This window comes from Pedobacter immunditicola, assembly GCF_037482985.1.
GTDB lineage: Bacteria > Bacteroidota > Bacteroidia > Sphingobacteriales > Sphingobacteriaceae > Pedobacter > Pedobacter immunditicola.
On record NZ_JBBHKC010000003.1, the window covers coordinates 57672 to 173014 of the forward strand.

The 115343-nt window shown below is 40.7% G+C and carries 108 protein-coding genes and 1 riboswitch (2 of these 109 cut by a window edge); of the genes, 71 read left to right on the top strand and 37 right to left on the bottom strand.

Annotated features, from left to right (window positions below):
• From WG905_RS05225 to WG905_RS05235, 3 genes are all read left to right on the top strand, one after another.
• On the top strand, positions 1–213 hold the 3' end of the coding sequence (locus WG905_RS05225) for a menaquinone biosynthetic enzyme MqnA/MqnD family protein (protein WP_339590653.1). The gene continues 513 nt to the left of window position 1, outside the view; 213 of the gene's 726 nt are visible here — the last part of the coding sequence; its start codon lies off the left edge, out of view; the stop codon is at positions 211–213.
• Positions 214–583: 370 nt separating this feature from the next.
• Complete coding sequence (locus tag WG905_RS05230; protein ID WP_339590654.1) at positions 584–907, top strand: hypothetical protein; 324 nt, start codon at positions 584–586, stop codon at positions 905–907.
• Between the two features lie 115 nt (positions 908–1022).
• Positions 1023–1151: a hypothetical protein gene (locus WG905_RS05235; protein ID WP_339590655.1), complete on the top strand. Its 129-nt coding sequence runs from the start codon at positions 1023–1025 to the stop codon at positions 1149–1151.
• 161 nt (positions 1152–1312) lie between these two features.
• Here WG905_RS05235 and WG905_RS05240 read toward each other — a convergent pair whose 3' ends face one another.
• Together WG905_RS05240 and WG905_RS05245 are read right to left on the bottom strand one after the other, a co-directional pair.
• Complete coding sequence (locus WG905_RS05240) at positions 1313–1855, bottom strand: hypothetical protein (protein WP_339590656.1); 543 nt, start codon at positions 1853–1855, stop codon at positions 1313–1315.
• Positions 1856–1860: 5 nt separating this feature from the next.
• A complete protein-coding gene (locus WG905_RS05245; RefSeq protein WP_339590657.1) occupies positions 1861–2421 on the bottom strand; it encodes an RNA polymerase sigma factor in 561 nt (186 codons plus the stop codon).
• 365 nt (positions 2422–2786) lie between these two features.
• Between WG905_RS05245 and WG905_RS05250 the strand changes: the two genes are divergently transcribed.
• From WG905_RS05250 to WG905_RS05260, 3 genes are all read left to right on the top strand, one after another.
• Entirely contained in the window at positions 2787–4130 is a 1344-nt protein-coding gene (locus WG905_RS05250) for an acetylxylan esterase (protein ID WP_339590658.1), read from the top strand.
• Positions 4131–4365: 235 nt separating this feature from the next.
• On the top strand, positions 4366–6975 hold the full coding sequence (gene mutS / locus WG905_RS05255) for a DNA mismatch repair protein MutS (RefSeq protein WP_339590659.1): 2610 nt from the start codon (positions 4366–4368) through the stop codon (positions 6973–6975).
• A gap of 3 nt (positions 6976–6978) precedes the next feature.
• Positions 6979–7470: a C40 family peptidase gene (locus WG905_RS05260; RefSeq protein WP_339590660.1), complete on the top strand. Its 492-nt coding sequence runs from the start codon at positions 6979–6981 to the stop codon at positions 7468–7470.
• A gap of 67 nt (positions 7471–7537) precedes the next feature.
• Here WG905_RS05260 and WG905_RS05265 read toward each other — a convergent pair whose 3' ends face one another.
• Together WG905_RS05265 and WG905_RS05270 are read right to left on the bottom strand one after the other, a co-directional pair.
• Positions 7538–9436 (bottom strand): DUF3858 domain-containing protein, encoded by a 1899-nt coding sequence (locus WG905_RS05265; protein ID WP_339590661.1) that lies wholly within the window; start codon positions 9434–9436, stop codon positions 7538–7540.
• Positions 9437–9498: 62 nt separating this feature from the next.
• A complete protein-coding gene (locus WG905_RS05270) occupies positions 9499–11478 on the bottom strand; it encodes a DUF3858 domain-containing protein (RefSeq protein WP_339590662.1) in 1980 nt (659 codons plus the stop codon).
• 140 nt (positions 11479–11618) lie between these two features.
• Between WG905_RS05270 and WG905_RS05275 the strand changes: the two genes are divergently transcribed.
• Positions 11619–12743: an exonuclease domain-containing protein gene (locus WG905_RS05275; RefSeq protein WP_339590663.1), complete on the top strand. Its 1125-nt coding sequence runs from the start codon at positions 11619–11621 to the stop codon at positions 12741–12743.
• An 8-nt stretch (positions 12744–12751) separates the two neighbouring features.
• Positions 12752–14644, top strand: a complete 1893-nt coding sequence (locus tag WG905_RS05280; RefSeq protein WP_339590664.1) for a M1 family metallopeptidase — start codon at positions 12752–12754, stop codon at positions 14642–14644.
• On the opposite strand, the gene queG is transcribed toward WG905_RS05280, so the two are convergent.
• A complete protein-coding gene (gene queG, locus WG905_RS05285; RefSeq protein WP_339590665.1) occupies positions 14641–15645 on the bottom strand; it encodes a tRNA epoxyqueuosine(34) reductase QueG in 1005 nt (334 codons plus the stop codon). The two genes, WG905_RS05280 and queG, sit on opposite strands and share 4 nt — an antisense overlap.
• A 235-nt stretch (positions 15646–15880) precedes the next feature.
• Here queG and WG905_RS05290 point away from each other — a divergent pair, with 235 nt between their 5' ends.
• Positions 15881–16075 carry a hypothetical protein gene (locus WG905_RS05290; RefSeq protein WP_339590666.1) on the top strand — a complete coding sequence of 65 codons (195 nt, stop codon included), beginning with the start codon at positions 15881–15883 and terminating at the stop codon, positions 16073–16075.
• A gap of 51 nt (positions 16076–16126) precedes the next feature.
• On the opposite strand, the gene WG905_RS05295 is transcribed toward WG905_RS05290, so the two are convergent.
• The 4 genes from WG905_RS05295 to pdxH are packed head-to-tail and all read right to left on the bottom strand — an operon-like array spanning position 16127 to position 20268.
• Positions 16127–17641, bottom strand: a complete 1515-nt coding sequence (locus WG905_RS05295; RefSeq protein ID WP_339590667.1) for a carbon-nitrogen hydrolase family protein — start codon at positions 17639–17641, stop codon at positions 16127–16129.
• A gap of 30 nt (positions 17642–17671) precedes the next feature.
• The gene (gene ruvB, locus WG905_RS05300) at positions 17672–18694 is read right to left on the bottom strand and encodes a Holliday junction branch migration DNA helicase RuvB (protein ID WP_339590668.1); all 1023 of its coding nucleotides are present in this window, start codon (positions 18692–18694) and stop codon (positions 17672–17674) included.
• 24 nt (positions 18695–18718) lie between these two features.
• On the bottom strand, positions 18719–19612 hold the full coding sequence (locus tag WG905_RS05305) for a 3-hydroxybutyryl-CoA dehydrogenase (protein ID WP_339590669.1): 894 nt from the start codon (positions 19610–19612) through the stop codon (positions 18719–18721).
• 5 nt (positions 19613–19617) lie between these two features.
• Complete coding sequence (pdxH, locus tag WG905_RS05310; protein ID WP_339590670.1) at positions 19618–20268, bottom strand: pyridoxamine 5'-phosphate oxidase; 651 nt, start codon at positions 20266–20268, stop codon at positions 19618–19620.
• A gap of 50 nt (positions 20269–20318) precedes the next feature.
• Between pdxH and WG905_RS05315 the strand changes: the two genes are divergently transcribed.
• From WG905_RS05315 to WG905_RS05325, 3 genes are all read left to right on the top strand, one after another.
• Positions 20319–20882, top strand: a complete 564-nt coding sequence (locus tag WG905_RS05315; RefSeq protein WP_339590671.1) for a YqgE/AlgH family protein — start codon at positions 20319–20321, stop codon at positions 20880–20882.
• A gap of 240 nt (positions 20883–21122) precedes the next feature.
• Complete coding sequence (locus tag WG905_RS05320; RefSeq protein WP_339590672.1) at positions 21123–22487, top strand: type I restriction endonuclease; 1365 nt, start codon at positions 21123–21125, stop codon at positions 22485–22487.
• A gap of 45 nt (positions 22488–22532) precedes the next feature.
• A complete protein-coding gene (locus WG905_RS05325) occupies positions 22533–22976 on the top strand; it encodes a lysozyme (RefSeq protein WP_339590673.1) in 444 nt (147 codons plus the stop codon).
• 19 nt (positions 22977–22995) lie between these two features.
• On the opposite strand, the gene purE is transcribed toward WG905_RS05325, so the two are convergent.
• Together purE and WG905_RS05335 are read right to left on the bottom strand one after the other, a co-directional pair.
• Entirely contained in the window at positions 22996–23487 is a 492-nt protein-coding gene (purE, locus tag WG905_RS05330; protein ID WP_339590674.1) for a 5-(carboxyamino)imidazole ribonucleotide mutase, read from the bottom strand.
• Between the two features lie 95 nt (positions 23488–23582).
• Positions 23583–24722 carry a 5-(carboxyamino)imidazole ribonucleotide synthase gene (locus WG905_RS05335; protein WP_339590675.1) on the bottom strand — a complete coding sequence of 380 codons (1140 nt, stop codon included), beginning with the start codon at positions 24720–24722 and terminating at the stop codon, positions 23583–23585.
• Positions 24723–24779: 57 nt separating this feature from the next.
• On the opposite strand from WG905_RS05335, the gene WG905_RS05340 reads away from it, so the two are divergent.
• The 4 genes from WG905_RS05340 (at position 24780) to WG905_RS05355 (ending at position 27346) form a co-directional block, all read left to right on the top strand.
• Complete coding sequence (locus WG905_RS05340; RefSeq protein WP_339590676.1) at positions 24780–25970, top strand: BaiN/RdsA family NAD(P)/FAD-dependent oxidoreductase; 1191 nt, start codon at positions 24780–24782, stop codon at positions 25968–25970.
• A 61-nt stretch (positions 25971–26031) separates the two neighbouring features.
• The gene (locus WG905_RS05345) at positions 26032–26235 is read left to right on the top strand and encodes a hypothetical protein (protein WP_339590677.1); all 204 of its coding nucleotides are present in this window, start codon (positions 26032–26034) and stop codon (positions 26233–26235) included.
• On the top strand, positions 26232–26684 hold the full coding sequence (locus WG905_RS05350) for a hypothetical protein (protein ID WP_339590678.1): 453 nt from the start codon (positions 26232–26234) through the stop codon (positions 26682–26684). The genes WG905_RS05345 and WG905_RS05350 overlap by 4 nt, the downstream gene beginning before the upstream one ends.
• 116 nt (positions 26685–26800) lie before the next feature.
• A complete protein-coding gene (locus tag WG905_RS05355; RefSeq protein WP_339590679.1) occupies positions 26801–27346 on the top strand; it encodes a DoxX family membrane protein in 546 nt (181 codons plus the stop codon).
• A 30-nt stretch (positions 27347–27376) separates the two neighbouring features.
• On the opposite strand, the gene WG905_RS05360 is transcribed toward WG905_RS05355, so the two are convergent.
• Entirely contained in the window at positions 27377–28258 is an 882-nt protein-coding gene (locus WG905_RS05360; RefSeq protein ID WP_339590680.1) for an ATP-grasp domain-containing protein, read from the bottom strand.
• Positions 28259–28489: 231 nt separating this feature from the next.
• Between WG905_RS05360 and WG905_RS05365 the strand changes: the two genes are divergently transcribed.
• On the top strand, positions 28490–29419 hold the full coding sequence (locus WG905_RS05365; protein WP_339590681.1) for an NADP-dependent oxidoreductase: 930 nt from the start codon (positions 28490–28492) through the stop codon (positions 29417–29419).
• 29 nt (positions 29420–29448) lie between these two features.
• Here the strand turns inward: WG905_RS05365 and WG905_RS05370 are convergent, their stop codons facing one another.
• Positions 29449–30762 carry a hypothetical protein gene (locus tag WG905_RS05370; RefSeq protein WP_339590682.1) on the bottom strand — a complete coding sequence of 438 codons (1314 nt, stop codon included), beginning with the start codon at positions 30760–30762 and terminating at the stop codon, positions 29449–29451.
• Between the two features lie 177 nt (positions 30763–30939).
• Between WG905_RS05370 and WG905_RS05375 the strand changes: the two genes are divergently transcribed.
• Genes WG905_RS05375 through WG905_RS05385 form a run of 3 tightly spaced genes read left to right on the top strand, consistent with a single transcriptional unit; the run spans position 30940 to position 38114 of the window.
• A complete protein-coding gene (locus WG905_RS05375; RefSeq protein WP_339590683.1) occupies positions 30940–33969 on the top strand; it encodes a SusC/RagA family TonB-linked outer membrane protein in 3030 nt (1009 codons plus the stop codon).
• A 38-nt stretch (positions 33970–34007) separates the two neighbouring features.
• Positions 34008–35687, top strand: a complete 1680-nt coding sequence (locus WG905_RS05380) for a RagB/SusD family nutrient uptake outer membrane protein (RefSeq protein WP_339590684.1) — start codon at positions 34008–34010, stop codon at positions 35685–35687.
• Between the two features lie 18 nt (positions 35688–35705).
• Positions 35706–38114, top strand: a complete 2409-nt coding sequence (locus WG905_RS05385) for a hypothetical protein (RefSeq protein ID WP_339590685.1) — start codon at positions 35706–35708, stop codon at positions 38112–38114.
• 294 nt (positions 38115–38408) lie between these two features.
• Here WG905_RS05385 and WG905_RS05390 read toward each other — a convergent pair whose 3' ends face one another.
• Positions 38409–41681: an amidohydrolase family protein gene (locus WG905_RS05390; protein WP_339590686.1), complete on the bottom strand. Its 3273-nt coding sequence runs from the start codon at positions 41679–41681 to the stop codon at positions 38409–38411.
• Between the two features lie 81 nt (positions 41682–41762).
• Here WG905_RS05390 and WG905_RS05395 point away from each other — a divergent pair, with 81 nt between their 5' ends.
• The 9 genes from WG905_RS05395 (at position 41763) to rplT (ending at position 50703) form a co-directional block, all read left to right on the top strand.
• Positions 41763–43655, top strand: coding sequence for a RecQ family ATP-dependent DNA helicase (locus WG905_RS05395; protein ID WP_339590687.1), 1893 nt, complete (start codon positions 41763–41765; stop codon positions 43653–43655).
• A gap of 126 nt (positions 43656–43781) precedes the next feature.
• Positions 43782–44492: a head GIN domain-containing protein gene (locus WG905_RS05400; protein WP_339590688.1), complete on the top strand. Its 711-nt coding sequence runs from the start codon at positions 43782–43784 to the stop codon at positions 44490–44492.
• A gap of 19 nt (positions 44493–44511) precedes the next feature.
• Positions 44512–45846, top strand: coding sequence for an MFS transporter (locus WG905_RS05405; protein ID WP_339590689.1), 1335 nt, complete (start codon positions 44512–44514; stop codon positions 45844–45846).
• A 20-nt stretch (positions 45847–45866) separates the two neighbouring features.
• Positions 45867–46604 (top strand): (Fe-S)-binding protein, encoded by a 738-nt coding sequence (locus WG905_RS05410; RefSeq protein ID WP_339590690.1) that lies wholly within the window; start codon positions 45867–45869, stop codon positions 46602–46604.
• Positions 46605–46612: 8 nt separating this feature from the next.
• Positions 46613–47461, top strand: a complete 849-nt coding sequence (locus WG905_RS05415; RefSeq protein WP_339590691.1) for a hypothetical protein — start codon at positions 46613–46615, stop codon at positions 47459–47461.
• An 86-nt stretch (positions 47462–47547) separates the two neighbouring features.
• Positions 47548–49473: a threonine--tRNA ligase gene (gene thrS, locus WG905_RS05420; protein ID WP_339590692.1), complete on the top strand. Its 1926-nt coding sequence runs from the start codon at positions 47548–47550 to the stop codon at positions 49471–49473.
• A gap of 13 nt (positions 49474–49486) precedes the next feature.
• Positions 49487–50056, top strand: coding sequence for a translation initiation factor IF-3 (infC, locus tag WG905_RS05425; RefSeq protein WP_339590693.1), 570 nt, complete (start codon positions 49487–49489; stop codon positions 50054–50056).
• A 26-nt stretch (positions 50057–50082) separates the two neighbouring features.
• The gene (gene rpmI, locus WG905_RS05430) at positions 50083–50283 is read left to right on the top strand and encodes a 50S ribosomal protein L35 (RefSeq protein WP_037439533.1); all 201 of its coding nucleotides are present in this window, start codon (positions 50083–50085) and stop codon (positions 50281–50283) included.
• Positions 50284–50358: 75 nt separating this feature from the next.
• Positions 50359–50703 carry a 50S ribosomal protein L20 gene (gene rplT / locus WG905_RS05435; protein ID WP_108555434.1) on the top strand — a complete coding sequence of 115 codons (345 nt, stop codon included), beginning with the start codon at positions 50359–50361 and terminating at the stop codon, positions 50701–50703.
• A 117-nt stretch (positions 50704–50820) separates the two neighbouring features.
• Here rplT and WG905_RS05440 read toward each other — a convergent pair whose 3' ends face one another.
• Complete coding sequence (locus tag WG905_RS05440) at positions 50821–51597, bottom strand: XRE family transcriptional regulator (RefSeq protein ID WP_339590694.1); 777 nt, start codon at positions 51595–51597, stop codon at positions 50821–50823.
• 134 nt (positions 51598–51731) lie between these two features.
• Here WG905_RS05440 and WG905_RS05445 point away from each other — a divergent pair, with 134 nt between their 5' ends.
• Positions 51732–52082 (top strand): GIY-YIG nuclease family protein, encoded by a 351-nt coding sequence (locus WG905_RS05445; protein WP_339590695.1) that lies wholly within the window; start codon positions 51732–51734, stop codon positions 52080–52082.
• A gap of 25 nt (positions 52083–52107) precedes the next feature.
• Here the strand turns inward: WG905_RS05445 and WG905_RS05450 are convergent, their stop codons facing one another.
• Both WG905_RS05450 and WG905_RS05455 read right to left on the bottom strand, forming a co-directional pair.
• On the bottom strand, positions 52108–55185 hold the full coding sequence (locus WG905_RS05450) for a peptidase MA family metallohydrolase (RefSeq protein ID WP_339590696.1): 3078 nt from the start codon (positions 55183–55185) through the stop codon (positions 52108–52110).
• 103 nt (positions 55186–55288) lie between these two features.
• Complete coding sequence (locus WG905_RS05455; RefSeq protein WP_339590697.1) at positions 55289–57736, bottom strand: penicillin-binding protein 1A; 2448 nt, start codon at positions 57734–57736, stop codon at positions 55289–55291.
• 219 nt (positions 57737–57955) lie between these two features.
• On the opposite strand from WG905_RS05455, the gene WG905_RS05460 reads away from it, so the two are divergent.
• Positions 57956–58834 carry a polyphosphate kinase 2 family protein gene (locus WG905_RS05460; RefSeq protein WP_339590698.1) on the top strand — a complete coding sequence of 293 codons (879 nt, stop codon included), beginning with the start codon at positions 57956–57958 and terminating at the stop codon, positions 58832–58834.
• Here the strand turns inward: WG905_RS05460 and WG905_RS05465 are convergent.
• Positions 58831–59991, bottom strand: a complete 1161-nt coding sequence (locus WG905_RS05465; protein WP_339590699.1) for a serine hydrolase — start codon at positions 59989–59991, stop codon at positions 58831–58833. The genes WG905_RS05460 and WG905_RS05465 overlap by 4 nt on opposite strands.
• Before the next feature lie 109 nt (positions 59992–60100).
• Positions 60101–60295: riboswitch (cobalamin riboswitch) on the top strand.
• 103 nt (positions 60296–60398) lie between these two features.
• Between WG905_RS05465 and WG905_RS05470 the strand changes: the two genes are divergently transcribed.
• Positions 60399–62270, top strand: coding sequence for a TonB-dependent receptor plug domain-containing protein (locus WG905_RS05470; protein WP_339590700.1), 1872 nt, complete (start codon positions 60399–60401; stop codon positions 62268–62270).
• Between the two features lie 36 nt (positions 62271–62306).
• Positions 62307–62894 carry a DUF6580 family putative transport protein gene (locus WG905_RS05475; protein ID WP_339590701.1) on the top strand — a complete coding sequence of 196 codons (588 nt, stop codon included), beginning with the start codon at positions 62307–62309 and terminating at the stop codon, positions 62892–62894.
• A gap of 10 nt (positions 62895–62904) precedes the next feature.
• Here the strand turns inward: WG905_RS05475 and WG905_RS05480 are convergent, their stop codons facing one another.
• Entirely contained in the window at positions 62905–63198 is a 294-nt protein-coding gene (locus WG905_RS05480; protein WP_339590702.1) for a hypothetical protein, read from the bottom strand.
• Between the two features lie 134 nt (positions 63199–63332).
• Between WG905_RS05480 and WG905_RS05485 the strand changes: the two genes are divergently transcribed.
• The 8 genes from WG905_RS05485 to WG905_RS05520 are packed head-to-tail and all read left to right on the top strand — an operon-like array spanning position 63333 to position 72297.
• Positions 63333–65567 carry a heavy metal translocating P-type ATPase gene (locus tag WG905_RS05485; protein WP_339590703.1) on the top strand — a complete coding sequence of 745 codons (2235 nt, stop codon included), beginning with the start codon at positions 63333–63335 and terminating at the stop codon, positions 65565–65567.
• Positions 65568–65577: 10 nt separating this feature from the next.
• Complete coding sequence (locus WG905_RS05490) at positions 65578–65784, top strand: heavy-metal-associated domain-containing protein (protein ID WP_339590704.1); 207 nt, start codon at positions 65578–65580, stop codon at positions 65782–65784.
• Position 65785: 1 nt separating this feature from the next.
• Positions 65786–66352: a helix-turn-helix domain-containing protein gene (locus tag WG905_RS05495; protein ID WP_339590705.1), complete on the top strand. Its 567-nt coding sequence runs from the start codon at positions 65786–65788 to the stop codon at positions 66350–66352.
• 44 nt (positions 66353–66396) lie between these two features.
• Positions 66397–67788 (top strand): mercuric reductase, encoded by a 1392-nt coding sequence (locus tag WG905_RS05500; RefSeq protein ID WP_339590706.1) that lies wholly within the window; start codon positions 66397–66399, stop codon positions 67786–67788.
• A complete protein-coding gene (locus tag WG905_RS05505; protein WP_339590707.1) occupies positions 67781–68620 on the top strand; it encodes an ABC transporter ATP-binding protein in 840 nt (279 codons plus the stop codon). Before WG905_RS05500 ends, WG905_RS05505 begins: the two co-directional genes overlap by 8 nt.
• An 8-nt stretch (positions 68621–68628) precedes the next feature.
• Positions 68629–70197: an ABC transporter permease/substrate-binding protein gene (locus tag WG905_RS05510; RefSeq protein ID WP_339590708.1), complete on the top strand. Its 1569-nt coding sequence runs from the start codon at positions 68629–68631 to the stop codon at positions 70195–70197.
• Between the two features lies 1 nt (position 70198).
• Positions 70199–71356 (top strand): ergothioneine biosynthesis protein EgtB, encoded by a 1158-nt coding sequence (egtB, locus tag WG905_RS05515; protein ID WP_339590709.1) that lies wholly within the window; start codon positions 70199–70201, stop codon positions 71354–71356.
• Positions 71357–71361: 5 nt separating this feature from the next.
• Positions 71362–72297, top strand: coding sequence for an L-histidine N(alpha)-methyltransferase (locus WG905_RS05520; RefSeq protein WP_339590710.1), 936 nt, complete (start codon positions 71362–71364; stop codon positions 72295–72297).
• A 46-nt stretch (positions 72298–72343) separates the two neighbouring features.
• Here WG905_RS05520 and WG905_RS05525 read toward each other — a convergent pair whose 3' ends face one another.
• The 5 genes from WG905_RS05525 to WG905_RS05545 all read right to left on the bottom strand — a co-directional run bounded on the left by WG905_RS05525 (position 72344) and on the right by WG905_RS05545 (position 77841).
• Complete coding sequence (locus WG905_RS05525; RefSeq protein WP_339590711.1) at positions 72344–73414, bottom strand: SDR family oxidoreductase; 1071 nt, start codon at positions 73412–73414, stop codon at positions 72344–72346.
• 245 nt (positions 73415–73659) lie between these two features.
• A complete protein-coding gene (locus WG905_RS05530) occupies positions 73660–74967 on the bottom strand; it encodes an OmpA family protein (protein ID WP_339590712.1) in 1308 nt (435 codons plus the stop codon).
• 214 nt (positions 74968–75181) lie between these two features.
• A complete protein-coding gene (locus tag WG905_RS05535; protein WP_339590713.1) occupies positions 75182–76573 on the bottom strand; it encodes an MBL fold metallo-hydrolase in 1392 nt (463 codons plus the stop codon).
• 61 nt (positions 76574–76634) lie between these two features.
• Complete coding sequence (locus WG905_RS05540; protein ID WP_339590714.1) at positions 76635–77468, bottom strand: NAD-dependent epimerase/dehydratase family protein; 834 nt, start codon at positions 77466–77468, stop codon at positions 76635–76637.
• A 166-nt stretch (positions 77469–77634) separates the two neighbouring features.
• Positions 77635–77841, bottom strand: coding sequence for a cold-shock protein (locus WG905_RS05545; protein ID WP_196858447.1), 207 nt, complete (start codon positions 77839–77841; stop codon positions 77635–77637).
• 160 nt (positions 77842–78001) lie between these two features.
• Between WG905_RS05545 and WG905_RS05550 the strand changes: the two genes are divergently transcribed.
• From WG905_RS05550 to WG905_RS05570, 5 genes are all read left to right on the top strand, one after another.
• The gene (locus WG905_RS05550) at positions 78002–78235 is read left to right on the top strand and encodes a hypothetical protein (protein ID WP_339590715.1); all 234 of its coding nucleotides are present in this window, start codon (positions 78002–78004) and stop codon (positions 78233–78235) included.
• Positions 78236–78302: 67 nt separating this feature from the next.
• Positions 78303–78791, top strand: a complete 489-nt coding sequence (locus tag WG905_RS05555; RefSeq protein WP_339590716.1) for a YMGG-like glycine zipper-containing protein — start codon at positions 78303–78305, stop codon at positions 78789–78791.
• Positions 78792–78893: 102 nt separating this feature from the next.
• Positions 78894–79283, top strand: a complete 390-nt coding sequence (locus WG905_RS05560; protein WP_339590717.1) for a response regulator — start codon at positions 78894–78896, stop codon at positions 79281–79283.
• Positions 79249–80349 (top strand): sugar transferase, encoded by a 1101-nt coding sequence (locus WG905_RS05565; protein ID WP_339590718.1) that lies wholly within the window; start codon positions 79249–79251, stop codon positions 80347–80349. Before WG905_RS05560 ends, WG905_RS05565 begins: the two co-directional genes overlap by 35 nt.
• Before the next feature lie 142 nt (positions 80350–80491).
• Entirely contained in the window at positions 80492–83263 is a 2772-nt protein-coding gene (locus tag WG905_RS05570) for a family 78 glycoside hydrolase catalytic domain (RefSeq protein WP_339590719.1), read from the top strand.
• A 22-nt stretch (positions 83264–83285) separates the two neighbouring features.
• Here the strand turns inward: WG905_RS05570 and WG905_RS05575 are convergent, their stop codons facing one another.
• Complete coding sequence (locus WG905_RS05575; RefSeq protein ID WP_339590720.1) at positions 83286–83903, bottom strand: acyltransferase; 618 nt, start codon at positions 83901–83903, stop codon at positions 83286–83288.
• An 86-nt stretch (positions 83904–83989) separates the two neighbouring features.
• On the opposite strand from WG905_RS05575, the gene WG905_RS05580 reads away from it, so the two are divergent.
• Genes WG905_RS05580 through WG905_RS05625 form a run of 10 tightly spaced genes read left to right on the top strand, consistent with a single transcriptional unit; the run spans position 83990 to position 94676 of the window.
• The gene (locus WG905_RS05580) at positions 83990–84688 is read left to right on the top strand and encodes a TolC family protein (protein WP_339590721.1); all 699 of its coding nucleotides are present in this window, start codon (positions 83990–83992) and stop codon (positions 84686–84688) included.
• Positions 84688–86829: an exopolysaccharide transport family protein gene (locus WG905_RS05585; RefSeq protein ID WP_339590722.1), complete on the top strand. Its 2142-nt coding sequence runs from the start codon at positions 84688–84690 to the stop codon at positions 86827–86829. Before WG905_RS05580 ends, WG905_RS05585 begins: the two co-directional genes overlap by 1 nt.
• Positions 86829–88010, top strand: coding sequence for a glycosyltransferase (locus tag WG905_RS05590; RefSeq protein WP_339590723.1), 1182 nt, complete (start codon positions 86829–86831; stop codon positions 88008–88010). The genes WG905_RS05585 and WG905_RS05590 overlap by 1 nt, the downstream gene beginning before the upstream one ends.
• Positions 87988–88128 (top strand): hypothetical protein, encoded by a 141-nt coding sequence (locus WG905_RS05595; RefSeq protein ID WP_339590724.1) that lies wholly within the window; start codon positions 87988–87990, stop codon positions 88126–88128. Before WG905_RS05590 ends, WG905_RS05595 begins: the two co-directional genes overlap by 23 nt.
• Before the next feature lie 9 nt (positions 88129–88137).
• Positions 88138–89577 (top strand): O-antigen ligase family protein, encoded by a 1440-nt coding sequence (locus tag WG905_RS05600; RefSeq protein WP_339590725.1) that lies wholly within the window; start codon positions 88138–88140, stop codon positions 89575–89577.
• A 5-nt stretch (positions 89578–89582) separates the two neighbouring features.
• Positions 89583–90788, top strand: coding sequence for a glycosyltransferase (locus WG905_RS05605; RefSeq protein WP_339590726.1), 1206 nt, complete (start codon positions 89583–89585; stop codon positions 90786–90788).
• 11 nt (positions 90789–90799) lie between these two features.
• Positions 90800–92122, top strand: a complete 1323-nt coding sequence (locus tag WG905_RS05610; RefSeq protein ID WP_339590727.1) for a lipopolysaccharide biosynthesis protein — start codon at positions 90800–90802, stop codon at positions 92120–92122.
• Between the two features lie 6 nt (positions 92123–92128).
• Positions 92129–92995: a beta-1,6-N-acetylglucosaminyltransferase gene (locus tag WG905_RS05615; protein ID WP_339590728.1), complete on the top strand. Its 867-nt coding sequence runs from the start codon at positions 92129–92131 to the stop codon at positions 92993–92995.
• Entirely contained in the window at positions 92982–93839 is an 858-nt protein-coding gene (locus WG905_RS05620; RefSeq protein WP_339590729.1) for a glycosyltransferase family 2 protein, read from the top strand. The genes WG905_RS05615 and WG905_RS05620 overlap by 14 nt, the downstream gene beginning before the upstream one ends.
• Before the next feature lie 30 nt (positions 93840–93869).
• Positions 93870–94676: a glycosyltransferase family 2 protein gene (locus tag WG905_RS05625; protein ID WP_339590730.1), complete on the top strand. Its 807-nt coding sequence runs from the start codon at positions 93870–93872 to the stop codon at positions 94674–94676.
• Positions 94677–94910: 234 nt separating this feature from the next.
• Here WG905_RS05625 and WG905_RS05630 read toward each other — a convergent pair whose 3' ends face one another.
• Entirely contained in the window at positions 94911–96122 is a 1212-nt protein-coding gene (locus WG905_RS05630) for a glycosyltransferase (RefSeq protein ID WP_339590731.1), read from the bottom strand.
• Positions 96123–96733: 611 nt separating this feature from the next.
• On the opposite strand from WG905_RS05630, the gene WG905_RS05635 reads away from it, so the two are divergent.
• Complete coding sequence (locus WG905_RS05635) at positions 96734–96949, top strand: hypothetical protein (protein ID WP_339590732.1); 216 nt, start codon at positions 96734–96736, stop codon at positions 96947–96949.
• A gap of 55 nt (positions 96950–97004) precedes the next feature.
• Here the strand turns inward: WG905_RS05635 and WG905_RS05640 are convergent, their stop codons facing one another.
• Positions 97005–97244: a hypothetical protein gene (locus WG905_RS05640; RefSeq protein WP_339590733.1), complete on the bottom strand. Its 240-nt coding sequence runs from the start codon at positions 97242–97244 to the stop codon at positions 97005–97007.
• Between the two features lie 84 nt (positions 97245–97328).
• Complete coding sequence (locus tag WG905_RS05645; RefSeq protein WP_339590734.1) at positions 97329–97757, bottom strand: DUF3995 domain-containing protein; 429 nt, start codon at positions 97755–97757, stop codon at positions 97329–97331.
• A gap of 547 nt (positions 97758–98304) precedes the next feature.
• On the opposite strand from WG905_RS05645, the gene WG905_RS05650 reads away from it, so the two are divergent.
• The 4 genes from WG905_RS05650 (at position 98305) to WG905_RS05665 (ending at position 99450) form a co-directional block, all read left to right on the top strand.
• Positions 98305–98535: a DUF6266 family protein gene (locus WG905_RS05650; protein ID WP_339590735.1), complete on the top strand. Its 231-nt coding sequence runs from the start codon at positions 98305–98307 to the stop codon at positions 98533–98535.
• The gene (locus WG905_RS05655) at positions 98532–98672 is read left to right on the top strand and encodes a DUF6266 family protein (protein ID WP_339590736.1); all 141 of its coding nucleotides are present in this window, start codon (positions 98532–98534) and stop codon (positions 98670–98672) included. Before WG905_RS05650 ends, WG905_RS05655 begins: the two co-directional genes overlap by 4 nt.
• A gap of 11 nt (positions 98673–98683) precedes the next feature.
• Positions 98684–98941: a DUF6266 family protein gene (locus WG905_RS05660; RefSeq protein WP_339590737.1), complete on the top strand. Its 258-nt coding sequence runs from the start codon at positions 98684–98686 to the stop codon at positions 98939–98941.
• Positions 98942–99096: 155 nt separating this feature from the next.
• Positions 99097–99450 (top strand): DUF6266 family protein, encoded by a 354-nt coding sequence (locus WG905_RS05665; RefSeq protein WP_339590738.1) that lies wholly within the window; start codon positions 99097–99099, stop codon positions 99448–99450.
• Positions 99451–99564: 114 nt separating this feature from the next.
• Here the strand turns inward: WG905_RS05665 and WG905_RS05670 are convergent, their stop codons facing one another.
• Genes WG905_RS05670 through WG905_RS05685 form a run of 4 tightly spaced genes read right to left on the bottom strand, consistent with a single transcriptional unit; the run spans position 99565 to position 102088 of the window.
• Positions 99565–100089 (bottom strand): ATP-binding protein, encoded by a 525-nt coding sequence (locus tag WG905_RS05670; RefSeq protein ID WP_339590739.1) that lies wholly within the window; start codon positions 100087–100089, stop codon positions 99565–99567.
• Positions 100089–100424 carry an STAS domain-containing protein gene (locus WG905_RS05675; RefSeq protein WP_339590740.1) on the bottom strand — a complete coding sequence of 112 codons (336 nt, stop codon included), beginning with the start codon at positions 100422–100424 and terminating at the stop codon, positions 100089–100091. The genes WG905_RS05670 and WG905_RS05675 overlap by 1 nt, the downstream gene beginning before the upstream one ends.
• Complete coding sequence (locus WG905_RS05680; RefSeq protein ID WP_339590741.1) at positions 100411–101553, bottom strand: SpoIIE family protein phosphatase; 1143 nt, start codon at positions 101551–101553, stop codon at positions 100411–100413. Before WG905_RS05680 ends, WG905_RS05675 begins: the two co-directional genes overlap by 14 nt.
• Positions 101546–102088, bottom strand: coding sequence for a hypothetical protein (locus WG905_RS05685; RefSeq protein ID WP_339590742.1), 543 nt, complete (start codon positions 102086–102088; stop codon positions 101546–101548). The genes WG905_RS05680 and WG905_RS05685 overlap by 8 nt, the downstream gene beginning before the upstream one ends.
• Positions 102089–102125: 37 nt before the next feature.
• Here WG905_RS05685 and WG905_RS05690 point away from each other — a divergent pair, with 37 nt between their 5' ends.
• Together WG905_RS05690 and WG905_RS05695 are read left to right on the top strand one after the other, a co-directional pair.
• Positions 102126–103034 (top strand): glycosyltransferase family 2 protein, encoded by a 909-nt coding sequence (locus WG905_RS05690; RefSeq protein WP_339590743.1) that lies wholly within the window; start codon positions 102126–102128, stop codon positions 103032–103034.
• Positions 103035–103110: 76 nt separating this feature from the next.
• Positions 103111–104277: a glycosyltransferase family 2 protein gene (locus WG905_RS05695; protein ID WP_339590744.1), complete on the top strand. Its 1167-nt coding sequence runs from the start codon at positions 103111–103113 to the stop codon at positions 104275–104277.
• A gap of 77 nt (positions 104278–104354) precedes the next feature.
• On the opposite strand, the gene WG905_RS05700 is transcribed toward WG905_RS05695, so the two are convergent.
• The 5 genes from WG905_RS05700 to WG905_RS05720 all read right to left on the bottom strand — a co-directional run bounded on the left by WG905_RS05700 (position 104355) and on the right by WG905_RS05720 (position 108833).
• Entirely contained in the window at positions 104355–104561 is a 207-nt protein-coding gene (locus WG905_RS05700; RefSeq protein WP_339590745.1) for a hypothetical protein, read from the bottom strand.
• Positions 104562–104740: 179 nt separating this feature from the next.
• Positions 104741–105340 carry a hypothetical protein gene (locus WG905_RS05705; protein ID WP_339590746.1) on the bottom strand — a complete coding sequence of 200 codons (600 nt, stop codon included), beginning with the start codon at positions 105338–105340 and terminating at the stop codon, positions 104741–104743.
• A complete protein-coding gene (locus tag WG905_RS05710; RefSeq protein WP_339590747.1) occupies positions 105327–105974 on the bottom strand; it encodes a hypothetical protein in 648 nt (215 codons plus the stop codon). The genes WG905_RS05705 and WG905_RS05710 overlap by 14 nt, the downstream gene beginning before the upstream one ends.
• A gap of 318 nt (positions 105975–106292) precedes the next feature.
• Complete coding sequence (locus tag WG905_RS05715; RefSeq protein WP_339590748.1) at positions 106293–106544, bottom strand: hypothetical protein; 252 nt, start codon at positions 106542–106544, stop codon at positions 106293–106295.
• Positions 106545–106664: 120 nt separating this feature from the next.
• On the bottom strand, positions 106665–108833 hold the full coding sequence (locus tag WG905_RS05720; protein WP_339590749.1) for a S46 family peptidase: 2169 nt from the start codon (positions 108831–108833) through the stop codon (positions 106665–106667).
• A gap of 159 nt (positions 108834–108992) precedes the next feature.
• Here WG905_RS05720 and WG905_RS05725 point away from each other — a divergent pair, with 159 nt between their 5' ends.
• From WG905_RS05725 to WG905_RS05760, 8 genes are all read left to right on the top strand, one after another.
• Positions 108993–109469: a GAF domain-containing protein gene (locus tag WG905_RS05725; protein ID WP_339590750.1), complete on the top strand. Its 477-nt coding sequence runs from the start codon at positions 108993–108995 to the stop codon at positions 109467–109469.
• Complete coding sequence (locus WG905_RS05730) at positions 109462–110067, top strand: DNA-3-methyladenine glycosylase (RefSeq protein WP_339590751.1); 606 nt, start codon at positions 109462–109464, stop codon at positions 110065–110067. Before WG905_RS05725 ends, WG905_RS05730 begins: the two co-directional genes overlap by 8 nt.
• A gap of 53 nt (positions 110068–110120) precedes the next feature.
• Positions 110121–110609: a pyridoxamine 5'-phosphate oxidase family protein gene (locus WG905_RS05735; protein WP_339590752.1), complete on the top strand. Its 489-nt coding sequence runs from the start codon at positions 110121–110123 to the stop codon at positions 110607–110609.
• A gap of 39 nt (positions 110610–110648) precedes the next feature.
• Entirely contained in the window at positions 110649–111551 is a 903-nt protein-coding gene (locus tag WG905_RS05740; RefSeq protein WP_339590753.1) for a histone deacetylase family protein, read from the top strand.
• A 108-nt stretch (positions 111552–111659) separates the two neighbouring features.
• A complete protein-coding gene (locus WG905_RS05745; protein WP_339590754.1) occupies positions 111660–113501 on the top strand; it encodes a DNA topoisomerase in 1842 nt (613 codons plus the stop codon).
• A gap of 129 nt (positions 113502–113630) precedes the next feature.
• Positions 113631–113981, top strand: a complete 351-nt coding sequence (locus WG905_RS05750; RefSeq protein WP_339590755.1) for a response regulator — start codon at positions 113631–113633, stop codon at positions 113979–113981.
• Positions 113982–113989: 8 nt separating this feature from the next.
• Positions 113990–115078 (top strand): MBL fold metallo-hydrolase, encoded by a 1089-nt coding sequence (locus tag WG905_RS05755; protein ID WP_339590756.1) that lies wholly within the window; start codon positions 113990–113992, stop codon positions 115076–115078.
• Positions 115079–115135: 57 nt separating this feature from the next.
• A protein-coding gene (locus WG905_RS05760; protein ID WP_339590757.1) for a hypothetical protein crosses the window boundary here: on the top strand, positions 115136–115343 show its 5' portion. 128 nt of this gene lie beyond the right edge of the window; only the first 208 of its 336 coding nucleotides appear in the window; it begins with the start codon at positions 115136–115138; its stop codon lies off the right edge, out of view.

Sequence of the window (115343 nt, forward strand, 5' to 3'; positions counted from 1 at the left end):
ATAGCCAATAAAAATATCCCTGAAGATTTTATACAGGAGTTTAATGAGGCATTGAAATCTGGCCTGGAGCACAGACAGGAATTGCTGAAAGATTTACCGGAAATTGACCATTTCGATATGGAGGATTACATGATGAATAAGCTTAACTTCGAGCTGACTGATGAGAAGAGAGAAGCGATGACCTTGTTTTTGTCTTATATCGAACGCCTGTAGTTCTCTTATGCTGTAAAGACGTCATCCCTGGCAGTTACTTGAGTCGGGGTTAGGAGCGGTTTTCCGGTACGAGGTCGGTAGCAGGTCGGTCGGAGGTCGCTGTGAGTAAGGCCTTACTTTCTAGTGTTCGTTGGGTTTAGGGTAACTGGTTTACTTCGTTATCATAAGTTTACATGAGGGTCAAATTCCAGAGATGATCGTCATATTTTTAGTGTTTATCGTCATGTAAGCCTCATTAAACAGTTGGCGGCAAATTTTTTAAATTGGAGATACATATCTTAGCATTTTCCAGTAACAAATCAATCGTAATTAATGAAACCATCATCAGCTGATGATAGTTTCACTACCTTAAAATAACAATACCATATCAATGAAAAAAGCAATTCCTTTTTTAATTTTCGTACTTTTTATAACAGCAGGGTGTAACAGTCAAAATGCTGAAGATGCAGTGAATGGCTATGTTTCAGAAACATTGAAGGACTTCAAAGATGGACTCCCTAATGAATTAAAACAGTTAGATTCTTTAATCAACGACAGCACAGCAATCAAGCGGAAAATTGCAGAAACAACTAATCTGGATTCTTTGAAAAAATACAAGGAGCTTTTAAAGGAGGCTAAAAACGGAGTGCAGAAAGATATCTCATCAATTGATTCCGTTGGTTCGGAAATCAAGCGAAAATTGGAATTTAATTAATAAGGGCTTCATCACTGTTAACTAACAATTGTATGTCTTCATAACTTTTGTAAGTAAATGACTGGATGCGAATAAGTATTTAATAATCTTTTAAATACTCCATAAAGCTATGGTTATGGCAGGAGACATTCGATATGTTAGAAACAAATATATTGAGCTGGCCGATGAGATGAAACTAGATTATTCCAAGGATGTCTTTGGCGAAATAGTGAGTTCGGAAGATGGATGCGGAGTAAAAATATAATTGAAAAGATAGGTATGACTTTATTTGTACATGCCGGCATTAGCGACGAGATACTTGAAAAACAATTGACTATCAGCGAGATTAATTGAAAATAAGAAGTTTTATGAAGTAAGCGATAATGGATTAAAACGACTTATTATTAACTAGTTTCCCACGCTACTTCAATTGAATGATTTTATTGAATTATCCAGACTTTTCAGGCGTTTAGCCCATATTTTAAATGATAACAAAAGTTGAACTATAAATATGGAGATAATAACAGCCAAAAAGACATACTTACTCTTGTTAAAGCTTAATCCATAGGTAAAAAACAACAAAAGTCCCAATAAGTAAATTTGTCTCGACGCAACGGAAACTGTGGCGTAAACTTTAACCTTAGCTAGGTAGTTTTTTAGCGATTCATGGATATTGGCCCCCTTCACAAGATACTTTGCCATACGATAACCCATTAGGTTATGAATAAGCGGCAGAAGGATAGAAAAAATGAGCAGGATATTGACCCATAATGGTTTCAAATGTCCATCAAACATGGTATAATAGCACAATAAGAAAATACCCCATCCAATGATTTCTATGGTGAACTGTTTCCTGATACCCTTCAAAACCGGATGCTTGTTTTCTATTAACATTTTTTGAATTTCCAGCGTTGAAATTGTTGGTGTTTTTACCGTATTCCATGTAGATTTTAATTCGTTGAGTTCCATATTTCTTAGATTAAAATTTTCTGAATTTTTATTTTTATCCTGTTAAGCTTAACACCAACATAATTTTCACTAATGCCGATAACATCTGCTATCTGTTGATAACTCAAATCTTCCAGGTACAACGTGATAATGGCTTTATCGCCATCATCAAGTTGTTTTAAAGCGCCAAATAAACGTTCTTGCCGTATGGCTAGTTCTTCGCATGGCTGTTCTTCCGGAAGATCAGGTAAAACAGGGTAGTATTCAATTGTTCGTTTCTTTTTACGAAAAGTTGCTATTGCGGTATTCAGTGCAATGCGATAAATCCAGGTACTTACTTTTGCATCGTTCTTAAAAGCTTGATGGGATTTCCAAAGTTGAAAAGTAATCTCTTGAAAAAGATCTTCCCGGTCTTCCCGAATGTCCCGATATAAGCGACATATTTTATGGATGATTCCCTGATGTTCTTTAATAAGTGATAAAAATTGTGTTTCATCCATATTTATTTTATTAAAAGTAAGGGTTTGAAGTAAATTGCCATCTGTGATAGTAAGTAATTTTATCACGCCAATGATTTTCTGAAACACTGCTTTTCCATTTTAGCCAATTCATATTTTCTAATTTCACTTATAAGTTGCTGAAGTGTTTGAAAACTTACAGAATGCGCAAATAACTTCAAATATTGATATATAATATCATTTGACCTCGTTTATGGATAAGGTGACACAGCTGAATCCTGAATTTTGTCTTTTTTCTACCTACACTATTCTCAATAATAAAGTTGGAAATAAAAAAATGAATAACGATATTCGGTTACGTACACGGAAAGCTTTTTGACAACGATTTTACGGCGCCGACGAGTGAGCTTGCTTATCAATGGCTGAAGACCTGATTTAAAAAGTGAAGGATTTCAGAACAGGATTTTATAAATTACTCAGTTAAAAATATGAAAATGTTAAAATTAAATCGATTTAAAAAATACACTTTAGGACTTTTTTTATTAATATTTCCCTTTCTATCCTATGCTCAAAATCTGGTTGATTCTGTTGATAAAAAGCCAGCTGAAATCGAGATTATTGTAACGGCAGATCATGTAGACTGGACTTATAAAACAGGTGAGAATGTTAATTTTAAGGTTTCAGTTAGGGGAAAACAATTGGAAGATTTGAAGATATCCTATGAAATCGGCCCTGAAAAAATGGCTGCTGGAAAAAAGGGGACACTTATTTTAGCGAACGGAATTGGAACAATTACTGCAGGAACGATGAAAAGTCCTGGGTTTCTTCGGTGTATTGTAAGTGCCAAAGTAAATAACAAGGTTTATACGGGCTTTGCAACTGCTGGTTTTGAACCGGAAAAAATACGTGCTACAGCTGAAGTCCCGAATGGGTTTTTAAGTTTTTGGAATAAAGCTAAGGCCGATGCTGCTCGAATCCCATTAAATACTCAAATGAACCTTATAACTGAACGGTCGGGCGGAGATGTTAATGTATATCGTGTTAGCTTTCAAAATAATCAGTTAAATTCAAGAATTTATGGGATTTTATGTATTCCTAAAAAAGAGGGGAAGTACCCGGCGTTTATTCGTTTTCCCGGAGCTGGTGTAAGATCATACAATGGTGGTGGTTCGTTGTCGTTGGCTACTGAAGGAATGATCACCCTGGATATCGGCATTCATGGAATCCCCATTAATTTGGATGCCGAAGTATATAATGGTTTACTTCAGGGCGCTTTATCTGGCTATCCGCTTTTCAATCTTGATAACCCGGACCAGTATTATTTTAAACGTGTTATTCAGGGATGTTTAAAATCTGTTGATTTAATTTATAGTTTGCCTCAGTTTGATGGATCCACTCTTGCAGTAATGGGTTCAAGTCAAGGCGGAGCCCTTTCCATTATTACCACTGCATTAGATTCGCGGATTAAATATCTTGTGGCATTATGCCCCGCATTGAGCGATCTAACCGGGTATTTGCATGGCAGGGCAGGAGGCTGGCCTCACATGTTTAGCCCCACTAACATCGAAATTCATGGTACTCCAGGAAAAATTAAAACGTCATCTTTCTACGATGTGGCGAATTTTGCCCGATTAATAAAAGTACCTGGGTTCTATTCATGGGGATTTAACGATGAAACAACGCCTCCCACTTCAACTTATGCTGTATATAATAATATCTCAGCGCCTAAAGAATTATTTATTGTTCCCGAAGGAAGACATAAGATTTATCAGCAACAGCGTGAAAAATATACGAGCTGGATACTTGAAAAAGCAAGAGTTACTGCGGCATTAAAATAACTAAGTTAGTCATATTTATATTGACCAAAACGCTAACTCTTGCCTGTAAATTGGAAATCAATTTTCAATTCCCCAAATATTGATTAATGATTGCAGCGAAATGATGTTTAAACTACACCATTTCTTAAATTTGGCTTTTTTCAAAAGAAAACCATAAAGCATTAAAATTTTCAACAAAGTACGAAGCCTTCCAACGAAGATAGTATCTTTACGATTTTGTAATTAGAATCATATTTTGGCCAAAGATAAAAGTAAAGAAACACCATTAATGCAACAGTACAATGCTATTAAAGTAAAGTATCCAGGTGCATTATTATTGTTTAGAGTAGGAGATTTTTATGAAACATTTGGTGAGGATGCTGTAAAAACTTCACAAATTTTAGGGATCGTTTTAACCCGGCGGGGAAATGGCCCGGGCGGTCATATCGAACTGGCAGGTTTTCCTCATCATTCTCTCGAAACTTACCTTTCAAAATTGGTTCGCGCCGGTCAGCGTGTTGCCATCTGTGATCAGCTCGAAGATCCAAAAACGACTAAAACCATTGTCAAACGCGGCGTTACCGAGTTGGTTACACCAGGTGTGGCATATAACGATAATATCCTCAGCCAGAAATCCAATAATTACCTGGCTGCAGTAACCTTTGATAAAAATAACTATGGTGTTTCGCTGCTGGACATCTCCACGGGTGAATTTTTAGTGGCCCAGGGCAATGCAGAATATATTGATAAGGTGCTTCAGGGCTTTAAGCCAACGGAAGTAGTCTTTCAAAAAAGTAAAAGAAAAGAGTTTCTCGAACTTTTCGGCGACAAGTTTTATACTTTTCATCTTGATGACTGGGCCTTTACCACAGATTATGCCAACGAGATTTTAAACAAACATTTTGAGGTAAGTTCCTTAAAAGGTTTTGGTGTAGATAAATTACAGCTGGGCATCATCGCTGCGGGTGTGGTATTGCATTACTTAAATGAAACCGAACACCGTAATTTAAAGCATATATCCTCCTTATCAAGATTGGAGGAAGAAAGATTCATGTGGCTGGATCGTTTCACCATCCGAAACCTGGAACTGGTGAGTTCGCCGCACGACAATGCCGTTACCTTATTTGATATCCTGGATCAAACCAGTACACCCATGGGGGCTCGCATGCTGCATAAGTGGATCATCATGCCGCTTAAAGAATTAAAGCCTATCCAGGAGCGACTGGGGATGGTGGAATTTTTAGTGGGGAACCAGGAGCTCGTACAGGAGCTTTTAAATCATATCAAACAAATCGGTGACCTGGAAAGGTTAATTTCCAAGGTGGGTTTACAAAAGGTTGGTCCCCGGGAACTGTGCCAGTTAAAAAAGGCACTATACCATATCGAAGAGATCAAGAAAGTGACCCGTCAAAGTAACAACCCTTTCTTGAATATCATTGCCGATCAGTTAAACCCTTGTTTATCTATTCGCGAGCGGTTGGAGCGTGAGCTTTTCCCTGATCCTCCAGCTGTGCTGATTAAAGGAAATGTGATTGCTGATGGTATAGATGAAGAACTTGACCGTTTACGTAAAATTTCTTTTCATGGCAAAGATTACCTGGTGGAAATTCAAAAAAGAGAAGCTGCTGCAACAGGAATTCCTTCCCTGAAAATAGCTTTTAACAATGTTTTCGGTTATTACCTTGAAGTTACGCATACCCATAAAGATAAAGTTCCTGCAGACTGGTTAAGGAAACAAACGCTTGTCAACGCAGAACGATATATTACACCGGAGCTCAAGGAATATGAAGAGCAGATCCTCGGTGCAGAAGAGAAAATTTTGCAGATAGAGATCCGCCTCTACAACGAACTGATGTACCAGGTGGCCACCTATATTAAACCGATACAACTCAATGCCTTCCTGATTGCACAACTGGATGTTTTGCTGTGCTTTGCACAACTGGCTGTTAACAACCATTATGTGAAGCCTGAGTTAAGCATCAGTAAAGTGCTGGATATTAAAGGCGGGCGGCACCCGGTCATCGAAAAGAGATTAGCCGTTGGCGAAGAATACATCACCAACGATGTGTTCCTGGACAATGACAGTCAGCAGATCATCATCATCACCGGACCGAATATGTCGGGTAAATCGGCTATTTTAAGGCAAACCGGACTCATTGTGCTGATGGCGCAAATGGGCTGCTTTGTGCCTGCTAAATCTGCTGCCATTGGTTTGGTCGACAAGATCTTTACACGGGTAGGGGCATCTGATAATTTATCATCCGGCGAAAGTACATTCATGGTGGAGATGAATGAAACAGCCAGTATCCTAAACAATATTTCTGAACACAGCCTAATTTTACTGGATGAAATAGGAAGGGGTACCAGTACTTATGATGGCATTTCCATCGCCTGGTCTATTGCCGAGTTTTTGCATACCCATCCAACTGCAAGGCCAAAAACTTTATTTGCAACGCACTATCATGAATTGAATGAGCTTGCAAATACGATGAACCGAATTAAAAATTTTAACGTCTCCATTAAAGAAGTTGGAAATAGAATCATTTTTCTGCGTAAATTAGTGCCTGGTGGCAGTGAGCATAGTTTTGGTATTCATGTAGCAAAAATGGCCGGCATGCCACCTAAACTGATTTCAAGAGCAAATGAAATCCTTAAGAAACTGGAACTCGACCGCACAGAGGGACAGAGTATAAAAGACAGCATTAAGAAAGTACAAAACCAGGCTTATCAATTGCATATGTTTGCCATAGATGATCCTGTACTCGTAAAAATCCGGGATATGCTGAATAACCTGGATGTAAATGTTTTAACTCCGGTGGAAGCTTTGCTTAAACTGGATGAAATTCAAAGGGTAATTAAACAATAAAGAATGGTTAAGAAATTATTATTGATCTTACTGGCTTCATGCATTTTAACAGCATGTAGTTCAAGAAAATATGCAGCAAAATCCACCAATAATGCTGCTGCTGCGGCTGATGCCATGGCTAATTTAGAGAATAAGTCACTTCATAATTTCATTACCGATTGGGCAGGAGTAAAGTATAGATTAGGTGGCCTGGATAAAAGGGGCATCGATTGCTCTGGCTTTGCCTTGCTTTTAAAGAAGGAGATCTATGGCATATCCTTGCCGAGAAGGTCGAGGGACCAGGCGGAAGTCATTCAAAAGAAAAACCTCAACCAGCTTAAAGAAGGTGATTTGATTTTTTTCTCTTTCGGTGGCAACGACGTAGACCATGTAGGCATTTACCTCAATAATAATTATTTTGTGCATGCTTCTACCAACAGGGGCGTCGTTGTAGATGATATCAATATTACGGCTTACCAACAGGCTTTAGTTAAAGCGGGGCCTGTTAAAAAGTAATAACAGGAATTCTATTTAACCGAAGCTCCTGATTACCTGCTGATGATTCTTGAATTGCAATTATAGTTTAGTTGATTTTAAAAACAACCTTCGCATTATCGTTCCCATTCACCTGGTTAATAAATTCAGCGAATGCAGCATATTTTGCCGGCTCAAAAAGGCCATTATTGATCACCAGGGTCCTGTGATAAGTTAACAGCTGGTCTTTGATTACTGTCCTGGCCTCGTAATGCCCGAATTCATTTTTAATCAGTACATCCGCCGGTTTAGCTTCCACGGTGTATTTCTCCGGCAGCTGAAAACTGACCTCATCCTCATTTTTATAACCCCTGTTCAGGTAAAGTGATTTTGTCCTGTTGGTTACCTCAGTAATCGTGTTTCTTTTATTAAAAGGATTCAAGATCAGATAAGCACGGTTTTGCGTTTTGGGGGCATAATTTTTAATGCTCAGTTTGCACGATTCTACTGTTGAAGGATCCGCTTCCTTTAGCTGCGTGAATTGAACGTTGCTGAAATTAATGTTATCGATGTCGTATTTTTTCTTCAACGATTTCATCTGGTCATCCACTGACTGCGTCCTGATGTATTCATTGTTATCATACTGTGAACCTTTAAACAGGGTACTCATGTTTCCGGTAATACTCCCGTCCTGATCCAACTGAAGTTCGGCTCTTCGTTTAATCAGGTTTCCGTTGGTTTTTAATTCAGGTGTGCGGAGTAATTTCCCGCCTTCCTCTGTGCAGGCAAGCACAATTCTGTCATCCGTAAAATCTCCAAGAAAGCCGAAAGGGGCCGTCTGACTGGTACATTCCAGCCAGGTGGTGTCATTTTCAAAGGGAAGGCACAAGATTACATGGTTAGCCTGGTTCATACTGGCAAAACCCGGATCGAGGCTTTTCTTTTGATCGCCCGCGTTGACCACACAATAGTAAGAAGGAATATCAACGGCTCTTAACAAGCTTTGCATGTAATTCACCAGACCTTTACAATCGCCATAACCCAGTTGATCCACTTCAGCAGCTGCCGTTGGCTGAAAACCACCAATACCGACCTGGATACTCACATAGCGGGTTTTCTTTTGTACATACTCGTAGATCTTCTTTGCTTTTAGTTTGGGATCTGTGATCCCTTTCACCAATTCTTTGACGAGCTGGATGGTAGCCGGCGTAAGAGTCTGGTGGTTTTGAATCAGGTCATCATAGATCCATTTGCCAAGTTCGTTCCAGTTGCTGTACTTGCCGGAAGCTTTGTAATAGGAGAAATTTTCGGGTGCGATTTTAACGTGCGCAAGATAAAGGTTGGCCGGTGGCGAATAAGGCTCTGCACGAAAAGCAGGTAAGTTTTTCACTTCCCAGCTATAGGTTGTCGACTTTTCATGCTGCGTTTCCTTTACATCATCTTTCAAGTGATAGGCTTTAATATTCACTTTATCCCCCGTTTTGCATATAAAGCTATATTTGTTGGATTCCACGGCAACGTTCGCGTCTGAACTGGCATACCAGTCAGGGATCAGCAGGTTTTGTTTGTTCCTCACTTCATATTCATAGACCACGGTATAAGGATAATTGATCATTTGAGGTTTAAAATACTTGATGCGGTCATCCTCAAATAAGGAAAAATTGCTGATTGCACTTTCATCCCTGAAACTGCTCTGGTTAAACTTGTTGATGAGCTTGCCGAATTCATCATAAATTTCACCCTTTATGCTTTTAATGACGGAATTTTTATTGTAGAACACATAGAGCCCGGCATCATTGTCGCCATTTTTGTTCAACACGGTAACGGCTTTTTTAACGGAGATCACCACCTGTTCTGCAGAGCGCATATCTACTGTTGTTTCCATATTTCGCAGCACCGCATGAGCCCGGGGTTTTAAGGCAGCAGGAATATCTGCCGCTTGATAGTTCTGCTGGGCGCTTGCCTGCTGTACCAGCATTGCCATAAACAGCACAAAAATTGTCTTCATTTGATAGGTTTGTTTCGAAGAAATGTAAGTTATCATGTTGAATGACGAGGAGTACGCCTCATTTAATTCGCTTTTTTAAGGATCAGATCTGTAGTTTGCTGCTGAATTATTCTGCTGTAAAATTCTTTAAGCGTCAGGTATTCGTCCGCTTGATATACAGGTTTGTTCAATTGAAGTAACTGCAACAGTTTGATTTCTCCAGGCTGGAAAGCAATCCTATTGAGATATTTGGCATCTGCATTCGGCAGTGTGAGTGATATATCCTTAGGCTTTTCAACCATTACGAAATTGGAAGGTACCTTTAAATTCATGGTCACCATTTTCTCGGTAACTGCCCCTAAATCAACAGGGTACAGCCTTTCATTTAAATTAAAAGGGTTTTTTATATTCCGGTCAATGATATAGGGATTGAAGTAGAGCTGATCAACATTCAGGTCGCCGCTTAATTGCATTTCAATTTCATATTCTTCAATTAGTTCCTTATTCAGGCTGTCAATATTTGTGAATTTATGCTTGAGAATGCGGATGTTGGTCATTTTTTCATCAAAGCTTTCCACAAAAGCATCAAGAGATCCAGCTTCAGCAATGCTTTCTCTTTTATTTAAGGCAGAATAGCCAAGAGAAGAAATTCTCATGTTGCCAGTTATTTTTCCATCAAGGGCTAAATTGCCATCGAAGTTATAATAATTGAGATCCTTCTGACTGGCTTTCAGGTCATACCAATAGGATGCACTTTTCAATCCGAGTACGCGGCCACGCTCATTGATACAGTGATGTGGTAATAAGCCAAAAGGCAGGAAAGGCTGAGAAGCATCCAGCAGGTAACTTTTATCACCAATATTTAATTTGGCCACTACATAATTAAAATCACTGATCACCGGGTGTATGTTGTTGATGGTGCCGTTACTGCGGGTGGAAAGAATGAGGGCCTCCACATTTAAATCGGCTGCACTGAGTGCTGCAATGAGGGCAAGATTGATATCTCCAATATTGCCCGAGTGAAGTTCTAGTGCCTTTTTTATGTCGTTTTCACTATATTTTCCTAAATAATTATTCCACTTGATATTTTTCTTGATGTAGTCATAAATGGCATTGGCCTTACTCAAATCGTCACTGGCATTTTTTAAGATTTCAGGCAAAAGCGGTTTAAACAAATCCTTCTTTTTGAGCTGTCCACCAAAGGATTTATCGCTGATGAGTTCATAGTCGACATCTTTCCATGTCTTGGTGATTTTTGAATTGCCACCCCTGAGGTGTTGTACATCAGAGAGTTCAAAATAAATGGCAGATTTAAAATTAGATGCGGCAGTCATATAACTTTCCTCTATAAAAGAGGGGATATCTTTCATGATATAGGTCATTTTAGAACAATCCAGATTTGTTCCGTTGATCCTTAAGCAGTCCTTACTGATTACTGCTTTTTGATCTGTCAACTTAAGAAAGCCACGAATAGAGGCGTTAAAATTGTAAATCGGTGGTATAAACCCTATAAATTCACTGTGAAGTTTAGGCAGGCCGGACTGGAATTCCCAAGTTACAAAATTGAATATATAGGGTCTTTTAATCCGGTATTTATACTCAATAACGCTACCTTCCTGAATATCAGGCATCGTAAATTTATTTATCCTCAGGTATTTAGACTTGTTATCAGTAAAGATTCCCTTTTGATTGAGTTCGGTTTTACGCAGACCGGTTTCGGTGAAATTCATGGTCACCGCCGTAAGGCCACTAATTTCATCCATGCTACTGTTGTAGGTCCACAACGGGATCTGGATATTTGCTTCGTCGAAGCCTTGTTTGTTGAAGATCTTGATCTTTACATGGTATTCATAATTGATGTAACTCCTTCCTGTGTTATCGTCAAGCTGAAAGGAGGCAGTGCCGAATTCCCTGAGTACGACTGCGTTTGCGGTACTGTCAAAGGGGACATGTTTTATGTTGAGGTCTTCTGACAAGAACTTGCCAAATTCAAAATCCTGTGCAAATAGTTGTTGACCGCCGCAAAAAAGGAGGCCCAGGCAAAGAAAGAAAAAGTGTTTCATGAGAGCTTAATATGCCACAATATAGAATTCTTATTTATCTCAACCAAATAATGTGAGAATAAATGGATCATTTTTACGACTTTTGATTGCTACTAAAAACAGGTCATAAAAGATCAGGATTTACAATAGTTATAATAAAAATGAAATTAAATTTAAAACGCCCACTTGCCTTTTTTGATTTGGAAACCACCGGGGTAAACGTTGGCTCCGATCGCATTGTTGAGATTGCTATCTTAAAAGCAATGCCAGATGGTTCTGAAGTGATCAAAACCCTGAAAATTAATCCTGAAATGCCCATCCCACTGCAATCGTCACTGATACATGGAATTTATGATGAGCATGTAGTCAATGAACCTACCTTTAAAGTGGTGGCACAGGAACTGGCAGATTTTATTGGTGATGCAGATTTGGCTGGTTATAACTCCAACCGTTTCGATATCCCGGTATTGCTGGAAGAGTTTTTAAGGGCAGGCGTTGACCTTGATATGTCTGACAGGAAATTTGTTGATGTACAAAATATATTCCACCAGATGGAGCAGCGTACTTTGCGTGCTGCTTATAAGTTCTATTGTGATAAAGACATCGTCAATGCTCACTCTGCGGAAGCGGATATTACGGCTACTTACCATGTTTTACTTGCTCAGCTGGAACGTTATAAAGATGTGGATTTTGAGGATAAACAAGGTAAAATCAGCCAGCCTGTACTCAATGATGTGGATGCGTTGCATACTTTCACCAACATGAACAAGCCGGTAGATTTTGCCGGCAGGATGGTTTACAATGACCATAACGAGGAGGTGTTTAACTTTGGTAAACATAAAGGCAAAACTGTAGAGCAGGTTTTTGATGTGGAACCTAGCTATTATGCCTGGATGAAACAAGGAGATTTTCCGCTATACACCAAGAAAAAGCTGGAAGAAATCTGGGTTAGATGGAACAAAAAGAAAGAGCATCATAAAGCTTTAAAACTACAGCAACAACAGCAGCAACAGGCGCCTAAAGCGGAAAATGCAAGTGCAATTGCTGAAGCTGTCGGTTCAGCTGTTCATCCGGAAGTTCCTGCCAAGGCTCCTGAGCATCCTGCCGTTAATCATGCTGCTCATCCAGCTGTTAACTCAACCAGGCCAGCAGCTAAGCCGGCTGCAAAACCACAATTTCGTCCTAAGCCTCAATTTCAGCAAAAACCACAGCAGAAAAAAGATAAACCTGCCGCACCTTTAACTAACGATATGTTAGAACAGTTGAAGTTGAAATTTGGTAAATAAATTCAGGAATGAAGCGACTTAAAGTCATTTTTCTGCTCATTCTAGTATCTGCAGGGGTCTTTGCACAACAAAGCCTGCAGATACCACCTGAAATTCAAAATGCCTATAATGCCGGTACGCGTTCCCCCGATGGGAAACCTGGACCACTTTATTGGCAGAATACAGCAGATTATGACATCAAAGTTCTGTTTGACCCTGCAACCAGGTTGTTAAAGGGAAAGGTCGAGATTAACTATGTCAACAATAGTCCTGATTCCCTAAAACAACTGTGGTTCAAGCTTTACCCTAATATTTATAAGAAGGGTGTGCCCATTAAAGCTAAAATAAATGCCAGGGACCTTGGGGAAGGCGTAAAGCTTACTGCTTTAACGATGGGCGGTAAAACCGTTGCTACAACTAATATGACAATGGAGGGTACAAATATGTATACCAATATTGCTGCATTACCGCCCGGGGATTCGCTAAAGATAAATATCACTTACAGTTATATCTTAAATAAGGGTTCTCATGTACGTACAGGTCAGGTAGATGAGGGGTCTTACTTTATTGCCTATTTCTTTCCGCGCATCGCAGTTTACGATGATATAGATGGTTGGAACAAATACCCTTACACTGGCGATGAAGAGTTTTATAACGACTTCTGTAATTTTAAAGCAGAACTTACTGTTCCGAAGGATTACGTAGTTTGGGCAACCGGAGACCTCACTAACGCCAACCAGGTTTTTCAGGAAACTGTCGCTGGCCGTCTTAAAAAGGCTGAAAGTGAAGATCATGTTATTGATGTCATTACACCACTGGACCTCGCTAACAAAAAGGTAACGAAAGGACGTTCCGCTCACACCTGGAAATATGAGGCTAAAAATGTGACTGATTTCGTTTTTGCATTGAGCGATCACTATGTATGGAAATCTAGCAGCCTGGTTGTTGATTCACTGAGTGGGAGGAGGACACGTGTAGACGCCGTCTATAACCCTTCGCATAAGGACGATTATGAAGAAGTGATCCAATTTGCACGTCAGACTGTTGCAGCCATGAGCTTCAAGTTTCCAAAATGGCCCTTTCCATATAGTCATGAAACCATTTTTGATGGGCTCGACCAGATGGAATACCCAATGATGGTGAACGACAACCCGGTTCAAAAACGCGAAGATGCGATCACCCTCACTGTACATGAGATTTTCCATACCATGTTTCCTTTTTACCTGGGCACCAACGAAACCAAATACGGCTGGATGGATGAAGGGTGGGCAACCATGGGAGAGTGGCTTATATCGCCGCTAATAGACACCTCCATGGTGAATTTATATGGTGTAGCACAAACCGGAATGACCTCGGGCACTAAAAACGACAGTCCCATTATTACTTTAACCCCGGAACTCAAAGGTTCAGGTTCTTTTACCAGTTCCTATCCTAAACCAGGCATGGGTTATTTATTTGTTAAAGATTACCTCGGAGACGCGCTTTTCACCAAGGCTTTGCACCATTACATCAGCCAGTGGCAGGGGAAACACCCCATGCCCTATGATTTCTTCAACAGCATGAATGAAGGGTCAGGCAAAAATCTGAACTGGTTCTGGCAGAGGTGGTTCTTTGAGGAAGGTGTTACTGATATGGCCATCGCAGGGGTAAACCGGAATGAGGAAGGTTATGCGATTCAAATCCAAAATAAGAGCGATAAACCTATGCCTGTCCACCTTACGCTGGAGTATGCAGACGGCAGCACGACAAAGATTCAGGAAACGATTGGCATCTGGGAAAAGGGAGATTCGCTGGTCACCATCCAGTCTATTGGTGTGAAGAATTTAAAGCGTGTGGTATTAGGAGGCAGTCATGTTCCGGACAAAAACAGCAGGGACAACACGTTTAATGTTAAAAATGAAAAGGTGGTGTTGGGTAATTAATTCTTAGGTCCCGGAACGGGGTCCGAAATGACGGCGACATGACCGATCTGGTGTTTCTCTTGCACTACAGTTTTTTTTAAAAAATCAATATTCCGCGTCAGGCCTTTGAATTTAGTGCGTTTCACTGCAGAATTCTTGAAAATCGTTTTAAATACATCTTCTGTAATATCCAGCCAGTCTTCCTTCTTCATTTCCAGCAGTTTTTCATTGGGCTGAAATAAAGGTTCTGCATTGGGGACTGAAAACCGGTTCCAGGGACAAACATCCTGGCATATATCACAACCAAACATCCAGTTCTCCATTTTACCCTGGAAAGAAGCAGGGATTTCATCTTTTAATTCTATGGTCAGGTAAGATATACATTTGCTGGCATTCACTATATATGGCCCTACGATAGCCTCTGTAGGACAGGCGTCTATGCATTTGGTGCAAGTGCCGCAATGATCTGCGGTGAAGGGCTGATCATAGGCTAATTCCAGGTCTACGATCAGTTCGGCCAGGAAAAAGAATGAACCAGATTGTTTGCTGAGGATGTTGCTGTTTTTACCTACCCAGCCGATGCCTGCTTTTTTTGCCCAGGCTTTATCCAGTACAGGCGCTGAGTCCACAAATGCCCTGCCGCTAACTTCACCGATATGCTGCTGAATAAATAACAGCAGCTGAAACAGCTTGTCCTTTATGACCAGGTGGTAGTCTGTTCCATAAGCATATTTAGAAATCTTAGGCGCCTCAGGATCGGTTGGTAAGTCGGCGGGGAAGTAATTTAAGCTTAAGGAAATCACCGATTTAGCACCGTCTACTAAAAGCCTTGGATCAAGTCTTTTGTCGAAATGATTTTCCATATAACTCATTTGGCCATGGTGATGCTGATTAAGCCAGTTGGTCAATCTCGGTGCTTCCTCTTCCAGGAAACCCGCCTTGGCAATGCCACATTGCATGAAGCCTAAACGAAGCGCTTCTTCCTTTATCAATTGGCTGTATTTGGTGGCGTTGTTAAACATGCAGCACAAAGATACAGGTTTAAGCTTAAAACCTTTTAAAGCCCTTATTGTTTATATAATTACAGGAGAATGTCACCAATCAGTTAAGCTAAAATAAAAAGTGACCTTCAGCTAAAATGATTTTGACGGATTAAAAAATCCGACACAGCTATTATAAGCTCAACAAGGAATAATTAAACAAGCAACAATAGCTAGCGTACACGTACAATACTAACATCATACAGAAATGGAAAATATGGAGCCACACCAAGAAGAACACGGCAAGTCACCAAAACCGATAGAACATGATTACCCGCACCATCAAAATGACCCGGGGCCATCACCTGAAGCTATAAACGAAAGAGATGAAGAAGGAGCAGGGAAAGCTATGAAATGGATTATACCCATTGTCATCCTCATCCTGCTCCTCGTTTACTGGATTATGTTTTAAGATTCTCCGGAAATGAACCCGGAAAATGCTTTCTGACATGATTCATAGATATTATTTCAATAACTTCACTTCATATAAGTCTTTACGGCGGTCGTTCATCACTCTTACAGTACCAAAGTGGTGCAGTTCATCTAATAAGTGCAGATCTACATCCACCACTAATACCATTTCCGTGTTAGGGGTGGTTTCTGCTTTCACTGCATTGGTAGGGAAGGCGAAGTCTGAAGGGGTAAATACAGCTGATTGTGCAAATTGTATATCCATGTTGTTTACTTTCGGTAAGTTGCCCACACAACCTGCAATGGCCACATAGCATTCATTCTCAATAGCCCTGGCTTGAGCACATCTCCTTACCCGTGTATAACCATTTTGGGTGTCGGTCAGGAAGGGAACAAATAGAATTTGCATTCCTTGTTCAGCATAGATGCGGCTTAATTCAGGGAATTCCACATCATAACAAATCAGGATGCCGATTTTACCGCAATCCGTATCGAAAACCTGTATTTTATCGCCACCCACCATACCGTAATACTTACGTTCATTCGGTGTGATATGGATTTTGCGGTATTCCTCTGTTTGTCCGCTTCTATGGCACAGATAAGTGGCATTATAAAGCTTATTGTTTTCTTTGTCAATGATCGGCATACTGCCGGAAATCACATTCACATTATAAGAAACGGCATATTCCTGGATCTTAGCCACGATTTCTTCTGTTTCGGCGGCCAGAAGGCGCATGGCCTCCATTTCGGGTAAGTGATTGTAAGGATGTAAAAGAGGCGTGTTGAAAAACTCAGGAAACATCACAAAATCAGACTTATAGCCACTCACCGCATCCACAAAGAACTCCACCTGTTCGAAGAATGCATCTCTGTCGGGGAATAATCGCATTTGCCATTGCACGAGTCCGATCCTGATGGTTTTAGCCGATCGTGCAGAGGCATCAATACCCTGGTAATAAATGTTGTTCCACTCCAGCAAGGTGGCGAAATCCTTAGATTCATGATCTCCGGGAAGGTAATTTTTAAGAACCTTGATCACGTGGAAATCATTGGAAAGCTGGAAGGTAAGCGTAGGGTCAAAAATCTCTTTAGCTTTAACCTTGTCGATGTAAGCTCTCGGCGTTAATGTTTCAGCATGTTCATGATAGCCCGGTATTCTGCCGCCAGCAATAATACTCTTCAAGTTTAGGCTCTCACACAGTTCTTTACGCGCTTCGTATAACCTTCTGCCTAACCTCAACCCACGGAAATCAGGACTCACAAATATTTCGATGCCATAGAGCACATCACCAGTGGGGTCATGGGTTGAGAAAGTATAGCTTCCTGTGATCCTTTGGTAAGTATGCTTATCACCATATTGGTCATAATCCACAATAATAGACAGGGAACAGGCAACCACCTTCTCATCAACAGCAATACAAAGCTGGCCTTCAGGAAAGAGGCGTAAAAGTTTGGCGATGGTTTCTTTACTCCAGATCTGCCCGCCGAGCGTATCATATGCCTGAGCCATTGATTCTTTCAGGTCATCATAGTCATCTATGGTAAGTTTTCTTAATTCAATATTCATATTCTTCAGTATCTTAAACGGTGATAGAAATTAAAACAAACGGCCCGTTTGTGCCTGGTAAGTTCTTTTTAAATGGATATATGCAGCTTCAGTAACTTCTCGGCCCCTGGAGGTGCGCATTAAATAACCTTCCTGAATCAGGAAAGGCTCGTAAACTTCTTCAATCGTACCTTCATCTTCACCTACGGCGGTGGCTATTGTTTTTACGCCAACAGGCCCCCCTTTAAATTTATCGATGATGGTCAGCAATATTTTGTTGTCCATCTCATCCAGGCCATGCTCATCAACATTAAGCGCTGTTAAAGCAAAACGTGCAATTTCCGTATCTATTTCACCGTTCCCTTTAATCTGGGCAAAATCCCTGGTACGGCGCAGTAAAGCATTGGCGATACGCGGTGTGCCACGGCTCCGGCGGGCAATTTCATAAGCACCCTCATCAGTTATCGGCGTTTTTAAGATTTCAGATGAGCGCTGCACAATGGTGGTTAGCAATTTGGCGTCGTAGTAAGCAAGGCGTGCATTGATACCGAACCTGGCTCTTAAAGGAGCGGTTAGTAAGCCTGAACGGGTGGTGGCACCCACAAGGGTAAAAGGATTCAAGTTAATTTGTACAGAACGCGCATTAGGGCCGCTTTCCAGCATGATATCAATTTTGAAATCTTCCATTGCCGAGTAAAGATACTCTTCTACTAAAGGGCTTAAACGGTGGATCTCGTCAATGAAAAGGATATCACCTGTATCCAAGTTGGTGAGCAAGCCGGCCAGATCACCGGGTTTATCCAAAACAGGACCCGAGGTAACCTTAATTCCTGTACTCATTTCATTGGCAATAATATAGGATAAGGTCGTTTTCCCCAAGCCCGGAGGGCCATGTAAAAGGACATGATCAAGGGATTCCCCGCGTAATTTTGCTGCTTTCACAAAAATCTTGAGGTTTTCCATGATCTTTTCCTGACCTGTAAAATCTTCAAAAGTTTGAGGCCGTAACACTTTTTCTATCTCCCGTTCAACGGGCGTCAGATTCTCAGAAGAGGCATCAAGATTTTCATTCATGTTGTAAAGTTAAGATAATGAATACTAAAACTTGCTGAACTTGGCAGCTACTGTTGCTTCTTTTACACCATTACTATAATTATAAAAACCTTCACCAGATTTGATACCCTTTTTTTCGGCCCTTACCATGTTGACTAACAAAGGGCAGGGCGCATATTTAGGATTTCCATATCCATCTTGTAAAACATTCAATATCGCCAGACAAACATCGAGGCCAATAAAATCTGCCAGTTGCAAAGGACCCATCGGGTGAGCCATCCCTAATTTCATGACGGTATCAATTTCATCAACCCCCGCCACGCCTTCAAACAAGGTATAGATGGCCTCGTTGATCATGGGCATTAAAATACGGTTAGCCACAAATCCAGGGTAATCATTTACTTCCACCGGAACCTTATCAAGTTGAGCAGAGAGGGTCATGATTTTGGAAGTGGTGTCATCGCTGGTGGCATAACCCCTGATCACTTCGACCAGTTTCATGACCGGCACAGGGTTCATGAAATGCATGCCAATTACCTTGTCGCCACGTTTAGTAACGGAAGCAATTTGCGTAATGGAGATGGAGGAGGTATTACTTGCCAGAATGGCTTCAGGTTTTGCAAAAGCATCAAGTTCTCTGAAGATCTGCAGCTTCAAGTCTAAATTTTCAGTAGCCGCTTCCACAATCAGTTCTGCCTCAGCGACACCCCTTTCAAGGTCTGTAGATTTACATATATTGTGAAGTGTTCTAGTTTTATCTTCTTCTGTGATGGTCCCCTTACTCACCTGGCGGTCAAGGTTTTTAGCAATGGTGGCAAAACCTCTATCCAGGGCCTCTATATTGATGTCGATTAAAACTACTTTATATCCAAATTGTGCAAAAGTATGTGCTATACCATTACCCATGGTTCCGGAACCAATTACTGCGATGTTATTCATTTATCTTATGGTGCTAATCTGTTCACTACCCAAATACCATCAATTAACTGGTAATTGATCCTATCATGTAACCTGCTTGTTCTTCCCTGCCAGAATTCGATTGTCGTAGGCTTAACAATATAACCGCCCCAATGCGCTGGTCGTGGGATTTCTTTGTCCTTAAATTCCTCAGTTAGCTGGTTCACTTTAACTTCCAGCAGGTCACGGCTGTTAATGATGCTACTTTGCGGCGAAACGATGGCACCAATCTGGCTGCCCATGGGCCGGGAGTGGAAATACTGGTCGGAGGTTTGCGGGTCAATTTTAGTGACGCTGCCTTCAATTCGCACCTGTCTTTCCAGTTCGGCCCAAAAAAACACCAGGGCAGCATAAGGGTTTTCAGCAAGTTCTTTACCTTTATGGCTGTTATAGTTGGTGTAAAAGGTAAAGCCTTGTTCATCAAAGCCTTTTAAAAGCACAATGCGTGCAGAGGGCCTACCAGATTTATCTGCTGTGGCCAAGGTCATTACATTGGGCTCAAAAATTTTAGCCGTCATGGCGTCGGTAAACCAGGTAGCAAATTGCGATATTGGGTTTTTATCTACCTCCTGCTCTGTAAGGGCAGCTGCGCGGTAATCCTGCCTTAAATTCTGTAAAGTTTCAATGGTCAAGTCCATACTGCAAAAATAGGTTTTAGTTTAATCAAAATTATCAGTAATTTTCCGAAATGTTAAGTCAATTAGAACCATCTGCCGGTAAATTGCTCATCTCAGAGCCATTTTTAAATGACCCGAACTTCAGGCGTTCCGTAGTCTACATTGCGGAATACTCCGAGGTTGGTACTTTAGGTTTTGTGCTTAATCACAAAAGCGATTTATTGCTGAGTGATCTTTTGCCAGAGCTGGGAGAGGCTAACTTCCCTGTTTATTTTGGTGGCCCGGTGGGAACCGATACCCTACACCTTATTCATCGCTGTTATGATAAGATGAACGATGGGGAAGAAGTAGCACCAGGAATCTATTATGGAGGGAATCTAGAAACCCTGCGTATACTGATTGAAAATCATGATATCACCGAACAGGAGATTAAATTCTTTGTAGGCTATTCTGGCTGGGAAGCCGACCAGTTAAAATCGGAAATCCGGGAAAACACCTGGATCGTTTCTGATCAATTCCATGCTGATGTATTATTTTCCAGCAGTGATGAAGAAGTGTGGCGCGAGGTCATCATCAACCTGGGGCCAAAATATGCACACGTAAGTAACTTCCCGCAAAATCCAAATCTGAACTAAATAAAAAGTAACGGAATTCACAAATATTGTGAATAAGCGATGAGAAACAATTGTTACCAATATGTATAATTGGTCTGTGTATTTTTTCCATAAAATTCGTTTTTAGTCCTAATGGTTAAAAAACCCAAAAAACAATACACAATTTATTGCTGTAGGTTAACGAAATTAATTTCCTCAAGTTGATAAAATTTCTCTATCAGTGTAGAAATAATTCCTGATATTAGATAAAAAATAATAATCATGATTAAAGCTGACCAAATAAATCGCGATACTCAGCATCGGATAGTAGAACTTTTTATAGGGAAATTAGGTTACACCTACCTTGGCAATTGGGAAGAGCTGGAAAATTGCAGCAATATAGAAGAGCGTCACCTCAGTCACTATTTAACCCAGCAAGGTTATAACACCATACAAATCAGTAAAGCGATGTATGAACTGAAGCAAGTCATCAATAGCTTCAGCGATGATTTATACCAGAAAAATAAAAAGGTATATGCACTATTACGCAATGGCCTATGCTTAAAAGAAGATGCCATTACTCCCAATACCACCATTAAGCTCATTGACTGGAACAACTGGTCGAACAATGATTTTGGTATTGCCCAGGAAGTGAGCATCAGGGGCAATAAACATAAAAGACCCGATCTTGTATTGTATGTAAACGGCATTGCGTTAGCCGTTCTGGAATTAAAGAAAGGCGCAGAAGACATAAGCGAAGGGATCCGTCAATGTGTTACGATGCAACAGGGGCATTTCGTGGAGTCTTTTTTCTCTACCATTCAATTGATCATAGCCGGAAACGATCAGCAGGGACTGCGTTATGGAACCGTTAAAACCGAAGAAAAGTCCTACCTGAAATGGGTTGAGGAGTCTGAAGGTTGTGAAGCATCAGCTCAGCTTGAAATTGATCAGCATTTAATAAGGTTGTGCAATAAAGAACGCCTGCTTGAAATGGTTTACGGTGGGCTTGTTTTTGATGGTGGCAAAAAGAAAGTCGCAGCACCACAGCATTATTTTGCGCTGAAAGCAGCGAAAGAGCGGATACAGCACAAAGAAGGTGGCATCATATGGCATAACCAGGGTAACAAAAGTGGCATGATGGTATTGCTGGCTAAATGGATTCTGGAAAACAATGACAATGCCCGGGTGATCATCCTGACTGATAATCCCGAATTAGACAAACAGCTGGAGACCTTGTTTACGGAGAACGGAGAAAGCATCAAGCGTACTGCAAACAGCAAAAAGTTGTTACAGCAGCTTCATCAACCTTCGCCAAAGATACTGTGCTCCTTAGTTCAAAAGTTAGGTAAGAAATCCGACGACAATGAACAGGATTTTATTGATGAACTGGAGGCGCATCCGATTCCCTCAGGGTTGGAACTCTTTATTTTTGTGGATGATTGCCACCGTTCCCAAAGTGGTAAATTGAACCTGACACTAAAAATGATGTTACACCGGGCTGTATTTATTGGCTTTACGAGCATCCCCTTACTTAAAAAAGATAAGAAAATTACCTTAGAGATCTTTGGCAATTATATCCATACAGATAAAGTGCATCAGCAGGGAGAAGATGAATTCATAAAAAAATTAGTCTTTTCGGCATAACTTAAAGAAGTCTTGTTTGTTATCCTTTGAAAAAGCGATCTTCAAATGAAATTAGACCTCACCGGTGAGAACTTCATCATCAAAGAAGAAGGGATGGTTTTACACCCTTACTTAGACAGTGCAGGTATACCTACAATCGGTGTAGGGTGTACTTATTACGAAGATGGCAGCCAAGTTAAAATGACTGATGAGCCTATTACGGAAGAAAGAGCCTTGCAGCTCTTCCGTACTTTAGTGAAGACCTTCGAGCAAACGGTAACCCGGGTTATCCGTGTACCTCTTACTCAGAATCAGTTTAACGCACTGGTGTCCCTCTGCTTCAATATTGGTGTAAGCGCCTTTTCCCGCTCCACGCTGGTGAAAAAGATTAATGCCCGCGCCCCATTGACAGAAATAGAAGTCTGGTTTTTAGTGTGGAACAAAGTGGGGGGAGAAGCGGTGTTACTTGGGCGTCGGAAACGGGAATTTGAGTTATATACTACGCTCTAGCCGTCAGTGGGGAAGGTCATTATTTGCCTTCCATTTCAGCCGCCGTTTCTTCCACTTTTTTCTTCAGCTCATCTTTATAAGCCTGCATTTTTACAGCGAGGTCTTCATTTGCCGTAGCCAGGATCTGTGCTGCCAGTAAACCTGCGTTTTTAGCTGCATTTAGCGCCACTGTAGCCACGGGAATCCCATTAGGCATTTGTAAAATAGACAATACCGAATCCCAACCATCAATAGAGTTAGAAGATTTTACAGGCACGCCGATTACCGGTAATACCGTGATGGACGCCACCATGCCTGGTAAATGCGCAGCACCACCAGCACCAGCGATAATCACTTTCAAACCTCTCGAAGCTGCTTCTTTAGCATAGTTAAACATTCTTTCGGGCGTGCGGTGTGCGGAAACCACTGTCATTTCATACTCTACACCAAAATCCTTCAAGATATCGGCGGCATCCTGCATGATGTGTAAATCAGATTTGCTGCCCATAATTATGCCTACTTGTATGCTCATTTTATTTATGCTTTTATTTGTTCGTCATCCCGGACTCCGTTCCTGGATCTATTTAAATACTGAATTCAGATCCCGGAACGGAGTCCGGGATGACATTATGAAATTACTTTCAATGCTTGTTTAATGTAATTGGCCTTTTCAATAGCACTTTCCCGGTTTTGGTCTACCACAGTGACGTGGCCCATTTTACGGAAAGGCTTGGTGTACTTTTTACCATAAAGGTGTACATACACACCATCAAGAGCCATTATTTTTTCCAGTCCTTTATATTTCGCTACACCATCATGGCCTTTTTCGCCCAATAAGTTAATCATTACCGAATTGGTGATGCAGCGAGTATCGCCTAAAGGAAGATTGAAGATCGAACGCAGGTGTTGTTCAAACTGAGAAACATAGTTGCCCTCAATAGTCTGGTGACCGCTGTTATGAGGCCTAGGTGCCAATTCATTAACCAGGATTTCGCCATCACGGGTAACGAACATTTCCACAGCCAAAAGACCGGTAATATTTAACGCAGCGGCAATGTTTTTAGCAATGATTTCAGCTCTCTCCTGGATAGCAGCAGGATAAGTTGAAGGACTGATGAGGAACTCCACTAGATTAGCCTCTGCATTGAATTCCATTTCCACCATGGGAAAAGTTCTCACATCACCCTGAGAGTTACGGGAAACAATCACCGCTATTTCCTTTTCAAAATCAACTAATTTTTCGATCAGGCAAGGGCCTTCAAAAGCATCATCAAGGTCGTGCGCACTTTCAATTTTCATTACCCCTTTACCGTCATAACCATCTTTACGTTGTTTCAACATATAAGGATAAGCGAAACCACTGTTTATCATTTCCTCTTTGCCTGTAACCAGTATAAAAGGGGAAGTAGGGATATCATTTTCTTTAAAGAATTGTTTTTGGACACCCTTATCCTGAATTAACCGGATTACACGTGCCTGAGGGAAAACATGTTTTCCCTCTTTTTCTAATTGATCAAGTGCCTCTATATTCACCTTTTCAATTTCAATCGTGATTACATCAGCTTTTTTGCCGAAGTTGTATACGGTATCGTAATCTGTGATAGAACCGCACTCAAAATAGTTAGAAATGTACTTACAAGGAGCGTTAGTATCAGGATCTAAAACCAGGGTGGTCACATTATAATTAATGGCCTCTTGTATCAGCATTCGGCCTAATTGGCCTCCTCCCAATATACCCAATTTTAAATCACTTATTTGTTTTGCCATGTCAATATGAAAAAGTTATGCTTAATTTGCACAAAAATAACAATATAAAACGGATTGATGGATGCTGATGCTATAATTATTGGGGCGGGTGCCTGTGGGTTGATGTGTGCAGTGCAGGCGGGGTTTCTGGGAAAGAAGGTAATTATACTTGAAAAAGCAGCACAACCAGGAGCTAAGATCCTGATTTCGGGCGGTGGCCGCTGTAACTATACCAACCTGTTTGCCAGCGATGAACAATTTATTTCTCACAATAAACATTTCTTAAAATCAGCTTTTACACAGTGGACAGTAGAAGACACCATCAGTTTCTTCGAGACCTATGGCATCAGTGGAAAAGAAAAAACCTTGGGTCAGCTCTTTCCTGACGGAAAAAATGCAAAAGATGTTGTGCAGGTGTTTACAGACCTGTGCAGGGACATGGAACAACAGATCAGGTGTGACGTGAATGTTACTGAAGTCAGCAAGACAGATCAGGGTTATGTTGTCAGCTATGAAAAAGGTGGTAAGACCATCAGCCTTCAGGCAGAAAAGCTGGTTGTTGCCACCGGAGGATTGCCCATCCCTAAAATGGGTGCTACGGATTTTGCCCTTCGGTTTGCCAGAAAACATGGCTTAAACATTATTGAAACAGCGCCGGCATTGGTGCCATTAACCATTACCGGTAAAGACGAAGCCTGGTATGCACAATTATCAGGCAATACTGTTTTTTGTGAAGTAAGTAATGAACAGATCTCCTTCGAAGAAAATCTGCTTTTCACCCATTGGGGATTAAGCGGTCCGTCGGTTTTACAGGTTTCCTCTTACTGGCGCCCGGGCGAGCAGATTAACCTCGATTTACTCCCAGGACAAAACATCAGCACTTTAATAGAACAGGAGCGAAGCGATAATGGTAAAACATTGTTATCCACCTTATTCAACCGTTTATATACCCGAAAATTCACGGAAGCAATGGGCAAATTCCTGCCTGTAGAGAAACCCGTGGCAGCTTTGACCAAAGTAGAAATGGAACTCATCCATGATACCATCCATTTATTTAAGGTGAAGCCAGCCGGAGATAAAGGTTATGACAAGGCTGAGGTGATGCGTGGGGGCATTGATACGCAGGAAATATCCTCTAAAACACTGGAATGCAAAAAGTTACCTGGTGTTTATTTTGGCGGCGAATGTGTAGATGTAACGGGCTGGCTTGGAGGTTATAATTTCCAATGGGCCTGGGCAAGCGGGTATGTCATTGCGCAGAATATATAGCGTTATTTTTAGTATTTTTGTTTATAGGAATGTGAATCCAGTATTTGGTAATCTCAAAAATATGAAGAATGACAGGAAGATAGCGATGGTGGTTCATCAAGTTAAAATGGAAGATGAAGACCATCTTGATGTTTTATTCTGGCTGAACAAGTCTGTCGCTGAACGATTAGCCGAGGTCTGTCGCTTAAGAAGAAATTACTATACCTGGTCCGAAGGTAGCTTTCCTGATAAAATGGAAAAGGTCATTTATCAAAAGAAAATATGATTTTTGAAAAAGACTTTATCGACTTTGTCGAATTGCTTAATTCTCATAAAGTCGACTATTTAATTGTTGGTGCTCATGCCCTTGCATTTCACGGGCGTCCCCGGCATACAGGCGATTTGGACATCTGGATTAAACCTACTATTGAAAACGCCTCCAAAATGCTTGATGTTTTAGGTGATTTTGGTTTTGGATCTTTAGGTTTAAATGAACAAGATTTTTTAAGGGAAAATTATGTCACCCAATTAGGCTACCCACCGTTGCGAATCAATATTCTTAATTCGATATCTGGTGTTGAATTCGACGAGGCTGATGCCAATAAAGTTGAGGGCGAAATTGATAATCTTAAGGTAAAGTTTATAAACGTTGCTGAGTTTATTAAAAATAAAGAAGCATCAGGAAGAAAAAAAGATCTTGGTGATATTGCTTCCCTCAAAAAAGACATGCCTTAACTATTGCTTTTTTAATAACCCTAATTATTATAACATAAATTATTTGATTAATTAGCATTTCGACAGTATTTGTAACAACTTCTCTTTAATAAGGTCTTATTTAAAAACAATTAATAATGACCGATCAGCCTCTACAGAGCCTATATGTCAAACTCAGAAGTAATCAACGCTTAAATGTTTTTGTGATGTTAACCCGCCTGTTAGTCGGTTTTGCCTTCATTCCTTCAGGCTTAAAGAAGGTGCTTTCCCAAAGATTTACGCAAATTTCAACAGATCACCCGATAGGTTATTTTTTTGAAGCACTTTACCAAACCGGTAATTACTGGGTGTTTCTTGGTCTTGCGCAATTGGTTACCGCTTTCCTGTTAATGACACAGCGGTTTGCGACCTTAGGCGCCCTGCTGTTTTTTTTCATTACCCTAAATATTTGGATAATCACCCTCGCCCTTCACTTTCAAGGAACATGGGTAATCACTTCATTGATGATGATGGCTGCTGCATTGCTGCTGCTTTGGGATTTAAGGAAGTTAAAATTGCTCATAGCACCTGATAATTTCGTTTACCGCCAGCCTGCTGAAGTTTATCCCACTTATAACAAGTATTGGAGTATAGTCGGGCTCTTCCTTTTTGTGGCCAGTCTTGGTTTTTTGCTGAAGCCTTAATACCATTTTAGCCATACATCATTAAGACCTTTAAGGTCTCATCAGCTTCAGCAAAGCATCATGGTAACGATCAAAAGCGCCATCAGCATCATCCAGGTAAAGATAAGGCTCGATCATTTCCAATTCCATCAAATAAAATTCATCATCTTTGATGATGCCATCAACACGCACATAAAGTGAGCCTTTAGCGAATTTCTCTACATAGGCACCCGCTTTTTGAATGAAGGTATCAGCTAATGGCGCCTCGCTGAAACTTCCACCATGCGAATGCTGTACCCTGAAATCACCGTCTTTAGGGGTTTTTAAGATGGCATGGCTAAATGTTTCCCCGAAAAACAACAATGACCATTCGCCCTGTTCCACCTCTTGAAGGTAGGGCTGTACCAGGAAATCTTCACTTTGAATCCAGTTTTCCAGCTCAGCACGATTTTCGTCAATCTTATCCAATGATAGGAGCATGGTGTTTTTAGCGCCGGCACTTATGCAAGGCTTCACTACAATTTTGTTCGTATCCCAGTTTTGGAAAAAGGTATGCCAATCAGGTTTATCGCCTTTTTCAATGAGGATGCTCGGGATGATAGGAAGTTGCGCATCTGCAATTTCGGTGAGGTATTTCTTGTTACTGTTCCATAAAATAGTTTCCGCAGGATTGAGTACCTGGATACCTTCGTTCTGAAGCATCAAAATCCAGTTGAGAAAAGCATCAATGTGATCATGGTAATCCCATGGAGATTTTAAGATGACGAGGTCAAACTGCTTCCAGTCGATATCAGGGTTATTCCAGGCAACAGATTTTAGGTGTAGGTTTTTTTGCTGAAGGAAAGCGATGAGCTTATCATCTTCGTTGGTGTCAACACCTTCAAAAAAATCTTCATATTGACGAAAGGTAATTAATGCAATGTTTTTGTTCATTATGTTTAATAGCTATTGGCTGTATGTATCCCTGATTCGATAATAAAGCTAATTAACGAAAATTTAAAGGATTTCAGGTTTTTACAGCTACTTAAAGAATGAAGACCAATAGCTGTAGAAATTTAAGATTCCGAATTCAAGTATTTATAGCAGTTGCAAAGATATTGACACTCTAATTAAAAGTGTATACCTTGCCAAAGCAATGTTGTTATAAAACTAACCTTACCCTAAATGAACGCAATTATCATCAACGAATTCGGCGAAGCGGATAAATTACAGCTGGCGGAAGTAGCAGAACCTCAAATTTCAGCAGATCAGGTTTTGATCAAGATAAAGGCAGCAGGACTCAACCCGGTGGATACAAAAATCAGGTCGGGTAATCATATCTCCTGTAAAAACCTCCAGTTGCCTGCTATTTTAGGGAAGGACATGAGTGGGGTAGTTGAGTCTGTTGGTGAAAATGTACAAGGATTCAAGCCGGGTGATGCCGTTTTTGGCTGCATCAATCAAACCTATGCGGAGTATGCCGTAGCCAGTCCGGATTTTATTGCTCTAAAACCGGACCATGTTTCCTTTGAGGCAGCTGCCGGAGTTTCATTAGCGGGTTTTACCGCTTACCAGGCCATTCATGAGTATTTACAAGTTAGTGACGGACAAAGAATCCTAATCCAGTCGGCTGCGGGTGGTGTAGGCCACCTGGCGGTACAGTTTGCCAAGCTAAATGGAGCTTTTGTATATGGAACGGCTACTGGTAAAAATGCGGCATTTTTAAAAGACCTTGGTGTTGATCGACATATCAATTATAAAGAAGAAAAGTTTGAAGAAATTGCTACCGATCTTGACGCCGTGATGGATACCATGGGTGGTGATGTCTTGTACCGGTCCATCAGTTGTGTTAAACCTGGTGGAAGGGTGGTTTGTCTGCCATCATCTACGAAAGATGATCCGAAAGCTGTAGCGCTGGCAAAGGAAAGGGGAGTAGAGCTGATTTGGTTTATGATGGCACCGCACAAGCAAGAGCTGCAGTTATTTTCAGAATTATTGAAAGACGGGCAGTTAAAAGTGGAAGTCGACAAGGTTTTTCCGATGGAAGAAATCATTGAAGCACATCGGCTGGTGGAATCGCATGGGGTGAGGGGAAAGGTTGTTGTGAAGATGTAGAACGTTTGTTTAAATAAATGGTTCATTCCTTAAAACTGTTCCTTTGTCTGCAAATCAGCCAGTTTAAAATCATCGATGCTACCGATCCCTGAGAATGAAATTTTTATGCCCATAATTTTACCAATAGATTTGGTATAGGTTGTTTTAAAGGCTTCTTTAGAATTTATGAGTAAGCTGACCTGTTTGTTTTCCACTTTCAACTTCAGATCTGCACCCTTACTTATGTCGTGGCCAAGATCGCGAAGGTCATCTTTTTTGCCGTCTTTAAAGTTTTCTGAAAACTGATAATAAGTCCAGGCTACACATTCAGGCTTAATTATACCAATAACGTGCCTGTCGTTTTCACCATAGATAAAGATATCTGCCTGTGAACATCTTACGCCGGCCCGGTTTGCCGAAGCAGTAAGATGTAACGATAATTCAAAATTGTCACCAGCGATGGTTGTTGGTTTTACGTTTGCAAAAGTGATAAAAAAAGTGCGGTTAGTATCTATGCCCGCATTGGCAGCTTCCTTAGCTGAAATCTTCAAATTTTCACGTGAAGACAGGTCAACATCTGAAACAGGGTATACCCTGATGGTAAGCGGTTGGTTGAAAGCTGTTGCCATCCAGCCTTTGCTTTGCAGGTATACATAACCCGTGTCAATAGGTTTGTTTTTGAAATAAAGGGTAGGGTAATACCGTCCTGGCATTTCATAATAATGTGGAATGATGCTATCCCTGAAGCTGGCCCTTGGGGCCCTGTTATCCCCGAAATCCAGTAAAAAATGGTCCGAAGACTCTTGTAACCTGCCATTCACCGCCAATTTAAATATTGCAGAATGCGGGGTTTGACCATTTGGATTTAAACATAACAATTTAACATTGTTAGCATTATTGTAGCTCAGTATGGAAGGTCTGGTGATAAAAGTTGTAATGATCGCTACCACAACTATCAGATCAATCAGGATGAACCTCGCTAAGGACTTATTTTTTATAGGATAATTAACAGGTTGCACAATTACTTCACTTGAATTCGAGGGGGTTATTTCCTTGGCGATGGGGTTTAAAACCTCAAATTCATACCAATCATGGTAATCAAGAAATTGAGCGAGCGCATTGCGGGTAGCTTTCTGAGGATAATAACGGATCGGCGTTTTTGACTTGCCAAATATTCTTTTTAAGGTGCTTTCACTGATTTGTATTTTTGTCTTCCGCGATAACAGGCCACTTAACCTTATGTAATCACTGTTGATCCATTCAGAAATCTGCTTGTTCCCGAGCTGTTCGGCTATTTTCTGACAACATATATCCAGATGCTGAAATATAATTGGATTTTCAACTTGTTCTGAATGCTTTTTCATCCGATGTAAAGTCCTGTATTATAATTGGTTAGGTTGTTCATTATTATGGCTACTACTTTGAACAAGGATTTGTTAGCCTTTATCCTTTCACTCCCATTAAATTTACTGATAGTACCGATAAACCTCAAGAGAGTTTCGCGTAAAGAACAACCTTTTTAAAAACTAAACCAAATATAAATGAAAAGAAAACTACTTCTACTGGGGCTGTTTTTAGGCTTGCACTATGTTGTAACGGCCCAAACAAAAAATATTAGCGGAAAGGTGATCGACGCTACCACAAAACAGGCGTTGGCTGGTGTCAGTATTCTCGTCCCCGACATCAAATCAGGTACAAGTACCAACGCTGATGGGCAGTTTACCTTTAATGTGCCTGTCGAAACGAAAAGTATTCAAATAACCTTCGTAGGGTACCAGGAGCAATTCGTTGAGCTTACAGGGAAATCACTCCTCATTGGGCTGTTGGCAGACGACAATGAACTTGACGAGGTCGTTGTGGTAGGTTATGGCTCTCAACGTAAAAAAGACCTCACCGGAGCCATATCAACTATAGGAGCAAAAGATGTAGGCGAAAGACGTACGGTGCAGATTTCTGAAGCATTACAGGGTTCAATTGCCGGGGTATCTGTAACTAGGGGCAGTGGTGCTCCCGGCTCAGGTTCCTCCATCCTCATCAGAGGAATTACCACCATTGGAACTAACGCACCGCTGTTTGTGATAGACGGTGTTCCCAATTCTAATATAGATAACGTAAATCCAAACGATGTTGAAACAATTACTGTATTGAAAGACGCTGCATCCGCTGCTATCTATGGTTCAAGAGGTGCAGCTGGCGTAGTATTGGTGACTACCAAACGTGCCAAAGCAGGGCAGAGCAGCCTGGAATATAATTTTGAGTATGGTCTCCAGAAACCTACCGCCCTTCCTGAATATGCGAATGGACAAGACTATATGCGCTTTTTTAATGAGCAGGTCATAAATGATGGAGCATCCTCTGGTACTTATTCCAATGCATGGATTGAGGGTTATGCTGACAGTGTAAGCCGAAATCCAAATAGAATACCTTTTCATCATACTGACTGGCAAAAAGAGGTCATGACCAATGAATACGCGCCCAGACAACGACATGACCTTGTTTTTACCATGGGTACTGATAAGGTCAAAACAAAAGCTTCCTTTGGTTACACTGACACGGAAGCCTTTTATGATAATTTCAATTATGAGCGATATCTTTTCAGGGTCAACAATGATTTGAAAATTAATGACAAGCTGAGCTCAAATTTAGATGTTACCTATAAACGTACACAGTCTCAGGCTACTGCGGGTGAAAATCCCATCTACCTTTCTAGGGTACTGCCGGGCATTTATGGTGCTTATTATTCAGATGGAAGGTATGCTTCAGGTAAAGATGGAAGAAATCCGGTAGCCCAGATCAATGAGGGTGGATTTAATAAAAGCTGGTACAATCAAATCGTAGGTAGAGCTGCACTTAATTTTAAACCGGTAAGCGGACTGACCTTCACTGCAATGGTATCACCAACATTCGACCTGGATAAGACTAAGAACTTTTCAAAGCAGATCAAGTACTTTGATTTTGAAGATCCTACCCGTGTATTAGCTCAAAATCAAGCGAGGACATCACTAGCCGAAGGAAGATCAGAGAGCTTTTTTATCAATGGGCAATTGCTGGCAAACTACGCAACTGTATTTAATGAAACGCACACCGTAGATGTGCTTGCCGGTTATGAAGAGAATTATACAAACAGCGAGTCTCTTGGCGCTTCAAGAGAAGGCTTTGCCCTTACTGATTTTCCTTACCTGAATACAGGTTCGCTAGAGTTCAGAGGTAATTCAGGTTCAGCGGCCGAATCTGCGTTAAGGTCATGGTTTGGCCGACTACAGTATAACTATAAAAATCGCTATTATTTGCAGGGAAATATTCGGTATGACCAGTCATCCCGCTTTGCGAGCGAGTTCCGCAATGCGGTGTTTCCTTCGGTTTCTGCAGGATGGAATATTTCAGAGGAAACATTCATGAAAAATATTTCTGCATTGTCCTTCTTGAAATTAAGAGGATCGTGGGGTAAAGCCGGAAACGAGCGCATTGGTAATTATCCATACCAGGCAACTATATCATTTACCAATGCGCTTTTCTACCAGAATGGTGTTGTTGTTCCACTTACCGGGGGCGGACAAGTGGAATATGCCGTGGATGACATTTCCTGGGAAACGACGACGACCTCTGATGTGGGCCTGGATGCCGCTTTTCTAAACAACAGATTGAGTTTAACCGCAGATTACTTTTATAAAAAGACTGATGATATCCTTTTACGTCTGGATATACCCAATTACCTGGGTTATGATAATCCGTTCCAGAACGCCGGTATACTTAGTGCAAAGGGCTGGGAATTGGAGTTAGGCTGGAAGGATAGAATTGGTGGATTTAATTACACCGTTGGATTGAACTTGTCGGACACAAAAACCAAAATAGATGACCTTAGAGGAACGCAGTTTAGAGGTGACCAGGCTGTACTTGAAGGTGGAGAATACAACGAATGGTTTGGTTACAAAGCTAATGGCCTTTTTCAGACAGCACAAGATATTGTAGGAGCAGCTGTAATTAATGCAACTACCAAACCGGGTGATGTAAGGTATGTTGACATCAACGGTGATGGCAAAATAACCCCCGAAGGTGATAAAGTATTTTTAGGCGGGTCCATGCCACGTTACAATTACGGTGGCACGATAAGGATGGATTACAAAGGCTTTGATTTTGGGGTTGTTTTTCAAGGTGTAGGTAAAAAACTGAGCAGGTTAAGCAATGAGTTGGTACAACCCTTTGCTGAAGCATTTGGTAATGTACCTCTCGAGATCGTTGGTAAATTCTGGAGTACAACTAATACGCCAGGGCAAAACCTTCAGGCAAGGTATCCAAGACTTTCCAGGACTTCCCTTTCCAATAATTACCAGATGTCAGACTTCTACCTGATTAATGGTTCCTATTTTCGGCTAAAGAACATCACACTGGGTTATTCACTTAAAGACCAGAAGTACATAAGCAAAGCTGGTATAAAGTCGCTCAGGTTATATGCTTCCGCTAATGATGTTTTTTCTTCCAGTCATTTTCCGAAATACTGGGACCCCGAAGTTGGAACTTCATCTTATCCAATTGTGACCACATTAATTGCTGGCGTTTCCCTAACCTTTTAATTGTCAGCCATCCCAGAAAACATATTAACTGTTTTAACATGAAAAAAATATTATATCTGTTGCTCACTGCGAGTATATTTACGGCATGTAACAAATTGGATGTCACTCCATTATCTGAGAGTTCTACCGGCAATTTTTATTCTAACCAGACAGAACTGGAACTAGCTGTCAACGATCTTTATCGCCCTGAGTTCTGGGGTAATGACAGTGAATTTTTTACTGATAACTTTTGGCATCGTGCTCAACTGGGCAACGCAGTCACTTTTGGTACCATGGCTGCCGATGATGGTACTGCTTTAAGTCTTTGGACCAATAGTTATAAGGCTATAGCCAGGGTAAATAGCTTTCTGGTCAACAAAGATAAGGCTGCGGCAAATACCGCCGCTAGTGTGATGACAAGGCTTGAGGCTGAAATGCGTTTGATACGTGCTTATCAATACTCACGTCTTGTTTTGCACTTTGGCGATGTTCCCTTGCTTACCCAGCCTACAGCGTTAATTGATGCGGGTGGCGTTACCAGGAATAATGCAGATGAGGTACTTAACTTCATTTTTACGGAACTTGATTTTGCAGCAGCGAACCTTCCCATTTCTTATGGCGCATCTGATATTAAAAGATTAACGAAGGGTGCTGCCCTGGCCATTAAGGCAAGAACAGCCTTATATCTCAAAAAGTGGGCAGTGGCAAGAGACGCAGCTAAAGCAGTTATTGACTTGGGGTCGTCAGTTTATTCACTCCATCCCAATTATTCGCAATTATTTTTAAAGGCTGGGGAGACCAGTAAGGAAATTATCATTTCTTTGCCCAGAGACCAGGCGCAACAAGTGTTCAATGGCGCAGCCTATGTACAGGATCATGCTCCCAGAAATGCAGGAGGTTTCGGTGCCCAGATACCTACGCGTTCTATGGTTGATGCTTACGAATGTACCGATGGTTTACCCATTGATGAATCGCCGCTGTATGATCCGAGAGTTCCCTTCAAAAATCGTGATCCGCGTTTAACTGCTTCAATAGTTGAATTTGGTACGCAATGGTTAGGTTATGGTTATATGCCCCATCCTGATAGTCTTACCGTATGGAGTTCGAAAGAAAACAGGCGGGTTTCGAATAGGGACAACAGGGCCGTAGCGGCATTCGCAAGCTTTACCGGCTTCCTTGCTAAAAAGGGTATTGACCAATCCTGGGTCGACCGTTTAGCGGAGGACAATGATGCCATTATTTTTCGCTTTGCAGAAATTCTGCTCACTTATGCAGAAGCAAAAATGGAATTGGGAGAAATTGATGAATCTGTTTTAAATGCCATCAACCAGGTAAGGGCAAGGGCCTATCAGGTTACAGTTGCACAAACTACACTTTATCCTGCAGTGACTACCATGAATGCCAACGAATTGAGGAAAATCATCATTAGGGAAAGAAGGGTGGAATTCATGATGGAGGGACTTCGTTACATGGATCTTATCCGATGGAGACTGGCGGAGAAAGCCTTAACTAGACCGGTTATTGGTTTGCCAGATCCTGCTGCGCAGAACCGCAGTAAATGGCCTTTTCCCGGCGTTACACCCATTGATGATGATGGCATCCCTGATTATTCGCCTTTCACTGCAGACGTCAAAATTATTGCACAGCGAAATTTTGATAAATCGAAGCAATACCTATGGCCAATTCCTTCGATTGAGAGGATCGTTAATCCCTCACTTACACAAAATCCAAACTACTAAAACTTTAAACACGTATTCATGAGATTATTAAAAGACATTAAAATTGCATCTTCTTTAAGTGCTGTTGCCTTTGGTATAGCTTTGATGACATCCGGTGCAGTAGCCCAGCAAAAACACCATCATCTACAGATCAGTGGCGTCTATCCGCACCTGACATTATTTAATGAAGGTGGCGGGCTTCCCTGTGGTGGAAATGGTAGCGAAGGAGGTATTGGAGCTATAACTCCCTGGGCAGGTAAACTCTGGATGATTACTTATTCGCCTCATTGTATAAATGGCAGTTCAGATAAACTTTACAGTATAGATGACCAGCTGAACCTAAGCATTCATCCGGAGAGTGTTGGGGGAACACCTGCAAACCGGTTAATTCACAAGGAATCCAATCAGCTGATCACCGGGCCCTACTTTATCGACAGCATTGGCAAGGTGCGCGTCATACCGCCATCTGTAATGCCAGGACGTTTAACGGCCACAGCAAGGCACTTGACTGATCCCGCCAACCAGGTTTACTTCTATGACATGGAGGGAATGCTCTATGAAGCCAATGTAAACACCCTCGCTGTTAATAAATTGTTTCATAAACCAGTTCCAGGATGGCATGGTAAAGGTGGTTATACCGCTCAGAACAAGTTGATTATTACGAACAATGGTGAACACCCTGTTTTTAAAATTGATAAAAACAAACTTGAAGCGGGTGATCTGCCCCGGCATCCGGAAGACAACGGTGTTTTAGCGAGTTGGGATGGTAAAGCATGGGAAATTATATCCCGTAGACAGTTTACTGATGTTACAGGTCCCGGGGGTATTTATGGCGCCCCTGATGACAAAAGCCCTGCCTGGAGCATTGGTTGGGATAAACGGTCAGTGATATTAAAGTTATTAGATAACGGCAAGTGGTTCACCTACCGATTGCCCAAAGCTACCCGTACTTATGATCACTGGGGTGGATGGTATACGGAATGGCCAAGAATTCGCGAAATTGGCAACGGCAAAATGTTGATGGATATGCACGGCATGTTTTATGATTTTCCTAAAACGTTCAGTCACGCAAATAGTGGGGGCTTATCGCCAATAAGTACGCACTTGAGGTATGTTCCCGATTTTGCTAGTTGGAACGGGCAACTGGTTTTAGCTACAGATGAAACCACCATTCTGGAAAATCCATATGCAGGGCGGTCACAATCTAATCTTTGGTTTGGTAAGCCTGAAGCGCTGAAAGATTGGGGCGCTGCTAATGCATGGGGTGGAGTGTGGATGAAAGATACTGTAAAGGCAGCTACTGCTTCTGATCCGTTTCTACTTAATGGATTTGAGGAGAAAGTATTGCATTTGTCGTCCCAATCTAAAGGGCCGATATCTTTCACAATTGAATATGATCGGGATGGCAATAACAATTGGAAAACCTATAAAAGCATTGAGGTAAAGGGTAATGGTTATCAGTACTTTGTATTTCCGAGTGATTTCAAAGCCAGCTGGATGAGGTTGAAAACGAATAAAGACGGTATTGTGACGGCTTTTGTTCATTTTTCTGCTCAGGCTGCAAAAAAGAACGCCAACATGTTTGATGCCATTGCCGACATCAATGATACCGGGAGCCTACATGCTTCCATGATAAGGCCTGCATCTTCCAATAAAAACCTGCAAGTCCTGTCTCTTCAAAAGGATGCCATAGGAAAATATTCAGAAGTAAATGAAAATATCAATTTTGTTAAGCCAGCTGTTGATAGAACCGAAGAAATTTCAAAGTTTATAGCCAAAGATGCTGAATTTGAAATTGATGATGCTTCTGTTATCGTTAAAGATAAAACGGGAACTTTCCGTCTTCCAAAAACAGCGGCAATGTATGACAAGCCTTTCGAAACAGGCTGGCCAAGAGCAAGGCGGGAACTAGAATCAGAACGATTGATGCTGAACGCTCATGGTACCTTTTACGAGATTGGAAGGGAATCAGGATATGCGGCTATTCGTCCGGTGACTACCCATCGAAAAAAAATAGTTGACTTTTGTACCTGGAGAGGTTTACTTGTGATTAGTGGAACTAAAACTGACGCAAAACCCGATGGCCAATATTTTGGTGATGCAGCCAATGGCTTATGGTTCGGTGCAATAGATGATCTTTGGCAAATGGGTAAACCTGTGGGTGAAGGCGGGGTTTGGAAAAACTCAAAAGTGAAGGCAAATTCACCTTCTTTACCTTATTTAATGACAGGATATGACAAGAAAAAAGTATCCTTGAGCGCAGACCGGGATGTGAAAATTACGCTTGAAATTGACTTTGATCTTTCCAGATTCCATACTTATAAAACTTTCACCATTCCTGCAGGAAAAACGGTTGAATATGAGTTTCCAAAAGGGTTCAGTGCACATTGGGTAAGAGCTAAAGCTGATAAAGATTGTAAAGCCACAGTGTTGTTTACCTATTTATAGGAATTGCTTTTAAAGTGTTTTCCGGCTTATCATACCTTAATCTTGCCTACCCTCCATCTACCATGTCTCTACGTTTTTACACGAAAAGGTAGATACAACGTAGATCCATGGTAGATCCACCCTAGATCCAACTCGAGCTGACCACAATTCCCTAATGTCTTCTCCAACAAAAAAATGCCCCCCGAAAACCGGGAGGCATTTTACATTTATCAATTAAATAACCTTTAAACAGATCCCGGAACGGAGTCCGGGATGACGGTCGAAAGCTAACCAGGGCGCCAGTATGTCGATATCTTAATCACACTGCGGAACCGTATAAGTCCAGGTTTCAGAATCAGTCATCGGCATGGCATAGCTCATCCCTTTATTTGCCTCAAACCAGAACTTACCCCTTACCCGAGGCCTACTGCCAGCCTCATTCATCGTGAAGCTGTCATATAAACGGCCATTGATCATCACAAACTTGATGTTTTCAGAATTCCTGATATCTTCCAACGGATTATCGTCCATGACCACAAGATCAGCCAGTTTACCCTTTTCGAGCGAACCAAGCTCTTTCTCCATGCCCAGGTAAGCAGCACCATTAACGGTAGCACACCTGATGGCTTCCAGCGGGCTCATGCCCCCTTGCACCAGCATCCACAGTTCCCAATGTGCACCCAAACCTTGTATCTGGCCGTGTGCACCCAAGTTTACTTTGGTGCCACCATCTGCGATTTGCTTCGTTGCCTTAGCAATTTCGATATGGCCATAATCTCCATATTCAGAAGTCGTTCTCCTTCTTGCACGCTGGTCAATGATGGCTCTTGGCGTAAAAGCCATTAACCTTTCGTTTTCCCAAACATTGGTACGGTCGTACCAATAATTCTCACCCCATTGCACACCGTAGCTTACAATTAAAGTCGGGGTGTATGCAACTTTGGTGTTATTCCAGAAACTAGTTACATCCTTATAAACCGGGGCAATAGGAATGCTGTGCTCAATGCCAGTATGGCCATCGGCAATCATGTTCATGTTGTGGGCGAAGGTAGAGCCACCTTCAGGATAGACCGCCATTTTTAAACTCCTTGCTGCCTCCAGAATCTGCTGACGCTGTTCACGGCGCGGCTGGTTGTATGATTTTACCGAAAATGCACCTACTGCTTTTAAGCGGCGTAAACTTGACAGCGCATCTTCCAGGTTGTTCACATCCACTTTGAAATCGCCATCGGCACCGTATAATATAGAACCTGTGGAATATAAACGCGGGCCGATCATTCTTCCCGATTTAATCATCTCACTTTGACTGAATACCATTTCTGTATTGCTCGACGGATCGTGTGCCGTAGTGACACCAAATGCAAGATTGGCCATGTACGACCAGTCCTGCTGCGGCGAAATGCCATCCGGACTGGTTCTTAAGTGTGCATGTACATCGATCATTCCCGGCATAATAGTTTTTCCGGTTACATCAACCACCATCGCATTCGCAGGGATCACCACCTGATCCATTTTACCTACCTCCAATATTTTGTTGTTCTCTACCAGGATAGTCCCTTCTTCAATTACATCGCCACCTTTCATCGTGATGATTCTGGCGCCCTTTAGGGCTATTAATCCGGTAGGACTGTCGGTCGTTAATTTCAGGCCAATCCTGATACCTTCCTTAGGGGCTTGCTTGACCGGCGCATAAGTTGGCAGCGTTGCATCGCTGTTTTCTGCAGCAAATTTGAATGCGTTCTCCATCTTCTCACTAAAATACTCTTCCCCTAAAGTCCAAAACAGTTTTTTGCTGTCAGCACTCCAGTGAATATAGCTGCCACCGTCTTTGGTAACCTTGGTTACAGGGATAGCCGTATTTTTAGAGCTGAGGTCCAGTTCATTTCCAATGGTGACCATCGGGGTAATATAGACGTTGAATAGTTCAGTAAACGCCATCCATTTGCCATCCGGACTAGGGGCAAAGGTGCTGGCATAGGTAGAAGTATAATGTGTTCTTTCGTTGTTACCGTTAATGCTGATACTTTTGAAGGCTTTTTTGCTACCAACATTGCTTTGGAAATAAATGCGGCTGTCGTCGGCACTAAATTGTGGCTTTATGCCATTGTCGGAAATGAGGGTTTTACCTCCTCCATTTGCATTGATGGTGTAAATACCCGGTCCTTTGCCGTAAGTAAGGCCCAGTACCATGTTCCCGCTCCCTTTACGGTACACAATTTTATCGCCTTTAGTAGAATAACTAGGCGAGTAGTAAAACCCTTTTTCATCAGTAAGGCTAATGGTACTTCCAGAACTGATCTCCGTGCGTTTAATGGCGCCTTTAAATTCATCGCTCCAGGTGGTGTAAACTACATATTTACCATCCGGACTAATATTGGGTTCAAATTCAAAGTCGATGCCATTCGTTACCCGAAGGGCTTTTCCGTTAGGGAGATCCTTTTTATATAAATAGCCTGCTGCATTAAAGATTACTGATTTGCCATCCGGGGCCGTGGTCAGCTGCCTGATCATCTTCGCAGAGAACTCTTCGCTGTATACCTGGTTGGTTATTTGCAAGGCCTCCTGCACAGTTTGGTTGCTGGTTACCTGGAATGGTATATCTGCAACCTGCAATGTGGTGAGATCGATTTTTTTGATCTTTCCTTTAGCATAGAAAATCAGGTTCTTTGAATCTGGTGTCCAGGCAAAATTGGGGTAAACACCAAATATAGCCCAAGTTTCCTGTTGGTCATGGGATAGGTCGTCAAAAACCGGCCATTGTTCTCCGGTTTTCAGGTTGTGCATGTACAACACAGATTTTAAGCGTACTCTTTTTACATAGGCCACCATTTGTCCATCTGGCGATACCTGTGGTCTTGCTGCGCCGCCCTGCTCGGCAATCAGGTTACTTAGTTTCCCTGTGCTCAGGTTGAGCTGGCGGATGGCGTAGATCATGCCATTGGGGTCTTTGCTGTATTCGAAGTTCGGCCCAGGACTCATGTCTTCACTGAAATACAGGTTCTTGCCATCAGGCGATACATTGGGCTCTCCGGCATCCTGCTGGTCGTTCTTTCTTTTGGTCAGCTGCACCCCGTCGCCACCGAATATGTTATACATCCACATTTCTCCGGCTCCCAAAGACCGTGTACCTGTGAAGTGCTTCCGTGCAATCAGGTAGTCACTGTTGGGCATCCAGGTAGCATTATTTAACAACCTGAAGGTTTCTTTGGAAATTTGTCTTTTATTTGATCCGTCACGGTTCATGATCCAGATGTTATCTGCACCGCTTTTATCGCTGGTATAAGAAATGTATTTCCCGTTCGGACTAAACCGAGGCTGGATTTCCCAGGCCGGGCCGCCCGTTAAAAGCCTTGCTGTACCTCCGCTAATGGGCATGACATAGATATCACCTAGCAAATCAAAAACAATTTCTTGTCCATCGGCACTGACGTCAAGATTCATCCAGGTGCCTTCATTTGTACTTATATTGAAGTTTTTAACAGGGCCTTTGTATTTTTCAATATCCCATCTTGCATTTTCTTTCTTATCTTGGGAGAAAGCTGGAAGTGAAAGGATTGAAATAAGGACGATGAGTAGAAATTTACGCATATTGAGTTATGATGTCTATGAATGTTGAAGCCTGCAATTTAATAATATCAGTTCATTTTTATAGTTTTGAACCTACCTTTTATGAATAAAGCAGATATATTAAAGCAATACTGGGGATTTGATACTTTCAGGCCATTACAGGAGGATATTATTGACGCTGTTTTGGAAAATAAAGACACCATGGCCTTATTGCCTACCGGTGGTGGTAAATCCTTGTGTTTCCAGGTACCCGCTCTTTTAAAGGAGGGGATCTGCCTGGTAATTTCGCCTTTAATTGCCCTCATGAAAGACCAGGTGGAAAACCTGAAAGCCAAAGGGATTGAGGCCGTAGCGATCTATGCCGGGATGGGAAAAAGAGAAATTGATATCCTTCTCGACAACTGTATCTACGGCAAAATCAAGTTCTTATACCTTTCTCCCGAACGCCTATTATCCGAAATCGTCAAGGAACGCATTTCCTATATGAAAGTGAACCTGATCGCGGTAGATGAAGCGCATTGTATTTCGCAATGGGGCTATGATTTCAGGCCTCCTTATATGAAAATCAAGGATTTACGGTTAATCCATCCCGATGTGCCTATTATTGCTTTAACGGCTACTGCTACACAGTTTGTAAGGGCAGATATCATCGATAAGCTGGAGCTGACTGCACCTAAAGTTTTTGTGAAAAGCTTTGCCCGTAAAAACCTGTGTTATGTGGTGTTCGACCTGGAGGATAAATACCGTAAACTGATCGATATTACCCGTAATGTCCATGGTTGTGGCCTGGTGTATGTAAGAAACAGGAGGGAAACGGCAGAGGTTGCCTTCTTCCTGCAAAGAAATAATATCTCCGCAGATTTTTACCATGCCGGCTTGCCACGGGATGAACGCTCTAAAAAGCAGGAGGATTGGAAAAATAATAAAACGCGGATCATCGTGGCTACGAATGCATTTGGGATGGGCATCGACAAGCCTGATGTGCGTTTTGTGGTGCATTTAGACCTGCCAGAAAGTTTAGAGGCTTATTACCAGGAAGCGGGTAGGGCTGGCCGTGATGGCAATCGTGCCTTTGCGGTATTGCTGGCCAATAAAAGTGACAGACATTCCCTGCAAGAGAAGTATACCAATAACTTTCCTTCGGTGGAGGAAATTAAAAAGACTTATCATTACCTGGGCAGCTATTACCAGTTGGCTTATGGTGTAGGACAGGGACTGAGTTTCCCTTTTGACCTCGCTGATTTTTGTAAGAAGTTTAACCTTGGGGTGCTTAAAACCATTGCTGCTTTGAAGTTTTTAGAGCATGATGGTTACCTGACTTTATCCGAAAATATCTTCCTGCAGTCCAGGGTACTGGTCACGGTAAATAATGAGGATTTGTACCGTTTCCAGATTGAAAATGCGGGTTTCGACCCGCTGATTAAAGCCATCCTGCGGTCTTATGGCGGTGCTTTTGATCAATATGTGAAGATTGTGGAGGCTGACCTTGCTCATCGACTGGCGATTTCTTACAATACGGTAGTTGCTATGCTCAACAGGTTGCAGGACCAGGAAATTATTTCTTATTTGCCGCAGACGGATCAGCCCCAGCTGATGTTTATTTTACCAAGGGCAGATCAGCTGCACATGGATATTGATGTGAAATATATTGAGTTGCGTAAAAAGATACAGGAAGATCAAATCAATGCGGTTCTAGCCTATGCCTCTTCTGATTCTTGCCGAAGTGTCCAGCTTTTAGCTTATTTTGATGAGCCTCAGGCAGCTAAATGTGGGGTGTGTGATAGCTGCCTCGCGGAGAAAAGGGCCCAGGATCTGGATGAATTGGCAGAGAAGATTGACTTTGAAATTGCCACTTTGCTGCAAACTGCTCCTTATGTGTTAACGGATCTTGTAAATGCTGTTAAAACCGGTACGGAAGGTGAGAAATTAGACCGGATCAGGGAGTTGATGGATGCAGGGAAAATTAAGACGGACGGAAAAAACTATTACCTGTAAATAATGTTCATTCAATGAGATTTTAATTTGCAGTATTAAAATCATAATTTGCAGTATTAAAACTTATCTACGGTAAGCTTTTAATGCTTCCTTACGCTTAAAACAACATACGATAAATACATACGAATGAAACAACTTAGCTTATTTTTATTGGCACTCTCTCTCTTATTTACTGCTTGTAATACCAAATGTGTAGAAGATTCCGGAATTCGTGTAGAGCGTGCTGAGCAATTGGAAGCGTTTGAGAAACTGGAAATAAGAGGCCCTATCAAAGTGATTCTTCAACAAGACAGCAGTTATAAGGTTCGTATTGCTGCAGACTCTAATATCATTGAAGATGTGAAAGTTTCGGTAGGCAGTAAAACCTTAAAGTTAAAGCTTGATCCGGAAAAATACTGTGGTCAGGATTCTGTGATCGTGTATGCTGGTATACTTTACCTGACATCCATCAGGATGGAAAACGAAAGCAAACTTGCTTCTCATGCGTTGTTGAACCTTAAAGACGTAGAACTGAATTTAGATGGTAACACCGAAGTGAACATGGAACTCACCACCGGAAAAATGACCACTACAGTTGATGGTACATCAAAAATTACCCTGAGGGGGCAGGCTGGTGAACATAACCTGAAGTCTACAGGTGCCTTAACCCTGGACGCTTTTGATTTTGTGACGGCAAAAGTTAGTCTGAATACAGAAGGTGTCAATAAAGCGAATATCAATGTACTGAACGACTTAAACCTGGAAACTACGGGCACAAGTGAGGTTTATTATAAAGGTAGTCCGAAAAATATCAACAAGAAAAAAGCAGGTACTGCGCTTCTTGAAAAAGTGAATTAGAAAAGCTCCATTATATTAAGTGAATAGTCTAAAGAATAATAAAAGGGTAATCCGGTCATGGGCATTTTTTGACTGGGCAAATTCCGGGTACCACCTTGTCATCACCTCTACCATTTTTCCTGCTTATTATACGGTCATCACCACCACACCTGAGTGGGGGGATAAGGTGAACTTTTTTGGGTTGACTTTCGTCAATACGGCTTTGTCCAACTATGCGCTTGCGGCGGCTTACCTCATCATCGCATTGCTGTCGCCTGTACTCAGTGCTATGGCCGATCATAAAGGCAATAAAAAGGTCTACATGAAGCTTTTCACCTGGATCGGGGCTTTGTCCTGCTGCTGTCTCTATTTCTTTAAACTGGAAACGCTCGAGCTCGGTGTCATTTGTTTTGCCCTTGCCGCCATTGGTTATGGAGGTGGTATTGTGTTCTACAATTCTTACCTGCCTGAAATAGCCAGCATTGATCAGCAGGATGCGGTGAGTGCAAAAGGATTCAGTTATGGCTATATCGGCAGTGTGATTTTACAGCTCATCTGCTTTCTGTTTGTGCTGAAGCCGGAGTGGTTTGGTATTACCGACCTTAGTTTTCCAGCCAGATTATCGTTTTTACTCGTGGGTATTTGGTGGATTGGCTTTGCTCAGATTCCTTTTAAAGTATTGCCAAAAGGTAGTCCTAATTTTAATGCTGATGAGCAGAAAAAAATTACCAGTGGTTTTGTAGAACTACACAAAGTGTGGAATCAGATTAAGGAAATGGTGTTGATGAAAAGGTTTCTGGTAGGCTTCTTTTGTTATTCGATGGGTGTGCAAACAATTATGCTGGTGGCAGCAGGCTTTGGAAAGAAAATATTGAATTTAGATACTTCCGGTTTAATCGCTATCATCCTTATCATTCAGCTGGTAGCCATTGCCGGCGCTTACCTGATATCCCGATTGTCGAAATTATACGGAAACGTAAATGTGTTGATTTTTGTGGTGCTGCTATGGATCTTTATTTGTATCAGCGCTTATTTTATCACTACATCCATGCAGTTTTATCTGCTGGCCGCTCTTGTCGGACTGGTCATGGGCGGCATTCAATCGTTGTCCCGATCTACTTACTCGAAATTTATTCCTGAAAATACAGCTGATTCGGCCTCATTTTTCAGCTTTTATGATGTGACTGAAAAACTTGCTATTGTTGCCGGATTGGCTAGCTTTGCATACATAGAGGAACTTACCGGCAGCATGCGAAATTCTACAATTGCTTTAACATCTTTTTTTATATTAGGCTTGTTATTGCTGCTCTCACTACGCAGGGCTCAAGCTAAATTAATTGCTGTGCCTGTTCGCCACCTTGAACCCCATATATAATTGTTAAGAAATAGCTCAACATGAAGATAGAATTATTTGTTCCCTGTTTTATAGATCAGCTTTACCCGGAAACTGCTTTCAATACCATTAAAATATTGGAAAAAGCCGGATGTGAGGTGAGTTATAATCCTAATCAGACTTGCTGCGGGCAGCCTGCCTATAACGCTGGTTATTGGGAGGAGGCTAAAGTTACAGGTAACAAATTCCTGAATGATTTTTCTGAAAATAAATATATTGTAGCGCCTTCGGCTTCTTGTGTTGGTATGGTTAAAAGTGGGTTTAATGACTTGTTTACCAATACAATAGTTCATAATAAGTGCAGAAATATACAGACCAATATATTTGAGCTTTCTGATTTTCTGGTTAATGTGTTGAAGAAAGATTATTTTGGTGCAGAGTTGGATGGCAGGGCAGTCTACCATGATTCTTGCAGCGGTTTGCGGGAATGCAAAATTAAGGACGAACCTCGCTTGTTATTGTCTAAAGTTCATGGCCTGGAAATGGTGGAAATGAAAGATACAGACATGTGCTGCGGTTTTGGCGGGACTTTTGCCGTTAAGTTTGATTCCATATCTTCTGCAATGGCAGAACAGAAAGTGAATAACGCCCTGGAACAGGATGCGGATTATATTATATCTACTGACCTGAGTTGTTTATTGCATCTGCAGGGGTATATTGATAAGAATAACATCCCTTTAAAAACCATGCATCTTGCTGATGTTTTGGCTAACGGCTGGCTGGAAAGTACCGAATATTAAATTAATATATGAAACCAATTATTTTAGCCATCGCTGGCCTTTTTGCATTTTCTTTAAACCTGCAGGCGCAGGAAAACAAGTCTGGCGCTATTCAGTTTGTTACCAGTATTGATCCTGCAGCCATGGCCGAAGCCAGTGGGAGAACCTTAACACCTCAAATGCAGGCCAGGATGCAAAGTATGAAAACGCCGCATGAGCTATTGTTCAATGCTACCCACGCCAGCTATATGAAAGTGGAGGAGGTAGAAGACAGTAACAATGAAGGGGGCAGTGGCGGTACTTTCCGTATGGGTGGCTTCGGCGGCAGCAACCGTGATTATTATTACAGCTTTGCGGATAAAAAACTGACCGCGGTGTTTGACTTCCGTGATACTACTTATTTTCTGGATACCAAATTAGGAACAGCTGATCTTCCAGTGGCCATGGGAAACCGGCCTGCGATGACTGCACCTGTGGTAGCGTACATTAAATCTGACGAAACCAGGAAAATTATGGGCTTAAATTGTCACAAAGTGACGGTCAAAACAACCATGAAGCGTAAGGTTCAGGAGGAATTGAAAGAAGTTGTTACGGAAACTGTGGTTTGGTATACAAAAGACCTGGGTTTTGACTTCTCTCCAAATCCGGCATTATGGACTGAAGGCGCTGTGCTGGCGATCGAAGGTAAAGGGCATAACACCATGGCTAACAGCATAGAATATAGAAAGGTGAGTGCCAGGGATGTGACCTTACCTAAAAAAGGTACAGTGATTACTCAAGAGGCTTTGCAGACTAAAATGGAGTCGATGATGAGAAACAGGAGGGGCACTCAAGGTAACCAGTCCGGAAATACGATCAGAAATATTGTCATAAATTAGGATTTTAACGTAACTTCGCATTCTAAATCACATTGTAGGTGATTATAATTTTTATAAATATTAAACTTAATAAATCATAGTTGTAGATGATTAATATTACACTTCCTGACGGTTCTGTTCGTCAGTATGAAAAGGGCACAACTGCCCACCAGATCGCTTTATCCATTTCTGAGGGTCTTGCACGTAACGTATTAGCTGCTGAAGTCAATGGTGAGGTTTGGGATTCTTCCAGGCCTATTATTAAAGATGCTGAAGTAAAATTGTTAACCTGGAATGATACGGCTGGTAAAGCTACATTCTGGCATTCTTCTGCCCACATTATGGCTGAAGCGCTGGAAGAATTGTATCCTGGAACCAAATTTGGCATCGGACCGGCTATTGAAACGGGCTTTTATTATGACGTAGACTTCGGTGAAATCGAATTTTCTTCGGATGATTTTAAGCTGATCGAGAATAAAATGATTGAAATCGCCAAGCAAAAACAGGTTTTTGTAAGGGAGAGTATTTCTAAGGCTGAAGCTTTGGATTATTTTACTTCAAAAGGCGATGAATATAAACTGGACCTGATTGATGGTTTGGAGGACGGTAAAATTACTTTTTATACCCAGGGTAAGTTTACTGACCTTTGTCGTGGTCCGCATATTCCTAACACAGGTTTTGTGAAGGCTGTAAAATTAATGAACGTTGCTGGTGCATATTGGCGCGGTGATGAAACTAAAAAACAGCTGACCCGTATCTATGGTGTTACTTTCCCTAAGGCCAGTGAACTGACTGAATACCTTCATATCCTTGAAGAGGCTAAGAAAAGAGATCACCGTAAATTGGGAAAGGAACTTGAATTGTTCATGTTCTCAGAAAAAGTTGGTGCTGGTTTGCCTTTGTGGTTACCGAAAGGTGCTGCTTTGCGTGAACGCCTGGTGCAGTTTTTAACCCGTGCACAAAGTAAATCTGGTTATGAGCAGGTGGTGACACCGCACATCGGTCATAAGAATTTATACGTTACTTCCGGCCACTATGAGAAATATGGCAAGGATGCTTTTCAACCTATAAAAACACCGCAGGAAGGGGAGGAGTTTTTCCTTAAGCCCATGAACTGTCCTCACCACTGTGAAATTTACAAGGTGAAACCGCGTTCTTATAAAGATCTTCCTTTGCGTTTTGCTGAATTTGGTACTGTGTACCGTTATGAGCAAAGTGGTGAGTTACATGGGTTAACCCGTGTGCGTGGCTTTACGCAGGATGATGCGCATTTGTTTTGCCGCCCCGATCAGGTGAAAGAAGAGTTTAAAAAAGTAATTGACCTGGTTTTATATGTGTTTAAGTCCTTGGGTTTTGAAAGTTATACCGCTCAGGTGTCACTTAGAGATCCGGAAAACAAAACTAAATACATCGGCTCGGACGAAAACTGGGAACTTGCAGAAGCAGCGATCATTGAGGCTGCCGACGAAAAAGGCCTGAATACGGTTGTGGAATATGGAGAGGCCGCATTTTACGGTCCGAAACTGGATTTCATGGTGAGAGATGCGATTGGCAGAAAATGGCAGTTGGGAACGATACAGGTGGATTACAATTTGCCAGAGCGTTTTGAACTGGAATATACCGGTAGCGATAACCTTAAACACCGCCCGGTAATGATACACCGTGCACCTTTCGGTTCATTGGAGCGTTTTATTGCTGTGCTGATTGAACACTGTGCCGGAAACTTCCCCTTATGGCTATCTCCGGAACAATTTATTATTCTTCCTATCTCAGAAAAATATGAAGAATATGCGAAAAAAGTTTCAGATGAACTAAATAATTCCGATATTCGCGGTTTAATAGATTTTCGGGATGAAAAAATCGGAAGGAAAATCAGAGACGCTGAAGTAAAAAAGATCCCTTACATGCTGGTTATCGGTGAAAAGGAAATGACTGAAGGCAAAGTTTCCGTAAGAAAGCATGGAGACGGCGATTTAGGTGAGATGACTTTACAAGAATTCAGCGAACTATTAATTAAAGAAATTACAATTTAAATAAGATATAAATTTGGCATTAGGCAGACCAGGATTTAATAGGGGACCACGTCCTCCTTTTAAGAAAAAAGAAGCAGAACATAATATTAATCAGTTTATCAAGGCTCAGGAAGTGAGATTAGCTGGAGATAATGTTGAACCAGGGATCTATCCTTTGGCAAAAGCTTTGGCAATGGCCGACGAGTTGGAATTGGATCTGGTAGAAATTTCTCCAAATGCAAATCCTCCAGTATGCAGGATTATTGATTACAGCAAGTTTGTTTACGAGCAAAAGAAAAAGCAGAAAGAAATTAAAGCTAACGCGAAACAAACAGTCATTAAAGAAATCCGTTTTGGACCGAATACCAATGATCACGATTTTCAGTTTAAACTAAAACATGCGGTTAGTTTTCTGGAGAACGGTGAAAAGGTGCGGGCTTACGTTCACTTTAAAGGCCGGGCTATTGTTTACAAGGAACAAGGAGAGATTCTGTTACTTAAATTTGCTCAGGCGCTTGAAGATATAGGTAAAGTTGAGTTATTGCCTAAGTTGGAAGGTAAACGGATGTTTTTAACACTTGCTCCTAAAGTGCAGAAAAAATAAATAAATTACATAAATAAACACAGGTTATGCCAAAAATGAAAACCAATTCCAGTGCTAAAAAGCGTTTTTCGCTTACTGGAACCGGTAAAATCGCAAGGAAGAACGCATACAAAAGCCACATCTTAACCAAGATGTCTACAAAACGTAAGCGTAACTTAGGTCACACTAGCATGGTGTCATCAGCAGATATGGGCAACGTTAAACGTATGCTTGCAATCGGTAAATAATTTAATTTTTAACCAGGTACCCGGTAGTAAGTTTGCTGAAATACGCAACACCGCTTATCAAAACACAACAACACTATGCCACGTTCGGTAAACGCAGTAGCTTCGAGAAGAAGAAGGAAAAAAGTCCTAAATATGGCCAAAGGCTATTGGGGATCAAGAAGCAAGGTTTTCACCATTGCTAAAAATACGGTAGAAAAAGGTTTGCAATATGCTTACCGTGACCGTAAAGTTAAGAAAAGAGAATTTCGTGGATTATGGATTCAACGTATCAACGCTGGAGCTCGTCAACACGGTATTTCTTACTCTCAACTAATTGGTAAATTAGCCAGCAAAAATATCGGCTTAAACCGTAAAGTATTAGCTGATTTAGCTATGAACCATCCGGAAGCTTTCAAAGCTGTTATTGATACAGTAAAATAGATAGAATTCAAGGTTTACAAAAAAAGGGAGCATTTAGCTCCCTTTTTTTGTGTCTTCGATTTTATCTTGTGTCATTACCTCGGTTGTTATTTGCTAGTGTTGATGAGCTCATCAACACTAGCTCCTGTTGAGCTGTGACAATGATTTCTGCATTTGTGACATCATGGTCGATAAGGTTTCAATGGTTGGTTCAGGGGTAGGGTCTGGCAGGCTGGAGCTGAAATAAGCTTTCGCTTTCCAGATTTCCAAAATGTCTTCTGCAGCAATCTGGTAAGGATCATATACTTTGTTGTCTGAAATAAGTTTTAATTCCTTATTTTCTTTGAAACGGTTACCTGCCCTTTTATAAACTACGCCTTCGTTCCTGCTGATGATCACATAGGTTTCGCCGGTTTTAACCTCATTCCAGTTGTCAAGGTATTCTCCGATAATGATGCTTCCGGGTTGAATAGGCAGCATAGAATCTCCTGTGATTTCAAAGGCCCTGAAAGTTCCCTGCTTCAGGCTTGGCAGCGGTAATTGGAATTTAGGCAATTCCCTGATGTATTCCGGATCTGAAAAACCATTTAAATAACCTGCGCTTGCCTTTACAGGAACGAGCTCAATGTTTTCATTATCGTCCTTATCTACTGAAATACTTAATACCCGGAGGTTCGTTCCCTGGCTCTTAAGTTTCGGTTTCCATTTATCATTGATCTCTTCATTAATGAATTCATCCATGCTAAATTCATAGAAGTCTGCTATTTTCTTTAGTAATTCGTATTTAGGTTCGGCACGGTCTTCTTCATATGCACCGACCAAAGATCTTTTAATGCCAATAGCATCAGCGAATTGCTGCTGGGTAAGGCTCTTTTTCTTCCTTAGGTATTTAAGGTTTGCTGAAATATTTGACATAAAATAAATTTAATATATATTTTGTTTTTACTAATATTGTTAGTATCATTGTACCAATAAAGTTAGTAATATTTATTCGTTGTACAAATATATATACTAACTAATTTAGTTTAAAACATTTTAAGATAAAAGCTATGAAAAAATTTGTATACATCTTAACCGACAGGAACCGAACCAGCCTGCATGTAGGCATGAGTGCTGATCTGATGAAAACTTTGGATTTCTATAAGCAGATGCCTAGCTTATTTTTTGATAGTGGCCAGCAGCTTTCGCGGCTGGTATATTTTGAAGAGTTTAATACGGAAACCCAGGCCCTGAGCCGCTTCAAAACATTGAGCCGTTTCACCAGAATGCAAAAAGAACGCCTGGTGCGTTCTTGTAACCCTGATTGGGTGGATTTAACCATTGGTCTGGACTTTGAACATATCGTTTTCAGCAAAACAATCAATACACAGGTTTCCATGCCTCTAGGCAGGGTGTCTTAGCGTTGAAATAATCCCGGGGTTAAGATTACCATCCTGGGGCAAAGGTTAAGCCGAATACGCCCGCTTTAACATCACTACGTTGAAATGGAAATGCATAATATGGTTCCAGTACAAAATAGCCGAACATATTTATCCTGAGGGAGATACCTGCACTTAAAGCAGGTACTCTTTCCAAAGGAGTACCGTTTGGTAATAACTCTCCGCTTGGCTGACTTTTAAAAACTATCTTTGAATCTTCATTCCAGGCCAGGCCTGCATCGAAGAAGAGGTTAAGGTCTGAAAAGAGAAATTTGGAAGGGATCTGCGCCAGTCTTTTTGGTCCTGTAAACGGTAAACGTACCTCGAAATTAAACACTGCTATTTTACTTCCTGAAAGTTGGTTGATATCAAAATTTCCTGCGCCCCCCTGGTTGTTATAAAGGGAGTTGGCTTCATAACCCCTGATAAAGTACGGATAGCCAATAAATAAAGGATAAAGGTTTTCTCCTTCTTCCCCAATTCGCATATAAGTCAGTGCCCTCACGGCAAGCGTGATCGGTTTTAACCGTACATATCTTCGTCCATCAAGGTTAACCGTAGTGAAATTATAATCGCCAAAATTTTGCTCAGCACCAACTCTGTACCTGAAGCCTTGCAGTGGTGAGGTTAATCCAGTAATGGTATTTTCACCAACAAAGGCACCATTTAAATTAAAGATCTGGAAGGAATCAAATGATACACCGAATTCCCGTGCAGCTTCTTCATTGGAGACTTTCTTTTTATCAGAGCCCAGGTAGAAACCAGGGAAACCATTCACGTTTTCGTAGTAATTGCTGATCCTGTCGATACGGTAGCTGTACCTTGAATAGGAGGTGCCGAGGTCGAAACGATGTGATTTATTGAAAGGGTGTGATGCAAACAGTTGTACTTGGTTTTCGAAGGTCCGGATCAGGTTGGTCCTGTCGGTAATCACTTCAAGCGGTTCATCGGATCCCTCTACAGGTAAACTTTCGGCTACAATGTCTCTGAATCCGGTAAGATAGGGGATATGAGAAATACCAACACCCCAATTCACCCGGCGTTCCTGGTTGATGTAACCAACCATACCACCGAAGTCGTATACCTCTCCGTTTATCGCCAGGTTGGCAACGATCTGGTTCCTGCCCAGGATATCACTGAACATCCCCACAACGCCACCCATCACGCCCGTACCAAATGTGCTGGTGGATACCCCGACGCCGCTATTGGCAAGGTAATCTAATTTGAATTTAGGCCGGTAGGCAATATTGTTTAGCGAATCAAGAGGAGTTTTTGCAAAGCTTCTGAAATTGTTGATGTTCGGATTGACAATATTAACGGCTACGTTTTCAACTGGGGGTAAAATGGCTGCATCAAAATTAACGTCCTGTGCATCGACTGGTACGGCTTTGAAGTTTTCACGGGCTGCATTGTATAAAGTATAGCGTTGGGATCTGTAATAGCTGTAAACGATCTCATCGTTTCTTGATACCGTGATTGCAGGAGAGAACTCTGTGATCCCACTGATACCGGTAAAGTAGTCAGTCAGCTGGTTCAATGCACCACTGCTCAGGTTATATTCATACATATTCCTGAAACCATCCCGGTTAGACAGGAAAAAGATCCTTTGGCTGTCGCCAGAAAATAAAGCATTCAGGTTGTTGGCTCCCGGAAAGATCGGGAGGTTGGTTAAGCTTTTACTTTCAAAATCGTAAATGGTTAAATTAATAGGATTAACCGCTTGTGTGTTTTGGCTGTCGATCGAAACCCGGTCAGAAGAAAAGATTAGTTTTTTACCGTCAGGCGCATAGCTTGGTGCGTAATCAGAATAAGCGTCGTCAGTAATCTGACTAATTTTTTTTGTTTTGAAGTTGTAAGAGAAAATGTCACTCTGGCCTTCTACCATGCCCGAAAAAGCGATATCATTACCGTCGGGCGACCAGGTCAGGTTACCAAATTGCTCCACATCTCCCATTCCTGTTTGCAGCAGGACATTCCTTTTTTCTATGTCGATTACCATTAACTGGTTCCGGCCCTTGCTGAAAACGACGAAGGCAAACTTCTTACTGTCAGGCGACCAGGCTCCTGCGGATTCCAGGAAACTGAAGTCATCAATATGGGAACTGGTGACCTGGCTGCTGAGTTTTTTAAGAATTTTACCTGTCTTCGCATCCGCCAGGAAGAGATCTATCCCAAACAAGTCTTTTTCGGACATAAATGCCAGGTATTCTCCATTCGGACTTATCGCAGGGGCAACGTTCATATTACCGGCATTTTTATTGTCGATAATTTTTGTTCCGGTGATCCTTACCTGTGCACTGTCGGCTTTTAACATAGGCCGGTAATGGCTTTCTATAGCGTTTTTCCAAAGGCCGGATAAAGCTTTATCATCATAACCTAAGGTATATTTCAACCCGTTTTCATAACCAAACTTCGCGGTGTTTTTAAGTAAGGGTACAATGGTGGTATCGCCGTAAACGGAGCCGATGAAAGTCCAGAAAGCCTGCCCATAACGATAAGGGAAATACCTATTGGAACTGGTCAGGTCTTTTAAAGAGGGGATATCCCTGTTCAACAGGGCATCCCGCATCCACATGGAGGTGAAAGCATCTTTCTTGCCAATGGAAAGGTATTCTGCCATACCTTCGATCATCCATAGGGGTACCTGGCTCACGTTCTCCAGTGTTAATGAATCTGTTTCCAAAAGACTGTGGTATTGGAAAGCATGCACAAGCTCATGTCCTAGCACGTGTCTGGTCTGGCTGTTTAATTCCATCACCGGCATGATCACCCGGTTTTTTAAGGCTTCGGTGACACCCCCGGTTCCTACGCCAATATCACCTTGTAAGGCCGTTGTTTGTTGAAAATCTGGATGGTTGCTGTAAAGAATAATAGGATTTTTTTTCTCAAAAGTATCCCTGAAAATTTCCTGGTGCATTTTATACCAAGTTTCGGCATCCTGGGCAAACCTTTGTACCAGGTCTTTATTTTTTAAATAATAGTAAATTTCAAAGTTCGGCGTTTGCAGCACTTCAAACTTCACATTTTTATACCTTACCTTATTCTGACCGAAATATTGCGCCTGAACAGCAAGGTTAGAAATCATTATGAATATTAAGCCTAAGATTAACCGTATAAAATTCATAGTCTATTGTGTTAGGAATCAGCGTTTTGTAAAAGTATTTTTATCGTTGAATTGTTTTGTCTTCTTAGTTTTTTTCTCTTTCTTTTTCCAGTCTCCGTTGTTCTCTTCGTAATTCTCTTTCTTCTTTCCTGCTCAACGGTGTAGCTGGTGCAGGCTTGGCCGCTTGTGGGGTTGCCGGTTGTTTTTTAGGTTCCGTTGGTTGTACTTCTAAGGTTTGTCCTTGTGTTTCCGGTGTTTCATTTAAAAACGGGTCACCCATATCCAATGAGTCTGTTTGTATGGTGTCGGTTGCAGTTGTATCCGGCACATAACGAGGCGTAGGACAGTTATACTTTACATTTATTTTTACTGTAGCCTTTGGAAATGGTCCATAGGTATAACCGCTGGTTGGATCCTGATAAACCTTCTCCATAAATTTAGCAAAAATGGGCAGGGCTGTTTTGCCACCTTCACCTGTTGCACTGTTTTTAAAGTGTGCCGTGCGCTCATCACATCCCACCCAGACTCCGGTAACCAAATCTTTGGTGACGCCCATGTACCAGCCGTCTACATAAGCGGAGGAAGTACCGGTTTTACCACCTATCTGATTGTTCTTCTTCCAGAGGTCCCATTCCCATAAGGCCTGAGATGTACCACCTGGTTCATCCATTCCACCTCTGAGCATGTAAAGCATTAGCCAGCTGATTTCTTCTGTAAGTACGCGCTTTTGTTTCGCCTTAAATTCTGCGATTAATTTACCATCAAGATCGGTAATTTTTTCAACTAAAATAGGCTCAGTTTTCATTCCATTATTTAAGAAAGTTCCATAAGCTTTTACCATTTCATAAACGGTAACATCATTGGATCCAAGGCTTACAGAGGGTACTGAGGCAAGGTGACTGTCGATCCCACATTCATGTGCCCACTTCACTACGTTATCCCAGCCCACCTTTTCTGTTACCTGTGCAGTAATCGTATTCACAGATCTCCCCATTGCTGCCCGCAGAGACATATCCTGGTAGGTATTGCTGTAGCTTGCATTTTTTGGTTCCCAGGTTTCTGTCTTTCCTTTTTCCTGGTAGGTGATGCGCACAGGTTTGTCTGTGAAGGTGTCGCAGGGGCTCATTCCGCTTTCCAAAGCAGCTAGATAAGCAAAGGGCTTAAAGGTTGATCCCGCCTGCCTTTTACTTTGGTTTACATGGTCATATTTAAAAAATTCATGGTCAATTCCGCCAACCCATACTTTGATCTTTCCTTCAAAGGGATCAAGTGTCATCATCCCGGCATTCAGGATTTTACCATAATAGCGGATTGAATCCATGGTCGAGAATAACGTATCCCGGTCACCTTTCCAGGTGAATATTTTCATTTTTTTCTTCTTATCGAAATAGGCATCAACGGAATCAGGATCATTTTGGTGCTTTTTGACCAGCATGGAATAGATAGGAAGATTTTTCTTTGCCCGGTTAGGGTAGTCTACTTTGTTGTTTTCAGAATCATACCAGGGATCTTCATTACCCCAGATACTATAAAACCGACGCTGCAACGTTTTCATTTGCTCGGCAACGGCTTCTTCCGCATGTTTCTGGAGCTTGGAATCAATGGTTGTATAAATTTTTAATCCATCTTCATATAAATCGTATCCATTATCAGTACACCATTTTTCAAGGTATTTGTCGACAGCCGCCCTTAAGTAAGAGTCACCATTGCTGCTGTCATCTACCTGGCCTTCTTTCAGCATGATGGGTGCTTTTTTATAGCGCTGGAGGTCTGCGTTATTGATATATTCGTATTTATTCATCTGGGAGAGCGCTACATTTCTGCGTTCTATTGCTCTTTCAGGATTCCTGACCGGGTTATAAGTAGATGTACCTTTTAACATCCCTACCAGCAATGCTGATTCGGGTATGTTTAATTCATTGGCTTCCTTGTCAAAGTACACCCTTGCGGCAGTTTTAATGCCGTAGGCGTTGTTGCCAAATGATACGGTATTGAGGTACATGGTAATGATATCCTTCTTTGAGTAATTGGCTTCCAGTTTTACCGCCGTCATCCATTCCTTAAATTTGGTCATGATGGTACGTACGACAGGGACATGTTTAAAGGCGCCCTGTGCCTTGTTGTACCTGGTGCGGTACAAGTTCTTTGCCAGCTGCTGTGTGATGGTACTGGCGCCACGTTTATCACCTGTTGCTGTAGCTATGCCACTGGAAACAAGTGAGATGAAATCGATGCCACTATGCTTGAAAAAACGCGCATCTTCTGTTGCAACCAATGCATTGATCACATTTGGTGCGATTTCTTCAAAATTAACCGGTGTCCTGTTTTCTTTAAAATAACGGCCAATCAACACACTGTCGGCTGTATAAAGTTCAGACCCTACACGCTGGGTAGGCTCTTTAATGTCTTGATAGGAAGGGGAATACCCAAATAACCACAAGAAATTTAATTGCAGGGCACAAAAGAAAATTAATATACAAAAAATAAATATGGAAAAATAGCGAATATACTTGTTGCGAATTTCTTTAAACATGGATAAAGATCAAAAAATTGTAAAACAGTTTAAGTTAAAAAATGTTAAAACTTGCAGTACAAATAAACGTAATTTAATTTACTAATATTTTGTGATTATTGAAATAGGAGCGGCTTTATGGGATATAATAATTCTTGTATGGAATATGATATATGAAATCACCACTAGATTCAATATAAGCAGATGATAGCTTCATTACCATTGAAAACAATATAACGAATGAAAAAAGAGATTGAACAATATCTAGCAGCACCTGGGAATAAATTTTCCCTCAAGGATTATGGAACAAGTTATGAAGGGAAACAGGAGAAAGATGATGGTGAACAGGAGCTGGAGGAAGTTAAAAGCCGACTGAGTGTGTTTCAGGAGACCATGTATGCAGCAGATTCACATGCTATATTAATTATTTTCCAGGCAATGGATGCTGCCGGGAAAGACAGTGCCATTGAACATGTGATGTCTGGTTTAAATCCACAGGGCTGTGAGGTTCATAGTTTTAAAACGCCTAATTCCCTTGAATATGCACATGATTTTTTATGGCGACACTACCTTGCATTGCCTGAAAAAGGGAAGATAGGGGTGCATAATAGGTCCCATTATGAGAATGTGCTGGTATGTAAAGTCCATCCTGAATATATCCTTGCGGAAAATATTCCGGGAATTGATGAAGTTAAAGATATTGATAAAAAATTCTGGGAGAAACGTTACGAGAGCATCCGGAATTTTGAAGCTCACCTGACTGCAAACGGCATAACCATCATCAAGTTTTTTCTTCATGTATCAAAAGATGAGCAAAAGAAACGTTTCCTGGACAGGATCAATGATCCTAAAAAGAACTGGAAGTTCTCTGAAGGCGATTTAAAAGAAAGGAAGCTATGGGATGATTACATGGATGCTTATGAAACTGCGATCCAGGAGACTTCCACTAAGGATGCCCCCTGGTATGTTATACCTGCAGATCAGAAATGGCATGCGCGTTTAACCATCAGTAAAATCATGGAAGCGACTTTTGAAAACCTTGGTCTCCGCTTTCCGGAACTGGCCCCTGATGAACTGGAAAGGCTTGATGACATTCAAAAAAGGTTGGTCAAGGATTAATTTTTCTTGCTTTCCAATTCATGTTGATAGAGTATTCTTCCCAGGTTTTTCATAAAGGGATAACAAATGGTTTCATATTCATATTTACCGTCGTTATAAATCCCGTCTTCATTGGATTGCACTACGGCTGTTAAAAAGAACTCTACCTGGTTTTTCGAATCTTTGAAATAAGCGTTGTCGATGATGAAACCATAAGAGTCTCCATATTTGTTGAACATTTGAAGGTCTGGATTAATGGCGGCATCTTTTTCCCTGCCATAAAAAAGCATTTTGGAATAGGCCGGCCAAAATTCCTGAGGGTCATATTTTGGATAATCACTTTCTGTAGGTAATTTACTCATGTAGGTGTAAATCAACTGGTAATCTTCGTGATGAAGATTAAATCGCTCGTTTTTAGGGAAAGCTTCCGGCAGCATTAATTTTTTCATTAAAGCCTGCTGGTCGCTGATGGGAAATGCGTTCTTATTTTCAAGGCTAAAGGGTTTGCTGACCAGGTTTTCGCTGCTGTCGATGTAAGCTTTGCCCATGATCGTGTTACGGAGTTCCAGTGGATATTCTTTAGGATCGTATTGTTCCTTCTGGGAATAAATCAGTTTGTCGCCATTATAAAACCTGATGGGGTTGGTATGTTTTGATGGTTCTCCTGCATCGCCAATAGCCAATCGGTTTAGGATCCTGCTTTGGTGCAATCCGTATTTCTTTAATTTTTCGTTGATTTCAGCCCTGCCAATAAATTCAAACAACCTGTTAAAGGCATCATTATCGCTGGTTAACAGGATTTTTTTAATATAATGTTCGATGGAAGGCAGGCCATTTTGGGCAGTAGAATCCTTGCTGACTTTCGTTTGTCCGGTGAAAACGCTGTCTGTGATCATGGTGCTTTTTGCGCTCAGTCCCTTGATTTTTAACTCATTGATTTTTTCCAGGGCAAAAATAACTGCCGCAAGTTTTACCGTACTTGCGGGATAAAAGTAATGTTGATCATCAAGATTATAGCTGTACGATTTGAAAACGGGCTTTTTGTTTTTATTCCGGATCACCTGGGTGTACAATACCTGTACCTGTTTTTTTTGAGGATGATTAAGGACGGTGGAAAATTGTTCTGGTTGGGAACGCATTAACTTTTCAAGGAAGGAAGTATCTATTTTTTGTGCCATGGTTGGAATACTAAGCATGCAAAAGAGGAATATAGCTGTTTTAAGCATATGTTGAGATTTGAAAGACATTAATTAGCTGAATTGTTAGCCCTAAATATAGGAAATTTGATACATTTGCAATGCTTTTGGTTCCTTATAGGTAATATATATGGATTAAAAGGGAATACGGTGTAAATCCGTAACTGTCCCGCAGCTGTAAGCTTCAAAATGGTATTCCAATCACCGCCACTGTTTAAATCATTTAAATGGGAAGGCAGGAATACCTGAAGTAAGTCAGAAGACCTGCCATTTGCTTTATTATTTCATAGCTTTCGGGGATTGAAGCTAGGAATCAGACCATTTTTGGTGTGTCTTTCCTATTTCTACCTGTTTGTTGTGGCGAGAATTGACATATAACACGCAGATAAATGAACAAAAACAATTACTTTTTCCTTGCCGCTGCACTGGCAATTACGCCGATGGCTTTCATGAACCCTTTGTATGCCCAGGAAGAAGTTAAACTCGAAGAGGTGGTAATTTCTACAACCAAGAATGAGCAGAAACAAAGTCAGACGGGTAAGGTAGTGACCATTATTGGGCCTGAAATTCTGGAACGCAGTCATGGTAAAAACCTGACCGACTTGCTGAATGAGCAGGCAGGTATTGTGGTAAGTGGCGCTACTGGGAACCTGGGGCTGAACAAAAGTATTTTCATCAGGGGTGCATCAGGTGCCTATGCAGTGGTACTGATTGATGGAATTGTGGTGAGCAGCCCTTTAGGAAACGGTTCTGCTTTTGACCTTAGGATGTTTTCAATTGATCAAATTGATCATATAGAAATCCTAAAAGGTGGACAGTCAACTATTTATGGTTCTGATGCTGTGTCTGGTGTAATCAATATCATCACTAAAAAAGGAGCTAAAGGCGGTAACAGTGTTTACGGAGTGGGTAGCATCGGCAGCTACGAAACGTATAAGGGCACGGTTGGGATCAGCAGTCGTGTGGATAATTTCTCTTACAATGTGGCTTATACACAGGCTAAAACTGATGGTATTTCTGAAGCAGCAAGGCCAGGGGATGTATCATCACCCTTTGAAAAAGATGGTCACAAAACCGGTGCTGTGAATGCTAACTTTTCCTTACAGGCTGATAAAAATTTAAGCATCAATCCATTTTTGCGTTACTTTTATGGTCACTATGATTTTGATGCCAATGCCTATGAAGATCATCTGGAAAATAATTATAAGCTGAAATATTTCAATGGGGGGGTGAATACCAAATACGATTTTGGCTCGGGGAAAATAACTTTCAACTATAGTTATGAAAATGCACAGACCAATTCCCAAAGTCAATATGGTAAAAGTATTTCTGAAGGTAAAATGCAAATGGTAGACTTGTTCTATAACCAGAAAGTTGGTGACCATTTAAATGTGCTTGTGGGCATGGATAACCGCATCAATACTTTCAAGTTAAATGCTGAAATGCCTCCCCGAGCGAATTTATTCAGTACTTATGGCTCTTTATTTCTGCATGACATCAGTATTTTTAATCTTGAAGTTGGCGGACGGTACAATAAACACCAGGAATATGGAGAGAATTTTACGTATAACATTACACCTTCGATCATCGTTACTAAAGGGGTAAAGGTTTACGGTACGATATCTACAGCGTTTAAAGCGCCAACTTTAGAAAATCTATTTGGTGAATTTGGTGCAAACCTGGACCTGCAACCCGAAGAGTCTAAAAATTATGAAGCAGGGGTAGATTTCAAGTTTGCTGAAGATAAGCTTAACTTAAGGCTGGCCGGTTATAAACGTGACCTCAGTAATGCCATTGTTTACGGTAATACCAGTTTTATTAACCTTGCAAATCAAAAGGTTAAGGGTTTTGAAGTGGAGCCTTCCTTTAATATCGGGAAGTTCAATGCCAAGGGTTATTATGCTTATGTAGAAGGTTCGGAGTTCAATTACATTACCAATGAGGTAGCTGATTACCTGGTGCGGAAAGCAAACCATGTCTTTGGCTTGAATGCGGGAGTACAACTATCGAAAGATCTGTATGCAAGCTCTAGCTTTAAATATAACGGAAAGCGGAAGGACGGCGATTTTGTAAGTTACCAGATTGTAGATTTGCCAGCTTACAAATTGCTTGATTTTTATGCAGAGTATGCACTTATAGGTAAACGTGTCAAAGTATTTGCTGATTTGAAAAACGTATTAAATGAAAAATATACAGAGTTTTATGGCTACAACAGTATGGGCTTTAATATGAATGCAGGTATAAGTTTTAATATTCGATAAAGAATTGATATTTTTACACTTTAAATCCTCAATAACATGTCATTGAAAAAAATAAATTTACGTAATTCCCTTCTGATTCTTGTGATTGTTGCTGCAGCAGCCACACGTTTTATGAATCTAGGCACTTTCAGCTCCTGGACAAATTTTACGCCGCTGGGTGCAATGGCCTTATTTGGCGGAGCTTATTTCTCTGATAAATTGAAGGCGTTTGCTGTGCCCTTAATTACCTTATTCGTGAGCGACCTGATTTTGAACTTTATGTATTACCAGAAGTTTGTTTTGTTTTATGAAGGTGCATTCTGGGTGTATTTAAGCTTTGTATTGATGGTTTTTGTGGGAACTTTCCTGAAAAAAGTAAATGTGCTGAATGTATGCCTTGCTTCAATAGCAGCGGTATTTGTTCACTGGATCGTATCTGATATCGGTGTAGTGCTTTATGCAGCTTCTATTTACCCTAAAACTTTTGGCGGCTACTTGACGGCATTAATTGCTGCAATTCCCTTTGAACGTAACCTGTTGGTCAGTAATTTGGTTTACGGCTTGTTTATGTTTGGTATTTTTGAGTTTGCCAAGACCAAAGTACCGGAATTGGGTTTCAAGAAAAATCAATTACAACATTCATAGAATTTTGAAATTACCCTTTCGTATCCAGCGTAAGGGTAATTTCATTACCTATTTCATCTACCGTCTCGTCATTAAGGACTACCTCCAGCCGCTCGCCGGTTAAATCTGGTTCATACAAAGGCAGATCTCCCGCTACCACCTCTTCAGGGGGAACAACTTCCCAGCCGTCGGTATCATTCATGTAACGAATGGCACCAACTATCCCTCCGTAATAAATAACTTTATAATATTTTTCTTTTGTGGGCAGGATGGTTAATGTGACTTCATTATCACCATACCCTACCTTAATGTTAAATGGTTCCATATGTCCATAAACTGCAATATTTGCCAAATTGTTTCACCCATGCTTTCGTAAATCCAAATTATGGAAGATTATAACAGAATGATATAAATAGGGAGTACCCAAAAGAGGGTATCTTTGTCATAGAAACTTAAGCAATGAATGATATAGAAGCATTAGAAAAGATCTCCCTGCCTGTACTGGGTATGACTTGTGCCGGGTGTGCAGCAAGTGTGCAATCAATGATTGCCGCTCAGACTGGTGTAAATGCTGCTGAAGTTAATTATGCTACACAAAGCGTGAATGTCACCTATCAGCCTTCATTGATCAAACCGGAAGCATTTCAGGAAGCTCTTCAGGGTATAGGCTATGACTTAATCCTGAATCAGGAAAAAGGCAAGAAGCAACAGGAAGAAGTGCAATCTGCCCAATACCTTATTTTAAAGAAACGTACCATCTCGGCCGCCATTTTAACTTTACCTATTGTAGTGATCGGTATGTTCTTTATGGAAATGCCTTATGGCAATAGCATCATGTTGGTGTTAACTACTCCTGTGTTATTTTTATTTGGCCGTAACTTTTTTATCAATGCCTGGAAACAAGCCCGGCATGGCCGTGCAAATATGGATACGCTTGTGGCTTTAAGTACGGGAATAGCTTATCTATTCAGTGTTTTCAATACTTTTTACCCTGAGTTCTGGCATTCCAGAGGCTTGCATCCACATGTTTATTTTGAAGCGGCAGCTGTAGTCATTGTATTTATCATGCTGGGGAAATTACTAGAAGAAAATGCCAAGTCAAATACTTCCTCGGCCATCAAGAAATTAATCGGTTTACAACCTAAAACTGTTCATTTGATGACCGCCAACGGTGCCATTGATATTGAGGCGGCTGCAGTTGAAATAGGAAATGTGTTGCTGGTTCGTCCGGGAGAGAAAATTGCCGTAGACGGCGCAGTGGTGAGCGGAATTTCCTATGTGGATGAGAGTATGATCAGCGGTGAGCCTGTTGCCGTGCTGAAAGAAGAAGGAACTAAGGTTTTTGCCGGAACGATCAATCAAAAAGGGAGCTTCCAGTTCAGGGCTGATAAAGTTGGCAATGATACCATGCTAGCGCAAATCATTAAACTGGTACAGGAGGCGCAGGGTTCGAAAGCGCCCGTGCAAAAACTTGTAGATAAAGTAGCCGGTATTTTTGTACCCATTGTAATGGTTATTGCCCTTCTTACGCTTGTGGTATGGCTGATCTTTGGTGTGAACAATGGTTTTTCACATGGCCTGATGGCGATGGTTACTGTTTTAGTAATTGCCTGTCCTTGTGCACTCGGACTGGCAACGCCGACTGCCATTATGGTGGGAATAGGTAAAGGGGCTGAAAGCGGGATTTTGATTAAAGATGCAGAAGCATTAGAAACAGGATATAAGGTAAATGCAGTGATCCTTGACAAAACAGGTACACTGACTGAAGGAAAACCGGTGCTTGATGAGCTACATTGGGCTGCTGCGTGTAAAAGCGATCGGGAAATCCTGGAGCAGGTGCTTTTTACTTTAGAGAAGCATTCTGAACATCCATTGGCAGAAGCTGTGGTGCACTACTTCAACGATTTGTCAGTTGCAGCAATTGAACTGTCTGACTTTGAAAGTCTGACTGGAAGAGGGGTAAAAGGAGTAGTCAGCGGAAAGACTTATTATGTGGGAAGTCACCGTATGTTAACTGAATTAAATATTCAAATACCTGATGATTTAGGGCTAGAGCTTAAGCAATTAGAAGGGAAGGCGCATACCGTTATTTACTTTGCCGGAAGCCAGGAAGTTTTTGCAGTCATGACCATTGCCGATAAAATTAAGGATGGATCAAAAAAGGCCGTAGAAGCATTACAGGCACAAGGAATATCGGTTTATATGTTGACCGGAGACAACCAGCATACGGCAGCGGCAGTAGCTTTGCAGACAGGAATTACGCATTTTAAGGCTGAAGTTCTGCCTGCTGACAAAGCGGATTTCGTAAAGGAATTACAGGCTCAGGGGAAGGTGGTCGCTATGGTGGGCGACGGTATCAATGACAGCCAGGCATTAGCACAGGCAGATTTGTCGGTGGCCATGGGCAAAGGTTCTGATATTGCCATTGATGTAGCAAAAATTACGTTGATCTCTTCAGATTTGCTGCAGGTGCCAAAGGCGCTGCGTTTATCTGCACTAACCGTTAAAACCATTCGCCAGAATTTATTCTGGGCCTTCATATATAACATTATAGGCATCCCACTCGCTGCCGGTGTATTGTTCCCTGTGAACGGGTTCCTTTTAAATCCGATGATTGCAGGGGCTGCAATGGCTTTAAGTTCAGTATCTGTAGTGAGTAACAGCTTAAGATTAAAATTCGCAAAATTGATTTAAATTTATAATTATGGAAACTTTAAAATTCAAAACTAATATCAAATGTGGGGGCTGTATTGCTACAGTAACTCCTTTTTTAAATGAACAAAAAGAGATCAGCACCTGGGCGGTAGATACCGATACGCCTGAAAAAATCTTGACAGTTGAAGGTGATGTAAGCCCTGAAACCGTGATGAATACGCTGGGAAAAGCTGGTTTTAAAGCAGAGAAAATCTGACATGAAGTTACATGTTAAAAATATGGTTTGCGACAGGTGCATCCTGATTGTTCGTCAGCAGCTTGAAAATTTAAATTTTCAGGTTGATGACATCACTTTGGGCCATGTGGAGATTCATCCGGAACCTGATGAAAAGCAGTTACAACACATTTCTGCAGCATTCAATGTTTTGGGTTTCGAGCTGATCGATAATGAAAAAGACAAACTTGTGGGCCAGGTAAAAACCCGGGTAATCGAGTTGGTGCATTATTCGGACTTAAATGAAATCAAGCAAAGTTTAATGACCATTATTGCGGCTGACCTCAACAAGGAATATACTTACCTCAGTCGTTTGTTTTCTGATGCGGAGGGCATTACCATTGAGAAGTACATCATTCAGCAAAAAATAGAAAAGGTCAAAGAACTGCTGCAGTATGGAGAACTGAACATGAATGAAATTGCTTTTAAAATGGGTTACAGCAGCAGTGCTCATTTATCTACCCAATTTAAATCGGTAACCGGTTTATCTCCAACACAATATAAGGCAAGTGAAGAAAGTGGCAGGAAGCCCCTTGACCAGGTAAAATGAAATAATTAGCATTCCGGCCCACTTTTTCAATTCAATATTGTTATATGGGTATGGAATTATTTGATGCTATTATTATTGGCGCTGGCCAGGGCGGTATACCCTTGGCTAAAAAGCTTGCCGAAGCAGGCTGGAAAACGGCACTTATAGAAAAAAGATTAGTAGGAGGTACTTGTGTAAATGATGGCTGTACCCCTACAAAAGCCATGGTGGCTTCAGCACGCATGGCTTATTTGGCCAGCAGAAGTCAGAATCTAGGCATAGATATCAGCCTTTATACCGTAAATTTCAAGAAAATCATGGCACGTAAAGATGCCATTGTATCTCAGTTTAGAAATGGTTCCATCAAAGGTATAGAGGAGACCAAAAACCTGTACCTCAGGTACGGGACTGCGGAATTCACCGCTAATAACGAAATCAGGGTTGCTGATAAAAAAGGCAATTCGGAGGCCCTCAGCGGAAAATATATATTTATCAATACCGGCACCAGGCCGTCCATTCCTGAGATTGAGGGTCTGAACGACATCAACTATCTTACCTCAACAAGTATTCTTGCCCTAAAGGAAGTGCCCGAGCATTTGTTAATTATTGGTGGTGGTTATATTGGGTTAGAATTTGCCCAGATGTTCAGGCGTTTTGGTGCTGAGGTAACCTTATTGGAAAAGGGCGACAGACTAATGCCGCATGAGGATGATGATGTTTGCCAGGTGATGAGTGATATTTTTGAGGAGGACGGCATAAAAGTATTAACTAATACCCAGGCTGTTAGATTTGAAAGCTATGGTACAGAAAGGGTCAGGGTTACCGTAGAAGGCCCTGGTACACAGAAAACTTATAATTGCAGCCATGTTTTGATGGCCTCAGGAAGAAAACCGCAATCAGACCAGCTGGGCCTGGAGCATACTTCCATCACCTGTGATCAAAAAGGACATATCCAGGTGAATGAGTATCTGGAAACTGCTGTAAAAAATGTCTATGCCTTAGGGGACGTAAAAGGTGGTCCTGCTTTTACGCACATCTCTTATAATGATTATGTAGTGATCACGGACAATCTCCTCCAGAAAGGGCAGCAAAGTACCAAAGGAAGGATTGTGCCTTACTGCATGTTTACCGATCCACAACTGGGAAGGGTTGGTATTACAGAAACAGAGGCCCAGGAACAGGGGCTTGATTATATAGTGGCTAAAATACCTATGAAAAATGTGGCTCGTGCCATTGAAACTGCCGAAACCCGTGGTTTCATGAAGGCCATCGTAGATAAAAAGAGCAAGCAAATTCTGGGTGCAACCATTATTGGTGAAGAGGGTGGCGAGGTGATGTCTGTATTGCAAATGGCAATGATGGGCGGGATAACCTACGAGCAAATCAGGTATACCATTTTTGCACATCCTTTGTATGCTGAGTCTTTAAATAATCTTTTCATGTCATTAGATGATTAGTGCAGAACAATTATCAAAACGGTTTGGCGATACCATTGCCGTTAATAAGGTGAGTTTTAGGGTTCCCCAGGGGGACACCATGGTACTGCTTGGCCCAAGTGGCTGTGGGAAAACGACTACCCTGCGCATGATCAACAAACTGGTAGAGCCTGACAGCGGACAGCTATTTATTGATGGTATGGAGGTCACGAACCGCCAACCTGAAGTATTGAGAAGATCCATCGGTTATGTGCTGCAGCACCATGGCCTTTTTCCGCATTATACTGTTAGTGAAAATATAGCTATTGTACCCAAGCTGTTAAAATGGAGCAGACAAAAAATTCAGCAGCGTGGGGAAGAGCTTTTTATAAAGCTTAATCTTGATCCTTCCTTAAAGAATCAATATCCGGCTGCATTAAGCGGAGGGCAGCAGCAGCGAGTAGGGCTGGCCAGGGCATTGATGGCCGATCCACCGGTATTGTTGATGGACGAGCCTTTTGGAGCCCTGGATAACCTCACCCGCATTCGTATCAGGAAAGAATTTATGGAGCTGGACGAACTTAGACGGAAAACGGTGGTGATGGTCACCCATGATATCCAGGAAGCTTTTGAAATGGGTGATCAAATTTGCCTGATGGATAAAGGCACAGTGATGCAACTGGGTACACCTGAACAGCTTCTTTTTCAGCCTGCAAATGCTTTTGTGGAAGATTTTTTAAAAGATCAGCGTTTGCCCCTTGAATTAAAAGCTTTAAAAATCGGGCAGCAATCTGCCTGGGAAGTAATGGACGGATTAAAAAGAACTGATTTGCAACAAGTGTTAAGCCGGGCAATTAATAACCCGGGCAATTAAACCCTGACATGGAAGAAACGCAAACCTTCTTGGATTTTATTGGGCTTCAAGCTGACAAATTGCTCAGCCAGACCGCTGCGCATATCGGCCTTACCTTGATCTCTTTGATTGCTGCCATCCTGATTGCAGTTCCTCTTGGGATTTTTATTGCCAGAAAACCTAGATTTTCTGCAACAATTCTTGGCTTTACCGGTATTTTACAGACCATTCCAAGCATCGCCTTATTGGGGATCCTTATTCCTTTTCTAGGGATAGGGCCAAAGCCTGCCATACTAGCGCTGTTTTTGTATGCCTTATTGCCGATCCTCCGAAACACCTATACGGGGATTACGGAAGTGGACGCAGCAGTGAAAGATGCGGCCAAAGGAATGGGCATGAGTGATTTTCAAGTACTAATGAAAGTCGAATTGCCTTTGGCTTTTCCGGTGATTATGGCTGGTATCAGGACGGCTACGGTCATCAACGTTGGGGTGGCGACATTGGCTGCCTATATTGCAGCAGGTGGTCTGGGGGAATTCATATTTGGTGGAATTGCCCTCAACAACAGCAATATGATCCTCGCTGGCGCTATCCCTGCTGCTTTGCTGGCTATTCTTCTTGATTATCTATTGTCTCTTGCACAGAAGCTCAGTTTGAAAAAGTTAAACCTCATTTACGTATTCATTCCTTTTGTATTGATTTTGCTGACTGGCTTTTATCTCCTGCCCACAAAAATCGGCGGAAGAATGCTGGCCGGCTTCACACCCGAATTTATGGGAAGAAGTGATGGATACCTCGGGTTGAAGGCCGTATACGGACTGGATATGGAAACCGTGGTGATCAGTGATGCCATGAAATATAAAGCGGCTTATGAAGAAAAGCTGGATGTGATTGACGGCTATAGTACTGATGGGCGTGTTAAAGCATTCAATCTGGTTACTTTAACGGATGACCTGCATATTTTTCCGCCCTATGATGCGGCACCTGTTGTGCGGCAGGCTACCTTGGATAAATATCCTGAACTAGAGGGTATTCTAAACCAGCTTGCCGGCCTGATTGACGATTCTACCATGACAGAGTTGAATTATAGGGTCGATAAGTTGAAAGAAAGTCCTGAAAAGGTAGCGATAGATTTTTTAAAGCAAAGTAACTTGTATCAGCCAAGCCGGCAGGGAGATAAGGGAATGGTAAGTATTGGTTCCAAGATTTTTGGCGAACAATATATTTTAGCACACCTCTATAAATTATTGATAGAAGGCAACTCTGATCTAAGTGTCGCCAATAAAACCGGCCTGGGGGGAACCAAAATTTGTTTTGATGCTTTAATCAACGATGAAATTGATCTTTACCCAGAATATACAGGTACTGGTTTACTGGTTATCCTTAATCCTTCTCCTGATACGATAGCGGCATTGAGTAAAAGTGCTGACGCAGTTTTTCAATACGTATTCCGGGAATTTGATGAGAAATATCACGTTAAATGGTTAAAGCCTATAGGCTTCAACAACAGTTATGCACTCATGATGCGCCGGGAAAAGGCACAAAGTTTGCGTATAAAAAGCATATCTGATTTGAAACAATATTTAAACAAGAACTAAAATGGCATTCTGGTCACCGTATTCAGCAACCCGTGCGCGGAGTGTATCTATCTGTTCTGCGTTGGAAAAGGAGGATTATGTGGTACAACCTGTGGTAGATGTGAGCCCTCCTAAATGGCACTTGGGACATACAACCTGGTTTTTTGAAACTTTCATCTTAAAGCCATACAGTGTTGCTTATCAGGAATATAACCCTGATTTCAACTATGTCTTCAATAGTTATTATGAAACAATAGGGGCAAGGGTGATCCGTACAGACCGGGGGAATTTAAGCAGGCCAACTGTGGATGAGGTATATCGCTACCGCGATTATGTGGACCTGGCGATGGAACATTTCCTCCATAACAACAACCTCGAAAGTACAGTCGAAGAAATTTTAGTGCTCGGTATTCACCATGAACAGCAGCACCAGGAATTGTTATGGTATGATATAAAGTACATTTTAGGACATAATCCACTGTTCCCTGTTTATCGTGAGCATGGTATAGAGTATCAGCTAATGGTAGCTGAGCAACCAAATGATTGGATAGAAATTACGGAGGGGCTCTATGATATAGGCCATAGGGGTGGTGATTTCCATTTCGACAATGAAGAAGGTCTACATAAGGTTTATCTCCAGCAGGCAATGCTGAGCCCGGTGCTGGTCACCAATGGTGAGTACCTGGAATTTATTGAAGCAGGTGGCTACCGGGACTTTAATTTCTGGCATTATGAAGGTTGGGATTGGGTTAAAAATAATAAAATTGTAGCACCCCTATACTGGCATTGGATTGATGGGGCCTGGTATGAATATACTTTATCGGGCTTGAATCCGCTGAAAAAGGGTGCCGCAGTTTCCCATATCAGTTTTTATGAGGCCGCTGCCTATGCACAATGGAAAGGCCTGCGCTTACCAACTGAATTTGAATGGGAAGTGGCAGCGAAGAAATTTAACTGGGGACAGCTCTGGGAATGGACAGAAAGTGCTTATTTGCCCTATCCTGGGTTTTCCAAAGCTCCTGGTGCGCTGGGCGAGTACAATGGCAAGTTTATGGTTAATCAAAAAGTTTTAAGGGGTGCTTCTGTGGCCACTTCCCCAGATCATTCCCGCATTACTTATCGCAATTTTTTTCACCCTCACCTCCGCTGGATGTTCAGTGGTATCAGGTTAGCTAAATAACACCGATGGATCAATTTTTAAAAGAAGTACTTGATGATTTAAGGAGAAAGCCTAAAAAGTTAAATCCTAAATATTTTTATGATGAGGCAGGCGACAAGCTTTTTCAGCAAATCATGAACAGTGAAGAATATTATCCTACTAATTGCGAGCTGGAAATATTTCAGGAAAAAACTGAAGACCTGGCAACGGTGTTGAAAAATGGTTTCGATGATTTCGACCTTATAGAAATGGGTGCTGGTGATGCTACCAAATCAAGTTATTTATTGAAGGAGCTGGTGCGGCAGCAGGTTACATTCACCTACAGGCCGATTGATATTTCAACTACCATGATTGAACACCTTGAAAGTACACTGGAAGAGGTGATAAGGGGATTGAAAGTCGAGGGATTAAACGGCGAATACTTTCAGATGCTGAAGCATGTCAATACGATTTCAAAAAAGAAAAAAGTGATTCTGTTTCTTGGCGGAAATATCGGGAATTTTGAAGTGACGGAAGCGAATGCATTTTGCCGCCAGTTAAAATCTTACCTCCAGCCCGGTGACTTGGTGTTGATTGGTTTTGACCTTAAGAAGCACCCTGCAATTATCAGGGCTGCTTATAATGATAAAGAAGGGTTTACAAAAGAATTCAACCTTAATTTATTGCGAAGAATTAACCGTGAGCTCGGTGCAGATTTTGAAACAGCGCAATTTGAGCACTATCCGAGTTACGACCCGGCAACGGGTGAGTGCAGAAGCTATCTGATCAGTTTGAAAGATCAGGTGATCCACCTCGCCGGACATAAAATATTTTTCGCTGAAAACGAGTTCATTTCCATGGAAATTTCACAGAAATATAGCGTTGAAGAAACCGACCAAATGGCGTTACGCTCAGGATTTATTCCTGTAAAACATTTTTTGGATTCTAAACGCTGGTTTTTGGATGCCGTTTGGCAGGTTTAAGGGCTACATCATTCACATGACGCCAGGCTCCTTTAATGGTGTTTTTCTATTTAGGGATGATACGATTTTCCCGGAGTTGTTCAAATAGGTCAAAGAAAGAGTCTTTAGTGCTTTGATATGCAGTAAACCCTAATTTTCGGCTTTTTGACATATCGGTCATGACTTCTATGGGACGGCCTAAATCTAAATCAGTATGCCAGGGTGAAGCAAGTTTTTTTAGGTTAGGTTCTTTTAGCCCATAACGATCTGTGATACTTTGCCACAAGAGCGCTTTTCCCTCCATTTGTTGTTCCAATGGTCTGATTGTATCGCTGTATCCTAGAAACTCGATGCCAAACCAATCCGCCAGTTTTTTCCATAGCCAGCTCCATCGAAATATATCTCCGTTCGTGATATTAAACGCTTCATTATGTGCCTCTGGTGTAGTGGCAGCCCAAATCAGGTGTTTCGCTAATATTCTTACATCGGTAACATCGGAGATACCGTTCCACTGTGCGGAAGACCCGGGCCAAACAAAAGGACTTCCAGTTTCTTTACATATACTTGCATAGACAGCTAAGGTGGTACCCATATTCATCTGGTTTCCCACAGCCTCTCCAATAACGGTATGAGGTCTGTGTATGCTCCAGGTAAACCCATCCCGTTCAGCGGCAGCATATACTTCGTCTTCCTGGGCATAATAGAAGTTATCAATATTCAGTCGCGGATGTTCTTCACGCAAAGGTGTCTCAGGCAAAAACCCCTCTTTTGCATAATCTTCGAAAGGTCCTAAATAATGTTTCAACCCGGTAACCAGTGCTACATGTTGTACTGACCTCTTTGGCGATAAGACTTTTAATAAATTTCTTACCATCGTACTGTTGACTCGAATGTTTTCTGTTTCAGTATCTTTTCGCATCCAGGTGGTGAAAAAAACATGCGTTGGCGCTACATCCTGCAATGCGGTTATCAAGCTTTCTTCATTTAAGAGGTCGGCTGTCAAAGGTTGCAATCCCATTAGATCTATATCAGGATTTCTAGACAGACCATATGTGGTAAAATCCTCGGAGATAAGTTCTTTTGCCAGGTTGCTTCCCGTAATTCCACTCACCCCTACAACTAATGCAATATTTTTCATTCGTATATAGTTTTAATTTTCAATGGTGATGAAACTATCATAATAAGCTTGTCCATTGCTTTTGTAAGCTACAAACTGATGATGTTTCATATTATTCTTTTCAACAAAGTTACAATTCCCAAATTTGATTTGCGTTGCGATGTCTAATAGTAGAAGATTGGTGTAATAAAAAAATCCTGTTCGAATGTGGAATAACCGCTCAGGTTGTCCGACATTCCAACAGGATTATAAAAACAATCGTTTAATTAAAACAAGGTGAATTCTACCCTTCTGTTTTTCTGACGACCTTCAGCAGTTTTGTTAGAGGCTATCGGTTGGTTTGGACCATAACCTGTAGCTTCAATTCTTGAGGCATTAGCACCCTGACCAACTAAGTAGGCTTTAACTGCTTCAGCTCTTTGCTTAGATAAACGTAAGTTCAATTGCATAGAACCTGAGTTATCAGTATGACCAGCAAGTTTCAGGCTGAAGTTTTTCTCTACTAATAAAGCAGCAACTTTATTTAATGTTGGGAAAGATTTAGGTCTCAATGTAGCTTTACCTAAGTCAAACTCTAAGTTTTTAATGGCTTCATCAACAACTTTACGATCTTCAGCGGTAACAATTACTTTTTCCCTGATGATCGGAGCAGCCACTTTCAAAGGACATCCAGAGCCATCTACTACAGTTCCTGAAGGCGTGTTGGCACATTTATCAAATTTGTTTGCTACACCATCACTGTCATCATCACCCATTTCCTGAGCATAAGTTTCTCTGTCTCTTCTTGCATTTTCTTCCTGTGTAGATAAAGCTCTTCTCAACTCTTCACTTTCCATTGCATTTTGCTCACGAAGGGCGGCAAGTGCGCTGTAGTTTTGTAATTGAGGCGAATCTTTTTTACCTAAAGCAATTTCAATACCGGCATGTGCATAAGAGAACCTGTCGTTAGCAGGGCCAGCAATACCATCGAAATTGTTTGTTTTCATGAAGTTCACATCATAACCTAAATCAAGGTTAATGGTGTTCGACAAGTTTACTTTTAAACCTGCACCAATTGGGATGTACCAGTTTTCATTATACGAAGTACTTGCTCCGGGTGCCTCTGCATTGGCACTGGAAGACATGTAACCTGCGCCTGCAGTAAAGTAAGGTGAAAGCAGTGTCCTTTTTTGGTTTAAGCTTAAGTTAGCTAAAGTGAAATTAGCTTTCAAAGCTGCCGACCAGTCGATTGTGGTTTCAAAGCCATTATTGCTTCCGGGAGTCGAATTAGGTCTGAAACCTTTTACTTTACCAGCAAGGAAATCTGCCTGGATGCCAAATCCTGGTACAATTTGTTTCTTGATGTAACCACCGTAACCCCAGCTTTCCTGTGGTGTTGCATAATCTCCATTGTTATCTGCATTAAAAGGAGTATAATGGGTTAACATTCCGCCATGCAGTCCGATGGACCATGTACGGAACTGTTTTTTCTGGAAACGTCCCGTCGTATCTGACAGGGTCTCCTGTGCGAATAAGCCGCTTGACAATCCTACTAAGGATAGTATCAGAGCTGATTTTGTAAGTTTTGAGTTCATTTTCTTCAATTTTTAGATATTAATTTCAGCGTTAACTGTTGATAGGTATCTGAAATAACCCTGCCAAAAAATTGTATGAACTCATAATTTTTTAAAATACTTAAAAATCAGGTAGTTATAAGAAAATACCCGTATTTAACTCATTAATTGCTTTAAGTAAAGCTTTTAAATAAAGCGTATAGTTTTTACTACAAAATATAGAATAATTTTACGTTTACAACTCAAAAATTTCCCCTTTTTTAGGTATTTCTACTTTATAACCTTCATTTTTAAGCGCGGAAGCAAGCATTCCCAACGATTGATCTTCTCCATGAACGAGAAATACTTTCCGGAGCTGAGTGGGGTCCTGAGATTTTATGGTTTCCATCAGGTCATTATGATCTCCATGGCCACTTAATAAATCGGTTTGTTTAATGCTCGCATAGACCATGAGATCCCTATTTCTCAAACGCACGATTGGATCTCCTCTTAATAGTCTGTTGCCTAATGTTCCTTTTGCGCAATAGCCAATAAAAAGTATGGTACAGTAATAGTTCTGGATGTTATGGTATAAATGGTCCTGAATCCGCCCACCCTCAAGCATCCCTGCAGAAGATATAATGATACAAGGTTCATGATAATTGGAAATGGAGGCGCTTTCTTTTTTTTCGTCAACATAAGAAAGTGCATCGAACTCAAATTCATCACCGTTGTTTTTATAGAATTCCCTTGATTCCTCACTCACCAAAGCATGGTGTTTGCGGTAGACATCTGTCGCCAGACCAGCAAGCGGACTATCCACAAATACTTTAACCGGGGGCAGCAGGCCTTTACTGAATATTTTGTTAAGGGCAAACACCAGGGCCTGCGTTCTGCCGATGCTAAAGGCCGGGATGATGAGCCTGCCTGGAAATTTAACACAGGACTCGTTGATAATTTCTACCAATTTGTTTTCTAAAGTAGTACCTGTTGTATGGAACCTGCCACCATAGGTAGCTTCCGAAACCAGGTAATCTACCGGAGGAATCATTTCAGGATCTACTAAAACCGGGTAGTTTTTTCGGCCCAAATCGCCAGTAAAGGCTATTTTTTTAATGGTTCCGTTTTCATTGATTTTTAAAATTGCAATTGCTGCACCCAGTAAATGACCTGCAGGAATAAAGGTCAGCGATATTTGGTCTGTAATATTAAACTCCCTATGGAAATTGATGGTCACAAAACGGCTAACCGTTTCATTTACATGGTGGTGCAGGTATAATGGCCTTGGCCCGGGATTGAACCTTCTACCTTTACCTCGCCGTGTTTTTTGAAGTTTACTAAGAAAAACATTTACAGAATCCATTAATAATAATTCTGTGAGGTCTGCAGTAGGCGGTGTACATAAGACCTGGCCTTTAAAGCCTGATCGAACTAAAGTGGGCAGGTTGCCTGTATGGTCTATATGTGCGTGGGTTAATATAACGACGTCTATTGTCGAAGGATCAAAGGGAAAATATTCATTATCTTCCTGGAAGGTACCTTTCTCATAATCTAAACCACAATCAATCAGAATGTTATAGTTCTCAGTTTGCAGGAGATGCATACTTCCAGTTACCTGATGTGCAGCTCCCCAAATGGTTAATTTCATAAAGTTTATTACCTAATATTTATTGTAATTTTTAAAAGAGTTACAAGTTATTAAATTAAATTTAATCTTCTTGTAACCAGTCCATCCAATTATCTGTTTTGTATTTATAGTTGAGCAGCTTCGGAACCTGGATACTGGAAATTGTTTTCCATCCTTTTAACTCATCAATAAATTGTGGCTCATCGAGGTTAATTGCTTTTGCTGCTGCCGTATAAAATACCTGTTTTTGCGGATGGTCAGGAGCCGAGGCATTAAAGGTATAGCCAAAAGCCTCCAATTTAAGGATGAGCAGGGTAATGTCTATGCAATCCTGCAGATGAATCAGGTTAACGGGTGCTTTACCGTTAGGGATATTTGTTTTGCCGGCGAAGAATCGGCCTGGATGTCTTCCAGGGCCTACTAATCCACTGAAACGTAAAATTGTGGTGTTAAAATTGGGGTTAGCGTTAAGCAGCTGCTCTGCCTTTAGCACCTGTTTGCCAGAGAGTGTTTGAGGATGGATGGGGCTTAATTCTGTAACGGCCTTTTTAATATCACCGTACACCGATGTTGCGCTGATAAAAATCACGTTCTTCAAACGATGAGCTACGGTAAGGTCAGCAATTTTCTTAATTTTATCAGGGTATTGTTGTAGCTGTTCCTCATTTCTTTTCGGAGGAATACAAATGATCAGCACATCAGCATCAAAAAAATCCCCTGGCACTAGCTTGGTACCAGCTTCAAAATTCAGAAGATATGGTTTGATTCCTGCTTCGGCCATAGGAAGCAATTTCGCAGCTGTCGTAGTAGATCCTTTTACCATATATCCTAAGGCAAGCAGGTTTTCAGCCATTTCAAACCCATACCAGCCGCAACCCACAATACTGATACTTCTGGTGTTTTTACTGATGTTCATAAGTATATAGTGTGTTGTTTAATGGTGAAGAAGCTATCATCGGCTTGTTCATTACTCCTTATAAGCTGCAAGCTCATGATGGTTGCTTTTGCTCAATATAATTATATTAAAATAAAAAAAGGGGTGATGCCATTAGCAAACCCCTTCCAATTCTTTTAGAGTATGATTAAAGAACTCTTACATTTGAAGCTTCAGGTCCTTTTTTACCTTCATTTAATTCAAATTCAACATCGTCTCCCTCATTTAATTCTTTGAATGAGTCTCCTGCAATTGCAGAGAAATGTACGAATATATCTTTACCTCCTTCTTCAGGGGTGATAAAACCAAACCCTTTTGAAGAATTAAACCATTTAACTTTTCCTGTCTTACGCATATTTTTATATATAATTCGATGTGAAAGTAAACAATTGAATATTAAATTCCAAAAAACAACATCACAAGCTTTAAAAAAAAACCATAAAAAATGTAAAATCGCATTTAACTAAACTTTAACTATGGTTTTTTTGTTTAAAATGTAATTAGATTTTAGGAATATGAATATTAAAAAGAATACACCAGATAAGAAAAAGAAACTTTCATCACATCAATCAGTGGAAAATAAAGAGGATGAACAGGGAAATTTAGGACTGGATGCAGATCATTCTTCAGACACCCCTTACCATTATCTGGATAACGACAATGATAGAATCTCTGGAAACCCGGATGGGGAAACAGACGACAATAATGATAATGGTTCGTTAGGGCATTCGCCTTTACTGGAAAAGTAAAAAAATAGGGAAACTTGGCATAGTTTTTTCTTAGATGTAATTGATTCATAAATTAAATACTATTGATATGAAAAAATTACTTTCTATACTCGCAATTGCAACCGTGATGGCATCTTGTAGTAACAAGGCTGAAGAAGCGGCTGCCCTGGAAGCTGCAAAACAAGTTGCCCTAAAAGAAGTACGTGATAGTTTAAGAGTAGACAGCTTTGAAAAAGCTGCTGTGGTTAAACAACAAGAAATAGAGCGCCTGGCACACGAAAAGAACGTTGCAGAAGAAAAAAGAATGCTTTTATTGTCTGAACGCAGGGAAGCAAGAGCTCCTTCTGCAACCTCAGGATCTCAATCCAGCTCATCGACAACGACTGCCAATAAAAAAGAAGGCTGGAGTCAAGCTGCTAAAGCCAGTGTAATTGGTGGTGCTGCTGGTGCTGTAGGTGGTGCGCTGATTGATAAAAAGAAAGGTAGAGGAGCGGTTATCGGTGGTGTAGTTGGTGCCGGTACAGGATATATTATAGGAAGAGGACAAGATAGAAAATCCGGCAGAGTAGATCAATAATTTTTAGGTATGTACAAAAATTTATAATATGTTATATAATCTCTTTATAACATATTATAAATTTTGTATGTTCGCCTACTAATAAAGGTTAGCATAAAGGAAATGGCTAAAAAGCAAATACTGATTGTAGATGATGAGATTACCATTCTCAAATTATTGAATTTCGTACTTTCTGCAGATTACGATTTAATTATTAAAACCAGTGGTGTGGATGCACTTACCTGGCTTGAAGAAGGGCATTCACCTTCATTAATTCTTTCTGATCTTGAAATGCCCTATTTTGACGGTAGTTCATTTATACATAACCTAAAGATCAGCGGATTTTACAGAGATACACCTGTTATCATTTTATCAGGTGCCAGTAACCTGGATGAAAGAGTATCGCAAATGCAATTCAAAGTAGATGCCTATGTGCCTAAGCCTTTTAATCCGACCCAATTAAAAAACGCTATCATTGATGTTTTCAGAAAGTATGAACCCGTTGGCAACTAACCCGTCCCTGGTTAATTCAACAAAAAACACTATTCGGTTATTATATTCAGGGTCGTCTTTTACGACAGAAGTATTGGCTGTTTTACAGGAATCTTTCATTGTTCATGCCGAGGCAAATATTGATCATTGTGAGTCTTATCTTAAAGAGCAATCTTTATTCAATTTACCAGACGTTATCATTATTGAGGTTGCTGACACAGAGAAATGTTTTGCATTTATCTCAAAAATAAAGACAGATCCCTTATTAAAGGGATTGGTGTTAATTCTCTTATCTAATGGCAGACAACCGGGCCTTCGGGAAAAGGCAATGAGCTATAAAGTAAACGATTTATATATTCAGCCATTTCCAGTAAATGATTTGTGTGAACGGATTATATTTCTGGTTAAGTTCAAATTAATCAAACCACAGCTTTCAGATCTTTCCAAGATCGATGTCAATTTTAAAATGCCACTATATAAAAGGACATTTGACGTGCTAGCATCAGGATGTGCCTTATTGCTGCTTTCGCCATTATTAATCCTTGTCGCAGCAGCTGTTGCCGTAGAGTCAAGAGGCCCGGTTATATTCAGGAGCAAAAGGGTAGGAACTGGATACCATATCTTTGACTTTTATAAATTCCGGTCCATGCGCAATAATGCCAATAAGGAATTGGATTCGCTGAGCAATCTCAATCAATATGATAAATCTGAGGCCGGTAAAACAACATTCGTAAAATTGAAAAACGATCCGAGGGTTACAAAAATCGGTGCATTTATCAGGAAATACAGCATTGATGAGCTGCCACAATTGTTTAATGTATTTAAAGGAGATATGTCCCTGGTTGGGAACCGTCCACTGCCTTTATATGAGGCAGAAACCCTGACTTCAAATGAATGGAGCATGCGTTTCTTAGGGCCTGCCGGTTTAACCGGACTATGGCAGGTAAGCAGAAGGGGCAGAGAAGATATGTCTGAAAGAGAACGTAAAAAGCTGGATAATTTTTATGCCCAGAATTTTTCTTTCTGGCTGGATGTCAAGATTATCTTCAAGACCATTCCTGCAATGGTTCAAAAAGAAAAAGTATAAAGTTCATCCACGATCGGCAAATAAACAAAGTTCTTCCTGATTTTTTTCTTAGCATCTGATGATGGTGTCAATCTCATAAGCCTTATACAGGATGGTGCAGGATGCCTGGGCTGTATCTGTTAATTAAATTAGATTGATGCCCATGTCATTGTTTACTGCTATGATTGAACACAGATTGATCGCAAAACCTTATTCCCTGTTATGGGCAATCATTGTTGGATTTACCTTAAGCGGGTTTTCAGCATCCGGACAAGGGTTACAATTTACAGACTTAAAAACCGAGTACCAGCAGAATCCTGTAGGCATAGATGCCACCACTCCCCGTTTGAGCTGGAAACTTAAGTCCGATACTCGAAATGTGCTGCAGACCTCTTATAAAATTCGTGTAGGAACAGATTCATTGTCTTTAATTGCCGGCAAGAAAGTTATTTGGAATGATCATCAGAAGAGTGATGCTTCTGTGTTTATTCCTTATCAGGGCCCCGCGTTGCAGTCCAATACCCGGTATTTCTGGCAGGTAAGCGTGAAAGATAGTCATGGCCGTGAATCAGCCTGGAGTACAGTTAATTCATGGCGGACAGGGTTGTTAACAGCAAATGACTGGAAAGCACAATGGATTACAAGTTCACTGGCGGATACCGTTGCAGGGCCAAGTCCATTATTTAGAAAGGTGTTCACCAGCAATGGTGGAATTAAAGCAGCTACGCTTTTTGTGACCTCACATGGTGTGTACGAGGCTCGATTGAATGGTAAAAGAGTAGGTAATGATCATTTTTCTCCCGGCTGGACAAGTTACCGCAAGCGTCTGCAATACCATGGTTACGATGTTACCCATTTAGTGAATGCCGGGCAAAATGCTATTGGTTTTACTTTAGGTGATGGTTGGTACCGTGGCTTTATCGGTTTTGAGAAACAACGGAACTTTTACGGTAACAATCTTTCGGGCCTGCTGCAGCTGGAGCTGGAATACCATGATGGCACAAAAAAAACAGTTAGCAGTGATGGCAGCTGGAAATACAGTTATGGTCCTGTCCTTATTTCTGATTTGTATAATGGTGAAATTTACGATGCCAGGCTAGAAAAAAATGGCTGGGCAACTGCGAAATATAATGATAGCCAGTGGAAGCCGGTCCACCTACTCGATGCGGGGAAAGAAACATTGGTCAGCAGCATTAGTCCCCCTGCTCGCAAAAAGGAGGAATTTTACGTTATCAAACTGATTAAAACGCCAAAGGGAGATACAGTGTTGGATTTTGGCCAGAACCTGGTCGGCTGGGTACAGTTTAAGCTGAGGGGCAAAGCAGGAACTTCATTAATGCTTGAACATGCTGAGGTGTTGGATAAAGCTGGTAACTTTTACACCGATAACCTGAGGAGTGCAAAACAACAGGTTAAATATACTTTTAAAGGAGGTGGGCTGGAAAGCTACGAACCCAATTTTACTTATATGGGTTTCAGGTACGTGAAAGTATCTGGTAGTCTGGTTAATTTGAACACGGAAGCTTTCAAGGCAATCGCGGTTTATTCAGACATGGAAACTACAGGTACATTTTCTACGTCCAATCCTTTATTGAACCAGCTTCAAAAGAATATTGTGTGGGGACAGAAAGGAAATTTCCTGGATGTGCCAACCGATTGTCCGCAACGTGATGAGCGTTTGGGATGGACAGGTGATGCCCAGGTTTTTTACCGCACTGCTGCTTTTAATATGGATGTCGCCGGATTCTTTACCAAGTGGATGAAGGATGTTGCAGCCGATCAGCTTCCCAATGGAAGTGTGCCTTTCGTTGTTCCTAACGTTTTAGGTGATAATGCTACCGGTTCAACCGGATGGGCAGATGCTGCTACCATTATACCATGGGATATGTACCTCACTTATGGTGATAAAGGGATTCTGCAAACACAGTACCCGAGTATGAAGGCTTGGGTTGACTTTATGACCAGTAAAAGTAAGGCGCATTTATGGAATACAGGGTTTCATTTTGGTGACTGGCTATTCTATCGTCCGGAAGATGATAATGACGGTCGCTCTGCTGTTACCGATAAATACTTAATCGCACAGGCATTTTATGCACACTCCACGCAGCTATTGATTAATGCGGCCCAAGTTTTGGGAAATGATGCGGATGCAGCGACTTATACTGACCTGCTGAAAAATATTAAAGCTGTATTTTTAAAGGAATATATGACTCCAAATGGCCGCCTGGTATCCAGCTCACAGACGGCGTATGTGCTGGCTTTAAATTTTGATATGCTCCCTGAAGATCTGCGTCCTCAGGCGGTTGATTACCTGGTTGCTAACATTGAAAATTACGGCACACATTTAACCACCGGTTTTTTAGGAACACCTTATCTCTGTCATGTTTTATCCCGTTTTGGCCGTACCGATGTAGCTTATAAGTTATTGCTCCAGGAAAGTTATCCTTCATGGCTATACCCTATAAAAATGGGTGCAACCACCATATGGGAGCGTTGGGATGGTGTTAAACCTGATGGCTCATTTCAGACTATCGGAATGAATTCTTTTAATCACTATGCTTATGGGGCAATCGGAGATTGGATGTACCGCGTGATGGGAGGGTTGGATACCGATGGATCGGCACCTGGCTATAAAAAAGTAACCATTGCGCCCCAGCCGGGAGGGGGTATCTCTCATGCATCCACTAAGTTGGAAACATTATACGGCTTAACCGCAAGTGAATGGAAAATTGAAAATGGCATGTTTAAACTAGATGTCACTATTCCGCCTAATGCCACAGCGCTGGTTCGTTTACCGGGAGCTGGTAAAGCAAATGTCACCGAAAATGGGAAGGCACTAAAGGATGTTAAAGAGATAAGACAAGTGGAAATAAAGGGTAATGACCTGGAAATAAACCTGGGTTCGGGGATTTACCGTTTTGAATTTGCAATCTGATCCAAAAGCGATACCCAGACAGCTATGCTTTTATCCAGGCATTCGTTTCAAAGTCAAACTTTTTAATGACTTTACCGGGGTTCCCGGCCACAATGGAATAGGGAGGAACATCTTTAGTAACCACTGCTCCAGCAGCAATCACTGTGTGTTTTCCTATTTTTATCCCAGCAGTAATCACCACATTAGCAGCAATCCAGCAATCATCCTCAATGACTATTGCTGCAGTTTTTACTGCCTGCTTGGAAATTGGTGTTAATACATCTGTATATACGTGGTTTAATCCACTCATCACTACATGTTGTGCCGTTATAACGTTGTTTCCAATCGTTACAGGGCCTATGATTACATTACTCATACCAATAAGGGTATGATCACCTATCACCACATCGCCAACGCCATTGTTAACGGTACTAAAATCTTCGATAATGGAATCATGACCTAATTCAAAATACCTAAAAGGCAGGACATCCATCCTGGTGTTGTACCTGATCCTGCTTCCCTTTTTCTTTTGATGAAAGAAAGGATTTAAAAACCAGCTTACCCACTTTCTAGGTCTGGCCTCATTTTGGGGGACAATCAACCAGTGTGTTATTTTTTTTAATCTAGGATTATTTTTTATTTTTTCAAATAATAATCTCATTGTTTAATCATTATATTGGACTGAATTGTACAATATTAGCTTATTTGTAAGAAGAACTTATATCTTTGATCATACTTTATTTGTCTATGCATAAGAAGTCCGCATTTACCTTAATTCCTATTTTCTTTTTTCTTCTCTTACTAACACAAAACGTTGCTGCGCAAGAAAGTCTTTTAAGTGAAGTATCTCCTATCTATCTAGAAAAATTGGTTACGACAGCTCAAGCCAATTATCCAAAAGTTAAGGCCCTCAACAGCGAAATCGCGATGGCCAAAAGCGACTTGTCTGCGGCTAAAATTTCCTGGTTAGATCCCTTTTCTTTACAATATGTAGCCAGGTCCAATGACGCGAATATCAATTCAGTAAATTTAACAACCGCCGATCTTCTCACCGGTTATCAGTTCGGAATTAGCGTTAACCCCGGGCAGTTGTTTGCAAAGCCAGGAAACATCAAGAAGGCAAAAGAGCAGGTCAAGATAGCCCAGGCTAACGAAGAAGAGTATTTTCTTCAACTGGCCTCCCTTGTTAAAAACAGGTACTTCCTTTATCTACAATATCAGAAATCACTTGTTCCAGCCCATAATGCCTATATTAATGCCAAAACTGATTTCGAGGCCATAAAAACGAAGTACCAGAGAGGGGAAGTCACCTTTTTGGAGTTTAACAGTGCTTCAACCACGGTCAATCAGGCCCAACAAACTAAATTGCAAATTGAAGCCAATTACCTGAGTGCCAAAGCCGCTTTAGAAGAATTAACCGTTACCAGGATAGAAGATATAAAATAATGGACCAAGTATATAAGTTTTTAAATCTTATAAAGAAGTACAGGCTGACACTAATCATTGTTCCGATAGTAACCATCATGATTACTTTCTTTTTGGTTCGCAATCTGCCAAATTCTTATGTGTCCCAGGCGCAGATTTCAACCGGTATCGTAGACGAGACACAGCAGCAATCCATTGTAGTACAAGCTATAGACCGGGATAAGGTTAATCAGAAGTTTAGTAACCTCATGGAAACCATGAAAATGAACAAGGTACTGGATCAGGTATCTTTCCAGCTCATGCTACATGACCTGAGCACAAACACACCGTTTAAAAAGCCAAGCCAACTTTTACAGGAGTTGAACGCATCAGCCCGGACACACGCTAAAGAAGTATATCTTGAAAAATACCAGAAGAACCAAAGTCTAATACTCAGCAATGAGGATCAAAACGGACTTTTTAAGGTGTTAAAATCCATGGGGTATGATGCCGAATCCATAAAATCGAAATTATACATTTACCGTCCCGGAGACAGCGATTTTATTGTGGTACAATTCGAGTCCGAAAGCCCCGAACTTTCCGCATTCGTCGTAAATACCATTTCGGCGGAGTTTATTAAAAATTATTCCTCTGCGATACGAAAAAGCCAAGAAAAAGCGCATACCTTTCTGAATACATTACTTGCTGAAAAAAGCGATACGTTGTCCAACAGAATGGAACAGCTTCGGAAATACAAGATCAAAAACGGGGTATTAAACCTTACAGAACAATCCAAACAATTGTACAACCTGATTCTTGAGTATGATACCAAAAAACAGGAAGCCATTAACAAGACCTCTTCTTATGCAGGTGCTTTACGTGAGATCGATAAAAAGTTTGATCCGCGTGAAAGAAGTTATATGGAGGCTACACTTTCTAAAGTGAATCAATCCATTTCCGACACAAAAGAAGAACTCAGTTCACTTTATGATTTGTACATCAAAAATGATCTTAATCCAAAATACAAGTCGAGTTACGATTCTTTAAGCAGGCAGTTAACCGCACAAATTAATAAATCTGCTGATCAGTACATTACCAATCCGCTAAACACAAAACAGGAACTGATCAGTCAGAAACTTGATCTCGAAGTTCAACTTGATATCTCCAGGTACAGCATCAACTCTTTAGAAAATAAGTTGAAGTCGCTCAATGGGCAGTTTGATGTATTGGTGCCAAAGGAGGCAGATGTACAGTCGCTGGAATTGACTATTGATATTGCCAGCAGAGAATACCTTGATATCCTCAATAAATTTAACCAAAGCAGCCTGGAATCTTCATTTTCCTCGAGCATGAATGTGGTTCAACCAGGTGATGCGGGCCCAGCAAAACCTTCAAAAAAGATGTTACTGGTTATATTAAGCGGAATCATCAGCTTTGTTTTTTGCACAATGGTCATTTTTGTGATCTACTTTGTTGACCATAGTCTTCATACTGCACAAGAATTGGCAAATGCCACCAACGAACCCGTCTTAGGGGACGTGAACAAGCTGGTAAGTCCTTCGGTAGACCTTGGGGGTTTATGGAACCAGGAATCCATTGAACCTGATTTATTGACTTTTAAAAATCAACTTCGATCCATACGTTATGAGATCGAGCGCGACTTAAAAGATAAGGTGTTGGTGCTGACCAGTATTAATGCAGGTGAGGGTAAAACACTGATTGCCCTGAGCCTTGCACTCGCCTGGAAAATGACGAATAAGAAAGTTTTAGTCATCGATGGCAATTTTACCAACCCCAGCATTTCAAAAGCCTCCACCGCAAAAATTTATCTGGAAGATTTTCTTAAAGGTCAGGTTGATTTAAATAAAAATCATACAGGCTCTATGGACATATTGAGCAACAAAGGAGGGGATACCTCATTATTAGAACTCGCTAGTTTGGAAACTATTCAATCCAAACTGGAAGAGATGAAAAGTATTTATGATTTAATCATCATTGAAACTGCCGCCTTAAATGATAATAACCAAGCTAAAGAGTGGGGGTTATTTTCAAAAGACATTGTTTCGGTATTTGCGGCTGGTACGACAATTAACCAGCGGATGAAAAATCATATGGCTTATTTAAAAGAAACCGGTGCCTTTATAGGCTGGGTAATCAATAAAGTTAATACGAAAGGAAATTAATGGAAGTTGTAAACACCATCTGGATTGTTGTTCAGGTCTTTATTGGCTATAACTTAGTCCTTCCCATTTTTCTGTATATCCTGTGGAAGCTTAAAAAGCCAGTGGTTTACGCAGTGGAAAAAACCCGGGATGAAATTGATTATGCAATTATTGTAACCGCTTACCAACAAACAAATCAATTGCCAGTAGTGGTTCAATCACTATTGCGTTTGAATTACAGCAATTACATCATCTATATTGTAGCTGATCACTGTGACACCAGTGACCTTTATTTTGAGGATAAACGCGTTATTATATTAACTCCGCCCGAAATACTCTCGAGTAACACACGTTCTCATTTTTATGGGATTAATAATTTCATCAGGCCTCATGAAAGACTTACCATCATTGATAGTGATAACCTGGTTGATCCTGAGTATTTAAACCAGCTCAATCCTTATTTCAACAATGGCTTCCAGGCCGTACAAGGCATAAGAAAAGCCAAGAACCTGGACACCACCTATGCTTGCCTCGATGCAGCAAGGGATCTTTACTACCATTTTTACGATGGAAAAGTCCTTTTTGAATTAAATTCCTCTGCAACCCTTTCAGGTTCTGGAATGGCCTTTACGACAAGGCTGTATAAAGCTTGTCTAGGTCACCTGGATATTACGGGTGCCGGTTTTGACAAAGTTCTACAAGCAGCGATTGTTGGGAAAGATCTTCGTATTGCTTTCGCTGATCAAGCTATCGTCTACGATGAGAAAACTTCGCAGTCAAACCAGTTGGTCAACCAACGGGCGCGGTGGATTAATACCTGGTTTAAATACTTCAAATTCGGCTTCGAAATCATTGGTAAGGGTATTAAAAATAGCAGCATGAACCAGTTTTTGTTTGGCCTTATCCTGTTAAGACCTCCGCTATTTATGTTTATCCTTTTGTCCGGTCTCTTTTTGTTACTTAACATTTTCAGCTCTGGGATAGGCTTCATCAGCTGGCTAATTGCTTTCTTGTTATTTATAACAGGATTTTACCTGGCCTTAAGAAAGTCAAATGCTGATCCTAAGATTTATAAATCATTAAAGGGCATACCTCAGTTTATTTTTCTTCAACTGATATCCTTAGCAAAAAGCAAAAACGCAAATAAAACATCCGTAGCCACTACCCACTACCATAAATATGAAGATAAAACCGAATCTTAAAAACGAGGAAGAGCGTAATGAAGAACAGAAAAAGATAGAATATGTAACTTATAGGATCGCCATCATCATTTCAGCAGTTTCTGTTTATTATTTTTTCATCAAGATCCTATTTCTATAAAGAGGTTTCATGAAATTCGACTTCACCTCCCCAGCTAAAATTTCTCCCATACTACTCACCATTTTGTTGGTGTTGTTTACGGGGTTATTTACTTTGGGCAGTTTTCATTTTGGGCTGACTTTCAGTTTGCTGGTGTTTATTATTTTAATTGGGATCCCGTTTGCCTTCTCCATTATGTTTTACCCAAGGTTTGGCATCCTGGTATTGCTTATCGCTGCCTATTTTATCATGTGGGTGTTGAGGATGGGCATCAATTTTCCGCTTGGTACCTTGATGGATGGTATAGAACTGCTCTTAATTATCGGCCTTTTTATCAGTCAAAAGCAGAATCCCAACTGGGAAATCTTTAAAAATCCCATCAGTTATATGATTCTGATTTGGATTGCCTATAACCTCTTCATGTTTCTTAATCCTGTCGCAGAGTCGAGGTTGGCATGGGTATACACCATCAGGGCGCTTGCCATGGTCATGCTGACTTATTTTATATTTATGGCCCAGATCAAGACGGTTAGTTTCATCAGGATTATCATCAAAGTTTGGATTGGTCTGGCATTTTTCGCGGCCCTATATGCCTTCAAACAGGAACATTTTGGCTTTTTTGCATTTGAGGAACGCAGTATCGACGATCCGCTACTACGCTCCCTGTTATTTATCGATGGGCGTTGGCGTAAATTTTCAATTTTCTCTGAACCTGTGGCTTTTGCTTACAATATGGTAACCGCTTCTATACTCTGTATCGTTTTGATGTTAAATCAGATGAAAACTTACAAGAAGGTTATCTTAGGCTTTTTGGTGTTGTTTTTTTTATTAACCATGCTTTATTCTGGAACACGTGGGGCTTATCCCTTACTTCCAATAGCCATATTTATGTTAGCGATCTTAAAATTCAACTTTAAAATACTGATTGCCTCTTCCATTGCTTTGGTTTTCTTTCTTTTGTTAATCTTTGTCCCAACCTCCAATCAGCATATCAAAAGATTTCAAACCGCTTTCAGGCCCTCCGACGATGCCTCTTTTAATGTTCGTAAGATTAACCAGAAAAAAATCCAGCCTTATATTCAATCGCATCCATTTGGGGGAGGTCTTGGCGCCACAGGTACTTGGGGACGCAGGTTTTCACCTAATTCCTACCTGGCCAGTTTTCCGCCAGACAGTGGATATGTGCGGACGGCGGTAGAATTGGGTTATGTTGGGATGTTCATTTTTTGTACGCTGATGTTTGTGATCTTAAAAACCGGGATCAAGAACTATTTTGAAATCAAGGACCCGGAACTAAAGAACTATTGTTTAGCGATGCTTTTAATTGTGTTTGCTTTAAACATTGGGAACTACCCCCAGGAAGCATTCGTCCAGTTTCCATCAAGCATTTACTTCTACCTCGCTGTGGCACTGCTTAATGTAACCTGGTTATTGGACAAGCAACAACAAAAACGGCAACTATTAACATAAGGACAATGCATATGATTCAAGGAAAAGATATAGTTATTGTTGGATTACAGCCCTGGGATACTGAAATTGGCAGTAACTGCAAGGATGTTGCCCTGGAGATGAGTAAAAATAACCGGGTTTTGTATGTCAATTCTCCATTGGACAGGATAACGAAGTTTCGGCATAAGGACAAACCTTTTGTTAAAAACAGACTGGCCAAAATGCAACAGAAAGAGAACAGTCCGGCATTAATTTCTTCCAATCTTTGGGTTTTTGATCCTAATGTGATCATTGAATCTGTCAACTGGATTAAAGTTGATTTCATCTTCGACCTATTGAATAAATGGAATAACCAGCGGTTCGCTCATTCTATTAAAAAAGCAATTTCAGTTTTGGAAATGGAAAACTTCATCCTATTTAATGACAGCGATATTTTTCGAAGCTTTTACCTGAAAGAACTGTTAAATCCTGAGCTGAGTATTTATTATTCGAGGGATTACCTATTATCTGTCGACTATTGGAAATACCACGGTGTCAGGCTCGAACCCAAATTGATGGCCAAGAGCGATATCTGTGTGGCAAATTCTACCTACCTGACAGATTTGTGCAAACGATACAATCCAAATTCCTATTATGTAGGCCAGGGGTGTGAAACAGATGCATTTTTAGAAGCTGGTGAGCTAGCGGTTCCGAATCAAATTACAACCATCGCTCAACCCATTATTGGATATGTTGGTGCCCTCACTACGATTAGGCTTGATCTGGAGATCATTACTTATATTGCAACTGAAAACCCGCAATGGAATATCGTTTTGGTGGGTCCGGAAGACGATGAATTCAAAGCCAGCCAGTTACATGAACTTAAGAATGTTTATTTCACAGGGTCAAAAGATCCCAAGGAATTGCCGGCTTATGTAGGCTCTTTTACTGTATGCATCAATCCGCAATTGGTCAATGAGCTCACCATTGGCAATTACCCACGTAAAATTGATGAATATTTAGCTGCTGGTAAACCGGTAGTGGCTACCAAAACGGAGGGGATGTCTGAATTTGCTGCGCATTGCTATTTAGCGACCAATAAGCATGAATACGTGAAATATATTCGGGAAGCTATGGTTTCGGATTCAGCAGAAGCTAGTCAAGAAAGAAAAACATTTGCCTCTTCCCATACTTGGGAAAACAGTGTAGGTAAAATATATGAGGCCATTACAGTCAGTGCTGTTACCGTGTAATTGAAGAATGAATGTTACAAAGAATCAAAGAACAAGCTAAAAATAAGTATTTTCTGTCACTTTCTACAAATGTGTTTTCGGCTGGTTGTGCCATGTTGGTTTTTGTTCTCTTGTTAAGGTCCATGAAGATTGAACACATGGGTTATTGGATATTCTTTCAAACTACCCTGAGTTTATTGGATACCTTCAGGTCAGGTTTTCTTCAAATGGCACTGATGAAATATTATTCAGGAGCTGAAAAGTCAAGGGCAGCCGAAGTATTAGGCTCTATCTGGTTCCTGGCTATTTCAATCACCTTGTTTTCGTTTATCTTGACTGTCCCCGCGCTTTTACTGCTTTCCTTTATTGATGATATCAGTATCCAAATCGTGATCAAATGGTTTGCCATTATATTTTTCCTGACCTTGCCTTATACCATTTCTTTATGGCGATTGCAAGCTGATCAAAAGTTCAAGCAGCTGTTGACATTGGCCATGATCAATCAATTATCATTTTTAGCGATGATTATTCTTCTGATGATTTCCGATCAAATAAGTATTAACAATGTTTTATACGCCTATGCTTTAACTTGCATCATTACCAGCTCTATATGTTTATTAACTGGCTGGTCAGGCTTCAAATACGTTATGAAAAAGACGAGGACCTGTATGCAGGAAGTCTATCATTTTGGCAAATTCAGTGTAGGAACTTCCATCAGTGCCAACCTGTTAAGGAGTTCAGATATATTCATGATTAACTTTTTGCTTGGTCCTGCCTTAATTCCGGTATATAATGTTGCGCAAAGATTAATGGAGGTGATCGAGATCCCATTAAGAAGTTTTCTTGTTGCAGGGATGCCTGATCTTTCGGCAGCGTTTAATCAAAAAAGAAACCATGATGTTGTTGCTATTATGGAAAAGTATTCTGGTATGTTGACCATAGCACTTATACCCGTAGCCATCCTGGGCGTCGCGTTTGCTGATTACGCTGTGGCTCTACTTGGCGGCGGGAAGTATTTGGGAACAGATGCTGCCAATATTTTCAGAATTCTCCTGGTACTTTCCCTCATTTATCCTATTGACAGGTTTTCTGGGGTCACCTTGGATATCATCAACCAGCCAAAAAGAAATTTTTATAAGGTGATCCTCATGCTGATCATCAATGTGATTGGTAATTATCTGGGGATTTTATGGTTGGGCAATTTATATGGTGTCGCCTTGAGCAGTGTCCTGTCTTCTGCTGTTGGTTTTTTATACTGCTATACTTCTTTGCGTGAGTTTTTAACCTTCAATATAAAGGGAATCTTAAATACCGGGGTAAGGGATTTGAAATTGCTTTACCTTAAAATATTTTAATGTACTATGAAGGTTGCACACATCATTTTGGTTCATCATCAACCGATTCAATTGAAAAGGCTCTTGCTGCGCCTTGAACATGCTAATTGTAAGGCTTTTGTTCACTTGGATAGCAAGTGTAACTTAAAAGATTTTGCTTTCCTTGAAACGCATTCCTTTGTGGAATTGATTAGCGACAGACAAAATGTAACCTGGGGTGGGTTCAGCATTGTAAAAGCGATTATGGCTTCTATAAAGCAGATTATTAAAAGTACAATGAAGTATGATTACATCAATTTAATCAGCGGGCAGGACTATGCCCTAAAATCTTCTGAAACATTTATGTCCTTCCTGGAAGATAATCCTCGAAAGATTTTCATGGAGTACCATTTACCCGGACATCCATGGCTGGAGGAAGCAAAGAAAAGATTCAGTCATTATCACTTCACAGATTTTAATTTTAAAGGGAAGACCCGACTGGAAAAGGTTATTAACTTCTTTTTTCGACCACAAAAAATGCCTGCTGATTTTGTGTTTATCGGTCACTCTGGTTGGTTCACTTTAGATTGGGAGTCTGCAGTCTATGTCGTTGATTATTTTGCAAACAACAAAAGTGTTATCTGGAAATTCAAATGGAGCTGGGGTGCTGATGAAATTCTAATTCAGAGTATATTATATAATTCGCCCTACCAGTATAAGCTGGTCAATAATAATTTGCGCTATATTGATTGGTCGGAAGGAAAAGTAAGTCCGAAGATATTAACCATGGCAGATCAACCAAAACTAATGACAACCGACTGCTTTTTTGGAAGGAAGTTCGATATAAATGTTGACGAAAGTATTTTAAATTACATAGACCAAGCTATACATAATGAAGCTAATGACAAATTATAAAGTCCCAAATTGGGTGAAGGATGTTAACCTAAGTTTCGATTCCTATGATGCTATTCCATCCAGTGTGTTTGATGACGTGAATACAAAATTGGATCGTCTACAAAACCGGGTTCCACTGGTAACAGTTATTATCGCCGCTTATAATGAAGAAATAAATATCCTGCGTTGCCTGAATTCGCTCTCCAACACACAATATAAGCAACCTATCGAATTTATTGTGGTCAACAATAACTCATCAGACCACACACAGGAAACCATCGATCGCTTAAACGTGAGGAAGTTATTTCAACCTATTCAAGGCTGTGGACCGGCAAGGCAAATGGGGCAGGAGCATGCGAGGGGTAAATACATCCTTTTAGCCGATGCCGATTGTCTTTATCCGGCGACTTGGATGGACGAAATGATGAAGGTATTGCAGCAACCTGGTATTGCCTGTGTATATGGCCGGTATTCCTTTATACCTGAGGCAGGCTACAGCAGAAGTCAATTATATATACTGGAGAAAATGAAAGATGTCATTGCGGCTTACAGGCATATCAAAAGACCTTATTTAAATGCCTTTGGGATCAGTATGGGATATGTTAAGGAGTATGGCTTAAAAGCCGGTTATGTGATGCATAATGTCAGGGGAGAGGATGGCCGCCTTGCTTTCGATATGATGAAATATGGTCGCATTGTACAGGTTAAAGCAAACAGTGCCCGGCCATGGACAGGTCCGAGGACACTTGAAAGGGATGGTAGCTTTTATAAAGCGCTAGGCAATAGGGTGAAGATCGAATTCAACAGATTTTTTACCATGATGAAAAGTGAGAAACCACATGATACCAAGTCCTCAGGAAATTAACGTCAGTAAGTTTATTAAATTTTCAGCATAATGAGACCAGTAAAGATCCCTGCTTCCATCTTAAAGTACATAGATGTAAATTCTTCTTCCCCCGAAGCATTAATGAAAGCGGCCCATTCAGGATACCTGACCCTTTTAAAAAACGAGCCTGAGGTTTCTATCATCATACCCGCTTATAACGAAGAATTGAATATCGTTCCTACACTGGCTTCCCTTTGTCAGAACAAAACTGCCCGAAGCGTGGAGATCATCGTGGTCGACAATAATTCTAAAGACAAGACAGCACATTTGGCTAATGCCTGTGGGGTGAATTGTATCAGAGAAACACAGCAGGGAATCACCTTCGCAAGGAATAAAGGATTGTCTATTGCCCGTGGGAAATATATCCTCAACGCGGATGCAGATAGCATTTATCCGGAGCAATGGATTGAAAGTATGGTTAAACCCTTGGAGGACGAAGGCATCGCTTTAACCTATGGTCGTTTTTCCCTTATCCCAACAGGTAATACAGGTCGTTTAACTTATTTTTTTTACGAATACATCGCGGAGCTTTCCCGATTTATCAATAAAAAAGTAAAGGATGAGGCGGTCAATGTTTACGGCTTTAATTCAGGTTTTAGAAGAGTTGAGGGCCTAAGTGTAGATAGTTTCAATCATCCCATCCATACAAATGAAGATGGCTGGTTAGCCCTAAAACTTAGGGATAAAGGGTATGGTAAACTACATTTAGTGACGAGTATAGACTCCCTGGTGTGGACTACAGACCGAAGAATTCAACTGGATGGCGGTCTAATGAAAGGTTTTCTCAAAAGATTTAAAAGGATGCTAAAGCCTTAGTAAGGTGATTAGTTGCTTTTATAAAACCAAATGTCATAATTGTACTTCAGTTGCCTGTAACACATAGCGCAGCATGGAAATAGTGGTGTTATCGTTCTGTGTCCAGCTTTTTCTTGTCATGGTACTCGGCTCAATTTCGGAGTTTTCCTGAAATAAACAAGGATTGCATCCTGTCCATTATTAATGGTTATTCCTTAATGCTTATTCAAATATTGCATAGGTAAACATAAACTTTTACTTGTCAAAATGAACAGGCCTTATCTTTAATTCATGTTCATTTATAATTGAAAGCACACGATCAGCAATTTTATCCCAGCTAAACTTTTGGATATAGCTTTTCCGCTGTATACGCTTTATCTCTGAATCTTCGAGGAGCGCATCTTCAATTTTCTCAATGTATTCATCCACCCCAATCGCCAAATAGGTTGATGTTTTAAATTCATCCTGCATAAATTCCGTTGATGTAGCCACTACAGGCTTTCCACAATGTAGGTATTCAATTATTTTCAAAGGAAAGTTGCCAATGGTCGTTGTATTAATTAACTGCGGATTGATGCATACATCGAATTGATTTATGTAGGAGATTACCTCATTTTTATGAATTTTACCAAGGTAATGAACATTTGGAAGTTGGTACAATTCGCTGCTACTAAATTGTTCATCATCAGGACCAACCAATACTAAACTCCAGTCCTTTCTTGCTTTCGCGATGTTGATCAGCAAATTTAAGTCAAGCCGTAATGACGTAATTGCACCCACATAACCTATTAAAGGTCTGGGTATGTTTTTAAGCTGTTCAGGAGCGTTTCCTAAACTGACATTATTGTTTAAATCTAGCCCACATCCGTTTCCGATGTAAAAGCTGTTTTCATTATATTTTAATGCGTTTTTTGTAAAGGTTGGCGAATTGCACAATATAATGTCGCTTTTTTTCATCAGTTTTGGTTCTAAAGCAATACCATGTCTTTTCCAATAGGCATTATCAAACATATAATCACGATCCAGATAGATATGTAAAGCAGGTTTCAATATTTCTTTGAGATAAAAACTACGCAGGATATCCTTGTCGTTGATTAAAATATAAGAATCAAAGCCTAATTCATTGATTGCATCTTGGATGTTAGTAGCTAATTTTTTGTTATTACGTTTGTGAAGAAGCGAAAATATATGCTGATTAGAAATCCAATTAATTGATTCCATGATAGCTGAGGGATTTAATACAAATAGGTTAGCCGAGATCTCAGTTAATCCCTTTTCCTTTCTTTTGATTAAATTGATGTGTTGATCTAGAAAAACATCACGTTCCCCAAAATAAAGTGATTTCCTGTCAATTGGAGGGTTTACATATAAGACCTTATGATTTTTGGCGAATTCTTTAGCTAAACAAGTGGAGGTAGATTCCCTGTCAGTATTGATGCGTTGCAAGCTAACGAATACAATATTCATAATACTCAAATTATTTTCTTGACATGCTAATGTAGGTATTTATTAACTCTAGTCAAATACCATGCAACAATATTGTGGCTTTTTTCTCACAAAATTGGACGGCTTTTGAATATTGCCTCATTAAGAATATAAATCCTCCATTGTTTTCAATCAGGCAAATAGGAAATCTTAATTTTGTTATTAGCTTTACGTAAAAAATATTAGTATTCTGAAAATACCATCTAGATTCTTTAATTTCCTTTTAATACCTGTAAAAAATAAATGCCTGTTTATAACCAACTGATAAAGAAGTTTAAAAGGCCCACCAATATTAAAATCAGGTTTAGCTATAACTATTGCTAAAGGTTTCCTTATAACCTCCAATTTCTTCATCTTTTTTATTCTGGTTAGACTTTGCTCCCCGATAGATTTTGGGACATGGGTTTTGTATTCTTCTATTGTGGTAATTTTTGAAATAGCCAATAACAGCTTTGTGAGCAATGCTATTGTGAAATACTATCATGATTATCAAGATACTTTGCGAGGGGTTTTTATTTATAATGCTTTTATTTTTACCATATCGCTTTCTTTGCTGTTCAGTGTTATCCTTTACTTTTAATCACCTGCAATTAATGGTTTATGCGAACTGCGATTTTTTTGTCTCGGCTCATGGTGGTACGGCCGCATTAGCCAGTTACTTTGGCGGCCATAATATCATCTTATCAAAAAGAGGGATTGAGCATGATCTCAACGAATTCACAACCATTTTTCCGGCATTATCAGGTGCAAAGATTCACCATGCAAAGACGGATTCTGAAGTGCAGGGTTATTTAGAGAAGTATTATTAAAAACACATCAATCATCATTTGTGGTCGATGGTCTAATATCCTTCATTTATCTTCGTCACTTTTCAACTGCTTTATATGCGATAAATATAGAACATTGAACGGTTTCAAAGCCTGCTCCGATGTTGGGGGCAGGTAAAAAGGAGCTTTCGGCATTTAGGATTCTGTATTCTGTGATGCGGTTGGCTTTTATAAACGAGACGAGTTTATCGTTGAGTACATCGTTTACATAATTATCGTTTTCAATGTTTACATCACCTGCAATAAAAGCACAGGATAATCTGGCAAATAGTTCCATGATTTTAGGGTGTTATATTTTAATTAGCCAAGAATTCACTAGTTAGTTTAATTAAAATCCTATATTAATTCATCTCCCCAATTCCTAACCCATCTTCCAATATGCCAGCCAATGACTAATAGCAATGAACACACAAAGAGGACTATAAAACTGGGTATCCATTTTCGCAAATAAACTTTGTTTGCGTCGTTTGGTAAATCCTATATTGTTAAAATCGCCAACCGCGCGCAATAGGAAAATTATGCCAATACCGAATATTCCATGTCGGGTGATGTCTTTACTTAAGTCAAATACGATCAAACCGCTATAAGTAAGATCAACCATCATAAATAACAGCAATCCCAATGCTACGATAAAAGTACCCAAACTCCCTGGATTAAATAATTTCCTGCCGTTAGTATTGGTAGGGATAACCGCACCGAGCGCCCATTGGCCGCCTATTGCCCAGTAAACATGGAGGAAGCCCAAGAGTAAAAATATAAAACTATTTAAAATGAGTAGGATTTGAATCATAATATTTAGGCTAATGTAATCAAAATCGTAGCCATCACATAAGGGGTTAACCTACAAAGGAAATATTCAGATCAAACTTACCCCTCAATACCTGCTCATCCCACACTGTCAAAATTCCCTGCAAAATATGACTCTTTATGACTAAGAACGTCTCTTACGCCATCAACGTCTATTGCGCAACACCTTAGTTTTAAAGTAAATACATTTGATTTAAAGTTGCAACATACAGCATGTTAAACTACAATCAACCAAATTGATTTACAACTAAACCGAAGCAACCATCATCAGCTTACAGCTTACACCTGGCAAAGAATAAGCTGATGATAGCTTCATTACCAAAAACAAACAAACTAAAGTCAAACGAAAATGGACGATCAAATTACAGGTTGGAATAACCTGAGAGATGGCTTGCGCAAAGCTAATCCAACCCTAACAGACAAGGCCATCCAACGACCGCCCTGTCAGGATCCCGCTACGCGCGACTCATTTTTTACTGATCAGTAAAAGATCATTAAACAGTTACCTAAACCTTATCAAAACTAATATTATGGCCAAATTACCACAAGGCGTATTCGGACCAATCATAGGAAAAGTAGGTCCTATAGTTGGGGCAAAATGGAAAGATGTAGCTTATATCCGTTCCTTAGCTCCAAAAAGCGAAAAACCCCCAACTCCCGATCAACTCAATAACCGTGAAAAGTTTAAGTTCATCAACGAATTTTTAATGAGTTTTCATGCTTACCTGACCATAGGGTTGATGATAAAGCGAAAAAGATGACGCCATTAAATGCCGCTTATTCTCTTAATCACAAGAAATTGATCCGTGGCACTTATCCCAACATCAGCATTGACTATTCGGAATTTATATGGAGTGTGGGTACACTGCCGACATTAACAGGTTTCAGGTTGAAATAACCGAAGGAAATGTGCTAAATTTTTTATGGGAACAGGACAACCGCCGATCAACTGTTTTTAATGACCAGGTGATGCTGTTAATCTATTGCCCCGCATTACAAATAACGGACGGTTTTATCAACGGAGTGAACAGGGCAGACAAACACTGCCACTTTTCCATCAACCCTAAATTTGCCGGCCATGAGGTGGAAGTGTACATCGGCCTGTGTTCCTTAAACAGAAAGAAAATTTCCGATAGCCAATACCTGGGCAGATTTTCCATCGTTTAATGCAGCCAATTGATTGGGCTTATCAATCATTTTATAAATCTATCATTAAAAAATAACCTAGGGGAATTATCCGAAAGGGTATCCTTGGTGGGTTCAGTAAAAAAACTGGTCCACTTGTAGGAGCCATCTAAAGAAATAAAAATGTAATTAGAACAGTGCCGCTGAAAAGTGCGAAAGCACCCACTCAACCTCAGGTTAACCAGCGCAGAAAATTTAGGTTGGTTTCCTCTTTTTTAAGTCCGATCAGTGAACTCATCATCACGGGTTTTGTTTCCAGAAAAGGGGATCCAGGTCCAATGCAAATGGCAATGGCTTTTAACCTGGCGCATGCCATTGAAGGCAATTCACCGGATTTTGGCCTTGACTATACAAAAGTTCGCTTCAGTAACGGAAAATTGGCATCACCTGATCACACAGCCATAGAGGCTTTACCGGGCTGTACAGTGGAGTTCTCCTGGGTGGATGATGATCAGCCGTTTAATCACTGTTTTACATCGTTACTGCTGTAGCCTTGAATGGCATTCTCTATTGTGACTTAAACAGCGGTTACATAAAACAGTAAGAAAGGGCAGGAAGTTCGGGAAATACCTTTGCGAACTGGCGGAATAAATAAAAGGAAGGGCTTAAAGTTTGACGTTTACAATAAACGTGTTTTCTTTTGAACGAGGGTCATGCTGGTATTCGAAACCATCAGATGCCCTGGTGATAATGTACAGTCCGAAATTTTCAGGTAAATGTTCGATGTCCATGTTACCTTTATAAGCATCAAGGAATTTAAACCGGTAAGGATCTATTATCTTTATATTTAAACTATTGACCTCAGTAAAGTCCACCTTGATGGTTTTATTCACTTCTTCAAAAGGTATCTGTTCATTGCTTGTAAATTTGATCTGCAGTCCAATATCAACCTTCTCAATCGTTAACTCGGGGTGATTGATGGTCAGCCTGATTTCAGCATTAGGATCTTCGGAGTGTTTGATCGAGTTAGTGACCAGTTCAATGAGGATTAATTTAATTCTACGCCTGATATCTTCACTAATGGTGACATACCTGGAGAGTGTATTGATGACTTCTTTTGTGTACTCCTGAATATCATCCGGATTTTTTGGAATCTTCAGACCAATTTTAATAGGAGTGCTTTGTTTCATTAAAATTTCTTTAAGGAGATCTCTAAATTGCTTTCGATGGTGAAAATTTTATCGAGCCTGGTCAACTCAAACAGGTTCAAAATATCGTCATTCAAATGGGTTAACACAAGTTGACCTTTTAAAGGAAGTAGTTTTTTTAATATAGCAACAAGTGCGCCTAAAAAAGAACTGTCAATGTATTCCACATTTTGAAAGGAGATCACCAGGTTGTGAGCACCGTCCTCTATGTCTTCAAATATTAATTCTTTAAATTGTTCTGACTTTGATAAATTGGCTTCTTTGTTTTCAATAACAATTACAAGCACATCATTGATAGTTTGTTTACTTAGCTTCATTGTTTTTTCTTTTGATGATGATGATACTGCAATCATCTATTTGAGAAGTATGTTTATTAAATAAATTATTGACAATGTTTTCCGTATGTTCATTTCTTTCCTTTAACTCATGAAGTTTGTGTTTAAGCAGTTTCATGTCAGATTTCTTAACTCCGTCAATCTCGAAATCAATAATTCCATCCGTAACGAGAAAAATTTCTTCTTCGTCCTGAATGTCAAGTTCTATTTCATTATATACGGCTTCCTCAGAAAAACCGAGAAGTATACCATCAGACTGATACGAGATCAGGTCAGTTCTGTTTTTTTTATATTTTAATAAAGGTAAATCGCCCGCTCCGGCATAACAAATGGTGCAGTTTTCATCATCTATCAAAACGATGCTGAGTGTAGAAAAAATATCCGACAAAAACTCATCTGCAAAAACAACTCTGTTTAATTTGTGTAGGATGGTAGGTAAATCATAATCACCATCAAATACACATAAACGAATAGCGGAACGCACATAACTTAAAAAACTGAAGGAGAAAAACCAGGCACCCCACTTTTTGCCCATCACATCACCAAGGATCACAAAGGTATGCTGGTCATCGATTTTAATGAAATCAATAAAATCACCACCTGGCTGTTCCTGGTAACTTTTGTTGTAGTAGTTTATGCTGAAGTTCTTTAACTCGGGCGCTTTTTTGGGAATATTTCTAAGGTTTAAGCGCTCAGCTATACCCTTAACCTCACTTAATGACCTTTCATAATGTTCCCTGACTGCCAGCATCAGGTTGTTGATTTTAGAAAGGATCCTGGTAGGGGGCACATCCTTTGCCATGTAGTCAATGGCTTTTAAGTCCAGGCCTTGCTGGATAAAATGCTCATCGTTAACTGAGGTTAGAAATAGAAAGGGGACGTTTTTTAGAAATTCATTTTTAAGCAGCCTTTTTCTGAATTCGAAACCGTTCTTATCAGGCATTTCATAGTCTGAAATGATCAGATCCGGTATATCATATTCCTTCAGAATAATCTCCGCTTCATCTACCGATAAGGCAATTCTACAATGATAGCCGTTATTTGTTAATAATTTTTCGTAAAGCTTTAACTGGAAAAGATCGTCATCAACCAACAAAACGGTTTTATTCATGGGTCTTAAAATTAGAAATAGATTTTACAATAATATAAATTCCTGCAGCAATAATGATGAGTGATATCAAATCCATTAAAGTTACCCCATCGTTTTCATTGAAATAGTAAATGGTAAACATCTCAAAATAGGGTGGCGCAGGCAAGATGATCATTGCAAAACCTAAAGTAACAAATAAAAAGCCTATAATTATTTGAATAAGACGTAGAAACTTTCCTGTTAGCGTAATTTTGGGTGGTTTCCTGGAGTCCAGGTGATTGTTGTTCAGGAGGAATTCCAGCTTGTCTAACTGTTCTAATTGATCAATATCAGCTAAGGAGACTTCTTGTATTTCCTTGATTAACTTCTCGTTACTTAGCTTTTTATCAATAACACCGTTTATTCTATATTGTAGAAGCTTAATATTTTCTGAATCAAGTTCGCTCTTATCGAGCAAGGTGATGAACTCGCTTAATTTCTGATTTAATTCTCCATCTTTGTTGTCAAGATTATCAAAATTTTTTAGGGACTCAGAAAGTTTACTTTTATTTGTCAAAATAATTAATTTGCTAACATGTTACAAATTTAATATAATGTCTCACATTTCAATTGTTACCGTAAATTATAATCAACCCCAGGCTACAATTGAGTTGTTAAGGTCTATTGAGAAACATTATCCTGAAAATATTCTGGAAATAATCCTGGTTGATAACGGAAGTGCAAAAAATAAAGAGGCTTCATTTAAAGCATGTAACCCAGGCATTAAATACATCAGATCTGAAATTAACCTCGGTTTTGCCGGTGGAAATAACCTCGGACTGCAGCGAGCAACGGGTGATTATCTTTTCCTGGTCAATAACGACACGGAGTTTACAGCCGGTTTAGTAGAAACTTTGCTGGAAACCATGAAGGCGAATCCTGAAATAGGAATTATTTCTCCTAAAATCAAGTATTTTGATCAACCGGACATCCTGCAATACGCTGGCTTTACCGCGATGAATTATTATACCTGCCGTAATCAATGTATAGGCCAATTTGAAACTGATGTTGGACAGTATGATCACTTGATAGCGCCAACGGGATATATCCATGGTGCAGCGATGATGATCTCCCGGACTGCGCTTTTGAAAGCAGGGAACATGGCTGAAAATTTCTTTTTGTATTATGAGGAAATGGATTGGTGCGAAAGTATCAAGGCTGCCGGTTTTGAAATCTGGGTCAATACAAATGCCTGCATTTATCACAAGGAATCGATGGCAGTAGGTAAAAACAGTGCGCTAAAAGCCTATTTCATGAACCGCAACCGGATTTTATTCATCAGGCGAAATGCTGAATTACGACAGCGATGTTTTTTCTATGTGTACTTTTTATTGTTTGTAACACCAAGAAATTGCCTGAAGTACTGGCGTGAGCATAACAGTTCCTATATAAAAGTGCTTTTTAACGCCATAGGCTGGAACCTGACAAATGGTGTAAACAGCAAAGTATTAGGGTTTAAATAAGCTGATGACGGCTTCAAAACCTATTAAAACAATATATTCCAATGAATGCTAATAATATAATAATGAACTTAACAACATGATCACATTTTTTTGGATTTCGCTATTCCTGATTTTTTATACCTTTTTTGGCTATGGCCTGTTGTTGTTCGTGTTTGTTAAACTTAAAAGGATCTTTTTTCCGGCCAAAAGAAAACTGTATACGTTTGATGATTTGCCTAGCTGTACACTCATCGTTGCGGCTTTTAATGAGCAGGAGTTTATGGAAGCAAAGATTGCCAATACGCTGGCACTTCAATATCCAGCTTCAAAATTGGAGTTTATATTTGTGACGGATGGTTCTTCTGATCAAACGCCGGATATTGTATCCCGCTATCCGCAGATCAAACTTCTACATCAGCCAGCGCGTAAAGGCAAAATTGCCGCAGTGCACCGTGCCATTCAACAGGTGAATTCAGATTTGATTGTTTTTACCGATGCCAATACCTTTCTGAATGAGGATGCACTGGTTTATTTATGTCGCCATTATGCAGATGATAAAGTAGGTGCCATCGCCGGCGAAAAACGGGTAATGGTTGATGAAACAGCTGATGCAACAGCAGGTGAAGGTTTCTATTGGAAGTATGAATCTAAACTTAAACAGTGGGATTCGGAATTGTATAGTGTGGTGGGCGCCGCTGGAGAGTTGTTTAGTATTCGCAGAAATTTATATGAGCCTGTTCCTGCAAACAGTGTGCTGGACGATTTTATGATTTCTATGCGGATTGCGGAAAAAGGTTATGTAATTGTGTATGAACCGGAAGCTTATGCCATGGAAAGTTCTTCTGCAAATATCACCGAAGAATTAAAACGTAAAATAAGAATTGCCGCAGGTGGAATACAGTCAGTGATTTGGCTTAAATCATTGCTTGTGCCATTTAAATTTCCTGTGTTATCTTTTCAATATTTAAGTCATAGGGTATTGCGGTGGACGATCACGCCATTTTTGATGATCCTGGTTTTTATACTTAACCTGCTGATTGTATGGCAGGAGCCTGGTGTTATTTATAAACTCCTGCTCGCTGCTCAAATCTTATTTTATCTTTCTGCTTTTCTTGGGAAGGTTTTAGAATTGCGAAAGTTACGCGTTAAAGTATTGTTTGTTCCTTATTACTTCTGCGTAATGAATTATGCCGTTTTGGCCGGGCAGATGAGGTATTTTTTCGGAGGTCAGTCGGTGATCTGGGAAAAAGCGATAAGGAAATGATGCAAAGATCATATTTAGCCGGCTGAAAGTTTGTGAACAGACGGCCGGTTTATGATGTGAGGATATCGAGATCCAGCCTATTTTTTGTCGGTTGGAACAATTGGTTTTATAGGAGGAGTATCAACGATTTCTCCAAACTCATTAACATAGGCCATCATACTTTCTAATGAACCGTCAGAAGGGTTTTGCTGGCGCTCTTGTTTACGGTGCAATTTATCTTCTTTTTTCTTTTGTCTGTTTTTCTCTAATTGCTTTTTCATGAAGGTTGCCTGAGATTTTGCCATATTGTAGTGTTTAAGTGAGAAAATACTGTTCCTGATTTTTGTTCTGCCAGTTTAAAAGTGGTGCTTCCGGGGATAGGCTTATTGAAGTCTTAATTCACGATAGGCAACGGATCAAACCAGGAGAAAACAGTTTTATTTTATTCCGTTTGATGCAAAGGTACGAAATTCCATTGAATAATTTACATGCCTAGCTTCAACTTGTATTGAACAGTGGCCCCGGCTTTGATGATTTCTGTCGTGGGGCTGTTGGCAATGCCTGTGATTACATAAGTGAAGGCGTTATTGACAAGTTGGTCTTTTAATTCCACTGGTGCGGTGAGGGGGATAAGAATGGAACTTGCTGTTTGCATGTTGGCGTTGTTGATTACACCGATGTCAAGTAAGGTTTTATCAGGTTTTCGCAACTGAACCCTGATGTTTTGAAAGGCTTTGAATGTATTCGTTAAATCAGGTTCTCCTGGTTCTTCACCTTCCCCGGGTTCTTCGCCTTCACCCGGAGCCTGGCCTGGTATTTCCAATAGAAATCCTGTAACCTGGATCGATTGAAGATCTGCTGTGGTAAACCCATTGGTGTGTTGGCTGATCATCGTGTTCAAGTCGGCCTCGGTGTTAATTTCTGCAAGGACAACAGCCTCTGTCACATTGGTGGTGATCGGGATATTGAATTCAATAGGTGTGGTCTGGAGGATGAGATCTCGTTGTATATTCTCTTTCATGGTACAGGATGAAAGAATACCCAGACTTAGGCACAACAAGACGATATATTTATTTTTTATCATTTTTACCATTAACGAGTGAACTTAAATTTGGTTTAATGCCAATTGTCAGGGGGACGGCTTGAAAACGGCGTTCTTGTATCTTATTAAATCCCCGCATAAAAGTGCCCTCCAAAAATAAGGAAACTTTACCAATATTGTATTCCATTCCTGCGCCGGTCTCCAACATGGTCATGGTATTGCTTTTGTTTGTAAATGTCGCCATGGCGTTTGACTGTGTTAAATCAACAACTGGTGTGAGCACAAAACCTCCGCCACCACCTAAAAAACCGTAAAGGCCAAACTTGCCAATGAGCTTTCTGTAGCCTAAACCGATATTCAATAAATACGTGGTCACCCTGCCATTGTTAATTAAAGTTCCGAAGCCTGGTTCGAGGGTTTGCTGGTCATATTTATAAGCATGGAGACTCAGCTTCGGGTACAGGAATAAGCCCTCCTTTCCAAGTCCTATGTTTAACCCTAATGTAGTTGAAAACTTAGGTTCAAGGTATTCATTCGTATTCCCTATAGGCAGGGAAAAACCAACTCCACTGGAAGAGTATAGCTTGTCTGTTCTGGGGCTCTGTGCCTGGGCACCATTCCGAGTTTGAAGTAAAAAGAAACTGAGCAGACTAAAAAGGGCGATTTTAGATTTCATGGTTAGGTTTATGCTATAACATCGATAATGAATTAAAGTTTAAATATAGAAGGAGATACTGCTATACCTCCATCATATTTGGCACTATTTGATTGCCATATTTAATTTTGTTGTTTTCATATATTGCTGTTTTTCAAATATTTGGTTAGTTAGGTTCAAGTAAAGGTTTTATTAGGGTGGAAATTAGGAGGTGGAAATAGGGTGTTGTGCAAAATATAATTCTGTTTTGTGTGGTAATCCATTATGCTACAGTTAATTGTGTTATTTAGCCTGAAGTCTTTCAGTCGGGTAGAAAGCGCAGGCTTTGGTGAAATGCAATTAGTATTGTTGCCTGTTGTAGGCGGCTGAAAAGTCAGACCTCATGGATTTAAAACGTTCAATAACAGTGGCAATAAATGCCTCATCAATGATCTGAAAGATTTCATTTGCCCCTCCGCCACTGAGGTCAAGTTCAGACAATTTATAGCTCTGTTCCAGGGTGCCTTGTTCGAACTTAACGATGTATTTTTGATTCATATTGAACAGCGTAATTTTGCATTCCGGGTGTGGTAATTCAGCGAGTACTCTCATTTTTATTGGTGGGTTTTTGTTAATAAAAAGGGCTGTATTATTAACTCCAAATTCCGGGATGACGAACATTAACCGGGATGAAGAATTTTATAAATAATACAGCCCTTGAATTCAAATTAATTAGATTTTAATACCCATTTCCTTTAGCAGGAAATCGGCTTTGTCAATTTTGGTGGCTACCCAAAGTACATAACGAATGTCTACACCGATAGATCGGCTATAGCTTTCATTCCAGGCGTAATCATTGATGGTGGCACCATATGCACGGTCAAAGTTTACGCCGATCAATTCGCCGTTTGCATTCATAATAGGGGATCCGGAATTGCCACCGGTGGTATCCATGTTATATAAGAATGATACCGGCACGTCATTGAGGTCTTTCTTTGCGAAAGGACCGAAGTCTTTTGCGGTCCATAGCGTTTTAATGGTCGCTGGATAACCGAAATCAGGCAGTCCCGAAGCTCCTTTTTCTAAAATCCCTTTAATCGTGGTATAGGGTTTCATATATGTCGCATCGTAAGGGGAGTAGCCTCTTACATAACCATAGGTTAATCTGAGTGTACTATTTGCATCCGGAACAAAATCTTTTTTTAAGAACTTTTCTTTGACATTCACGTAGTCACCCATCAGTTTGTTCAGTAAGCCTTCCCTGCGGTCTTTCTCCGGCTTAAGTGCTGCTATTTGTTTGCTCAGGTCTTCTTCCAATAACAGAAAGGCGTCATTGTAAGTGCTTACTGATTTTGGGCTCTTTAACAACGTGTTGATGACGTAATCAGGGTCTTTAAGTTTGGTGTATTCAAAGCTGCTTTTAATGTATTGGTCAACGACTGCATTGCTGTTTTGACCTTTGCTGGCGATTTTACTGACTGCGTTTACTTTCTGCTGTGGGGAAAAGGCCGCGGCATCATTCAGCATTTTTTTAAGTATGGTTTTGTCTACATCGATATCAAAAGTCTTATAACTATTGCTTACCGATCTTTTTACCTGCTCTATATTTTGATCAAAAAAGCTTTGTTTCTGCGCTGCAGGTTGCGCATTAAGCGCAGCTTTAAAGCTATTGAGCTCTCTCGATACACCTAGTAGGCTTGTAGAATTGTAAATTTGCGATAACCACAGGTCGCGGTTGGCATCGCCATTAATCAATTTGTATAAATTGTCAATCTGGCTCATCAGGTCGCCATATTTTGCCTTCTGATCCACGTTATTATTGATGAAATCGGCAAGGGCAGCATCTTCCTGTTTTTTCTGACCGATCAGGTCAATTGCTTTCAATCCCTGTAATTTTCCACGGTAGTTCTTCATCACGTTCGCATTGCGTTTAATGCGGGTAGCCAGCTTAATTTCTGTGCTTTTGTCTTTCTTGCCTGCAGCTTCCATCGTTTTGTTCTGGAAGTCATTCAATTCAGAAACATATGGGAGAACGAATTTTTGCTGATATTCAATAAATTCAGCTGGACGGTGACGGAAAGTTCTTCCCGGGTAACCTAAAATGAACACAAAGTCTTCTTCGTCAGTGCCATTTGGATTTACTTTAAGGAATTTCTTAGGGGTGTAGGGAACGTTGTCTTTTGAGTACTTGGCTGGTTTGCCATCTTTACCCACGTAAGCACGCATAAAAGCGAAGTCGCCGGTATGTCTTGGCCATACCCAGTTATCTGTTTCTCCACCGAATTCACCGATTTGTCTGTTCGGGACATAGACCAGGCGTACATCCAGAATAGTCTTGTAACGGAAGAGTACATAGGTTTTTCCAATAAACATTTCTGAAACCTCTGCTTTAATACTAGGGTCTTTCTTTTCTGCTTCGTCAACAATATTCTTCATGGTGGTGTTGATCAGTTGCAATCGTGAAGAAGGGTCGGTTACCCGGGCTACTGCACCCAATACGCGATCAGATACATCTTCATAACTGTCTGTAATACGACAAGTTAATCCTTTTGCTTCAATCTCCTCATCATGTGTTCTGGAAACCAGGCCTTTGTTCAGGTAGTCATTTTCCGGTGTGCTTGCCTGCTGAACGGCACTAAAAGAGCAATGGTGATTCGTAATGATCAGCCCTTCATTGGAGATGAAAGAGCCGGTACATCCGCCAACGTTTACCAACGCATCCACGAGGCTGGTTCCATTAGGGTTGTAAATTTCATTTTGATCGATCTTCAATCCTGCTTTCTTTAAGTCAAGTTTATGGATCTCACTTAAGGGGAACATCCCTTCCTCAGGTGGCGTATAACCTGATTGGAGGATGCCAAATACCATAAGCGCGGTAAATAGTATGGTTTTTTTATTCATGGGTTATTTATTTGTAATTTGAGTTCAAAGCTAAGAATTTTTAAGCTTTTAACTTGTTGAGGTTGTTTCCACCCTTTCGTATTGTTTTCTATAGGTGATGGAGCGATCATGAGATGGTTTCAACAGGATATTATTTAGCTTTGCATATATTCATTACCAATGGCTGAAGATTTAAAAATAATAGAGAGTGACAACAAGGAGGCGCAATATCAATCTTTAGTGCCTCAGATAGCGGCATTAATACAGGGGGAGAATGACTTGATTGCTAACCTGGGGAATATTGCTGCTGCTTTAAAAGAGCAGTTTAAATGGTTGTGGGTGGGTTTTTACCTGATTAAGGAAGATGAATTGGTGCTAGGGCCATTTCAAGGGCCGGTTGCCTGTACCCGGATAAAAAAAGGAAAGGGAGTTTGTGGTGCCTCTTGGGAAAAAGAAGAGACTTTAGTCGTTCCTAACGTGGATGCTTTTCCAGGACATATAGCCTGCAGTTCTGCTTCTAAATCGGAGATTGTGTTGCCTGTTTATAAGGATGGTTTGATCATTGGTGTTTTGGATGTGGATAGTGAGTACCTGGCTCATTTTGATGAGGTTGATGCCATTTACTTAAATGAAATCATTAAATTAATCGATGCCTAAATTACCGTTTTCCTTTTATCAGAATGAGAATGTGTTGTTGCTCGCCCAACAATTATTGGGTAAGCAACTATTTACTTTGATCGATGGTGAACTCACCGGGGGCACCATTGTGGAAACAGAAGCTTACAATGGAGTTTCCGATAAGGCATCTCATGCCTATGGTGGAAGATTCACCAACAGAACGCAAACCATGTATTTGTTAGGTGGCCATGCTTATGTTTATTTGTGTTATGGTATTCACCATTTATTCAATGTCGTGACCGGCCGGGAGGATATGCCACATGCTGTTTTAATCAGGGGCCTGGAGCCTATAACCGGTGTCGAGGTAATGTTGCGCCGAAGAAATATGCCGGTTTTGAAGCATAACCTTACTGCTGGGCCTGGTGCACTTTCAAAGGCAATGGGTATTGACCGGAACTTAAATGCTAAAGATCTTTCAGGAAATGAAATCTGGATAGAAGACAATGGGATCATTATTCCTGCAGATGGTATAAGTGCTGTCAGCCGGGTTGGGGTAGCCTATGCTGAGGACCATGCCTTGTTGCCCTGGCGTTTCTATGTGAAAGGAAATAAGTTTGTGAGTAAGCCCAATAGCTGAAAAACAATCTCTTTTTATAGCTGTTTAAACTTCAAACCTTTAATTCTAAAGCTATGGATACTGAGAAAAATGTAAAACTGCTAAAGGAGAAAATTGAAGATGTACGCATTTGTATGTTCACCACTTTATCATTAAATGATGAGTTTTCTAGTCGCCCAATGGCTACAGCAAATGTTGAAGATGATGGAAGTATCTGGTTCTTTACCAATGAGTACTCCCTCAAGAATGCAGAGATATCTAAGGAGAACAGGGTCATGCTTGTCTACAGCAACCCTTCCAATAATACCTATATGTATGTAAATGGAAAAGCGGAGTTGGTGGAAGATATCAAAAAAAGAAGTTCTTACTTTTCAATCATGGTCAAAGCCTGGTTTCCCAAAGGATTGGAAGACCCCGGGTTAGCCCTGATTAAAGTCACTCCTGATGTAGCTGAATATTGGGATAGTAAATCTTCTAAAATGGTGGTTGCGTTTAATATGTTGCAGGCCATTGTGACTGGTGATAAATATGATGAGGGACAACATAAGAAATTGAAATTTTAGGATATTTGAAGCCGTACATGCTTCACCTAAAATTATATAATGATTAAAATAGCCTGGCATAAGCTTTATGCACATCCGTTACCTGAAGGGCATCGTTTTCCGATGTTGAAATATGAGCTTATTCCAGAACAGTTGCTTCATCAAGGTTTAATCAGTAAACGCAACCTCTTTGAACCTGTGCCTTTAACAGAAGACATCATTTTAATGACGCACCAACAGCGATACTGGGAAAGTCTCCGTGATTTTACCTTATCGCCTAAAGAGCAGCGACGTATTGGTTTTCCACTGACCGGCCAATTGCTGGAGCGGGAAATCAGGATTGCGCAGGGCACTATTGATGGTGCATTGTTCGCTATCAACAAAGGGGTGGCCTTTAATGTTGCCGGTGGTACACATCATGCAGGTAGTTTTTGGGGTGAGGGTTTCTGTCTGTTGAATGACCAGGCTATTGCTGCAAATTATCTGTTAAATAAGGGTTTAGCTAAACGTATCTTAATCATCGATTTAGATGTACACCAGGGGAACGGTACTGCTGAGATCTTTCAAAATGAACCCAGGGTATTTACTTTTTCTATGCATGGCGACAAGAATTTTCCTTTCAGAAAGGAAGAATCCAGTCTGGATGTGCCTTTGGCTGATGGGATTGGTGATGAAGTCTACCTCGCTAAATTGAAAGAGCTCTTGCCTTTATTATTTAAACAACAAAAGCCGGACTTTGTATTTTATCTTGCCGGGGTTGATATATTGGCTACGGACAAATTAGGGAAGCTTTCCCTCTCTAAAGAAGGTTGTAAAGAAAGGGACAGGCTGGTACTACAGTACTGTAAGGATCTCCATATCCCTGTGCAAATAAGTATGGGAGGTGGTTATTCGCCACAGATTAAAGACATTGTTGATGCCCATTGCAATACTTTCAAATTGGCCCTGGATCTCTTTGAGTAAATAATTTCTCTTAACAATCTTTGTTTAAGTCAATTGTAAATTGCTAACATTTGCGTGTTATTAGGATATTTTTGATGAAATTTGCGGGTCGGGACTTAACCACATGGAATGAAAGTTGTAATTGCAGAAAAGCCCTCTGTTGCACGTGAATTAGCGAAGGTTTTTGGGGCAACGACAAAGAGAAATGGATATATTGAAGGGAAGGGTTATTCTTTTACCTGGGCTTTCGGGCACCTTTTACAATTGGCCCCGCCACAGGAATATGGCTTTATTGGTTGGCGCAGGCAACACCTGCCCATGTTACCCAAAAAGTTTAAACTTGCCATACGGAAGGTGAAAACCAAAGATGGTTTTGTTGATGATCCTTCTGTGAAAAAGCAATTGGATATCATTAAACAGCTATTTGATGATGCTACAGAGATTATTGTGGCTACCGATGCGGGGCGTGAGGGTGAACTGATTTTCAGGTATATCTATTATTTTTTACGGTGTAAAAAACCTTTTAAAAGACTTTGGATTTCTTCTCAGACTGATGAGGCCATTAAAGATGGTTTCAGAAATTTAAAGCCTGGTACTGATTATGATACGCTATTTAATTCTGCCCATTGCCGCTCCGAATCTGACTGGCTGGTTGGAATGAATGCAACCCAGGCATTAAGTATCTCTGCAGGGAACAGAACTGTCCTTTCTTTAGGAAGGGTCCAAACGCCGACTTTAGCCATGATCTGCGCCCGGTTCCTGGAATCAACTAATTTTGTACCTCAGAAATACTATCAGCTAAGCATGTTACTGGATAAAGAAGGGCAGCTTTTCAAAGCGATTTCGGTCAGTAACTTTGATAAAAAAGAAGATGCCGAGGTTTTATTTGATAAAATCGAAGATGTAAAATCTGGTTTCCCATTGGGAGCGGAAATCGTAGAGGTGGAGGCTAAACCCAGGAAAGAACCGCCTCCATTGTTACATGACCTGAGTAGTTTACAACAGGAGGCCAACAAGAAAAAAGGGTTTACCGCCGATCAAACACTTGGCTTGCTCCAAAATTTATATGAAAGCAAACTGGTTTCTTATCCGAGAACCGGTAGCCGGTATATTGGTGATGATATCTTTTCAGGCGTTCCGTCTTTGATTGAGAAATTCCGCTCTCATCCGGACTTTGGTAAACAGGCGGAGTTTTTAGCAACTGTCCCTTTAAATAAACGAAGTGTAAATGCGAAGAAGGTGACCGATCACCATGCGATATTACCTACTGGTGAGCCTGCGTATAGTTTAAGTGCTGATAAACAGGCTATTTACGATATGGTAGTTGGACGGATGCTGGAATCCTTTCATAAAGAGTGTATCAAAGAAATTACGAAGATCACCATCTCCGCAGGTTCTGTCTTTATCGCCAATGGAACGGTCATTCGTTCGGCGGGTTGGCGGTCGGTGTTGAACGATAATGATGAAGAGAAAAAAGACGAAGACAATCCATCATTACCAAAAGTAAAAGCTGGCGAATTGCTGCCCATTGCTGAAAAAGCTTTACTCGAAAAACAAACCAAACCAAAGCCGATGTTCAACGAGGCTTCCTTATTGAAAGCACTGGAAACTTCAGGTAAAGAAATAGAAGATGAAGAGTTGCGTTACGCGATGAAAGACACAGGATTAGGTACGCCGGCAACAAGGGCTTCTATCATCGAAACCTTAATCACCAGGGAATATATTACAAGGGAAAAACGCAACCTTATTCCGACAACAAAAGGGCTTGCAGTTTATGATGTGGTTAAAGATCAAAAGATTGCTCAGGCTGAATTAACCGGTCAGTGGGAGAAACGCCTGGAGGAAATCAGAGGAGGTGCTTCTGTTGCAGATTTTAAGGCGGAAATTACGGATTATACACGTACCATTACCAATGAACTGCTCCTCGCTGGAGCGAGTTTAATCAGTAAGATGGAGCCTGCAGCGAAATAGTGTCGTTCTTTTCCTTCTTATGGTATTGTTTTTGTTCTGAACTGGTAACCCTGAAAAAATACGTATGAAATTGCTAATCAGGGGTATTTCAGCATTCAGATTAATTAAATGGGCCAGCAAAAAAAAGTAATGATAGCAGATGACGATCCTGGAATTCTTGATGCAGTTGAGGCGATGTTGGAATTTGGTGGTTACGAAGTAAGCTCTACACCTAATGGTGCTACGGTTTTAGAAATGACTGATGGTTTTCCCGACTTACTTTTATTGGACATCTGGATGTCAGGTACTGATGGTCGCGATGTTTGTAAACAGTTAAAATCCCAGGACCTGACAAAAGACATGCCCATTATCATGATTTCTGCTGGTACCGGGCTGGAACGATCTGCAAAAGAAGCCGGTGCAGATGACTTTCTTGAAAAACCATTTGATATGGAAGAATTACTCCAGAAAATTGACTTTTTTCTAAGCAAAAAGAAATAAATTGCGCCATGTATATTTTCCTGGCCTTGCTATTGTCAATGGCTTTCCTCGTTTATATTATTTTGCAACTCCCGGTTTTTGGGAAAAAACCTCAAGGTTCACGTTTAGCACGTATTAAACAGCTTCCGAATTACCAACAGGGTGCTCTCCAAAATCTTTCTCCAACACCCATGAAGCCTGCTGATGTGAGTTATTGGCAAATGATCCGGAAAATGATGGAAAGAAACATTCACCGTAGTCCGGGGTTTACTTTACCCACAATTCAACCTGAATTTAAATCCACTAAGGGAACCAGGATTACCTGGTTTGGTCATTCTTCTTACCTTTTACAGGTTGATGGGGTCAATATTCTGGTAGATCCGGTATTCTGTGCTACACCATCACCATTTCCGTTTATAGGTTACAAAAACTTTAAAGGCACCGATTTTATCCAGCCTGATGACCTTCCAGCCCTTGATGTCATCCTGATTACGCATGATCATTATGATCATCTTGACTACCAGACGATTTTAAAGTTAAGTCACAAAACTAAATTATTCATTACATCTCTTGGTGTTGGGGCACACCTGGAACATTGGAAGGTCCCTGCAGAAAGTATTAAAGAATTGTGCTGGGGAGAAGAATTTCTGGTTCAGGACCTGAAGTTTACTGCTGCACCTGCCAGGCATTTTACCGGCAGGTCATTCAAAAGAAACCAAACAGTCTGGTCTTCTTTTATCTTACAAACACCGGCCCATAAGTTGTTTTTAGGCGGTGACTCTGGTTATGATTTCCATTTTAAGGAAATTGGGGAGCAGCACGGGCCTTTTGATCTCGCTATTCTAGAATGTGGCCAGTACAATCCTTTCTGGCCTTATATACATATGTTTCCTCAAGAAACAGTACAGGCTGCGCTGGATTTGAAAGCTCAGGTCTTAATGCCGGTGCATTGGGGGAAATACACCTTATCCATGCACAATTGGAATGAACCTGTGATGCAGGTTGTTGAAGCTGCCCAGAAACGGCAATTGCAGGTAACAACACCTAAGTTAGGAGAGGAGGTGCATGTTGGCCTTCATTATCCTGATCAGCAATGGTGGTTGTCTACCCGAGATTAAACAAAACAGCCTATAATATGTTAATGGGGTACAGCAATACTTAAATTAATTTTATTCATGAAGACAGATCTTGTAGAAATTTTTCAAACGATTAGAGCATCATTACAACCTTATGCAACATTGGGTTTTTCCAACCGCCTGAATACCGACGATACTTATGACCTTTGGAGCGATAAGAATATTGAAATCGCTTCAGAAAAGCGTGCGGAGAGTTTTTTTGCAAGTGTAAGTATCCAGCAGGATCATGTGCTTCTAAGCACTGGTT

Coding starts and splice junctions, on each gene's coding strand:
- WG905_RS05230 (WP_339590654.1), top strand. CDS start 584: ATGAAAAAAGCAATTCCTTTTTTAATTTTCGTACTTTTTATAACAGCA.
- WG905_RS05235 (WP_339590655.1), top strand. CDS start 1,023: ATGGCAGGAGACATTCGATATGTTAGAAACAAATATATTGAGCTGGCC.
- WG905_RS05240 (WP_339590656.1), bottom strand. CDS start 1,855: ATGGAACTCAACGAATTAAAATCTACATGGAATACGGTAAAAACACCA.
- WG905_RS05250 (WP_339590658.1), top strand. CDS start 2,787: ATGTTAAAATTAAATCGATTTAAAAAATACACTTTAGGACTTTTTTTA.
- WG905_RS05260 (WP_339590660.1), top strand. CDS start 6,979: ATGGTTAAGAAATTATTATTGATCTTACTGGCTTCATGCATTTTAACA.
- WG905_RS05265 (WP_339590661.1), bottom strand. CDS start 9,436: ATGAAGACAATTTTTGTGCTGTTTATGGCAATGCTGGTACAGCAGGCA.
- WG905_RS05270 (WP_339590662.1), bottom strand. CDS start 11,478: ATGAAACACTTTTTCTTTCTTTGCCTGGGCCTCCTTTTTTGCGGCGGT.
- WG905_RS05275 (WP_339590663.1), top strand. CDS start 11,619: ATGAAATTAAATTTAAAACGCCCACTTGCCTTTTTTGATTTGGAAACC.
- WG905_RS05280 (WP_339590664.1), top strand. CDS start 12,752: ATGAAGCGACTTAAAGTCATTTTTCTGCTCATTCTAGTATCTGCAGGG.
- queG (WP_339590665.1), bottom strand. CDS start 15,645: ATGTTTAACAACGCCACCAAATACAGCCAATTGATAAAGGAAGAAGCG.
- WG905_RS05290 (WP_339590666.1), top strand. CDS start 15,881: ATGGAGCCACACCAAGAAGAACACGGCAAGTCACCAAAACCGATAGAA.
- WG905_RS05295 (WP_339590667.1), bottom strand. CDS start 17,641: ATGAATATTGAATTAAGAAAACTTACCATAGATGACTATGATGACCTG.
- ruvB (WP_339590668.1), bottom strand. CDS start 18,694: ATGAATGAAAATCTTGATGCCTCTTCTGAGAATCTGACGCCCGTTGAA.
- WG905_RS05305 (WP_339590669.1), bottom strand. CDS start 19,612: ATGAATAACATCGCAGTAATTGGTTCCGGAACCATGGGTAATGGTATA.
- pdxH (WP_339590670.1), bottom strand. CDS start 20,268: ATGGACTTGACCATTGAAACTTTACAGAATTTAAGGCAGGATTACCGC.
- WG905_RS05315 (WP_339590671.1), top strand. CDS start 20,319: ATGTTAAGTCAATTAGAACCATCTGCCGGTAAATTGCTCATCTCAGAG.
- WG905_RS05320 (WP_339590672.1), top strand. CDS start 21,123: ATGATTAAAGCTGACCAAATAAATCGCGATACTCAGCATCGGATAGTA.
- WG905_RS05325 (WP_339590673.1), top strand. CDS start 22,533: ATGAAATTAGACCTCACCGGTGAGAACTTCATCATCAAAGAAGAAGGG.
- purE (WP_339590674.1), bottom strand. CDS start 23,487: ATGAGCATACAAGTAGGCATAATTATGGGCAGCAAATCTGATTTACAC.
- WG905_RS05335 (WP_339590675.1), bottom strand. CDS start 24,722: ATGGCAAAACAAATAAGTGATTTAAAATTGGGTATATTGGGAGGAGGC.
- WG905_RS05340 (WP_339590676.1), top strand. CDS start 24,780: ATGGATGCTGATGCTATAATTATTGGGGCGGGTGCCTGTGGGTTGATG.
- WG905_RS05345 (WP_339590677.1), top strand. CDS start 26,032: ATGAAGAATGACAGGAAGATAGCGATGGTGGTTCATCAAGTTAAAATG.
- WG905_RS05350 (WP_339590678.1), top strand. CDS start 26,232: ATGATTTTTGAAAAAGACTTTATCGACTTTGTCGAATTGCTTAATTCT.
- WG905_RS05355 (WP_339590679.1), top strand. CDS start 26,801: ATGACCGATCAGCCTCTACAGAGCCTATATGTCAAACTCAGAAGTAAT.
- WG905_RS05360 (WP_339590680.1), bottom strand. CDS start 28,258: ATGAACAAAAACATTGCATTAATTACCTTTCGTCAATATGAAGATTTT.
- WG905_RS05365 (WP_339590681.1), top strand. CDS start 28,490: ATGAACGCAATTATCATCAACGAATTCGGCGAAGCGGATAAATTACAG.
- WG905_RS05370 (WP_339590682.1), bottom strand. CDS start 30,762: ATGAAAAAGCATTCAGAACAAGTTGAAAATCCAATTATATTTCAGCAT.
- WG905_RS05375 (WP_339590683.1), top strand. CDS start 30,940: ATGAAAAGAAAACTACTTCTACTGGGGCTGTTTTTAGGCTTGCACTAT.
- WG905_RS05380 (WP_339590684.1), top strand. CDS start 34,008: ATGAAAAAAATATTATATCTGTTGCTCACTGCGAGTATATTTACGGCA.
- WG905_RS05385 (WP_339590685.1), top strand. CDS start 35,706: ATGAGATTATTAAAAGACATTAAAATTGCATCTTCTTTAAGTGCTGTT.
- WG905_RS05390 (WP_339590686.1), bottom strand. CDS start 41,681: ATGCGTAAATTTCTACTCATCGTCCTTATTTCAATCCTTTCACTTCCA.
- WG905_RS05395 (WP_339590687.1), top strand. CDS start 41,763: ATGAATAAAGCAGATATATTAAAGCAATACTGGGGATTTGATACTTTC.
- WG905_RS05400 (WP_339590688.1), top strand. CDS start 43,782: ATGAAACAACTTAGCTTATTTTTATTGGCACTCTCTCTCTTATTTACT.
- WG905_RS05410 (WP_339590690.1), top strand. CDS start 45,867: ATGAAGATAGAATTATTTGTTCCCTGTTTTATAGATCAGCTTTACCCG.
- WG905_RS05415 (WP_339590691.1), top strand. CDS start 46,613: ATGAAACCAATTATTTTAGCCATCGCTGGCCTTTTTGCATTTTCTTTA.
- thrS (WP_339590692.1), top strand. CDS start 47,548: ATGATTAATATTACACTTCCTGACGGTTCTGTTCGTCAGTATGAAAAG.
- rpmI (WP_037439533.1), top strand. CDS start 50,083: ATGCCAAAAATGAAAACCAATTCCAGTGCTAAAAAGCGTTTTTCGCTT.
- rplT (WP_108555434.1), top strand. CDS start 50,359: ATGCCACGTTCGGTAAACGCAGTAGCTTCGAGAAGAAGAAGGAAAAAA.
- WG905_RS05440 (WP_339590694.1), bottom strand. CDS start 51,597: ATGTCAAATATTTCAGCAAACCTTAAATACCTAAGGAAGAAAAAGAGC.
- WG905_RS05445 (WP_339590695.1), top strand. CDS start 51,732: ATGAAAAAATTTGTATACATCTTAACCGACAGGAACCGAACCAGCCTG.
- WG905_RS05450 (WP_339590696.1), bottom strand. CDS start 55,185: ATGATTTCTAACCTTGCTGTTCAGGCGCAATATTTCGGTCAGAATAAG.
- WG905_RS05455 (WP_339590697.1), bottom strand. CDS start 57,736: ATGTTTAAAGAAATTCGCAACAAGTATATTCGCTATTTTTCCATATTT.
- WG905_RS05460 (WP_339590698.1), top strand. CDS start 57,956: ATGAAAAAAGAGATTGAACAATATCTAGCAGCACCTGGGAATAAATTT.
- WG905_RS05465 (WP_339590699.1), bottom strand. CDS start 59,991: ATGGCACAAAAAATAGATACTTCCTTCCTTGAAAAGTTAATGCGTTCC.
- WG905_RS05470 (WP_339590700.1), top strand. CDS start 60,399: ATGAACAAAAACAATTACTTTTTCCTTGCCGCTGCACTGGCAATTACG.
- WG905_RS05475 (WP_339590701.1), top strand. CDS start 62,307: ATGTCATTGAAAAAAATAAATTTACGTAATTCCCTTCTGATTCTTGTG.
- WG905_RS05480 (WP_339590702.1), bottom strand. CDS start 63,198: ATGGAACCATTTAACATTAAGGTAGGGTATGGTGATAATGAAGTCACA.
- WG905_RS05485 (WP_339590703.1), top strand. CDS start 63,333: ATGAATGATATAGAAGCATTAGAAAAGATCTCCCTGCCTGTACTGGGT.
- WG905_RS05490 (WP_339590704.1), top strand. CDS start 65,578: ATGGAAACTTTAAAATTCAAAACTAATATCAAATGTGGGGGCTGTATT.
- WG905_RS05495 (WP_339590705.1), top strand. CDS start 65,786: ATGAAGTTACATGTTAAAAATATGGTTTGCGACAGGTGCATCCTGATT.
- WG905_RS05500 (WP_339590706.1), top strand. CDS start 66,397: ATGGGTATGGAATTATTTGATGCTATTATTATTGGCGCTGGCCAGGGC.
- WG905_RS05505 (WP_339590707.1), top strand. CDS start 67,781: ATGATTAGTGCAGAACAATTATCAAAACGGTTTGGCGATACCATTGCC.
- WG905_RS05510 (WP_339590708.1), top strand. CDS start 68,629: ATGGAAGAAACGCAAACCTTCTTGGATTTTATTGGGCTTCAAGCTGAC.
- egtB (WP_339590709.1), top strand. CDS start 70,199: ATGGCATTCTGGTCACCGTATTCAGCAACCCGTGCGCGGAGTGTATCT.
- WG905_RS05520 (WP_339590710.1), top strand. CDS start 71,362: ATGGATCAATTTTTAAAAGAAGTACTTGATGATTTAAGGAGAAAGCCT.
- WG905_RS05525 (WP_339590711.1), bottom strand. CDS start 73,414: ATGAAAAATATTGCATTAGTTGTAGGGGTGAGTGGAATTACGGGAAGC.
- WG905_RS05530 (WP_339590712.1), bottom strand. CDS start 74,967: ATGAACTCAAAACTTACAAAATCAGCTCTGATACTATCCTTAGTAGGA.
- WG905_RS05535 (WP_339590713.1), bottom strand. CDS start 76,573: ATGAAATTAACCATTTGGGGAGCTGCACATCAGGTAACTGGAAGTATG.
- WG905_RS05540 (WP_339590714.1), bottom strand. CDS start 77,468: ATGAACATCAGTAAAAACACCAGAAGTATCAGTATTGTGGGTTGCGGC.
- WG905_RS05545 (WP_196858447.1), bottom strand. CDS start 77,841: ATGCGTAAGACAGGAAAAGTTAAATGGTTTAATTCTTCAAAAGGGTTT.
- WG905_RS05550 (WP_339590715.1), top strand. CDS start 78,002: ATGAATATTAAAAAGAATACACCAGATAAGAAAAAGAAACTTTCATCA.
- WG905_RS05555 (WP_339590716.1), top strand. CDS start 78,303: ATGAAAAAATTACTTTCTATACTCGCAATTGCAACCGTGATGGCATCT.
- WG905_RS05560 (WP_339590717.1), top strand. CDS start 78,894: ATGGCTAAAAAGCAAATACTGATTGTAGATGATGAGATTACCATTCTC.
- WG905_RS05565 (WP_339590718.1), top strand. CDS start 79,249: ATGTTTTCAGAAAGTATGAACCCGTTGGCAACTAACCCGTCCCTGGTT.
- WG905_RS05570 (WP_339590719.1), top strand. CDS start 80,492: ATGTCATTGTTTACTGCTATGATTGAACACAGATTGATCGCAAAACCT.
- WG905_RS05575 (WP_339590720.1), bottom strand. CDS start 83,903: ATGAGATTATTATTTGAAAAAATAAAAAATAATCCTAGATTAAAAAAA.
- WG905_RS05580 (WP_339590721.1), top strand. CDS start 83,990: ATGCATAAGAAGTCCGCATTTACCTTAATTCCTATTTTCTTTTTTCTT.
- WG905_RS05585 (WP_339590722.1), top strand. CDS start 84,688: ATGGACCAAGTATATAAGTTTTTAAATCTTATAAAGAAGTACAGGCTG.
- WG905_RS05590 (WP_339590723.1), top strand. CDS start 86,829: ATGGAAGTTGTAAACACCATCTGGATTGTTGTTCAGGTCTTTATTGGC.
- WG905_RS05595 (WP_339590724.1), top strand. CDS start 87,988: ATGAAGATAAAACCGAATCTTAAAAACGAGGAAGAGCGTAATGAAGAA.
- WG905_RS05600 (WP_339590725.1), top strand. CDS start 88,138: ATGAAATTCGACTTCACCTCCCCAGCTAAAATTTCTCCCATACTACTC.
- WG905_RS05605 (WP_339590726.1), top strand. CDS start 89,583: ATGCATATGATTCAAGGAAAAGATATAGTTATTGTTGGATTACAGCCC.
- WG905_RS05610 (WP_339590727.1), top strand. CDS start 90,800: ATGTTACAAAGAATCAAAGAACAAGCTAAAAATAAGTATTTTCTGTCA.
- WG905_RS05615 (WP_339590728.1), top strand. CDS start 92,129: ATGAAGGTTGCACACATCATTTTGGTTCATCATCAACCGATTCAATTG.
- WG905_RS05620 (WP_339590729.1), top strand. CDS start 92,982: ATGACAAATTATAAAGTCCCAAATTGGGTGAAGGATGTTAACCTAAGT.
- WG905_RS05625 (WP_339590730.1), top strand. CDS start 93,870: ATGAGACCAGTAAAGATCCCTGCTTCCATCTTAAAGTACATAGATGTA.
- WG905_RS05630 (WP_339590731.1), bottom strand. CDS start 96,122: ATGAATATTGTATTCGTTAGCTTGCAACGCATCAATACTGACAGGGAA.
- WG905_RS05635 (WP_339590732.1), top strand. CDS start 96,734: ATGGTTTATGCGAACTGCGATTTTTTTGTCTCGGCTCATGGTGGTACG.
- WG905_RS05640 (WP_339590733.1), bottom strand. CDS start 97,244: ATGGAACTATTTGCCAGATTATCCTGTGCTTTTATTGCAGGTGATGTA.
- WG905_RS05645 (WP_339590734.1), bottom strand. CDS start 97,757: ATGATTCAAATCCTACTCATTTTAAATAGTTTTATATTTTTACTCTTG.
- WG905_RS05650 (WP_339590735.1), top strand. CDS start 98,305: ATGGCCAAATTACCACAAGGCGTATTCGGACCAATCATAGGAAAAGTA.
- WG905_RS05655 (WP_339590736.1), top strand. CDS start 98,532: ATGACGCCATTAAATGCCGCTTATTCTCTTAATCACAAGAAATTGATC.
- WG905_RS05670 (WP_339590739.1), bottom strand. CDS start 100,089: ATGAAACAAAGCACTCCTATTAAAATTGGTCTGAAGATTCCAAAAAAT.
- WG905_RS05675 (WP_339590740.1), bottom strand. CDS start 100,424: ATGAAGCTAAGTAAACAAACTATCAATGATGTGCTTGTAATTGTTATT.
- WG905_RS05680 (WP_339590741.1), bottom strand. CDS start 101,553: ATGAATAAAACCGTTTTGTTGGTTGATGACGATCTTTTCCAGTTAAAG.
- WG905_RS05690 (WP_339590743.1), top strand. CDS start 102,126: ATGTCTCACATTTCAATTGTTACCGTAAATTATAATCAACCCCAGGCT.
- WG905_RS05695 (WP_339590744.1), top strand. CDS start 103,111: ATGATCACATTTTTTTGGATTTCGCTATTCCTGATTTTTTATACCTTT.
- WG905_RS05700 (WP_339590745.1), bottom strand. CDS start 104,561: ATGGCAAAATCTCAGGCAACCTTCATGAAAAAGCAATTAGAGAAAAAC.
- WG905_RS05705 (WP_339590746.1), bottom strand. CDS start 105,340: ATGATAAAAAATAAATATATCGTCTTGTTGTGCCTAAGTCTGGGTATT.
- WG905_RS05710 (WP_339590747.1), bottom strand. CDS start 105,974: ATGAAATCTAAAATCGCCCTTTTTAGTCTGCTCAGTTTCTTTTTACTT.
- WG905_RS05715 (WP_339590748.1), bottom strand. CDS start 106,544: ATGAGAGTACTCGCTGAATTACCACACCCGGAATGCAAAATTACGCTG.
- WG905_RS05720 (WP_339590749.1), bottom strand. CDS start 108,833: ATGAATAAAAAAACCATACTATTTACCGCGCTTATGGTATTTGGCATC.
- WG905_RS05725 (WP_339590750.1), top strand. CDS start 108,993: ATGGCTGAAGATTTAAAAATAATAGAGAGTGACAACAAGGAGGCGCAA.
- WG905_RS05730 (WP_339590751.1), top strand. CDS start 109,462: ATGCCTAAATTACCGTTTTCCTTTTATCAGAATGAGAATGTGTTGTTG.
- WG905_RS05735 (WP_339590752.1), top strand. CDS start 110,121: ATGGATACTGAGAAAAATGTAAAACTGCTAAAGGAGAAAATTGAAGAT.
- WG905_RS05740 (WP_339590753.1), top strand. CDS start 110,649: ATGATTAAAATAGCCTGGCATAAGCTTTATGCACATCCGTTACCTGAA.
- WG905_RS05745 (WP_339590754.1), top strand. CDS start 111,660: ATGAAAGTTGTAATTGCAGAAAAGCCCTCTGTTGCACGTGAATTAGCG.
- WG905_RS05750 (WP_339590755.1), top strand. CDS start 113,631: ATGATAGCAGATGACGATCCTGGAATTCTTGATGCAGTTGAGGCGATG.
- WG905_RS05755 (WP_339590756.1), top strand. CDS start 113,990: ATGTATATTTTCCTGGCCTTGCTATTGTCAATGGCTTTCCTCGTTTAT.